This is a genomic window from Stenotrophomonas sp. INTA L402-1, assembly GCF_059295135.1.
In genome coordinates this window covers 1-115,343 of the sequence record NZ_JCAFWP010000001.1, presented here as the reverse complement: position 1 = coordinate 115,343, position 115,343 = coordinate 1, and the positions used below count along the sequence as shown (strand labels likewise).

General features: G+C 66.8%; 92 protein-coding genes. 34 read left to right on the top strand and 58 right to left on the bottom strand.

Going from position 1 to position 115,343, the window contains the following annotated elements; translation table 11 throughout:
• Positions 1-280: 280 nt before the first annotated feature.
• From AC5O77_RS00460 to AC5O77_RS00445, 4 genes are read left to right on the top strand one after another with little or no spacing between them, the layout of a single operon-like run.
• Positions 281-2,557 carry a methyl-accepting chemotaxis protein gene (locus AC5O77_RS00460; protein WP_478057270.1) on the top strand — a complete coding sequence of 759 codons (2,277 nt, stop codon included), beginning with the start codon at positions 281-283 and terminating at the stop codon, positions 2,555-2,557.
• A 37-nt stretch (positions 2,558-2,594) separates the two neighbouring features.
• Positions 2,595-3,464 carry a CheR family methyltransferase gene (locus tag AC5O77_RS00455; protein WP_088025867.1) on the top strand — a complete coding sequence of 290 codons (870 nt, stop codon included), beginning with the start codon at positions 2,595-2,597 and terminating at the stop codon, positions 3,462-3,464.
• Positions 3,461-4,057 (top strand): chemoreceptor glutamine deamidase CheD, encoded by a 597-nt coding sequence (gene cheD / locus AC5O77_RS00450; RefSeq protein WP_008264676.1) that lies wholly within the window; start codon positions 3,461-3,463, stop codon positions 4,055-4,057. The genes AC5O77_RS00455 and cheD overlap by 4 nt, the downstream gene beginning before the upstream one ends.
• Entirely contained in the window at positions 4,054-5,127 is a 1,074-nt protein-coding gene (locus AC5O77_RS00445; protein ID WP_494506309.1) for a protein-glutamate methylesterase/protein-glutamine glutaminase, read from the top strand. The genes cheD and AC5O77_RS00445 overlap by 4 nt, the downstream gene beginning before the upstream one ends.
• A 272-nt stretch (positions 5,128-5,399) precedes the next feature.
• Here AC5O77_RS00445 and acnB read toward each other — a convergent pair whose 3' ends face one another.
• The 3 genes from acnB to AC5O77_RS00430 are packed head-to-tail and all read right to left on the bottom strand — an operon-like array spanning position 5,400 to position 8,664.
• Complete coding sequence (gene acnB, locus AC5O77_RS00440; protein ID WP_478057269.1) at positions 5,400-7,991, bottom strand: bifunctional aconitate hydratase 2/2-methylisocitrate dehydratase; 2,592 nt, start codon at positions 7,989-7,991, stop codon at positions 5,400-5,402.
• A 43-nt stretch (positions 7,992-8,034) separates the two neighbouring features.
• Complete coding sequence (locus tag AC5O77_RS00435) at positions 8,035-8,433, bottom strand: type II toxin-antitoxin system VapC family toxin (protein ID WP_008267153.1); 399 nt, start codon at positions 8,431-8,433, stop codon at positions 8,035-8,037.
• A gap of 6 nt (positions 8,434-8,439) precedes the next feature.
• Entirely contained in the window at positions 8,440-8,664 is a 225-nt protein-coding gene (locus AC5O77_RS00430; protein ID WP_005409505.1) for an AbrB/MazE/SpoVT family DNA-binding domain-containing protein, read from the bottom strand.
• Positions 8,665-8,966: 302 nt separating this feature from the next.
• Here AC5O77_RS00430 and acnA point away from each other — a divergent pair, with 302 nt between their 5' ends.
• Complete coding sequence (gene acnA / locus AC5O77_RS00425) at positions 8,967-11,720, top strand: aconitate hydratase AcnA (protein ID WP_494506308.1); 2,754 nt, start codon at positions 8,967-8,969, stop codon at positions 11,718-11,720.
• A 110-nt stretch (positions 11,721-11,830) separates the two neighbouring features.
• Here the strand turns inward: acnA and AC5O77_RS00420 are convergent, their stop codons facing one another.
• Positions 11,831-13,381: a BCCT family transporter gene (locus tag AC5O77_RS00420; protein WP_032129837.1), complete on the bottom strand. Its 1,551-nt coding sequence runs from the start codon at positions 13,379-13,381 to the stop codon at positions 11,831-11,833.
• Between the two features lie 170 nt (positions 13,382-13,551).
• Here AC5O77_RS00420 and betI point away from each other — a divergent pair, with 170 nt between their 5' ends.
• The 5 genes from betI (at position 13,552) to rpfF (ending at position 20,406) form a co-directional block, all read left to right on the top strand.
• A complete protein-coding gene (gene betI / locus AC5O77_RS00415) occupies positions 13,552-14,142 on the top strand; it encodes a transcriptional regulator BetI (RefSeq protein ID WP_136639724.1) in 591 nt (196 codons plus the stop codon).
• A gap of 39 nt (positions 14,143-14,181) precedes the next feature.
• Entirely contained in the window at positions 14,182-15,654 is a 1,473-nt protein-coding gene (gene betB / locus AC5O77_RS00410) for a betaine-aldehyde dehydrogenase (protein ID WP_494506307.1), read from the top strand.
• A gap of 101 nt (positions 15,655-15,755) precedes the next feature.
• A complete protein-coding gene (betA, locus tag AC5O77_RS00405; protein WP_014037074.1) occupies positions 15,756-17,438 on the top strand; it encodes a choline dehydrogenase in 1,683 nt (560 codons plus the stop codon).
• 222 nt (positions 17,439-17,660) lie between these two features.
• Positions 17,661-19,337, top strand: a complete 1,677-nt coding sequence (locus tag AC5O77_RS00400) for a long-chain fatty acid--CoA ligase (RefSeq protein ID WP_478057266.1) — start codon at positions 17,661-17,663, stop codon at positions 19,335-19,337.
• Positions 19,338-19,536: 199 nt separating this feature from the next.
• Positions 19,537-20,406: a diffusible signal factor synthase RpfF gene (gene rpfF, locus AC5O77_RS00395; RefSeq protein WP_012480080.1), complete on the top strand. Its 870-nt coding sequence runs from the start codon at positions 19,537-19,539 to the stop codon at positions 20,404-20,406.
• Positions 20,407-20,418: 12 nt separating this feature from the next.
• On the opposite strand, the gene AC5O77_RS00390 is transcribed toward rpfF, so the two are convergent.
• From AC5O77_RS00390 to AC5O77_RS00355, 8 genes are all read right to left on the bottom strand, one after another.
• The gene (locus AC5O77_RS00390; RefSeq protein ID WP_478057265.1) at positions 20,419-23,142 is read right to left on the bottom strand and encodes a response regulator; all 2,724 of its coding nucleotides are present in this window, start codon (positions 23,140-23,142) and stop codon (positions 20,419-20,421) included.
• Between the two features lies 1 nt (position 23,143).
• Entirely contained in the window at positions 23,144-24,283 is a 1,140-nt protein-coding gene (gene rpfG, locus AC5O77_RS00385; RefSeq protein WP_006364528.1) for a cyclic di-GMP phosphodiesterase response regulator RpfG, read from the bottom strand.
• A 205-nt stretch (positions 24,284-24,488) separates the two neighbouring features.
• Positions 24,489-26,000, bottom strand: a complete 1,512-nt coding sequence (gene lysS, locus AC5O77_RS00380) for a lysine--tRNA ligase (protein WP_494506306.1) — start codon at positions 25,998-26,000, stop codon at positions 24,489-24,491.
• A gap of 267 nt (positions 26,001-26,267) precedes the next feature.
• Positions 26,268-27,908 carry an acetolactate synthase large subunit gene (locus tag AC5O77_RS00375; RefSeq protein ID WP_197585335.1) on the bottom strand — a complete coding sequence of 547 codons (1,641 nt, stop codon included), beginning with the start codon at positions 27,906-27,908 and terminating at the stop codon, positions 26,268-26,270.
• Positions 27,909-27,971: 63 nt separating this feature from the next.
• The gene (locus AC5O77_RS00370) at positions 27,972-29,357 is read right to left on the bottom strand and encodes an NAD-dependent succinate-semialdehyde dehydrogenase (protein ID WP_478057263.1); all 1,386 of its coding nucleotides are present in this window, start codon (positions 29,355-29,357) and stop codon (positions 27,972-27,974) included.
• 589 nt (positions 29,358-29,946) lie between these two features.
• The gene (locus AC5O77_RS00365; RefSeq protein ID WP_494506305.1) at positions 29,947-30,729 is read right to left on the bottom strand and encodes a helix-turn-helix transcriptional regulator; all 783 of its coding nucleotides are present in this window, start codon (positions 30,727-30,729) and stop codon (positions 29,947-29,949) included.
• A gap of 154 nt (positions 30,730-30,883) precedes the next feature.
• A protein-coding gene (prfB, locus tag AC5O77_RS00360; RefSeq protein ID WP_097048047.1) for a peptide chain release factor 2 occupies positions 30,884-32,009 on the bottom strand; the annotation gives its coding sequence in 2 pieces (ribosomal slippage) (positions 30,884-31,933 and positions 31,935-32,009; 1,125 coding nt in all).
• Positions 32,010-32,079: 70 nt separating this feature from the next.
• Positions 32,080-32,964, bottom strand: a complete 885-nt coding sequence (locus tag AC5O77_RS00355; RefSeq protein ID WP_422347502.1) for a LytTR family DNA-binding domain-containing protein — start codon at positions 32,962-32,964, stop codon at positions 32,080-32,082.
• Positions 32,965-33,117: 153 nt separating this feature from the next.
• On the opposite strand from AC5O77_RS00355, the gene AC5O77_RS00350 reads away from it, so the two are divergent.
• Both AC5O77_RS00350 and AC5O77_RS00345 read left to right on the top strand, forming a co-directional pair.
• Entirely contained in the window at positions 33,118-34,323 is a 1,206-nt protein-coding gene (locus tag AC5O77_RS00350) for an acyltransferase family protein (protein WP_478057261.1), read from the top strand.
• Positions 34,324-34,401: 78 nt separating this feature from the next.
• Complete coding sequence (locus tag AC5O77_RS00345) at positions 34,402-35,388, top strand: phosphatase PAP2 family protein (protein WP_094001954.1); 987 nt, start codon at positions 34,402-34,404, stop codon at positions 35,386-35,388.
• Positions 35,389-35,527: 139 nt separating this feature from the next.
• On the opposite strand, the gene AC5O77_RS00340 is transcribed toward AC5O77_RS00345, so the two are convergent.
• Entirely contained in the window at positions 35,528-38,440 is a 2,913-nt protein-coding gene (locus AC5O77_RS00340) for a DUF2135 domain-containing protein (protein ID WP_494506304.1), read from the bottom strand.
• A gap of 131 nt (positions 38,441-38,571) precedes the next feature.
• On the opposite strand from AC5O77_RS00340, the gene AC5O77_RS00335 reads away from it, so the two are divergent.
• Positions 38,572-39,621 (top strand): DUF1176 domain-containing protein, encoded by a 1,050-nt coding sequence (locus AC5O77_RS00335; RefSeq protein ID WP_180837616.1) that lies wholly within the window; start codon positions 38,572-38,574, stop codon positions 39,619-39,621.
• 85 nt (positions 39,622-39,706) lie between these two features.
• Here AC5O77_RS00335 and recJ read toward each other — a convergent pair whose 3' ends face one another.
• The 6 genes from recJ to dapB form a co-directional block, all read right to left on the bottom strand.
• Positions 39,707-41,464, bottom strand: coding sequence for a single-stranded-DNA-specific exonuclease RecJ (recJ, locus tag AC5O77_RS00330; RefSeq protein ID WP_494506303.1), 1,758 nt, complete (start codon positions 41,462-41,464; stop codon positions 39,707-39,709).
• Between the two features lie 160 nt (positions 41,465-41,624).
• A complete protein-coding gene (locus AC5O77_RS00325) occupies positions 41,625-42,542 on the bottom strand; it encodes a phosphoglycerate mutase (protein ID WP_494506302.1) in 918 nt (305 codons plus the stop codon).
• A 4-nt stretch (positions 42,543-42,546) separates the two neighbouring features.
• The gene (gene greA / locus AC5O77_RS00320) at positions 42,547-43,011 is read right to left on the bottom strand and encodes a transcription elongation factor GreA (protein WP_026347191.1); all 465 of its coding nucleotides are present in this window, start codon (positions 43,009-43,011) and stop codon (positions 42,547-42,549) included.
• Between the two features lie 8 nt (positions 43,012-43,019).
• The gene (gene carB / locus AC5O77_RS00315; protein ID WP_032128799.1) at positions 43,020-46,262 is read right to left on the bottom strand and encodes a carbamoyl-phosphate synthase large subunit; all 3,243 of its coding nucleotides are present in this window, start codon (positions 46,260-46,262) and stop codon (positions 43,020-43,022) included.
• 147 nt (positions 46,263-46,409) lie between these two features.
• Positions 46,410-47,537, bottom strand: coding sequence for a glutamine-hydrolyzing carbamoyl-phosphate synthase small subunit (carA, locus tag AC5O77_RS00310; protein ID WP_042358678.1), 1,128 nt, complete (start codon positions 47,535-47,537; stop codon positions 46,410-46,412).
• Between the two features lie 354 nt (positions 47,538-47,891).
• The gene (gene dapB, locus AC5O77_RS00305; RefSeq protein ID WP_478057256.1) at positions 47,892-48,611 is read right to left on the bottom strand and encodes a 4-hydroxy-tetrahydrodipicolinate reductase; all 720 of its coding nucleotides are present in this window, start codon (positions 48,609-48,611) and stop codon (positions 47,892-47,894) included.
• 90 nt (positions 48,612-48,701) lie between these two features.
• Here dapB and AC5O77_RS00300 point away from each other — a divergent pair, with 90 nt between their 5' ends.
• The 4 genes from AC5O77_RS00300 (at position 48,702) to AC5O77_RS00285 (ending at position 51,078) form a co-directional block, all read left to right on the top strand.
• On the top strand, positions 48,702-49,463 hold the full coding sequence (locus tag AC5O77_RS00300; RefSeq protein WP_494506301.1) for a 3-oxoacyl-ACP reductase: 762 nt from the start codon (positions 48,702-48,704) through the stop codon (positions 49,461-49,463).
• A gap of 4 nt (positions 49,464-49,467) precedes the next feature.
• Positions 49,468-49,863 (top strand): MerR family transcriptional regulator, encoded by a 396-nt coding sequence (locus tag AC5O77_RS00295; protein ID WP_494506300.1) that lies wholly within the window; start codon positions 49,468-49,470, stop codon positions 49,861-49,863.
• A 55-nt stretch (positions 49,864-49,918) separates the two neighbouring features.
• Positions 49,919-50,500, top strand: coding sequence for an NAD(P)H-dependent oxidoreductase (locus AC5O77_RS00290; RefSeq protein ID WP_134952024.1), 582 nt, complete (start codon positions 49,919-49,921; stop codon positions 50,498-50,500).
• Between the two features lie 116 nt (positions 50,501-50,616).
• Positions 50,617-51,078 carry a DUF4304 domain-containing protein gene (locus tag AC5O77_RS00285; protein WP_423162811.1) on the top strand — a complete coding sequence of 154 codons (462 nt, stop codon included), beginning with the start codon at positions 50,617-50,619 and terminating at the stop codon, positions 51,076-51,078.
• A gap of 69 nt (positions 51,079-51,147) precedes the next feature.
• Here the strand turns inward: AC5O77_RS00285 and AC5O77_RS00280 are convergent, their stop codons facing one another.
• The 3 genes from AC5O77_RS00280 to AC5O77_RS00270 are packed head-to-tail and all read right to left on the bottom strand — an operon-like array spanning position 51,148 to position 53,518.
• The gene (locus AC5O77_RS00280) at positions 51,148-51,402 is read right to left on the bottom strand and encodes a DUF6587 family protein (protein ID WP_049400125.1); all 255 of its coding nucleotides are present in this window, start codon (positions 51,400-51,402) and stop codon (positions 51,148-51,150) included.
• Positions 51,402-53,267, bottom strand: coding sequence for a ferrous iron transporter B (gene feoB / locus AC5O77_RS00275; RefSeq protein ID WP_494506299.1), 1,866 nt, complete (start codon positions 53,265-53,267; stop codon positions 51,402-51,404). The genes AC5O77_RS00280 and feoB overlap by 1 nt, the downstream gene beginning before the upstream one ends.
• A complete protein-coding gene (locus AC5O77_RS00270) occupies positions 53,264-53,518 on the bottom strand; it encodes a FeoA family protein (RefSeq protein ID WP_032128790.1) in 255 nt (84 codons plus the stop codon). The genes feoB and AC5O77_RS00270 overlap by 4 nt, the downstream gene beginning before the upstream one ends.
• A gap of 119 nt (positions 53,519-53,637) precedes the next feature.
• On the opposite strand from AC5O77_RS00270, the gene AC5O77_RS00265 reads away from it, so the two are divergent.
• From AC5O77_RS00265 to AC5O77_RS00240, 6 genes are all read left to right on the top strand, one after another.
• A complete protein-coding gene (locus tag AC5O77_RS00265) occupies positions 53,638-54,426 on the top strand; it encodes an enoyl-CoA hydratase-related protein (RefSeq protein WP_494506298.1) in 789 nt (262 codons plus the stop codon).
• A 2-nt stretch (positions 54,427-54,428) separates the two neighbouring features.
• The gene (locus AC5O77_RS00260; protein ID WP_121503172.1) at positions 54,429-54,830 is read left to right on the top strand and encodes a VOC family protein; all 402 of its coding nucleotides are present in this window, start codon (positions 54,429-54,431) and stop codon (positions 54,828-54,830) included.
• The gene (locus AC5O77_RS00255; RefSeq protein WP_494506297.1) at positions 54,827-55,723 is read left to right on the top strand and encodes a hydroxymethylglutaryl-CoA lyase; all 897 of its coding nucleotides are present in this window, start codon (positions 54,827-54,829) and stop codon (positions 55,721-55,723) included. The genes AC5O77_RS00260 and AC5O77_RS00255 overlap by 4 nt, the downstream gene beginning before the upstream one ends.
• A 100-nt stretch (positions 55,724-55,823) precedes the next feature.
• Complete coding sequence (locus tag AC5O77_RS00250; RefSeq protein ID WP_132810025.1) at positions 55,824-56,594, top strand: SDR family oxidoreductase; 771 nt, start codon at positions 55,824-55,826, stop codon at positions 56,592-56,594.
• A 49-nt stretch (positions 56,595-56,643) separates the two neighbouring features.
• Complete coding sequence (gene yeiP, locus AC5O77_RS00245; RefSeq protein ID WP_005409468.1) at positions 56,644-57,210, top strand: elongation factor P-like protein YeiP; 567 nt, start codon at positions 56,644-56,646, stop codon at positions 57,208-57,210.
• Complete coding sequence (locus AC5O77_RS00240) at positions 57,200-57,733, top strand: hypothetical protein (RefSeq protein ID WP_494506296.1); 534 nt, start codon at positions 57,200-57,202, stop codon at positions 57,731-57,733. The genes yeiP and AC5O77_RS00240 overlap by 11 nt, the downstream gene beginning before the upstream one ends.
• 50 nt (positions 57,734-57,783) lie before the next feature.
• Here AC5O77_RS00240 and AC5O77_RS00235 read toward each other — a convergent pair whose 3' ends face one another.
• The 4 genes from AC5O77_RS00235 to AC5O77_RS00220 all read right to left on the bottom strand — a co-directional run bounded on the left by AC5O77_RS00235 (position 57,784) and on the right by AC5O77_RS00220 (position 63,270).
• Positions 57,784-58,479: a COG3650 family protein gene (locus AC5O77_RS00235; RefSeq protein WP_494506295.1), complete on the bottom strand. Its 696-nt coding sequence runs from the start codon at positions 58,477-58,479 to the stop codon at positions 57,784-57,786.
• An 83-nt stretch (positions 58,480-58,562) separates the two neighbouring features.
• The gene (locus AC5O77_RS00230) at positions 58,563-58,955 is read right to left on the bottom strand and encodes a nuclear transport factor 2 family protein (RefSeq protein WP_494506294.1); all 393 of its coding nucleotides are present in this window, start codon (positions 58,953-58,955) and stop codon (positions 58,563-58,565) included.
• Positions 58,936-62,085: a multidrug efflux RND transporter permease subunit gene (locus tag AC5O77_RS00225; protein WP_494506293.1), complete on the bottom strand. Its 3,150-nt coding sequence runs from the start codon at positions 62,083-62,085 to the stop codon at positions 58,936-58,938. Before AC5O77_RS00225 ends, AC5O77_RS00230 begins: the two co-directional genes overlap by 20 nt.
• A gap of 36 nt (positions 62,086-62,121) precedes the next feature.
• The gene (locus tag AC5O77_RS00220) at positions 62,122-63,270 is read right to left on the bottom strand and encodes an efflux RND transporter periplasmic adaptor subunit (RefSeq protein WP_032128781.1); all 1,149 of its coding nucleotides are present in this window, start codon (positions 63,268-63,270) and stop codon (positions 62,122-62,124) included.
• Between the two features lie 129 nt (positions 63,271-63,399).
• On the opposite strand from AC5O77_RS00220, the gene AC5O77_RS00215 reads away from it, so the two are divergent.
• Together AC5O77_RS00215 and AC5O77_RS00210 are read left to right on the top strand one after the other, a co-directional pair.
• The gene (locus AC5O77_RS00215; protein WP_020424480.1) at positions 63,400-64,116 is read left to right on the top strand and encodes a response regulator; all 717 of its coding nucleotides are present in this window, start codon (positions 63,400-63,402) and stop codon (positions 64,114-64,116) included.
• The gene (locus AC5O77_RS00210) at positions 64,116-65,192 is read left to right on the top strand and encodes an ATP-binding protein (protein ID WP_032128780.1); all 1,077 of its coding nucleotides are present in this window, start codon (positions 64,116-64,118) and stop codon (positions 65,190-65,192) included. The genes AC5O77_RS00215 and AC5O77_RS00210 overlap by 1 nt, the downstream gene beginning before the upstream one ends.
• On the opposite strand, the gene AC5O77_RS00205 is transcribed toward AC5O77_RS00210, so the two are convergent.
• The 3 genes from AC5O77_RS00205 to AC5O77_RS00195 all read right to left on the bottom strand — a co-directional run bounded on the left by AC5O77_RS00205 (position 65,170) and on the right by AC5O77_RS00195 (position 68,757).
• Positions 65,170-66,966 carry a DUF7844 domain-containing protein gene (locus AC5O77_RS00205; protein ID WP_494506292.1) on the bottom strand — a complete coding sequence of 599 codons (1,797 nt, stop codon included), beginning with the start codon at positions 66,964-66,966 and terminating at the stop codon, positions 65,170-65,172. The genes AC5O77_RS00210 and AC5O77_RS00205 overlap by 23 nt on opposite strands.
• Positions 66,967-67,006: 40 nt before the next feature.
• Positions 67,007-67,306, bottom strand: coding sequence for a DUF2388 domain-containing protein (locus tag AC5O77_RS00200; RefSeq protein ID WP_014037036.1), 300 nt, complete (start codon positions 67,304-67,306; stop codon positions 67,007-67,009).
• A gap of 62 nt (positions 67,307-67,368) precedes the next feature.
• The gene (locus AC5O77_RS00195) at positions 67,369-68,757 is read right to left on the bottom strand and encodes an FAD-binding oxidoreductase (RefSeq protein WP_032128778.1); all 1,389 of its coding nucleotides are present in this window, start codon (positions 68,755-68,757) and stop codon (positions 67,369-67,371) included.
• A 169-nt stretch (positions 68,758-68,926) separates the two neighbouring features.
• On the opposite strand from AC5O77_RS00195, the gene serA reads away from it, so the two are divergent.
• The gene (serA, locus tag AC5O77_RS00190) at positions 68,927-70,168 is read left to right on the top strand and encodes a phosphoglycerate dehydrogenase (protein ID WP_014037034.1); all 1,242 of its coding nucleotides are present in this window, start codon (positions 68,927-68,929) and stop codon (positions 70,166-70,168) included.
• A gap of 79 nt (positions 70,169-70,247) precedes the next feature.
• Here the strand turns inward: serA and AC5O77_RS00185 are convergent, their stop codons facing one another.
• Entirely contained in the window at positions 70,248-70,862 is a 615-nt protein-coding gene (locus AC5O77_RS00185) for an NUDIX hydrolase (protein WP_478057241.1), read from the bottom strand.
• 133 nt (positions 70,863-70,995) lie between these two features.
• On the opposite strand from AC5O77_RS00185, the gene AC5O77_RS00180 reads away from it, so the two are divergent.
• From AC5O77_RS00180 to mtnC, 5 genes are all read left to right on the top strand, one after another.
• A complete protein-coding gene (locus AC5O77_RS00180) occupies positions 70,996-72,471 on the top strand; it encodes an amino acid permease (RefSeq protein WP_121503164.1) in 1,476 nt (491 codons plus the stop codon).
• 82 nt (positions 72,472-72,553) lie between these two features.
• Entirely contained in the window at positions 72,554-73,981 is a 1,428-nt protein-coding gene (locus tag AC5O77_RS00175; protein ID WP_032128776.1) for an amino acid permease, read from the top strand.
• A 460-nt stretch (positions 73,982-74,441) separates the two neighbouring features.
• On the top strand, positions 74,442-75,083 hold the full coding sequence (locus tag AC5O77_RS00170; protein WP_478057240.1) for a methylthioribulose 1-phosphate dehydratase: 642 nt from the start codon (positions 74,442-74,444) through the stop codon (positions 75,081-75,083).
• A gap of 92 nt (positions 75,084-75,175) precedes the next feature.
• Positions 75,176-75,733: a 1,2-dihydroxy-3-keto-5-methylthiopentene dioxygenase gene (locus AC5O77_RS00165; protein ID WP_478057239.1), complete on the top strand. Its 558-nt coding sequence runs from the start codon at positions 75,176-75,178 to the stop codon at positions 75,731-75,733.
• A 3-nt stretch (positions 75,734-75,736) separates the two neighbouring features.
• Positions 75,737-76,432, top strand: a complete 696-nt coding sequence (gene mtnC / locus AC5O77_RS00160) for an acireductone synthase (protein WP_019336325.1) — start codon at positions 75,737-75,739, stop codon at positions 76,430-76,432.
• An 86-nt stretch (positions 76,433-76,518) separates the two neighbouring features.
• Here the strand turns inward: mtnC and AC5O77_RS00155 are convergent, their stop codons facing one another.
• From AC5O77_RS00155 to AC5O77_RS00130, 6 genes are all read right to left on the bottom strand, one after another.
• Positions 76,519-79,137, bottom strand: a complete 2,619-nt coding sequence (locus AC5O77_RS00155) for a beta-mannosidase (RefSeq protein ID WP_494506291.1) — start codon at positions 79,135-79,137, stop codon at positions 76,519-76,521.
• A 91-nt stretch (positions 79,138-79,228) separates the two neighbouring features.
• Positions 79,229-80,455, bottom strand: a complete 1,227-nt coding sequence (locus tag AC5O77_RS00150; RefSeq protein ID WP_049398497.1) for an AGE family epimerase/isomerase — start codon at positions 80,453-80,455, stop codon at positions 79,229-79,231.
• The gene (locus AC5O77_RS00145; RefSeq protein ID WP_458075130.1) at positions 80,452-81,447 is read right to left on the bottom strand and encodes a carbohydrate kinase family protein; all 996 of its coding nucleotides are present in this window, start codon (positions 81,445-81,447) and stop codon (positions 80,452-80,454) included. The genes AC5O77_RS00150 and AC5O77_RS00145 overlap by 4 nt, the downstream gene beginning before the upstream one ends.
• A 7-nt stretch (positions 81,448-81,454) precedes the next feature.
• The gene (gene fucP, locus AC5O77_RS00140; RefSeq protein ID WP_478057234.1) at positions 81,455-82,711 is read right to left on the bottom strand and encodes an L-fucose:H+ symporter permease; all 1,257 of its coding nucleotides are present in this window, start codon (positions 82,709-82,711) and stop codon (positions 81,455-81,457) included.
• Between the two features lie 117 nt (positions 82,712-82,828).
• Positions 82,829-83,878, bottom strand: a complete 1,050-nt coding sequence (locus tag AC5O77_RS00135) for a LacI family DNA-binding transcriptional regulator (RefSeq protein WP_049424705.1) — start codon at positions 83,876-83,878, stop codon at positions 82,829-82,831.
• Positions 83,879-83,974: 96 nt separating this feature from the next.
• Entirely contained in the window at positions 83,975-86,440 is a 2,466-nt protein-coding gene (locus AC5O77_RS00130) for a GH92 family glycosyl hydrolase (protein WP_478057233.1), read from the bottom strand.
• A 1,200-nt stretch (positions 86,441-87,640) separates the two neighbouring features.
• Here AC5O77_RS00130 and AC5O77_RS00125 point away from each other — a divergent pair.
• On the top strand, positions 87,641-90,718 hold the full coding sequence (locus AC5O77_RS00125) for a TonB-dependent receptor (protein ID WP_494506290.1): 3,078 nt from the start codon (positions 87,641-87,643) through the stop codon (positions 90,716-90,718).
• Positions 90,719-90,918: 200 nt separating this feature from the next.
• Entirely contained in the window at positions 90,919-91,113 is a 195-nt protein-coding gene (locus tag AC5O77_RS00120) for a heavy-metal-associated domain-containing protein (protein ID WP_021204511.1), read from the top strand.
• Between the two features lie 80 nt (positions 91,114-91,193).
• On the opposite strand, the gene cueR is transcribed toward AC5O77_RS00120, so the two are convergent.
• The 20 genes from cueR to hisS all read right to left on the bottom strand — a co-directional run bounded on the left by cueR (position 91,194) and on the right by hisS (position 112,772).
• Positions 91,194-91,649: a Cu(I)-responsive transcriptional regulator gene (cueR, locus tag AC5O77_RS00115; RefSeq protein ID WP_032129957.1), complete on the bottom strand. Its 456-nt coding sequence runs from the start codon at positions 91,647-91,649 to the stop codon at positions 91,194-91,196.
• A gap of 11 nt (positions 91,650-91,660) precedes the next feature.
• Positions 91,661-94,162 (bottom strand): heavy metal translocating P-type ATPase, encoded by a 2,502-nt coding sequence (locus AC5O77_RS00110; RefSeq protein ID WP_494506289.1) that lies wholly within the window; start codon positions 94,160-94,162, stop codon positions 91,661-91,663.
• 128 nt (positions 94,163-94,290) lie between these two features.
• Positions 94,291-97,248, bottom strand: a complete 2,958-nt coding sequence (locus AC5O77_RS00105; RefSeq protein ID WP_494506288.1) for a TonB-dependent receptor plug domain-containing protein — start codon at positions 97,246-97,248, stop codon at positions 94,291-94,293.
• Positions 97,249-97,544: 296 nt separating this feature from the next.
• A complete protein-coding gene (locus AC5O77_RS00100; RefSeq protein ID WP_494506287.1) occupies positions 97,545-98,087 on the bottom strand; it encodes a hypothetical protein in 543 nt (180 codons plus the stop codon).
• Between the two features lie 213 nt (positions 98,088-98,300).
• Positions 98,301-99,032 carry a copper homeostasis protein CutC gene (locus AC5O77_RS00095; RefSeq protein WP_478057228.1) on the bottom strand — a complete coding sequence of 244 codons (732 nt, stop codon included), beginning with the start codon at positions 99,030-99,032 and terminating at the stop codon, positions 98,301-98,303.
• Positions 99,029-100,027: a glycosylasparaginase gene (locus tag AC5O77_RS00090; RefSeq protein ID WP_494506286.1), complete on the bottom strand. Its 999-nt coding sequence runs from the start codon at positions 100,025-100,027 to the stop codon at positions 99,029-99,031. Before AC5O77_RS00090 ends, AC5O77_RS00095 begins: the two co-directional genes overlap by 4 nt.
• A gap of 51 nt (positions 100,028-100,078) precedes the next feature.
• On the bottom strand, positions 100,079-101,101 hold the full coding sequence (locus AC5O77_RS00085) for a glucokinase (protein ID WP_478057226.1): 1,023 nt from the start codon (positions 101,099-101,101) through the stop codon (positions 100,079-100,081).
• An 84-nt stretch (positions 101,102-101,185) separates the two neighbouring features.
• Positions 101,186-101,470, bottom strand: a complete 285-nt coding sequence (locus AC5O77_RS00080; RefSeq protein WP_005409434.1) for a hypothetical protein — start codon at positions 101,468-101,470, stop codon at positions 101,186-101,188.
• Positions 101,471-101,506: 36 nt separating this feature from the next.
• Positions 101,507-103,096, bottom strand: coding sequence for a calcineurin-like phosphoesterase C-terminal domain-containing protein (locus tag AC5O77_RS00075; protein ID WP_494506285.1), 1,590 nt, complete (start codon positions 103,094-103,096; stop codon positions 101,507-101,509).
• 154 nt (positions 103,097-103,250) lie between these two features.
• On the bottom strand, positions 103,251-103,871 hold the full coding sequence (gene hisIE / locus AC5O77_RS00070) for a bifunctional phosphoribosyl-AMP cyclohydrolase/phosphoribosyl-ATP diphosphatase HisIE (RefSeq protein WP_478057224.1): 621 nt from the start codon (positions 103,869-103,871) through the stop codon (positions 103,251-103,253).
• Positions 103,861-104,637: an imidazole glycerol phosphate synthase subunit HisF gene (gene hisF / locus AC5O77_RS00065; RefSeq protein WP_478451483.1), complete on the bottom strand. Its 777-nt coding sequence runs from the start codon at positions 104,635-104,637 to the stop codon at positions 103,861-103,863. Before hisF ends, hisIE begins: the two co-directional genes overlap by 11 nt.
• Complete coding sequence (gene hisA / locus AC5O77_RS00060; protein ID WP_494506284.1) at positions 104,631-105,365, bottom strand: 1-(5-phosphoribosyl)-5-[(5-phosphoribosylamino)methylideneamino]imidazole-4-carboxamide isomerase; 735 nt, start codon at positions 105,363-105,365, stop codon at positions 104,631-104,633. Before hisA ends, hisF begins: the two co-directional genes overlap by 7 nt.
• Positions 105,362-105,964, bottom strand: coding sequence for an imidazole glycerol phosphate synthase subunit HisH (gene hisH / locus AC5O77_RS00055; RefSeq protein WP_008268504.1), 603 nt, complete (start codon positions 105,962-105,964; stop codon positions 105,362-105,364). Before hisH ends, hisA begins: the two co-directional genes overlap by 4 nt.
• Complete coding sequence (gene hisB / locus AC5O77_RS00050; protein WP_494506283.1) at positions 105,961-107,034, bottom strand: bifunctional histidinol-phosphatase/imidazoleglycerol-phosphate dehydratase HisB; 1,074 nt, start codon at positions 107,032-107,034, stop codon at positions 105,961-105,963. The genes hisH and hisB overlap by 4 nt, the downstream gene beginning before the upstream one ends.
• Positions 107,031-108,125: a histidinol-phosphate transaminase gene (gene hisC / locus AC5O77_RS00045; RefSeq protein ID WP_494506282.1), complete on the bottom strand. Its 1,095-nt coding sequence runs from the start codon at positions 108,123-108,125 to the stop codon at positions 107,031-107,033. The genes hisB and hisC overlap by 4 nt, the downstream gene beginning before the upstream one ends.
• The gene (hisD, locus tag AC5O77_RS00040) at positions 108,122-109,417 is read right to left on the bottom strand and encodes a histidinol dehydrogenase (RefSeq protein ID WP_494506281.1); all 1,296 of its coding nucleotides are present in this window, start codon (positions 109,415-109,417) and stop codon (positions 108,122-108,124) included. The genes hisC and hisD overlap by 4 nt, the downstream gene beginning before the upstream one ends.
• Positions 109,414-110,325, bottom strand: coding sequence for an ATP phosphoribosyltransferase (gene hisG, locus AC5O77_RS00035; protein WP_032129944.1), 912 nt, complete (start codon positions 110,323-110,325; stop codon positions 109,414-109,416). Before hisG ends, hisD begins: the two co-directional genes overlap by 4 nt.
• A gap of 34 nt (positions 110,326-110,359) precedes the next feature.
• Complete coding sequence (locus AC5O77_RS00030; RefSeq protein WP_088025802.1) at positions 110,360-110,668, bottom strand: YerC/YecD family TrpR-related protein; 309 nt, start codon at positions 110,666-110,668, stop codon at positions 110,360-110,362.
• A gap of 413 nt (positions 110,669-111,081) precedes the next feature.
• Positions 111,082-111,348 (bottom strand): hypothetical protein, encoded by a 267-nt coding sequence (locus AC5O77_RS00025; RefSeq protein WP_293798049.1) that lies wholly within the window; start codon positions 111,346-111,348, stop codon positions 111,082-111,084.
• 26 nt (positions 111,349-111,374) lie between these two features.
• Positions 111,375-112,772, bottom strand: coding sequence for a histidine--tRNA ligase (hisS, locus tag AC5O77_RS00020; RefSeq protein ID WP_032958002.1), 1,398 nt, complete (start codon positions 112,770-112,772; stop codon positions 111,375-111,377).
• 127 nt (positions 112,773-112,899) lie between these two features.
• Between hisS and AC5O77_RS00015 the strand changes: the two genes are divergently transcribed.
• Entirely contained in the window at positions 112,900-113,652 is a 753-nt protein-coding gene (locus AC5O77_RS00015) for a Crp/Fnr family transcriptional regulator (protein ID WP_032127414.1), read from the top strand.
• A gap of 51 nt (positions 113,653-113,703) precedes the next feature.
• Here the strand turns inward: AC5O77_RS00015 and AC5O77_RS00010 are convergent, their stop codons facing one another.
• Both AC5O77_RS00010 and tesB read right to left on the bottom strand, forming a co-directional pair.
• A complete protein-coding gene (locus AC5O77_RS00010; protein WP_478058471.1) occupies positions 113,704-114,213 on the bottom strand; it encodes a pathogenicity-like protein in 510 nt (169 codons plus the stop codon).
• A 4-nt stretch (positions 114,214-114,217) separates the two neighbouring features.
• Positions 114,218-115,138 (bottom strand): acyl-CoA thioesterase II, encoded by a 921-nt coding sequence (tesB, locus tag AC5O77_RS00005; protein ID WP_004148214.1) that lies wholly within the window; start codon positions 115,136-115,138, stop codon positions 114,218-114,220.
• Positions 115,139-115,343 lie beyond the last annotated feature (205 nt).

Sequence of the window (115,343 nt, the reverse complement as noted above, 5' to 3'; positions counted from 1 at the left end):
GCGTGTCCCGCCAGCCCACCCCGATCCAGCCACCCACTGAAAATTCAGAGCCGACCAACCGCCGTTGCTGTTGCTGTTGCTGTTGCTGTTGCTGTTGCTGTTGCTGTTGCTTCAAAAGCCTGCCGCAGGCAGCGCCGCAGCCGCCGCTGCAAGGAAACCTGAATACGTTCGGACACCGCACCTCAATCCCCCGCCCGCGCGGCCGATAACGGGGTTGTCACCGCTTGTCCCGCTGTGACCGGCACGGCGCCGCCCGCCCGCTTCGACCTGGTCCTGCTCGATGAATCTCATGCATCGCTGGCAACACTACTTCAGCAACCTCTCCGTCCGGCGCAAGCTCAACCTGCTGACGCTGCTCATCGCGCTTGGCGTGATCGCGCTCTCGGTGATCGCCGCCCGCATGCAGTACCTCGACCTGACCGAGACCCGCAAGACTGCGCTGAAGACCCAGGTCGAACTCAGCTACGGCATCCTCCAGCACTACCATCGCCTGGCCGGTACCGGCGAGCTCAGCGAGGACGCTGCCAAGGCCGCCGCCCTGCAGGCGCTGGAAGTGATGCGCGCCGATAACGATGCCTACTACTTCAACATCTACGACACCGGCTACCGCCTGCTGATGCACCCGTTCCGCAAGGACCTGGTCGGCAAGGACATGAAGGACTTCCGCACCGACGACGGCGTGCGCATCTACTACGACCAGGTGGAAGCAGCCAAGGCCGGTGGCGGCTTCGTCAACTACCGCTGGGCCAAGCCCGGCAGCAAGGGCGAGGTCGAGAAGGTGGCTTACGCCGGCCTGTTCGCGCCCTGGAACTGGGTGGTCAGCAGTGGCGTCTACATGGACGACGTGCAGAAGCAGGCACTGGTGTTCACCGCCATCATGGCCGTCTCCGGTGGCGTGCTGGTACTGATCGTGCTGGCCCTGAGCTGGCTCATCGGCAACCGCATCGCCGTACCGCTGAAGCAGGCAACGGCCGTCGCCGAGGGTATCGCCCGCGGCAAGCTGGACAGCCACATCGGCCCGCAGCCGCATGACGAGACCGGCCGCCTGCTGGACGCCATGTCCGGCATGCAGCAGCAGCTGCACGCGGTGATCAGCGGCCAGCGCGAGATGGCGCGTCGCCACGACGGCGGCGAACTGAGCTACCGCATCGATGCCAGCGCCTTCCCCGGCGAGTACGGGCTGATGGTGCAGGAAACCAATGCTCTGGTCGGCGGCCACGTGCAGACCCTGCACGATGTGCTGGACGTGGTGCAGCAGTACGCGGTGGGCGATCTGAGCCGCGACGTCGCGCGCTACCCCGGCGAGAAGGCCGCGATGACCACCACCGTCGACACGGTCAAGGCCAACCTCGGCCGCATCAACGCCGAGATCAAGCAGCTGGCCAGTGCCGCCGCCGCAGGCGACTTCAGCCGCCGTGGCGACGCGCAGCGCTTCGATCACGATTTCCGCCTGATGCTGGAAAACCTCAACGCGATGATGGCGGTCAGCGATGACAACCTCGGCAAGCTCTCGAAGCTGCTGTCGGCCATCGCCGAAGGCGACCTGACCGCGCGCATGCACGGGGACTACCAGGGCGTGTTCGCACGCATGCGGGACGACGCCAACACCACCGTCACCCAGCTGACCCAGATCGTCGGCCAGATCCAGGCCAGCGCGTCCAGCATCACCCTCGCCGCCGGCGAGATCGCCTCGGGCAACAGTGACCTGTCGCGCCGTACCGAGCAGCAGGCCGCCAATCTGGAAGAAACCGCCGCGTCGATGGAGGAACTGACCTCCACCGTGCGCCAGAACGCCGAGCACGCCCGCCAGGCCAATCAGCTGGCGATCGGCGCGCAGGGTGTTGCTTCTCAAGGCGGCAGCGTGGTCGGCCAGGTGGTCACCACCATGTCGGCCATCGAAGCCTCGTCGAAGAAGATCGCCGAGATCATCTCGGTCATCGACGGCATCGCCTTCCAGACCAACATCCTGGCGCTGAACGCCGCAGTGGAAGCCGCACGTGCCGGCGAACAGGGCCGCGGCTTCGCCGTGGTCGCCAGCGAAGTGCGTACCCTCGCCCAGCGCTCGGCCGCCGCGGCCAAGGAGATCAAGGGCCTGATCGATGATTCGGTCGGCAAGGTCGCCGAAGGCTCCAGCCTGGTGCACCAGGCCGGCAGCACCATGGGCGAGATCGTCGCCTCGGTGCAGCGCGTGACCGACATCATGGCCGAGATCTCCGCCGCCTCGCAGGAGCAGTCGGCCGGCATCGAGCAGGTCAACCAGACCGTGGTGCAGATGGACGAAACCACCCAGCAGAATGCTGCGCTGGTGGAAGAAGCCACCGCCGCCGCACGTGCGATGGAAGAACAGGCTGGCCAGCTGGCCGACGCCGTGGCGATCTTCCGCCTGGACAACCAGGTCTCGGCCGCGATGAAGGCAGTGGCCGCGCGTGTCGAGCCGGTGCATGTTGCCGCCGCCGTGGCGCGTCCGCGGCCGGCTCCGACGCCAGTACCGGTACGCCGCACCGGCAGCAACGCCAGCACCTTCGTCGCCAGCGACAGCGACTGGCAGGAATTCTGAGACCCACCCGCGGCGGCTTCGGCCGCCGCCTCTGCCGATGGACACGTCCCCCGTGCAAAGTCCTACTCCCATCGTCACCGGCCCACGCGAATTCGAGTTCGCCGACCGTGATTTCCGCCGCGTCTGCGACCTGATCTACCAGCGCGTGGGCATTGCCCTCGCCCCGGCAAAGCGCGACATGGTCTATGGCCGCCTGTCGCGCCGCCTGCGCACGCTGGGCATGCGCAGCTTCCAGCAGTATCTGGACCATCTGGAGCAGGAAGACGGTGACGAGTGGCAGGCGTTCACCAACGCCCTGACCACCAACCTGACCTCCTTCTTCCGCGAACCGCACCACTTCGACAAGCTGCGCGAGGAGCTGCAACAGCGCGCCAGCCGCACACCGCTGCTGCTGTGGTCCTGCGCGGCGTCCACCGGCGAAGAGCCGTACTCGATGGCGATTACCGCCTGCGAGGCCTTCGGCACCCTGAAGCCACCGGTACGCATCATCGCCACCGATGTCGACACCCAGGTGCTGGCCACCGCCGGCCGTGGCGTCTACAACATCGATCGCGTCACCAGCCTCGATCCGGACCTGCGCCGGCGCTACTTCCAGCGCGGCAGCGGCCCCAACGAGGGCCAGTGCCGCGTGCTGCCAGCGCTGCGCGAGCTGATCGAGTTCCGCCCATTGAACCTGCTCGCCCCGCGCTACGACGTCGGCGGCCCGTTCGACGCGCTGTTCTGCCGCAACGTGATGATCTACTTCGACAAGCCGACCCAGCGCGCGATCCTGGGCCGGCTGGTGCAGCACCTGTCCGACGATGGCCTGCTCTACACCGGCCACTCGGAGAACTACCTGCACGCCGCCGACCTGATCCAGCCCTGCGGACGCACCCTGTACCGCCGTGCGGCAAAGGCAGGCGCATGAACGCATCGCTGCGCACCGATGATGTGATGCGCTACCAGGACGCGCGCTTCAAGACCATTGCGGCAAAGCTGCTGCCGACCCAGTACCTGGTGGTCGACGACACCACCGCGCTGACCACCACGCTGGGCTCCTGCGTGGCCGCCTGCCTGCGCGACCCGGTGCTGAAGATCGGCGGCATGAACCATTTCCTGCTGCCCGAGGGCAATGCCGGCGACGGCGCACCTGCGCGCTATGGCAGCTACGCGATGGAGCTGCTGATCAACGACATGCTCAAGCGTGGCGCCCACCGCAAGCGCATCGAGGCCAAGGTGTTCGGCGGTGCCAACGTGCTGAAGGGTTTCACCAGCAACCCGGTCGGTACCCGCAACGCCGAGTTCGTGCGCCAGTACCTGCAGGCCGAGCATATTCCGATCATCGCCGAGGACCTGTGCGGCATCCACCCGCGCAAGATCTGGTTCTTCGCCGATACCGGCCGCGTGGTGGTGCAGCGCCTGCCGCATGCCCATGAGGCCGAAGTGGCCGCGACCGAATCGGCGGTGCGTGCACGCCTGTCCAAGGCCCCGGTCACCGGCGGCGTGGAGCTGTTCGAATGACCCTGACCGGCAACGCCCCCTGCCGGGTCCTGATCGTCGACGACTCCGCCGTCGTGCGCCAGATGCTCACCGAGATCCTGTCCAGCGATCCGTCCATCGACGTGGTCGGCACCGCCGCGGACCCGCTGCTGGCACGCGAGAAGATCAAGCGCCTGGCCCCCGACGTGATCACCCTGGACGTGGAAATGCCGCGCATGGACGGCCTGGCGTTCCTGGAAAACCTGATGCGCCTGCACCCGCTGCCGGTGGTGATGATCTCCTCGCTGACCGAGCGCGGCGCCGACACCACCCTGCAGGCACTGGCGCTGGGCGCGGTGGACTTCGTCTCCAAGCCGAAACTGGACGTGGCGCGCGGCCTGCAGGCCTACGCCGACGAGATCATCGCCAAAGTGAAGATGGCGGCGCGTTCGCGCGTTCGCCCGCTGGTGCGCGCTGCCGCACCGAAGCTCCTGCTGGATGCCTCCCCAGCGACGCGTCCCGCCACGCCCCAGTTCCGCACCACCGACCGGCTGATCGCGATCGGCTCATCGGCCGGTGGCACCGAAGCGCTGCGTGTGGTGCTGGAAGGCATGCCCGCCGACGGCCCGGCCGTGGTGATGACCCAGCACCTGCCGGCCAGCTTCAGCAGCGCCTTCGCCGAACGCCTGGACCGGCACTCGGCGATGGCCGTGCGCGAGGCCAGCGACGGCGAGGCCGTGCTGCCCGGCCACGCCTACCTTCCGCCCGGCGGCAAGCACCTGCGGATCATCCGCGACGGTGCGCGCTGGCGCTGCCGGGTCGACGACGGCCCTGCGGTTAACCGGCACAAGCCAGCGGTCGATGTGCTGTTCCGCTCGGTCGCGCAGAACGTCGGCGGCAACGCCATCGGTGCCATTCTCACCGGCATGGGCGATGATGGCGCACGCGGCCTGCTGGAAATGCGCCAAGCCGGCGCCCCCACCCTGGTGCAGGACGAGGCTACCAGCGTGGTCTGGGGCATGCCCGGTGCCGCGTTCAAGCTTGGGGCGGCCGAAGAGCAGGTGCCGCTGGAACGGATTGCCGAGCGGTTGCTGGCGCTCGCGCGCGGCTGATTGCCCGCCCCGGCTCAAGGACTCCGCTTGCAGTAGATCCACGCCATGCGTGGAGGCCGTTGTAGAATCGAGCCATGCTCGACTCATCGCGCATGGCCCGAACAGCAGCCACGCGTGGATTCGGCACTACAGGCCATCAGGCAACAAGAAAACCCCCGGCTTTCACCGGGGGTTCTTCGTTTCAACGGGTTGCCGGCCAGCGGCCGGCACTACCATGCGTCGTCCGCTCACAAAAAACCCCCGGCGCGAGCCGGGGGCTTTTCGTTACCGCATCAGGCGGCGACCGTCTTGGCCACGTCCTGGTATTCCTCGATCTGGTCGAAGTTCATGTAGCGGTAGATCTCCGCACCATTGGCGTTGATCACGCCGATGTCCGCCATGTACTCCTCCTTGGTCGGGATGCGGCCCAGACGCGAGCAGATCGCGGCCAGTTCCGCCGAACCCAGGTACACGTTGGTGTTGCGGCCCAGGCGGTTCGGGAAGTTGCGGGTCGAGGTCGACATCGCGGTGGAGCCTTCGCGGATCTGCGCCTGGTTGCCCATGCACAGCGAGCAGCCCGGCATTTCCATGCGTGCACCGGTGGCGCCGAAGGTGCCGTACACGCCTTCCTTGGTCAGCTCCGAGGCATCCATCTTGGTGGGCGGGGCCACCCACAGGCGGGTCGGCAGGTCACGCTTGCCTTCCAGCAGCTTCGCAGCGGCACGGAAGTGACCGATGTTGGTCATGCACGAACCGATGAACACTTCGTCGATCTTGGCGCCGGCCACTTCGGACAGGGTCTTCACGTCGTCCGGGTCGTTCGGGCAGGCCACGATCGGCTCGTGGATGTCGGCCAGGTCGATCTCGATGACGGCAGCGTATTCGGCATCGGCATCCGGCTCCAGCAGCTCCGGGTTGGCCAGCCACGCTTCCATCTTCTCGATACGGCGCTGCAGCGAACGCGGATCCTGGTAACCCTCGGCAATCATCCACTTCAGCAGGGTGATGTTGCTGTTGAGGTACTCGATGATCGGCTCCTTGTTCAGGCGCACCGAGCAACCGGCCGCCGAACGCTCGGCCGAGGCGTCGGACAGTTCGAACGCCTGTTCGACCTTCAGCTCCGGCAGGCCTTCGATTTCCAGGATGCGACCGGAGAAGATGTTCTTCTTGCCAGCCTTGGCCACGGTCAGCAGGCCCGACTTGATCGCGTACAGCGGGATCGCATTGACCAGGTCGCGCAGGGTCACGCCCGGCTGCATCTTGCCCTTGAAGCGCACCAGCACCGACTCCGGCATGTCCAGCGGCATCACGCCGGTGGCAGCGGCGAAGGCAACCAGGCCCGAACCGGCCGGGAACGAAATGCCCACCGGGAAACGGGTGTGCGAGTCACCACCGGTACCAACGGTGTCCGGCAGCAGCATGCGGTTGAGCCAGCTGTGGATCACGCCGTCGCCCGGACGCAGCGAGACGCCGCCACGGGTGGAGATGAACTCCGGCAGGGTATGGTGGGTCTTCACGTCCACCGGCTTCGGATAGGCGGCGGTGTGGCAGAACGACTGCATCACCAGGTCGGCCGAGAAGCCCAGGCAGGCCAGGTCCTTCAGCTCGTCACGGGTCATCGGGCCGGTGGTGTCCTGCGAGCCGACCGAGGTCATCTTCGGTTCGCAGTAGGTGCCCGGGCGCATGCCCTGGCCTTCCGGCAGGCCACAGGCGCGGCCGACCATCTTCTGCGCCAGCGAGAAGCCCTTGCCGGTATCGACCGGCTGCACCGGCAGGCGGAACAGGTCGGTCGGGGCCAGGCCCAGCGCTTCGCGCGCCTTGCCGGTCAGGCCACGGCCGATGATCAGCGGAATGCGGCCACCGGCGCGCACTTCGTCGAACAGGACTTCGGACTTGACCTGGAACTCGGCGATCACTTCGCCGTTCTTCAGCGCCTTGCCTTCGTACGGACGCAGCTCGACCACATCGCCGTGCTCCATCTTCGACACGTCCAGCTCGATCGGCAGTGCGCCGGCATCTTCCATGGTGTTGTAGAAGATCGGGGCGATCTTCGAACCCAGGCAGACGCCACCGGCGCGCTTGTTCGGGATGAACGGAATGTCATCGCCGGTCCACCACAGCACGCTGTTGGTGGCCGACTTGCGCGAGGAACCGGTGCCGACCACGTCGCCAACGTAGGCGACCAGGTGACCCTTGTCCTTCAGGTCGAGGATCTGCTGGATCGGGCCGCGCTTGCCGTCTTCTTCAGGGGTGAACGGCGCGTCGTCGCGCTTGTTCTTCAGCATCGCCAGGGCGTGCATCGGGATGTCCGGGCGGGTGGTCGCGTCCGGTGCCGGCGACAGGTCGTCGGTGTTGGTTTCGCCCGGCACCTTGAACACGGTGACGGTCAGGCTCTGCGGCACTTCCGGGTTGCTGGTGAACCACTCGGCGTCGGCCCAGCTCTGCAGCACGGCCTGGGCGTTGGCGTTGCCGGCCTTGGCCTTTTCCTGCACATCGTGGAAGGCATCGAACACCAGCAGGGTCTTCTTCAGACCGTTGGCGGCGAGGGTGCCGACGCTGGCGTCGTCCAGCAGCTGCACCAACGGGGCAACGTTGTAACCGCCGAGCATGGTGCCCAGCAGTTCGGTGGCGCGCTCACGGCTGATCAGCGGGTTCTGCTCGCTGCCCAGGGCGATTGCCGCCAGGTACGAGGCCTTGACCTTGGCCGCGTCATCGACGCCGGCCGGCACGCGGTGGGTCAGCAGGTCGAGCAGGAACTCGGCCTCGCCCTGCGGCGGGTTCTTCAGCAGTTCGATGACATCGGCCGTCTGCTGCGCGCTCAGCGGCAGCGGCGGGATGCCAAGCGCAGCGCGCTCGGCGACGTGGTGGCGGTAGGCTTCCAACATGACAACTCCCGGGTAATGCGTAGGTTGAAAAAACAAAATGGGCTCAGGCTTGCGGCACGATCAGCTTCAGGCCCTTGAAGTAGTCGCGGTAAAACGTGTCGTTCCAGGTGATCAGGCCATCGCACTGCAGCAGTGCGTGGGCGCCGACCATGAATTCGTCCAGGCTGCGGCGGCTGCCGCTGCGCTGGCGGTGGCGGCGGTGCATCTCGCCGGCGCGCAGCGCCGACTTGGCTTCCATCGGGTTGAAGTGCACGCCCATTTCTTCCAGCGCTTCGAGCACCTCGGCACCGCCACGCAGCGATGCGCAGACCTCGGCCAGGGTCGCGCCGCAGACCACCACACGGCCGCCTACCAGGCTCTGCCTGAGGATGGCTTCCACGGCATCGGCCTGCGGACCATTGCTGAGCAGCTCGACCAGCACCGGAGAGTCGACGGCGATCATCACGGCTTATTCCTCGTCACGCACCGCACGTACCGCTGCGTCGGACGATTCGAAACCGTCCAGCGCGAACTTGCCGCGCGCCCGTGAAATGGCATCGTCAACACTCTTGCGCAGGATGATGCGGCTGCCGTCCAGCTCGACCTTCAGCAGCGTGCCCTTGGTCAGGCCGAGGGCATCACGCACCGCCTTGGGCAGGGTGATCTGTCCGCGTTCTGCAACAGTGGCTTCCATCAGTAGGCCCTCCAGAGTATGCACAAATTATACATACTTCCCCGGGCATACTTCCACCCTGAACAGGACCGGCACCCCGCCAGCCCTTGCCTCGCAAAGGATCGGCCACAAACGTGACATACGCCATACACCTTCCCCTGTAGTCTGGAACCGATGCCGCAGGCCGGAACCCGGCCCGGGTGAATCCATTCAGTTTCGGGTTCATACTGGAACCACCGGGGCCGTCAGGCCCGCGGCGACCGCAAGCAGGTCCGCCCATGCGCGGGCCACTGCAAGCCATCCGCAAGAAGGAGTTACCCCGCATGAGCGATTCGTTCTCCACCCGCAGCCAGCTGAACGTCGGCGGCAAGACCTACGACTACTTCAGCCTGCCCACGCTGGGCCAGCGCTTCGATATCTCCCACCTGCCCTACTCGATGAAGATCCTGCTGGAGAACCTGCTCCGGCACGAGGACGGCGGCATCACCGTCGGCAAGGACCACATCGAAGCCGTGGCCCGCTGGAACCCGGCGGCCGAGCCGGACACCGAAATCGCCTTCATGCCGGCGCGCGTGGTCCTGCAGGACTTCACCGGCGTGCCCTGCGTGGTCGACCTCGCCGCGATGCGCGACGCGGTGGTCAAGCTCGGCGGCTCGCCTGAGCAGATCAACCCGCAGATTCCCTCCGAACTGGTCATCGACCACTCGGTGCAGGTCGACGTGTTCGGCAAACCGGACGCGCTGGACCTCAACGGCAAGATCGAATTCCAGCGCAACCAGGAACGCTACGGCTTCCTGCGCTGGGGCCAGAAGGCCTTCGACAACTTCAAGGTAGTGCCGCCGAACACCGGCATCGTCCACCAGGTGAACCTGGAGAACCTGGCCCGCGTGGTGATGACGGCGGACAAGGACGGCAAGGCGGTCGCCTACCCCGATACCGTGTTCGGTACCGACAGCCACACCACGATGATCAACGGCATCGGCGTGCTGGGCTGGGGCGTGGGCGGCATCGAAGCGGAGGCGGCCATGCTCGGCCAGCCGTCGTCGATGCTGATCCCGCAGGTGGTCGGCTTCAAGCTGACCGGCAAGCTGCCCGACGGCGCCACCGCCACCGACCTGGTGCTGACCGTCACCCAGATGCTGCGCAAGCTGGGCGTGGTCGGCAAGTTCGTCGAGTTCTACGGTGACGGCCTGCAGCACCTGCCGCTGGCCGACCGCGCCACCATTGGCAACATGGCGCCGGAATACGGCGCCACCTGCGGCATCTTCCCGATCGACGCCGAGTCGCTGAACTACCTGCGCCTGTCCGGCCGCAGCGAAGAGCAGATCGATCTGGTCGAAGCCTATGCCAAGGCGCAGGGCCTGTGGCACGAACCGGGCAGCGCGCATGCGCAGTACAGCACCACACTGGAACTGGACATGGGCACGGTGAAGCCGTCGCTGGCCGGCCCGAAGCGTCCGCAGGACCGCGTGCTGCTGGAAGACGTTCAGAAGAACTACCGCGAAGCCCTGGTTGGCCTGACCACCAACCGTGACAAGCGCAGCGACGATGTCTCCTCGTTCGTCAACGAAGGCGGCGGTGCCGCGGTCGGCAACGAGCAGCTGGCCAAAGGCTACGCCGACATCGAAACCGAAGGCCGCAAGGTCCGCCTGAAGGACGGCGCGGTGGTCATCGCGGCCATCACCTCGTGCACCAACACCTCCAACCCGGCGGTGATGATCGGTGCCGGCCTGCTGGCCCGCAACGCGGCCGCCAAGGGCCTGAACCGCCAGCCGTGGGTGAAGACCTCGCTCGGCCCAGGTTCGCGCGTGGTCACCGATTACCTGGAAAAAGCCGGCGTACTGAAGGAGCTGGAGAAAATCGGCTTCTACGTGGTCGGCTACGGCTGCACCACCTGCATCGGCAACTCCGGCCCGCTGCCGACCGAAGTCAGCGCCGGCATCGCCACCGGCGACCTGGTGGTCACCTCGGTGCTGTCCGGCAACCGCAATTTCGAGGGCCGCGTGCACCCCGAAGTGAAGATGAACTACCTGGCCAGCCCGCCACTGGTGGTGGCCTACGCCATCGCCGGCACCACCGACATCGACCTGACCACCCAGCCGCTGGGTACCGGCAGCGATGGCCAGCCGGTGTTCCTGCGCGACATCTGGCCGAGCAACAAGGAAATCGGCGACGTCATCGCTGCCACCATCGGCCCGGAGATGTTCAAGCAGAACTACGCCGATGTGTTCAAGGGTGATACCCGCTGGAACACCATCGCTTCGCCGGACGGCAACCTGTACGAGTGGAGCGATGCCTCCACCTACATCAAGAACCCGCCGTACTTCGATGGCATGACCATGCAGACCGGCAGCATCGACGACGTGCACGGCGCACGCGTTATGGGACTGTTCGGCGATTCGATCACCACCGACCACATCTCCCCGGCCGGCAACATCAAGAAGGATTCACCTGCCGGCCGCTTCCTGCAGGAGCGCGGCGTGCAGCCGGCCGACTTCAACAGCTACGGCAGCCGCCGCGGCAACGATGACGTCATGGTCCGCGGCACCTTCGCCAACATCCGCATCAAGAACCTGATGTTCGGTGGCGAGGAAGGTGGCAACACCCTGTACTACCCGGCCGGCGGCGGCCAGCCGGAAAAGCTGGCGATCTACGATGCAGCCATGAAGTACAAGGCCGACAAGGTGCCGCTGGTGGTGCTGGCCGGCAAGGAATACGGCACCGGCTCGTCGCGTGACTGGGCGGCCAAGGGCACCCTGCTGCTGGGGGTGAAGGCGGTCATCGCAGAGAGCTTCGAGCGCATCCACCGCTCCAACCTGGTCGGCATGGGCGTGCTGCCGCTGCAGTTCCGCAACGGCGAGAACGCCCAGAGCCTGGGCCTGGACGGTTCGGAAGTGATCGACATCACCGGCCTGCAGGACGGTGCCAGCAAGCGCGCCACGGTCACCGCCACCAAGGCTGATGGCACGAAGAAGACCTTCGAGGTCTCGGTAATGCTGTTGACCCCGAAGGAAGTCGAATACTTCCGTCATGGCGGCCTGCTGCAGTACGTGCTGCGCCAGTTGGCAGCAAAGTAACGGGTAACGCCGGGCCATGCCCGGCGCATCCTGCAAGCAAACGCAAAGGGCCGGATCCTCACCGATCCGGCCCTTTGCTTTGGCGTTCACCGGTCATGGCCCGGCGCTAACTACCGCCGCGGTGCGTCCGGGTCGGTGCGCAGCGCCTTCAGCAGGCCCCACATGTAGAACGCCAGGGTGAACGAGAACGGCAGGCCGCACAGCACCACCGCCGTCTGCATCGCACTGAAGTTGCCGGCCAGCAGCAGGCCGACGCTGGCCACGGTGATGCCGGCTGCCCAGAACACGCGCAGCCAGATCGGCGCGTCATGGCCGTCCTCCACGCCATCGTCAACGCGACGCGTGCACAGGTTGGCGATCATCAGCGTGCCCGAATCGACCGGAGTCAGGAACAGCACGAAGCCGATCACCACTGCGGCGCCGGCCACGTACGGCGCGGCGGGCAGGTACTCCAGCAGCTTGAACAGCGTCATCGCCGCATCATGCTGGGCCACGTCACCCAGGATCGCCTGGCCGTGGTTGAGCACCAGGTCGATGGCGGTGTTGCCGAAGATCGACAGCCAGGCCAGGGTGAAGCCGAGCGGGATCAGCAGCACGCCCATGATCACTTCGCGGATGGTGCGGCCACGCGAGATGCGCGCCACGAAAAGACCGACGAACGGCGCCCAGGCGATCCACCACGCCCAGTAGAACAGCGTCCACGAGCCCATCCACTCACGGCCCTTCGGGTCGTTGAGGTACATGTCGAAGCTCTTGCGCACGAATGCGCCGAGATAATCGCCGGTGTTCTGGATCAGACCATCGAACAGGTGCAGGGTCGGGCCGGTGACCAGCACGAACAGCAGCAGGCCGCACAGCAGGCGCACGTTGAGGTTGGAGAGCCAGGCAATGCCCTTCTCCACGCCCGCCACCACGCCGATGGTGGCCACCACCATCATCACCAGCACGATTGCCACCAGCACCTGCGGCGTATCCGGAATGTGGAACAGGTAGACCAGGCCGGACTGCACCACCAGCGCGCCGATGCCGAGGTTGGTCACCATCGAGATCAGCGTGGCAAGGATGCCAAAGCCATCGACCATGTCGCCGATGCGGCCATGGATGCGCTCACCGAAGATCGGGTACAGCGCCGAGCGCAGCGCCAGCGGCAGGTCGCGGCGGTAGGCGAAATAGCCCAGCGCCACGCCGACCAGCGCATACAGCGCCCAGCCGTGCAGGCCCCAGTGCAGGAAGGTCAGCACCATCGCCTCGCGGCCGGCGGCCACGGTCCCGCCGGGCTGCCCGGGCGGATTGAGGAAGTGGTCCAGCGGCTCGTAGGCGCCGTAGTACAGCAGCGCAATGCCGATGCCGGCCGAGAACAGCATCGACACCCAGGCCACGTAACCGAAGGCCGGTGATTCCTCGTTGTGGCCCAGGCGGATGCGGCCGTACGGCGAGAACGCCAGCCACAGCACGAAGCCCAGGCACAGCACGATCAGCAGCATGTACCACCAGCCGAACGCCGCCGAGACTTCGGCCTGCGCCCACTGCAGCCAGTGCTCGCTGCTTTCGGGATAGAGAACGGTAAGCAGCCCGAGGATGCCGATCGACACCGAGGAGCTGAAGAAGACAAAACGGTTCAAGCGCAGGGGCGAACGCTTGGGATGAGCCAGGGAAGACATGGGGTCGTCTCATCAAGTCCGAGGGGGCACATGGGCGGGGCCGGACCGGTAAACCGGGCCCATGGCGTGGGGCGCGAGCGCATCCTAGGGTTTATTGATTGAACGTTCAATCAATAAAAAGCATAATGGCGGGCAGCCCGATCCTTCGGGTCGCAATCCGTGGAGAGACAATGCCGAAGAAAGGCGTGGAACCGGTACGGCGCGAGCAGCTGATCCGGGCCACTTTCCAGACCATCGACGAGATCGGCATGGCCGATGCTACCGTCGCCACCATCGCGAAGAAGGCCGGGCTGTCCAGCGGCATCGTCGCCCATTACTTCGGCGACAAGGACGGCCTGCTCAATGCTGCAATGCGGCAGATCCTGCGCGAACTGAAGGAGGCGGTCGCCCGCTACCGCGCCGACGTCGGCGACGACCCGCGCGACCAGCTGCGCGCCATCGTCGATGGCAACTTCGACGACAGCCAGATCAACGGCACCGCGATGCGCGTCTGGCTGACCTTCTGGGCCGCCAGCATGCACCAGCCGGAACTGGCCCGGCTGCAGCGCGCCAACGACCAGCGCCTGTTCTCCAACCTGTGCCACCAGTTCAACCGCCTGCTGCCCCACCCGCAGGCCCGCCTGGCCGCCCGCGGCCTGGCCGCGATGATCGACGGCCTGTGGCTGCGCGGCAGCCTGGTCGGCGGCCAGTTCAATGCCGAGAAGTCCCGGCGCATCGCTTACGGCTACATCGACTTCCAGTTGCAGGCTGCCGCGCTATAAGCGTTGCAGCACCCGCCCCCTTCCAAGGAGTACGCCCCCATGACCACCCTGCCCGTCCAACAGCTCTACATCCACGGCCAGCGCGTCGATGCCACCAGCGGCAAGACCTTCAAGACCGTGAACCCGGCCACCGGTGAGGTGATCGCTGAAGTGCAGGTTGCCAGCCAGGCCGACGTCGAACGCGCCGTGCAGAGCGCGGCTGAAGGCCAGAAGGTGTGGGCGGCGATGACTGCCATGGAGCATTCGCGCATCCTGCGCCGCGCCGTCGAGATCCTGCGCGAGCGCAACGACGAACTGGCCCACCTGGAAACCCTGGACACCGGCAAGGCGCTGGCCGAGACCACCACCGTGGACATCGTCACCGGCGCCGACGTGGTCGAGTACTACGCCGGCCTGGCCACCGCCATCGAAGGCATCCAGCTGCCGCTGCGCGAATCGAGCTTCTTCTACACCCGCCGCGAGCCGCTGGGCGTGGTCGCCGGCATCGGCGCCTGGAACTACCCGATCCAGATCGCCATGTGGAAGTCGGCCCCGGCCCTGGCCGCCGGCAACGCGATGGTGTTCAAGCCGTCTGAAGTGACCCCGCTGACCGCGATCCGCCTGGCCGAGATCTACACCGAAGCCGGTGTGCCGGCCGGCGTGTTCAACGTCGTGCAGGGTCCGGGCCGCGAGATCGGCCAGTGGCTGACCGAGCACCCGTTGATCGAGAAGATCTCCTTCACCGGCGGCGTCGCCACCGGCAAGAAGGTGATGGCCAGCGCTGCCTCCTCGTCGCTGAAGGAAGTGACCATGGAGCTGGGCGGCAAGTCGCCGCTGGTGATCTGCGATGACGCCGACCTCGACCGCGCCGCCGACATCGCGGTGATGGCCAACTTCTTCAGCTCCGGCCAGGTCTGCACCAACGGCACCCGCGTGTTCGTGCCGCGCAGCATGCTGGCCGCGTTCGAAGCCGCCGTGGTCGAGCGCGTCAAGCGCATCCGCATCGGCGACCCGATGGCCGCCGAGACCAACTTCGGCCCGCTCACCAGCTTCCCGCACATGGAAAACGTGCTGCGCTACATCGAAAGCGGCAAGGCCGAAGGCGCCCGCCTGCTGACCGGCGGCGGCCGTGCCACCGAAGGCACGCTGGCCAATGGCGCCTACGTGCTGCCGACCGTGTTCTCCGACTGCCGCGATGACATGACCATCGTCAAGGAAGAGATCTTCGGGCCGGTGATGAGCATCCTTGCCTACGACGACGAAGACGAAGTGGTGCGTCGTGCCAACGACACCACCTTCGGCCTCGCCGCTGGCGTGGTCAGCAAGGACGTCAGCCGCGCCCATCGCATCATCCACCGCCTGGAAGCCGGCATCTGCTGGATCAACACCTGGGGCGAATCGCCGGCCGAAATGCCGGTTGGCGGCTACAAGGAATCCGGCGTCGGCCGTGAGAACGGCCTCTCCACCCTCGGCCACTACACCCGCATCAAGTCGGTGCAGGTGGAACTGGGCGACTACGCCAGCGTGTTCTGATCGGCGCGCCCCGAGCGCGCACCTTCGTCCGGCCACTGCGCCGATCCGACATTCCGCCGGGACGCCTGCACGCAGCGCGCCCCGGCCTGCAGGAGACACCCATGAGCACCCATAACGAGTACGACTACATCATCATCGGCGCCGGTTCGGCCGGCAACGTGCTGGCCACCCGCCTCACCGAAGATGCCGATGTCAGCGTGCTGCTGCTGGAAGCCGGTGGCCCGGACTACCGGCTCGACTTCCGTACCCAGATGCCGGCGGCGCTGGCCTTCCCGCTGCAGGGCAAGCGCTACAACTGGGCGTACAAGACCGATCCCGAGCCCTTCATGAACAACCGCCGCATGGACTGCGGCCGTGGCAAGGGGCTGGGTGGCTCGTCGCTGATCAACGGCATGTGCTACATCCGCGGCAACGCGATGGACTACGACAACTGGGCCAGCATGCCGGGCCTGGAAGACTGGACCTACCTGGACTGCCTGCCGTACTTCCGCAAGGCCGAAACCCGTGACATCGGCCCCAACGACTACCACGGTGGCGAAGGCCCGCTGCGGGTGACCACGCCGAAGGCCGGCAACAACGAGCTGTTCGCCGCGATGGTCGAGGCCGGCGTGCAGGCCGGCTACCCGCGCACCGACGACCTCAACGGCTACCAGCAGGAAGGCTTCGGCCCGATGGACCGCACGGTGACCCCGAAGGGCCGTCGTTCCAGCACCGCCCGTGGCTACCTGGACCTGGCCAAGCCGCGCCCGAACCTGACCATCGTCACCCACGCACTGACCGACCGCATCCTGTTCTCGGGCAAGCGCGCGGTGGGCGTGCAGTGGCTGCACAACGACCAGCCGCAGCGTGCCACCGCGCGCCGCGAAGTGCTGCTGTGTGGCGGCGCCATCGCCTCGCCGCAGATCCTGCAGCGCTCGGGCGTCGGCCCTGCCGACCTGCTGCGCAGCCTCGACATCGACCTGGTGCACCACCTGCCGGGCGTCGGCGCCAACCTGCAGGATCACCTGGAGATGTACCTGCAGTACGAGTGCAAGAAGCCCGTCTCGCTGGCCCCGGCTCTGAAGCTGTACAACCAGCCGGCCATCGGTGCCGAGTGGCTGTTCCTGGGCACCGGCATCGGCGCCAGCAACCAGTTCGAGGCCGGTGGCTTCATCCGCAGCGACGCCGAATTCGACTGGCCGAACCTGCAGTATCACTTCCTGCCGGTGGCGATCAATTACAACGGCTCCAACCCGATCAAGGCACACAGCTTCCAGATGCACGTCGGTTCGATGCGCTCGCCCAGCCGCGGCCGCATCCACGTGCGTTCGAAGGATCCGCGCGAACATCCGAGCATCCTGTTCAACTACATGTCGCACGACCAGGACTGGCGCGAGTTCCGCGCGGCGATCCGCATCACCCGCGAGATCTTCGCGCAGCCGGCCCTGGCCCCGTACAGCGGCCGCGAAATCTCGCCGGGCAGCGCACTGCAGACCGATGCGCAGATCGATGCGTTCGTCCGCGAGCATGCCGAGACCGCCTACCACCCGTCGTGCTCGAACAAGATGGGCCATGCCGATGACCCGATGGCGGTGGTCGACGGCCAGGGCCGCGTGCACGGGCTGGAAGGCCTGCGCATCGTCGATGCCTCGATCATGCCGCAGGTGGTGACCGGCAACCTCAACGCGCCGACCATCATGATGGCCGAGAAGCTGGCCGACGTGATCCGTGGCCGCACCCCGCTGGCCCGCAGCACCGCGCCGTACTACAAGGCCAACGGCGCACCGGTACGCAAGCAGGGCTGACGCAAGCGCCCCGCTTGGGGCCACGGTAGTGCCGGCCGCTGGCCGGCATCCACCGGAATCCCGATCGAGCGCAGATGCCGGCCAGCGGCCGGCATTACCAAGCGAAGAGGCCCCTCGGGGCCTCTTCGCGTTTTCCCTACGGCGGGGTATGCTGCAATGAACGGCCATTGTCGATACGCTCAGGGCCGTAACCTAAAACATCACGATTCCTGGAGGGGGAATATGAGTCTGGATCGTCCCTGGCTGCAGAGCTATCCGAAAGGCGTTCCCGCCGAAATCGACGTCAACGAATTCCATTCGGTCGCCTCGGTCTTCGACGCTTCCGTCGCGAAATTCCGCGACCGTCCCGCCTACTCCAGCTTCGGCAAGGTCCTCACCTATGGTGAGACGGACGCGCTGGTCACCCAGTTCGCCGCCTACCTGCTGGGTGAGCTCAAGCTCAAGAAGGGTGACCGCGTCGCCCTGATGATGCCCAACTGCCTGCAGTACCCGGTGGCCACCTTCGGCGTGCTGCGCGCCGGCCTGACCGTGGTCAACGTCAACCCGCTGTACACCGCGCGCGAACTCAAGCACCAGCTGGTTGATGCCGGCGTCAGTGCCCTGGTGGTGGTCGACAACTTCGGCGACACCGTCGAACAGGTCATCGCCGATACACCGGTCAAGCACGTGGTCACCACCGGCCTGGGCGACCTGCTCGGCGCCAAGGGCGCGATCGTCAACTTCGTGCTGAAGTACATCAAGAAGATGGTGCCCAACTACCACATCAAGGGCGCCGTCCGCTTCAAACAGGCGCTCAAGCTGGGCAGCCGCCACGCGCTTCCGGCGGTCGAGATCGACCACGACGACATTGCCTTCCTGCAGTACACCGGCGGGACCACCGGCGTGGCCAAGGGTGCGATGCTGACCAATTGCAACCTGATCGCCAACATGCAGCAGGCGTCGGCGTGGCTGTCCACCTCGGGCATCGAGCCGGGCAAGGAAGTGATCATCACTGCCCTGCCGCTGTACCACATCTTCGCGTTGACCGCGAACGGCCTGGTCTTCATGAAGTTCGGTGGCTGCAACCACCTGATCACCAACCCACGCGACATGAAGGGCTTCGTCAAGGAGCTCAAGGGCACCCGCTTCACCGCCATCACCGGCGTCAACACGCTGTTCAACGGCCTGCTCAACACCCCGGGCTTCGACGAGATCGACTTCTCTTCGGTCAAGTTCACCCTGGGCGGCGGCATGGCGGTGCAACGTGCCGTGGCCGAACGCTGGAAGAAGGTCACCGGCGTGACCCTCGTCGAAGCCTATGGCCTGACCGAGACCTCCCCCGCGGCCTGCATCAATCCGCTCACCCTGCCCGAGTACAACGGTGCCATCGGCCTGCCGATCCCGTCCACCGATGCCTGCATCAAGGACGACAACGGCAACATCCTGGCGCTGGGCGAAGTGGGCGAGCTGTGCATCAAGGGCCCGCAGGTGATGAAGGGCTACTGGCAGCGTCCGGAAGAAACCGCCACCGCCATCGATGCCGACGGCTGGCTGCACACCGGCGACATGGCGAAGATGGACGAACAGGGCTTCTTCTACATCGTCGACCGCAAGAAGGACATGATCCTGGTGTCCGGCTTCAACGTGTACCCGAATGAGGTCGAAGACGTCATCGCGATGATGCCGGGCGTGCTGGAAGTCGCCGCCGTCGGTGTCCCGGACGAAAAGTCCGGCGAAGTGGTCAAGGTCGTGATCGTGAAGAAGGACCCGAACCTGACCGCGGAAATGGTCAAGGAACATGCGCGGGCAAACCTGACCGGTTACAAGCACCCCAGAATCGTAGAATTCCGAAAGGAGCTGCCGAAGACCAACGTCGGCAAGATTCTCCGTCGCGAGCTGCGTGATACGCCCGCCCAGTAAGGGTTTCCGGGCAACGGGAGAGTACAGGGACCCCGCCGGGGACGGCGGGGTCTTTTTATTACCGGAACATGGCCGGTACAGCGCTTGCGGGCGGTTCACGACGGGTGCATAGAATCAGTCGCCGCCGCACGTTCAGCCCGCCCCCTCACTCCTCTCCGTCCGCTCTGCGGTTGGCCGGACGGTCACACGGAGAACTCCCATGTCCGCAGTACGCCCCATCATCACCCGTCCCTCGCAGCACCCTACCCTGCGTATCACCGAAGAACCCGAGCGGGATGTCTACTGGATCCACATGCACGCCAACCTGGTCAACCAGCCGGGCCGGCCGTGCTTCGCCTCGCGCCTGGTCGATGACATCGTCGACTACCAGCGCGAACTGGGCGATCGCCTCAGCGCCTCGCACGCTCTGTCACCCCATGTCGTTCTTGCCTCGGACAGCGACGTGTTCAACCTGGGTGGCGATCTCGAACTGTTCTGCCGCCTGATCCGCGAGGGCGACCGCGCCCGCCTGCTCGACTATGCCCAACGCTGCGTGCGCGGCGTGCATGCCTTCCATGCCGGCCTGGGCACCCGTGCCCACAGCATCGCCCTGGTCCAGGGCAATGCACTGGGTGGCGGCTTCGAGGCCGCACTGAGCTGCCACACCATCGTCGCCGAGGAAGGCGTGTTGATGGGCCTGCCCGAGGTGCTGTTCGACCTGTTCCCGGGCATGGGCGCCTACTCCTTCCTGTGCCAGCGGATCAGCCCGCGCCTGGCCGAGAAGATCATGCTGGAAGGCAACCTCTACACCGCCAGCCAGCTGAAGGAGATGGGCCTGGTCGACATCGTGGTGCCGGTGGGTGAAGGTGTTGCCGCGGTCGAACAGGTGATCAAGGAAAGCCGGCGCATTCCGCACGCGTGGGCGGCGATGCGTGAGGTCAACGAGATCGCCACCATGGTGCCGCTGCATGAAATGATGCGGATCACCGAGATCTGGGTGGACACCGCCATGCAGCTCGGCGAGAAGTCCCTGCGCACCATGGATCGGCTGGTACGGGCGCAGGCCCGGCGCAATGGCGACCCGGCCTGACCGTCTGGCGGGTCAGGACGGGCTGCGCTCGCTGTCGTCGCGGTGCGATGCTCCCGCACTACGGGCAGCCAACGCATTCCTGCCGTTGCGCAGGGCGGTCGCCAGGCTGCCGAGGCGGGCGTTCCATTCCCCCTTCAGCTGCCAGTCCGCCATGCGCATGATTTCGCCACTGGAGGCGGCAACCTGGACAAGCCCCAGGTTGCTCGCCACACCGCGCAGCGCGTGTGCGTGCTCGCGGAAATCCTCCCAGGCCTGGTGCTCGCCGCAGCCCTGCAGCTGGCCCATGCTCGCGTCGACGTCCGCCAGGCACTGGTCGATGAACTTGCGTTCGAAGCCATCGCCCATGCCCAGCGACGCCAGCTCGTCCAGCACCGCGGTATCGAGCACGCCATCGCCAACCGGCAATGCCGGCACCGACTGGATGCCGGACTCGGCGCGGGTGTTGGCGGCGACATCGGCCAGCACTTCCAGCAGACGGGTGGCCACCACGGGCTTGGCAAGGAAGGCGCGGGCACCGGCCTGCTCGCAACGCAGGATGGACTCGGGGGTGACGTCTGCGCTCAGTACCATGACCGGAACGTAAGGCATGCCACTGGCCTGCATCACCCGCAACTGCTTGAGCAGGTCCAGTCCGCTCATGCCGGGCATGTGCAGATCGACGATCGCTGCGTCGTAACTGGCCTGCTCCAACGCATCGAGCACTTCGGCGCCGCCATTGACGCAGGTGACCTTGTGGCCGGCCTTCTCCAGCAACCGCTGCAGCACCATGCGGTTGGCTTCGTGGTCGTCGGCCACCAGCACCCGTAGGCTGCGCACCCGCGCACGATGGCGCAGGAAGGGATTGGAGAACGCGATGACATTGCCGGCTTCAGCCACCTCGGACGGAACCGCCGGGGCTGATGAGGTGTCTGCGACGTCCAGCGTGATCTCGACCCAGAACACGCTGCCGCGCGGGCTGTTCGGCGCATAACCGACCTGCCCGCCCATCGACTCGACCAGGCCCTTGGCAATTGCGGTGCCCAGACCGGTGCCTTCATGGCGGCGGGCCAGGCCGACATCGCCCTGCTCGAAGGCATTGAACAGCCGGCCGCGCAGCGCCACCGGTACGCCGATGCCGCTGTCGACGATCTCGAATCGCAGGCTCATCCGCTCGCTACCCAGCACATCGGGGCTGGACACGCGCAGATGCACGTAGCCGCTGTCGGTGAACTTGACCGCGTTACCCATCAGATTGAGCAGGATCTGCTGCAGATGACCGGCATCACCCAGCAGGCGCGGCGGCACGTTGTCATCCACCTGCACGCGATAGTCCAGCGATTTGGAGCGGGTCTGCGGGGTCAGGATCAGGTTGATCGCCTGCAGCACGTCGGCCAGCGCGAACTCGTGCCACTCCACGCGCACCTTGCCGGCTTCGATCGCGGAGATGTCCAGCACCTCTTCCACCAGCGCCAACAGGCTGCGGGTCGAGGCCTGGATGGTGTTCAGGCACTCGCGCTGTTCGTCGTCCAGGCGGGTGGTGGCCAGCACTTCGGTCATGCCGGCCAGCCCGTTCAATGGCGTGCGGAACTCATGGCTCATGTTGGCCAGGAAACGGCTCTTGGCTTCGTTGGCCTGGCGCGCCTCTGCCACCGCCCGGGTCAAGGCATGCAGCAGCGAATCGAAGTACAGCGGAATCGCGCCCAGGCCCAGCAGCAGGCCCCAGCCCAGATAGTCGTGGCCGCGCCAGTACGGCGACAGCATCACCGTGCACAGGAAGGCCAGGCAGCCCATGGCCGTGGCCACGCGCAGGTAGGTGCTGCCGTAGCGCATGCCGTTGCCGATCGTGACCCACAGCATCACCGCATACAGCGGTGCCGCCGGCTCACCCTGGATGGTCATGATCCAGGCCATGCAGGTGTAGTCGGTCAGCATGCCGATCACCCGGCGCACATGCGACACACCCGGATTGACCAGGATCGCGGTCAGCAGGCCGGCGGAAATGGTCAGCTCGAAGGCGAGGATCAGCCACGTCGCAGTCAGTGCCTCACCGCCGCCGCTCAGCGAGCGCCAGCCGAGATAGCTGATGAACAGCGCCGTGATGATGATGCGGATCAGGTTCTGCGCGTGCTCGCTGTCCTCGCGCCCGGACAGGCGTTGCTTGAAGCGTGCCAGCAGCGAGCGCTTGTCGGAGCCAACGGCGGGAGTCGTATCCATGGTCGGATGTCGCATCCTTCGGCGCAGCAGGGAGGAGCAGCACAACGGTACTGCCAGCAACCCCAACCACAGGGAAATGGCCAGCCCCAGGTTGGCCTGCCAGTAAGGGGTCAACAGCACGGTGGTGCCGAAACTGACCATCGCCAGCACGATGGCAGCGGCCAGGTAACGCGGCCCGAAGCGCAGGCCGTTGCCCACCGTGACCCACATCACCACCGCATACACCCACGCCAGCGGCTCACCCATCTGGATCATGCCGACCGCGATCAGGCCGTAATCGGCCAGCATTCCGGCCACCCGGCGCGGATCGGAGCGATCAGGTTTCCACAGCAGCCAACCGAACAGCAGCAGCGAAAGCCCCAATCCGGTCAGTACCGTCGCCAGCACGCCCTGGTACTGCTCCAGACGGTGCAGGCGCGCACCGGACAGCAGCACATAGACCAGGATCAGCGAGATCAGCACCACCCGCACGATCGCCTGGCCATGTTCCGAATCCGGACGCTGCGCCAGCCGACGCCTCACGCGTGCGAACAGGTCCTGCATGTCACCCACCCGGTCGCGTCGATGCCGTCGAGTGCTGGGCGCAGATATCCATCAACTGCTGGTGGCCGCGCATCAGCGCATCCACGCAGCGTGGATCGAACAGGCGGCCACGCTGGGCATACAGATAGGCCAGTGTGGCTTCCATGGTCCATGCTTCCTTGTACGGACGGGGTGAGATGAGTGCGTCGAAGACGTCGGCCACGGCGACGATGCGCGCTTCCAGCGGAATCGCCTCACCGACCAGCCCATCCGGATAGCCGCTGCCGTCGTAACGTTCGTGGTGGCGCAGCGCGATCAATGCGCCGACCTGGATGAAGCGGTTCTGGCTGCCACTGAGCAGCTCATGGCCGATGCGTGGGTGCCGGCGCATGATCGCCAGCTCCTCGTCGTTGAGCTTGCCCTGCTTGAGCAGCACTGCATCGGGAATGGCGATCTTGCCCATGTCATGCAGCGGCGCGGCCATCTCGATCAGGCGCACGTCGTCTTCGGGCAGGCCCAGCTGCTCGGCGATCAGCCCTGCCACGCGCGCCATGCGTTCGAGGTAGGCACTGGTGCCGGCATCACGGAACTCGATCGCCCGTGCCAACCGCGACAGGGTCTCGCGTTCGCGCTCCTCGACCTCGTGCATGCTGGCCAGCAAGCGCTGCTCCAGCGACAACGCGCGTTGCTTCACGTTCTCGGTCTGCTGGCGCAGCTGCAACAGGTTGTAGCAGCGCGCGCGCAGTTCGCGCGGACGGATGGGCTTGACCAGGAAGTCGATGACCCCCGCTTCCAGCGCCGCCTGACGGATCGGCTCGTCGCCGACCACGGTGATCAGGATCACCGGAATGTCGCGATGCTTGGGCAGGCGGCGGAAACGGCGGGCGAACTCCAGCCCGTCCATCTCCGGCATGCGGTAATCGAGCAGCAGCAGGTCGACCGGATGCGCCTCGCACCAGGCCAATGCTGTCAGCGGATCACCGAAGTCATACACGCTCAGTTCCGGCGCGATATCTTCGATGACGTGACGCAGCATCGTCCGGGCGGACGTCTGGTCGTCAACAATGACGATGTTCAACGCGTACTCTGCCTGGTTTCTCGACCATGCTGGATCATCAGCAGGCGAGGATACCCTGCCGCTGCGAACGCTCGCACCCTGCATCGGCCTGACTCCCGTGTCATGCGTCCCGGTTCATGATCGTCATCACATTGTGAAGCGGACTCTCCACAATGCGCACTCCCCCTGGCGCCGATCAAGCCATAACAGACGTCAAGGTAGTGCATTAACGATACGCCGAGTGCGGGAGGCGTCAATCGCGCCGTCTCATTTCGCGACGGCGCGCACAAACAGGAGTCAAAAAGACGACTTACTGCTCCGGACGCATGTACGGGAACAGCAGCACGTCGCGGATCGAACTGCTGCCGGTCAGCAGCATCACCAGGCGATCGACGCCGATGCCGAGGCCGCCGGTCGGTGCCATGCCGTACTCCAGCGCACGGATGTAGTCGGCGTCGTAGTGCATGGCCTCGTCATCGCCGCCTTCCTTCGCCGCCACCTGGGCCTGGAAACGCTGGGCCTGGTCTTCCGGGTCGTTCAGCTCGGAGAAGCCATTAGCCAGCTCCTTGCCGTTGACGAACAGCTCGAAGCGGTCGGTGTAGCCCGGATCGCTGTCGTTGGCACGGGCCAGCGGCGAGACCTCCACCGGATGGTCGGTGATGAAGGTCGGCTGGATCAGGGTGTGCTCGACCGTGGCCTCGAAGATCTCCAGCAGCAGCTTGCCCCAGCCGTAAGACGGCTTGACGCGGATCTTCAAGCGCTCGCAATGGCGCAGCAGCGCCTCGCGGTCGGTGCAGTCGGCAGCGGAGATTTCCGGGTTGTGGTGACGCACCGCCTCGTCCATGCGCCAGCGGCGGAACGCCGGGCCCAAGTCGATCTTCGCGCCATCCCACTCGACTTCGGTGCCACCGTTGACGGTCGTGGCCACGTCACGGATCACGCCTTCGGTCAGGTCCATGATCTCGTTGTACGTGGCATAGGCCTCGTACAGCTCCATCATGGTGAATTCCGGGTTGTGGCGGGTGCTGACGCCTTCATTGCGGAAGTTGCGGTTGATCTCGTACACGCGCTCCAGGCCACCCACGGTCAGGCGCTTGAGGTACAGCTCCGGCGCCACGCGCAGGTACAGGTCCAGGTCCAGCGCATTGTGGTGGGTGGTGAACGGCTTGGCCGCCGCGCCGCCGGGGATGTAATGCATCATCGGCGTTTCGACTTCGAGGAAGTCGCGGTTGTCCAGCCACGCGCGCATGGCGCGGATGATCTTCGAGCGCTTGATGAACACCGCGCGCGACTCCGGGGTCACGATCAGGTCGACATAGCGCTGGCGGTAGCGCTGCTCGACGTCGGCCAGGCCATGCCACTTGTCCGGCAGCGGGCGCAGCGACTTGGTCAGCAGGCGGATCGATTCGGCCTTGACCGACAGCTCGCCGGTCTTGGTACGGGTCAGGCCGCCTTCGACGGCGATGATGTCGCCCACGTCCCAGCCCTTGAAGGCGGTGTAGGCATCGCCCAGCACCGTGCCCTGCAGGAACAGCTGGATGCGGCCGGACTCGTCCTGGATCTGCGCGAAACTGGCCTTGCCCATGATGCGCTTGGCCATCAGGCGGCCCGCCATCTTCACCTGGCGGCCGTTGCCTTCCAGGGCCTCAGCGGTCCACTGCTCGGCGTCGGCGAATTCTTCCTGCAGGCGGCCGGCGAAGTCCTCGCGACGGAAGTCGTTCGGGTACGCGATGCCCTGCCCACGCAGCGTTTTGAGTTTCTCGCGGCGCTCGGCGATCAACTTGTTTTCGTCAACGGGGGGGGTATCGGTAGCTTCGCTCATGGATCTGCGGGAATCGTGTAGTGAGGGGGGATGTTGCGCCCGGCACAGCCGGTTGCCCAGCATACCAAAACCGCCCCGCCCCAGCCCTGGGCCGGGCTCCTGCCTGGTCGTCGCCAACCTTGGTTGGCGGTCCGTGTGTCGACCAAGGTCGACACCTACCAGGTCCGCTGCCCGCCGCTCTGGTAGCCGCCAACCTTGGTTGGCGGTCCGCGTGTCGACCAAGGTCGACACCTACCGGATTCCGGGGAACCGATGCCCCGGTAGGCGTCAACCGTTCCCGGGAAACGCCTGCCGCAGCTCGTCCACCAGCACCCGCTGGTTCTCCGAGTAGTCGATCGGCACCGATACCAGGTGCACCCCACCCTCGTTGAACGCCGCCTCCAGCGTCGGGATGAACTGCTCGATGGCCGTCACCTCATGCCCCTTGCAGCCATAGGCTTCCGCATACTTCACGAAATCCGGGTTACTGAACGTCATGCCGTAGTCGGTGAAGCCATCCACCGCCTGCTTCCAGCGGATCATCCCGTATGCGCCGTCGTTGAGAATCAGCACCACCAGGTTCAGGCCCAGCCGCCGCGCGGTCTCCAGCTCCTGGCTGTTCATCATGAAACCGCCATCGCCGCACACCGCCAGCACCCGCCGCTGCGGGTACAGGATCGAGGCCATGATCGCCGACGGCAGGCCCGCGCCCATCGTCGCCAGCGCGTTGTCCAGCAGCAGCGTATTGGCCACCTGGGTGCGGTAATTGCGCGCAAACCAGATCTTGTACATGCCGTTGTCCAGCGCCACGATGCCGTCCGGCGGCATCACCTGGCGCACGTCGTGCACCAGCCGCTGCGGGGTGAATCCAGCTTCCTCGGCACGGTCAGCCAGGTGTTCCAGAATGGTAGTGCGCAGCGGCAGCAGCGCGTCGGCATTCGGCACCGCGCCTTCGATGCGGTCGGCCAGCTGGGTCAGCGAACGGCCGATATCGCCGATCACCTCCACCTGCGGGAAATAGACCTGCTCCACCGCCGCCTGCGAATAGCCGATGTGGATGACCGTCGGCCCACCCGGGCGCATCACGAACGGCGGTTTCTCGGTGACCTCGTGGCCGATCGTCACGATCACGTCGGCCTGGTCGATCGCCATGTGCACGTAGTCGCGCTCGGTCAGCGCGGCGGTGCCCATGTACAGGCCCGAACCACCGGCCACCGCACCCTTGCCCATCTGCGTGGTGAAGAATGGAATACCCGCGCGCAGCACGAAGGCCGACAACGCTTCGCTGGACTGCGGCCGCGACGCCGCCGAGGCGATCATCAGCAGCGGGCGCTTGGCGTTGCGGATGATCTCCGCCGCGCGGTCCAGTGCTTCCGGACTGGCAATGGGACGATCCACCGCGTGCGGCGGAATCAGCGCTACGTCCCCGACCTCATCGGCCGCGATGTCTTCGGGCAGCTCCAGCAGCACCGGGCCCGGGCGCTCTTCCAGCGCGGTACGGAATGCCTCGCGGACGATGGTCGGAATGGTGCGCGCCGAGACAATCTGCCGCGCCTGCTTGGTCAGCGGCTTCATGGTGCTGACGATGTCGACGATCTGGAAACGCGCCTGCTTGCTGGCGACGATGCCCTTTTGGCCGGTGATCATGATCACCGGCCACGCGCCAAGCAGCGCGTAGGCGGCACCGGTGGTGAAGTTGAGCGCGCCCGGGCCGAGCGTGGCCAGGCACACGCCCGGCTTGCCGGTCAGGCGGCCATAGGTGGCCGCCATGAACACGGCCGCCTGTTCGTGGCGGGTGATGACCAGCTCGATGCTGGAATGGCGCAGCGACTCGACCACGTCGAGATTCTCTTCGCCGGGAATACCGAAAATACGCTCGACGCCTTCGTTCTCAAGCGCGGCGACGAGCAGATCTGAACCCTTGGACATTGGAATGCCGTCCTTTTCGCTGGACTGATGATGGATCGTTGCAGGAAGGATGGAAGCTGCGCGTCAACGCTTGTCGAACCACACCGTCTGCGCGTTGACGAATTCGCGGATGCCGAAGTGCGAGAGCTCACGGCCGAAGCCGCTCTTCTTCACGCCACCGATCGGCACGCGCGGGTCAGAGGCGGAGAAACCGTTGACGAACACGCCGCCGGTCTGCAGCCGGCGTGCCAGCTGCATGGCCCGCGCGCGGTCGCCGCTCCACAGGTTGCCGCTGAGGCCGAACTCGCTCTGGTTGGCCAGTTCCACCGCATGGTCGGCATCGCGGGCACGGCTGATCGAGGCAACCGGACCAAAGGTTTCGGTATCGAAAGCCTGCATGCCCGGCTCCACGTCGGCCAGCACGGTGGGCGCGTAGAACGCACCCGGGCGATCCAGCTGATGGCCGCCAACCAGCAGCTTCGCGCCCGCGTCCACCGAGGCCCGTACCTGCGCGTCCAGCTGCTCCAGCAGGTCCTGGCGTGCCATCGGACCAATGCGATTACCCGCTTCACGGCCGTCGCCGATGGTCAGCGCCTGCACCTTCTGGCAGAACTGCGCCACGAACCGGTCGTACACCGCGTCTTCAACGATGATGCGCTTGCCGGCGATGCAGACCTGCCCGGTGTTCTGGAAGCGCGAAGCCACCGCTGCATCGACGGCAGCGTCAAGATCGGCGTCGGCCAGCACGATGAACGGATCCGAGCCGCCCAGTTCCAGCACCACCTTTTTCAGCGCCTGCCCGGCCTGGGCGGCGATGCTGCGGCCGGCGGCCACGCTGCCGGTCAGGGTCACCGCAGCGATGCGGTCATCGGCGATCGCGCGGCTGGTGCCGTCGCGGCTGATGTTGGCGGCGATGAAGGTGCCTTCCGGCAGGCCTGCGTCGCGCCAGGCGGCGTCAAGCAGCTGCGCGGTACCGACGATGTTCTCGGCCGGCTTCAGCAGGAAGCCGTTGCCGCCCATCAGGATCGGTACCGCCGCGCGCATCACCTGCCAGTACGGGAAGTTCCACGGCATGATGCCCAGCACCACGCCCAGCGGCAGGTAGGACACGTAAGCCTTGTCGTCGGGCACCTGGGTCGGTTCGTCGCGCAGGAACTGCGCACCGTGGTCGGCGTACCAGTCGCACAGCACGGCGCACTTCTCGATCTCGGCCAGCGACTCGGCCTGGACCTTGCCCATTTCGGCGGTGGCCAGCACGGCCAGCTTTTCACGGTCACGGCGCAGTACCGCGGCCATCGCACGCAGTACGTCTGCACGCTGTTCGAGGCTCCTGGCGCTCCAGGCCGCGAAGCCAACCTGGCCGCGATCCAGGATTGTTTCCAGTTCGGCGTCGGTGGCGAAGGGATGGCTGGCGATCTGCTGGCCGGTGGCGGGATCGCGGGAAATGGCGGTGGTGGGGGCAGCGGACATGCAGGTCTCCTGGTGTCTCGACAACGGGCGGCGGCCCGTCTCCTGCACAGGAATGTGGACCCGATCGACGGGCACAACAAGGCGTCTGCTTATCCTGTGACCTGCACTTACCTGTCTGAATGGGGGTATCGGCAGGGCTGCGCCCTGGGTACGCGCCATCGCATGCGCGCTGCCGCTCCCACGCTTCGCTACGCGAACCGCGGGCCCCACTTACCAGCTCCCAGACCCCCGCCGCTTCGCGGCCGCCCCCTGACTCAGGGGGCTCTGCCCCAGACGCGAGTCGGTCGCCACAGTAGATCCACGTCGTTCGTGGCTGAATCTCTTTCGGAATCAAATATCTCCAATTGAGATCGAAAACCATCCACGCATGGCGTGGATCTACCAGATCACGAGAAACTGTCAAAGGCGGGGCGGTGTCGGGGTGCGGGGTGTCAGCCGCATGGATGCGGCTGCCAAGCCTACACGGACGTACTTGCGGCGTCCCCGCACTCCGACACCGCCCCGCCAACCCACGGATAGCTCGCTGTTGCTGTTGCCGTTGCTTCGGCTTGAAGCAGGTGCAGGGCTGCAAGCCCTGCCGAACAACCCCCTACCTACGCGGCAGGTAGGTCACCAGTGACAGGTCGTGCCGGCTCTCCGGCACCAACGCCACGTACTGCAGGTCCAGCAACCCGCGCGTGGGATGGTTCAGCTTCTTCGCACCTTCATCGAACCGGCGCACGTCGTGCTCCGGCCACCACTGGCGGAACTCCTCGCTGTGCGCGGCGATGTCCTCGGCCAGCGCCAGGAACGGGGCCTTGTCCGCCGCCTGCGCCATCGCCGCGCGGAAGCCGGCCAGCAGGCCGCGGGTCATTTCTTCCCAGTTGAGAATCAGCGTGCGGTACGGCGGGTACAGGAACATCAGCCGCAGCGTGTTGCGCTCATGTGGCGCCAGCTGGCTGTAGTCCACGAACAGGTCGGCGATGGCCGGGTTCCACGCCAGGATGTCGTAACGGGTATTGCGCACGTAGGCCGGGATCGGCTGCATGGCCTCGACCAGCTGGCGCAGGCCATCGGTGACCGTCTCGTCCGTTGACTCCAGTGGCACGCCGTAGCCGGACAGCGCGAACGCATAGGCGCGCTCGTCGTCACTCATGCGCAGTACCTGCGCCAGGCGCTCCAGCACTTCGGGCGAGGCGCGCACTTCGCGGCCCTGCTCGATCCAGGTGTACCAGCTGACACTGACCCCGATCGCCAGTGCCACTTCCTCGCGCTTCAGGCCCGGGGTACGCCGGCGCCCGGCCGGCAGGCCGAGCGTGGCGGGATCGACACGGGCGCGGCAGGCCTTGAGGAAGCCGCCGAGTTCCTTGCGTTCACTTTCGCTGCGCATCATCGCTACCGCCGTACCTGTTGTAGCGTCGAGCCATGCTCGACGCATCTACTACCGCGCGAACAGCAGCTGAGCATGGCTCAGCTCTACAGTAAAGCCAGTTCAGCCACCCTCGGCGTTGCGCGCGAGGGTGACGATCTCCGCGCAGGCACGTCGATCAGGCATCGACGCGCTTGGAGCCCACGGCCAGGCCGGCCTTCAGGCTGGCTTCGACGAATTCGTCGAGGTCGCCGTCCAGCACCTTCTGCGTATCCGAACGCTCGATGCCGGTACGCAGGTCCTTGATACGGCTCTGGTCGAGCACGTAGTTGCGGATCTGGCTGCCCCAGCCGATGTCGGACTTGGTGGCTTCCACGGCGTCCTTCTCGGCGTTGCGCTTCTGGATCTCCAGCTCGTACAGCTTGGCGGCCAGCATCTTCATCGCGTTGTCGCGGTTCTGGTGCTGGCTGCGGCCGGTCTGGCAGGCCACGACGATATTGGTCGGGATGTGGGTGATACGCACCGCCGACTCGGTCTTGTTCACGTGCTGGCCACCGGCACCGGACGAACGGTACACGTCGGTACGCAGGTCGGCCGGGTTGATGGTGATGTCGATGTTGTCGTCGATTTCCGGCGACACGAACACCGAGGTGAAACTGGTGTGGCGTCGGTTGTCCGAATCGAACGGCGACTTGCGCACCAGGCGGTGCACGCCGGTCTCGGTCTTCAGCCAGCCGTAGGCATAGTCGCCTTCCACGCGCAGCGTGGCCGACTTGATGCCGGCGACGTCGCCACCGGAGACTTCCATCAGCTCGGTCTTCCAGCCGCGCGATTCACACCAGCGCAGGTACATGCGCAGCAGGATCTCGGCCCAGTCCTGGGCTTCGGTGCCACCGGCACCGGCCTGGATGTCGACGAACGCGGCAGCATTGTCCATCTCGCCGGAGAACATGCGCTGGAACTCCAGCTTCTCCACGTGCGACTGGTGCTTGTCCAGGTCGGCGACCACGGCCAGCGCGGTGTCCTCGTCCTGTTCGGACTCGGCCAGCTCAAGCAGCTCGGTGGCATCAGCCAGGCCGTCCAGCACCGAGGCGATGCCGCCCACGGTCTTTTCCAGGCTGGAACGCTCGCGGCCCAGGTTCTGGGCGTATTCGGCGTTGTTCCAGACGTCGGGGCTTTCCAGCTCCCGCGTTACTTCTTCAAGACGCTCTTTCTTGGCGTCGTAGTCAAAGATACCCCCGAAGCGACAGCACGCGATCGGTCAGATCGGTGATGCGCTGGCGGACAGGATTCAGTTCGATCATGTCGGCGGTTATGCATTCAAAAGATGACTGGTAATGATACCGCAGGCCGGGGATGCCCGGAATGAGGGCCTCACCCTGCCCCCAGCGCCTGCCGCAGCAGCGGTAGCTGGCGCCGGCTGCAGGGCACCTTCGCCCCGTCGGCCATGTGCAGCAGGGCCTCGCCGCCGTCCAGCGGCTCGATCGAGCGCAGCTGGCCCCGATGGATCAGCCAGCTGCGGTGCGGACGCAGGAACTCGCCCGGGTCCAGCCGCTGTTCCAGTACCGCCATGGTGATCCGCAGCGGGTAGTCGTGGCCGCGTACCCGCAGGTTCACGTAGTTCCCCGCCGCCTGGGCGTACTCCACGTCGGCGGTGGCGACCAGGAACTCCTTGCCCAGCTTGCGTACCAGGAAATGCTGGGGGCGCTCGACCGGCTCCACCGGTGGGCCGACATCGGGCGATGCCAGCAGGTGCGCCTCGCCCTGGCGCTGACGGCCGAACCAGGCCACCGCGTGCACGGCAATCACCAGCAGGCTGTAGGTCTGCACATCCTTGAAGAACTCGTAGAACCACTGCGCTGGCCAGTCACCGTAGGTGTAGCGCTGGCCGATGAACGTGAAGGCCATCTTGCGCAGCAGCACCATGGCACTGACATGCAGCAGCCACCAGGCAACACCACCCAGCACGTAGAAGCCGATCCGGCGCCGCCAGGTATCTGCATGCAACGGCCAGCGACGAGCGGCGGCGTGCAGAAGCGCCAACAGGCCCAGGCTGGCCAGCGCACTGCTGAACTCCTCGATCGAGACAGTCCCTGCGGAAAAGGGCTGCGCGTCGCGCAATGCCCGCATCCACTGCGCCAGCACATTGCCTGCGGCGGTGCCCAGGAACAGCAACGACCAGAATGCAACGGCAAGCCCGGGGCGACGCGTTCGTTCTGCAACTGGGGCGGTCAGCGCCGCCGAATCTCCATTCTCCATGCTTCCATTGTTGCCCATCCGGCTCCATGCGCATCAGCCATTGGTCCCAGCCACCCCACCACTGGCCCCTGAACGTCCGCCATCGCGCCCCATCCACTGGCATCCGGGCCTTGGCTGGCAGAGCGTGCAGCTGCCTCCCGAAGCCCGCCGCTCATGCACCGTCGCCACGACTTGGACACCCTGCGCATCACCGCCTTCGCCCTGCTGATCCTCTACCACGCCGCCATGGCCTACGTGGCCGGCTGGGACTTTCACCTCAAGAGCACCTACACCTCCGAATGGCTGCAGTGGCCGATGATCGCGCTGAATCGATGGCGCATGCCGCTGCTGTTCGCCATCAGCGGTATCGCGCTGGGCCTGTCCCTGCCCGACCGGGGTCGGTTGCAGCACACCCTCCGCCGTGGCTGGCGCCTGCTTCTGCCATTGCTGTTCGGCATCGTCGCCGTCGTGTCCCTGCAGGCCTACTACGAAGCGCTGGACAAGGGCGACGTGGCACCGGGGCTGGCCCGGTTCCTGTGGCGCTACTGGCAGTTCCAGCCATGGCCGGGCGCGCATTTCAGTGGTGCCGCCTACGGCTTCACCTGGAACCACCTGTGGTATCTGGCCTACCTGCTGCCTTACACCGTACTGGCGGTGGTACTGGCCAGCCTGCTGCGTCCACTGCGCAAGGTGCTGCCAGGCTGGCAGCCGAGCGACCGCCTGCTGGGCGCCTCACTGCTGGTAGTGCCAGTGGCCTGGCTGGCCTGGTCCCTGCTGGTACTGATGCCGCGTTGGCCACCCACCCACGCCCTGCTGGACGACGTTTATGTACATGCCGAGTCGCTGCCGCTGTTCCTCGGCGGCTTCCTGGCGGCGCGCTGGCAGCGCGGCTGGGATCTGCTGGTGCGCGGGCGCCGCGTGACCCTGGCCCTGGCGGTGCTGGGGCTCTGCCTGGAGCTGGGCATCCGCGCACTGGCCCGCCTGCCCCATGTGGGCGATCTGGATGCGTGGGTGCTGGCACTGCCGTGGGCCCAGACCGAACGCGTCGGCCGCGCGTTGTATACGTGGTGCATGCTGCTGACCCTGTTCGGCTGGGCGCGGGTGCTGCTGTCCCGCCCGTGGCCAGGCCTGGGCTATTGCCGGGAAGCGGTGTTCAGCTGGTACAGCCTGCACCAGACCGTGCTGATCGTCTTGTTGTACGCGCTGCGACCGTTGCAGCTTGGCCCGTGGCTGGAGCCTGCCTTGCTGGTGGCCGGCACGGTCGGCGGCTGCCTGCTGATCCACGAACTGCTGATCCGCCGCGTGCGCTGGCTGCGTCCGCTCTTCGGCCTGCGCGCCGCATCGCCATCGCTGCTCGTGGCACGTGTTGCGCCGGTGTAGAGCCGAGCCCACACTCGGCTGCTTTGGCGCGGTTCTGTTGAGCTGCGCCTGATTACCAACGGATGATGAGGACAACGGATGTTCCAGACCCACTGGCACCTGTGGCTGCAGCAGACTCTCGACAGCGGCTGGATGCTGGCGCTGATGCAGTTCATCAGCCTGCTCGGCTATGAAATGGCCTATACCGCGCTGATCCTGGTGTGTGCATTCGGGGCACGCCTTCGCGCTGGCCTCTGCGTTATGCTGGCGGTGCTGCTGATGGCCTGTGCCACGCATGCAATCAAACAGGGCGCCGCCCTGCCCCGTCCCTCCGACGTGGATGCGGCGGTGCTGGACAAGGGCGAGCCTTCGCACCCGTTCGTGGTGGATGGTGGCGGCCACACTTTCTGGTCGCTTCCCGATGCGCAGGCCACCGCCATGCTGCGCGCCCAGCCGCATGCCGACTATGGTTTCAACAGCGGCCACGTAGGCATCACCACGGCCGCAGGCGTTGCGCTGCTGCTGGCGTTCGGCATCCGCCGCCGCTGGCTGCGCTGGACGCTGATGCTGGGCTGGCCCCTGCTGATGGCAGTATCGCGCATGTACCTGGGCCGGCACTTCCTCGCGGACGTACTGGCTGGCTGGTTGCTCGGCCTCGGCATCGCCGTGCTGGCCTGGCAATTGATGCCGGGGCTGCGGGGTGCGCGGCGCTGGCAGCTGCCGGTACTGCTGGGCCTGGGCGTGGCGTTGTCGTGGGCCTCGTTGTGGACGCCCCTGGTGCCGCTGGGCGAAGCTTCACGCCTGCTGGCGCTGGCGCTGCTGGTAGCGTGGCTGCAGTGGCGCGGCTGGCCGGCCGATCCCCAGGGCATCGTGCAGCGGGTGCTGCGCGTGCTGGGCGTGGTGGTGGTCTACCTGCTGGCGCGGCCGGTGATTGGTTGGCTCGCAGACATCATTCCGCTGCCGGATGCGCCGGTTACGGAGTTGCTGTGGCACACCGTCGGCACGCTGCTGATTCTCGGTGGCGGCGTGGCACTGGCACGGTGGATTCCGCGCCAGCACCTGCCGAAAGCCGAAGACGTGCAGTAGATCCACGCCATGCGTGGATAGGCCATCCCGACTCCAACCAAAAGCCACGCATGGCGTGGCTCTACTTCAATCGGATAGATCCGCGCCCTGCGCGGACAGGCCCTTCCCCGACCGTGCAGTCGCCCTGCATGGCCCGGCGCTACCGCACCTCGAACTCGCCCACCAGCACAGTCTCGGCGCGGTCCTTCAGTCGCATCGTGACCATCTGGTCCTTCTGCTTCGGCGTGCCCCAGTGAGTGGTCAGGCGCAGCATCAGCGTCGTCGCACCGGTCACCAGCTGCTGGCGGCTGCCGAAGTAATTGGCCTCCACCTTGTACTTGCCGGGCTTGGCGTTGCGCAGCGAGAACTGCTCGGGACCATAGCCGCCGGTGAAGTCCTGCGACATCTGCCCACCCTGATAGGTCAGGCGGTTGCCGTAGTACGCGCGCTCGCCGTTCGGGTCGGTCACCCAGAGGTCCATATCGCTGTTGTCGGCATCCCACGACAGCACCACGCGCAGGTCCAGCGGCATCGCCTGCAGCAGACGCGGGTCGATGCTGCGGGTATCCAGCCGTGGCGTGCTGCGTGCCACCAGGTTGTTCAGCTCATCCAGCGCGATCAGGGCGATGCCGTCGAAGCGGTTGTCCCACGGCCGCACCACCACCTGGTACAGCGGGGCCAACGCCTGCTGCGGCTTGCCCGCAGCCGCCAGTGCCAGGCCAAGATCGCGGAAGCTCTGCGGTTCTTCCTGGCCCATCGCCAGCACCTGCTCGAACACCGGCACCGCCAGCGCGGGGGCATCCGCCTGCATCAACCGGTAGCCGAGCACACGCAGCAGGTGGCGGTTGTCCAGGTCCATCTCGGCCAGGTTCGACAGCACGCGCAGTGCAAGTTCGCGCTGGCCCTGCTCCAGCAACAGATCGGCCACATCGAGGAAGAACGCGCTGCTGTCGGCATGTGCATCGCGCTCGGCCAGGTAGCGGTCATACAGTTGCGACGCCGGGCCCTGGCGCAGCCGCCGGGCGATGGCCGAATCCAGCTGCCAGGCCGCCAGCTGGATGCCGAGCTCGCCCTCGTTGGCGGCAGCGGGCGCAGCGACACGACCACCAGTGACCGTGATTGAATCCAGGGCCTTGTTCGATGCGGACGCTGAACGACGTGCACGCGCGCTGCTGGCTTCCATGCGTTGCTCGGCGGCTGCGGCCATCGGTGCCGGCGCGGGCGGTGCCGCGGGGGCCGGCGCAGCGAGCATCGCCACCGGCGCCGAGTCCATCGCGTAATCCGCGGATGCAACTTCCAGCGCCCCGCCCTTCAACTGCGGAGGTGCTCCCTTCGGCCAGCTTCGGTTCCACCACTGCTGGCGCTCCTTCCAACGTGCGGCAACCTGGTCCAGGCGCTGGCGATCGGCAGCGGCGCGATCGCTCACCTGCCGTGCGAAGCGGGCATCGTACTCGGCGCGCAGTTTGCCGGACGGGCGGATCGCGTAGCGCAGGTAGTCCTCCAGGGTCTCCAGCACGATCAGCGAGGTGTCCGGTCCGACCAGGCCGAACTGCTGCGACAGCAGTTGCATTGCCTCGCGGTTGCCTCGGCGGTCGGCGCCGAGTTGCTGCAGACGGGCCTGCGCCCACAAGCCGGCCAGCAGCTCACCGTCGTCACTCTTCTGCGTTGCCGGCAGCGCCTGCCATTCACCACCGCCCACGCGCACCCGCATCGGCACACCGTCCGCCGCAAGGCGGGCATGCAGCCATAGCCAGCCTTCGGCCTCGCTGCGACGATCGATCACAACATCCTGTACGCCACGGCCCGCATCGACCTGCACGTCCAACGGCGACGACAGCAGTTCGCGAGCGGCCGCATCAACATCCTTGCCCAGCGCGACAAAGCGACCGCCATGCGCTTCGCTCCAGCCGCGCAGGCGCACTACATCGGTTCGCGCACCAGCACTGCTGACCGCGAACAGGCGCTGCTGCGGTGCGAGTGCTGGCAGTGCTTCCGGTCCATAGGTCAGCAGGCCATCGCTGACCAGCAGGTATTCCTTCACGCTCGGTTGCGGCTGCCACTGCGCCAGCGCGCTGGCACCGTCAGGGCGTACGGCCTGCAGTGCTGCACGCAGCTCGCTCCAGTTGCCTGCACGGACACGGAAGCGACGCATCGGTTCGGCACGGTCACGCAGCACGGTCAATGCCACAGTGCCGTCACCCAGCGCTGCGAAATAGCGATCCAGCAGGGCGAACTCACGTGTGCGATCGCGCTGGCCCGCCGAACCGGAACCGTCCCACAGCAGGCCGATTTCGCTGGGAAGCGTGCGCGGCGTGCGGCTGACCGTCACCGGCAGCTGCGCCAGCAGGTAGTGACCATCCTGCCAGGGTGCCACCTGCACCTGTGCCTGGCGTGCCGCCGGCAGGCTCCACTGCAGCTGCGTCGGCAACTGCGCGCCCCTGCCCTGCCAGTGCAGCTGGCCCGCGTTGATGCGGAACGGAGCCGTACCTGCGGTGGCCGCTTCCGGCGCCTGCAGCTTCAGCTCAACCGATGCAGCGCCAGCGGCGAACTGCAGCGGCAGCGTCCACTGCCAGCCCTGGCCGGCGAAGGCCAGCGGTTCGCGAATCACCAGCTGCACGCGTCGGCTGCCACCGGCCGGCAGCGGATAGATGCGCAGGCGGAACTGGTTGCCGGCGGTCTGTTCCAGCAGGCCCGGGTCGACACCGCGGCGGGCGATTTCCTCGAATACCTGGCGGCCACGGTCCTTGGGCACCGGCACGGCGTCACGCAGTTCACCGTTGATGTCCAGCGCGAAGCCCGTGATCTGCTGGCCATCGGCCAGCGGGAACTGCAGCTCGCCCTCCAGCACGCGCCGGTTCGGGTTATGGAATTCGAGGGTGATCCGGGTCTGGGCGACGCCGGCCTGGACCTCGCCTTCGATGCGGGCGCGCTGCAGTTGCACCGGCTGTTCGGCGGCGGGCGCAATCAACAGCGGGGTGGTGGCTTGCGGCCTGGCAATGCGTGGCGACTGAGCGCCGACAGGCCCGGCCGCGAGGGCCAGCAACAACACAGCGCAGCAACGGACGAAGACCATGACAGGGCTCCAGAGGGATCGTGGACATTTGAACGCACGGACAGCCGGAATGGGGTTGGACCGTGCGCGGCTTTTCTTTGCCCCCATCCACAGGCACCATGCCCCACGCTCCCACACGCGCAAGGATGCCGATGCGATTGCCCCTGCTGGCCACTCTGTTGGCACTGGCCTGCCCCCTGACGGCCCTTGCTGCGGCTCCGGCCAAAAGCCTGTATTTCCAGCACCACGACTGGGTCGTGGCCTGTGACAACACCTTGACCTGCCGCGCCGCCGGCTACGCCACCGACGATGACAGCACCCTGAGTGTGCTGCTCACCCGCAAGGGCGGCCCGGATCAGGCCATCCAGGGCCGCCTGACCCTGCAGCCGGAAGAAGGCCAGACCCAGCCCAAGGGCGCGCTGCATCTGCGCATCCAGCAACAGGACCTGGGTGTCCTTGCTCCCTTGAAGAGCGCAGGCAGGCACAGCTTGACTGCTGCGCAGACCAGCGCACTGCTTTACGCATTGGTGCGCGGCGGTGGAATCAGCGTGACCGATGGCGCTGGCCATCGCTGGCCGCTGTCGGACAAGGGTGCCGCGGCGGTACTGCTGAAGATCGATGAGTACCAGGGCCGCCTCGGCACGCCCGGCGCCGTGATGCGCAAGGGCAGCACGCCTGAATCCAGCGTCCCCGCCGCACTGCCGGTGCCGGTTGTGCGCAAGGCCGCTACCCTGGACTCAACTCCGGATGATCCCGCGTTTGCTAGGCTGGCCGCCTCACCCGCCCTGCGCGCAGCACTGCGCGCCACGCTGGAGGACGACAGCTGCGAAGGCCTGCAGGAAACTGATGCCGACGTTCCGCTCAGCAACTCCCCGCTGCAGGTCCGGCGCCTGGACGCGCAGCATGTGCTGGTCACGGTCCCGTGTTGGCGCGGGGCCTACAACATCGGCGATGGCTATTGGGTCGCCAGCCCGCAGGCGCCGTTCCAGGCGCAATGGGTGACCAGCGATGCGATCGACTACACCGACGGCCAGATCATTGCCGCGCAGAAGGGCCGCGGCCTCGCTGACTGCATTTCGCACGCAACCTGGACGTGGGACGGGACGAACTTCATCGCGACGTCCGAGGTGGCACCGGGTCTATGCCGGGGCGTGCCCGGTGGCACCTGGGAACTGCCGATGCTGGTCAGCGAGGTCCGCTGACGCCACAGAAAAAGGGGACGGAGGGGATTAAGTCGCAAGTGGCAAACAAGGCACAAGCGACTTAATCCCCTCCGTCCCCTTTTCCTCATGCAGGCAGGCAGTGCTCGACGATCAGCTGGATGGCGCTGCCGCCACGATAGTCATCGCAGGCCAGCCGATAGGCCAGATGTACATGACGGCCGGGCGCGTTACCGTGCCAGCCGCCGAAATGGATCGCGTTGATCGTGCCAGGTACACCGGGCAGGCGCAGTTCCAGCTTCAGGTGGCGCTCTTTCAACACGCGCCAGTTGGCCACTTCGAAGTGGCCATCGAACAGCGGTTCGGGGAAGCCCTGGCCCCACGGTCCAGCCAGGCGCAACGCATCGGCGTGGCGATGGTCGAGCTCGTCTGCGGCCAGTTCGCCGTCGCTGAGAACCTGCTGCTGCAATGCTGCGGGGTCGAGCATTTCCAGCACGACAGCCACGAAGGCCGCCTTGAAGTCATCGACGTGATCCAGCCGCAGGCTGAGGCCGGCCGCCATGGCGTGACCACCGAAACGTTCGATCAGACCCGGATGCCGCGCATCGACCAGCGCCAGTGCGTCACGGATGTGCAGGCCGGGAATCGAGCGCGCCGAGCCACGCAGCGTGTCGGCACCGGGTTCTGCAGGCGCGAAGGCGATCACCGGGCGATGCAGGCGATCCTTCATCTTCGACGCGACCAGGCCGACCACGCCCGGGTGCCAATCGGCGTCGAACAGGCAGGCCGCCACCGGTCGCTGGCCGGCCATGTCCAGCACCACGCGGGTCAACGCCTGCTCGGCGTCGTCAGTCATCGACTGCTGCACGGCGCGCCGTTCCGAATTGATCTGCTCCAGCGTCTGCGCGATGTCGCGCGCCTGGCGCGGGTCTTCGGTCAGCAGCAGCGCGATGCCCAGCGCCATGTCTTCCAGCCGGCCCGCCGCGTTCAGGCGCGGGCCGAGTGCGAAGCCGATATCGGTGGCGGTCAGTCGCGCGGCATCACGGCCACTGGCTTCGATCAGCGCACGCAGGCCGACACAGCCCTGCCCTGCGCGTAGACGGCGTAGGCCCGCACTGACCAGCGCACGGTTGTTCGGATCCAGTGCCACCAGGTCGGCAACGGTGCCCACCGCCACCAGGTCCAGCAGCGTGGTCAGGTCCGGCCCCTTGCCATCGGCAAAGACACCGGCCTCGCGCATCTGCCGGCGCAACGCCATCAGCACGTAGAAGATCACGCCGACACCGGCCAGCGATTTGCTGGGAAAGGCATCACCATCCAGATTCGGATCGACGACGACATCTGCCGGCGGCAGCTGCGGGCCGGGAAGATGATGGTCGGTGACCAGCACCTGCCAGCCACGCGCCTTGGCCGCAGTCACACCCGCATGGCAGGCAATGCCGTGATCGACCGTGACCAGCAGGTCCGGTTTCAGCTCGGCCAACTCCTCCACCAGTGAAGGTGACAGGCCATAGCCGTGCACCATGCGGTTCGGCACCGCGTGGAAGACATGCTGCGCGCCGAGCATGCGCAGGCCACGCACACCGACCGCACAGGCGGTAGCACCATCGCAGTCGAAATCGCCGACCACCAGGATGCGCTTGTCGTTGGCGATGGCCTCGACCAGAAGGCCCACTGCATCGTCGATCCCGGTCAGCAGCTCGGGCGCATGCAGGCTGCCCAGCTTCGGCAGCGCCAGCTCCGGGGTACCGGCACCGCGACTGGCGTAAAGCCGCGCCAGCAGCGGCAGCGTGCCCTCCGGCCAGCTGCCGGGCGCGACCGCATCGCGGCGGCGGATCATCGGCGTATCAGAGGTGGGCTGCACTGCATCGGCGGCAAGGGACATCGGCATCGCCGGTTACGAAAGACAGAGGGATGATACCGCGCGTGGGAGAGGCTGGCGGGATTGTGCCCGGCAGCTGCGGTAGTGCCGGCCGCTGGCCGGCAACCCCGGCAAACGTCTAGGGTCAGAGCCGTTTTCCGATGAAAAACGGATCCGACCCCGATCAATCGTGCAGCTGCCGCGGCTTCTTCCAGAACTGCCAGCGCTGGCCGCGATCCAGCTGGAACTGCAGGCCATCCTCGAAATCCAGCACCAGCCGCTGCAGCTCGCCACGTTTCAGCGCGGCCAGCAGCGGACGGATCGCATCATTGCCGAGCTGCTGCAAAGAGCGCAGCTGGCGCAGGTCGACCAGTGCATCCACCGCCTGCTCGCCATCCACGGCCACGCCTGCCGCCAGAGCCAGGCCCTGCAGCAGGGCATCACGACTGCGCACCTGCGCATGCGCCGTACTGACCGACACCGGCATCACGCCGCCACCCCAGAACCACAGCGAATTGATCGGCTGTTGTCCCTGCGCGGCGCGCTGCTGGTTCCAGGAATGGTTGTGCAGCAGCACCTGCGCTTCGGTCATGAGCGCCCGCCAGCGGCGACCGCCCTCGCCTTCCGGCAGGTGCGAGAACAGGTCATCGCCCAGCACCTCGTCCGGACTGTCGAAGTCCGGCAATGCCAGGTCGATCGGAAGCCGCAGGTACCAGCGCGAAGGGTCCGGTGCGTCAAGCACGAACCCGGCATCGGCGAACAACGGCTGCAGCACCGGCAGCAGGGCCAGGCAGTCGGCCAGCGTCGGCCGCAGCGTTTCGCCGTAGGCCATCATCCGCGCGCCGTGCATGTCCGGCACCATGCAGGCCGGATCGGCACGCAGCCAACTGGCGCCCGCCGCATCGCCGACGTCGCGCTGGCGGGTCAACGCGGCCACCGGCCAGTGCGGCGCGGCAACCGTGAAGTGGCGCGTCAGCTGCGCGCGTTCGCCCGGCGCGACCTGCACCGCCGTGGCGCGGCCGAGCGCACGCGCCACATCGTCCGGCAGCGCAGCCGCGGCAAAGCGGCTGCGCGCCGGCAACAGCAGGGTCGCCGTTGCCACCGGGTCAGTCCACGTAGCTGACGCTGACGATCTCGTACTCGCGCTGGCCGGCCGGGGCGTCGATCACGATCGAATCACCTTCCAGCTTGCCGATCATCGCACGCGCCACCGGCGAGGAGATGGCGATCAGGCCCAGCTTGATGTCCGCTTCCAGGTCACCGACGATCTGGTACTTCTTCTCTTCGTCGGTTTCCACGTCGGCCAGGGTCACGCTGGCGCCGAACACCACCTTGGAGCCAGCGTTGAGCTTGCTCACGTCGATGATCTCGGCGTGCGACAGCTCGCCTTCCAGCTGCTTGATGCGGCCTTCGATGAAGCCCTGTTCCTCGCGCGCGGCGTGGTACTCGGCATTTTCCTTCAGGTCGCCATGCTCACGCGCTTCGGCGATGGCCGCAATGACCTTCGGGCGCTTGACCGACTTCAGGTGATCCAGCTCGTCGCGCAGCTTCTGCGCGCCCTTCATCGTGATGGGGGCTCTCATGCATTCAACTCCTTGTGCAGCTCCTGCAGCGACCAGACGGGGCCGGTGCCGCGGAATTCCAGTGAATCCACCAGCGCCTTGGCGCCGGCAATGGTGGTCGAGTAGGTGACGCGATGCTGCAGCGCCTCGCGACGGATCGAGAACGAGTCGTTGATCGCCGAACGACCTTCGGTCGTGTTGACGATGTAGACGATCTCGCCGTTCTTGATCGAGTCGACGATGTGCGGACGGCCTTCAACCACCTTGTTGATGATCTCGCAGTCCATGCCGTGCTGCTGCAGCCACGCGGCGGTGCCGCGGGTGGCGACCAGACTGTAGCCACGCGCCAGCAGCGCCTTGGCCACCGGCAGCACGCGCTTCTTGTCCGGATCGCGGACCGAGACGAAGGCCTTGCCGACCGGCGGCGCCTTGATGCCACCGGCTTCCTGCGCACGCGCGAAGGCGGCGTTGAAGGTGCGACCGACGCCCATCACCTCACCGGTGGAGCGCATCTCCGGCCCGAGGATCGGGTCGACGCCCTGGAACTTGGCGAACGGGAAGATCGCTTCCTTCACCGAGTAGTAGTCCGGCACGATTTCCTTGGTCGCACCCTGCTCGGCCAGGGTCTTGCCAGCCATGCAGCGGGCGGCGATCTTGGCCAGCGGCATGCCGGTAGCCTTGGACACGAACGGCACGGTGCGCGAGGCACGCGGGTTCACTTCCAGCAGGTAGATGGTGTCGGCACCTTCATCGCTGGTCTGGATCGCGAACTGGGTGTTCATCAGGCCGACCACGTTCAGGGCCTTGGCCAGTTCCACCACCTGGCGGCGCAGCTCGGCCTGGGTTTCAGCCGACAGCGAGTACGGCGGCAGCGAGCACGAAGAATCGCCCGAGTGCACGCCGGCTTCTTCGATGTGCTCCATCACGCCGCCGATCAGGACGTTGCCCTGGGCATCGGCAATGATGTCGACATCGCACTCCACGGCGTTGTCGAGGAAGCGGTCCAGCAGCACCGGCGAATCGTTGGACACCTTCACTGCGTCGCGCACGTAGCGGGCCAGGTCGGCTTCGCCGTAGACGATTTCCATCGCACGGCCGCCCAGTACGTAGCTCGGGCGCACCACCAGCGGGTAGCCGATCTCGCGGGCCAGCAGCAGGGCTTCCTGGTCGTTGCGGGCGATGCGGTTCGGCGGCTGCTTCAGGCCCAGCTTGTCCACCAGCTGCTGGAAGCGCTCACGGTCTTCGGCCAGATCGATCGAGTCCGGGCTGGTGCCGATCACCGGCACGCCGTTGGCTTCCAGCGCGCGCGCCAGCTTCAGCGGGGTCTGGCCGCCGTACTGCACGATCACGCCCTTCGGCTGTTCCAGTTCGACGATTTCCAGCACGTCTTCCAGGGTCAGCGGTTCGAAGTACAGGCGGTCGGAGGTGTCGTAGTCGGTCGACACGGTTTCCGGGTTGCAGTTGACCATGATGGTTTCATAGCCATCCTCGCGCAGCGCCAGTGCTGCGTGCACGCAGCAGTAGTCGAACTCGATGCCTTGGCCGATGCGGTTCGGGCCACCGCCCAGGATCATGATCTTGTCGCGGTTGCTCGGCGCGGCCTCGCACTCGTCCTCGTAGGTCGAGTACAGGTAGGCGGTGCCGGTGGAGAACTCACCGGCGCAGGAATCGACGCGCTTGTAAACCGGGCGCACCTTGTGCGCACGACGCAGCGCGCGGATGGCGGCTTCGTTGGTGCCGGTCAGCTGCGCCAGGCGCGCGTCGGAGAAGCCAGCGCGCTTCAGCTTGCGCAGGCGGGCGGCGTCCAGCGCGTCGATGCCACCGGCAGCGACTTCGGCTTCGGCCGCGATGATTTCCTCGATCTGGTCCAGGAACCAGTGATCGATGAACGACAGTGCGTAGATCTCTTCCACGCTCATGCCGGCACGGAACGCATCGGCGACGAAGAACAGGCGCTCCGGGCCCGGGGCCTTCAGCTCGCGGCGCAGGGTCTGCAGGTCTTCTTCATTGCTCAGGTCCAGGCCGGTCGGGTCGAAGCCGACCTTGCCGGTTTCCAGGCCACGCAGCGCCTTCTGCACCGACTCCTGGAAGGTACGGCCCATTGCCATCACCTCGCCCACCGACTTCATCTGGGTGGTCAGGCGGGCATCGGCGGCCGGGAACTTCTCGAAGGCGAAACGCGGGATCTTGGTGACGACGTAGTCGATCGACGGCTCGAACGAGGCCGGGGTCAGGCCACCGGTGATTTCGTTCTTCAGTTCGTCCAGGGTGTAACCCACGGCCAGCTTGGCGGCGACCTTGGCGATCGGGAAGCCGGTGGCCTTGGAGGCCAGCGCCGAGGAACGCGACACGCGCGGGTTCATCTCGATGACGACCACGCGGCCGGTCTTCGGGTTGATACCGAACTGCACGTTCGAGCCACCGGTATCGACGCCGATCTTGCGCAGCACGGCGATGGAGGCGTCGCGCAGGCGCTGGTATTCCTTGTCGGTCAGGGTCTGCGCCGGGGCCACGGTGATCGAGTCACCGGTGTGCACGCCCATCGGGTCCAGGTTCTCGATCGAGCAGACGATGATGCAGTTGTCCGCGGTATCGCGGACCACTTCCATCTCGAACTCCTTCCAGCCCAGCACCGACTCTTCCACCAGCACTTCGGTGGTCGGCGACAGTTCCAGACCGCGGCTGACGATCTCGACCAGCTCTTCGCGGTTGTAGGCGATGCCGCCACCGCTGCCGCCCAGGGTGAAGCTGGGGCGGATGATGGTCGGGTAACCGACGCGGGTCTGGATTTCCAGCGCTTCGTCCAGGGTATGGGCGACGGCGGCGGTCGGGCATTCCAGGCCGATCTCACCCATGGCGACGCGGAACAGCTCGCGGTCTTCGGCCATGCGGATCGCTTCGCGTTTGGCGCCGATCAGCTCGACGTTGTACTTCTCCAGCACGCCGTTGTCGGCCAGGTCCAGCGCGCAGTTCAACGCGGTCTGGCCACCCATGGTCGGCAGCAGCGCATCGGGCTTTTCCTTGGCGATGATCTTCTCGACCGTCTGCCAGTTGATCGGCTCGATGTAGACGGCGTCGGCCATCTCCGGGTCGGTCATGATCGTGGCCGGGTTGCTGTTGACCAGCACCACGCGGTAACCCTCGTCACGCAGGGCCTTGCAGGCCTGGGCGCCGGAGTAGTCGAACTCGCAGGCCTGGCCGATGACGATCGGGCCAGCACCGATGATGAGGATGGTCTTGAGGTCAGTGCGCTTGGGCATTTTCTTCTCTAAGTCAGTACAGCGTGACAAGGGGGTGATCGCACGCTGTCGATCAGGAATCTTGATCCGCAGCGCCGCGCCAGCGGCAGCAGCGTTGCGGGGTTTACGGTCCATCGCGACGCCACCGGGGGGCCGGCGGCGTACTGATCACGCCTTGGCCTGCTCCATCAGCACCACGAAGCGGTCGAACAGCGGACCGACATCGGTCGGGCCCGGCGACGCTTCCGGGTGGCCCTGGAACGAGAACGCCGGCACGTCGGTGCGGGCGACACCCTGGTTGGTGCCATCGAACAGCGAGCGGTGGGTCACGCGCAGGGTGGCCGGCAGGGTCGCTTCATCGATCGCGAAGCCGTGGTTCTGCGAGGTGATCATCACCCGGCCGCTGTCCAGGTCCTGCACCGGGTGGTTGGCACCGTGGTGGCCGTGGCCCATCTTCATGGTCTGCGCGCCCGAGGCCAGGCCCAGCAGCTGGTGGCCAAGGCAGATGCCAAAGGTCGGGATCTTCACGTCGATGAAGGTCTTGATCGCTTCGATGGCGTAGTCGCACGGTTCCGGGTCACCCGGGCCATTGGACAGGAACACGCCGTCCGGCTTCAGTGCCAGCACTTCGGCGGCCGGGGTCTGTGCCGGCACCACGGTCACTTCGCAGCCGCGCTCGGCCAGCATGCGCAGGATGTTGGTCTTCACGCCGAAGTCGTAGGCCACGACCTTGAACTTCGCCGGCACGCTGACGAAGGCGTTGGCGTCCAGGTCCAGCTGGCCCTCGGTCCAGGTGTAGGTCTTCTCGGTAGTGACGACCTTGGCCAGATCCATGCCCTTCAGCCCCGGGAACTTGCGGGCAGCTTCCAGTGCCTTTTCCACGTCGATGTCACCGGCCATCAGCGCACCGTTCTGCGCGCCCTTCTCGCGCAGGATGCGGGTCAGCTTGCGGGTGTCGATACCGGCGATGGCGACCACGCCGCGCTGGATCAGCCAGTCCTGCAGCGACACCTGGCTGCGCCAGTTGCTGGGACGGCGGGGAACATCGCGCACGATCAGGCCGGCCGACCACACCTTGGACGCTTCATTGTCTTGGTCGGTCATGCCGGTGTTACCGATATGCGGATAGGTCAGCGTGACCATCTGCCGGGCGTAGGACGGGTCGGTCAGCACTTCCTGGTAGCCGGTCATGGCGGTGTTGAACACCACCTCACCGACGGACAGGCCGGGCGCGCCTACGGATTCGCCCTCGAATACGGTGCCGTCTTCGAGGACGAGGATTGCGGCTTGGGTCACGGGAATCTCACTTTGGCTACCGAGGGGGCTGCCGAAGTCACGCCTGCGCTTCACGGAAATCCGGTTGCAAAAAAGCGCGGACGTGCGGTCTGGGACCGGTCCGGCTTTCGTGATTCGGCGAGTGCGAATTGTAGCGCTGCCGGGGCGCTCGCGCCAGCGGTTATCGCACTTCATGAACAGGCGATTGCGCATTCATTTCAATCCGGCGGCGTATGCGGGGTCCGCCGCCAGATCGTGCCGGCCGCTGGCCGGCAATCTCCACGCCATCGGGCGCCTGTAATGCCGGCCGCTGGCCGGCAATCCCCACGCCTTCGGGCGCCCGCAAGCTGCCGGCCAGCGGCCGGCACTACCGCCTTACTGCAGCAGGTCCCGCACCCGGTAGCTGCCCGGGGCGCGGCCCTGCAGCTGGCGGGCGGCAAACAGGGCGCCGCGGGCGAAGATGTCGCGGTTGGTGGCCCGGTGCACCAGCTCGATGCGCTCACCCAGGCCGGTGAACTGCACCAGATGCTCGCCGACGATGTCACCGGCACGCAGGCTGGCGTAATGCGGCTCCGCCCCACCCCGCTGCGCGGCCACGCCCAGGGTCAGCGCGGTACCCGACGGCGCGTCCTTCTTCTGCGTGTGGTGCGATTCGACGATGTCACAGTCCCAGCCGGCCAGCGCCTGCGCCGCGCGCTCGACCAGCTCGTCCAGTACCGCCACGCCCAGGCTGAAATTCGACGCCCAGACCAGCGGGATGGACGCCGCCGCGGCCTCCAGCGCCTGCCGCTGTGTGCTGGAGATGCCAGTAGTGCCCGAGACCAGGCCCGCACCCCGCTCCACGCATAGCGCCAGCATCGGGTCGAAGCCCTCCGGCAGGCTGAAGTCGATCGCCACATCGAACACCGGCGCGCCAGGCAGTTCGCTGGCGCCGAAGAACGGCACGCCGTCGACCACGCGCTGGGTCGGCGCACGGCCGGTTACCGCAGCCACGATCTGCAGGGTTTCGGGATGTTCGGCGGCCAGCCGCAGCAGGGCCTGGCCCATGCGCCCGGAGGCACCGTGAATGAGCAATCGCAGGGGAGTCTGGTTCATGCCTGCAGGCTAGCGGCAGCACGCCCGCTCCGGCAAGCGCCATCGCTGCTACGCTGCATGCCCTTTCATGCAATGGATGGCAGCTCCTTCATGCAGATCAGCGAACAGCTGGTGCTGGTCACTGGCGCCGGCCGCGGCCTTGGCAAGCACATCGCCCGCGCCTTCGCCGCCCAGGGCGCCCGCGTCATCATCAACTACCACCGCAGCGAAGCCGCCGCACGTACGCTGGCCACTGAGCTGGGCGGACAGGCGATCGCGCTGCCGGCCGACGTCACCGACCGCGCCCAGGTGGATGCGATGCTGCAGCACGCGCTGGCCCACTTCGGCCAAGGTGTCACCACCGTGGTCAACAACGCGCTGGCCGCTTTCTCGTTCAATGGCGATGCCCGCGACGCCGCCGCCGACATCGGCTGGCCGGCCTTCCAGGCGCAGTTCGAGGGCAGCGTGCGTGGCGCGCTGAACACCGTGCAGGCCGCCCTGCCCGGCATGCAGGCCCGCCGCTTCGGCCGCGTGATCAACATCGGCACCAACCTGTTCCAGAACCCGGTGGTGCCCTACCACGACTACACCGCCGCCAAGGCCGCACTGCTGTCGCTGACCCGCACACTGGCCGGCGACCTCGGCCCGCACGGCATCACCGTCAACATGCTGTCCGGCGGCCTGCTGCGCACCACCGATGCCAGTTCCGCCACGCCCGAAGCGGTGTTCGACTACATCGCCGCCAACACCCCGCTGCGCAGCGTCATCACCCCGGCCGAATTCGCCGATGCCGCGCTGTTCTTCGCCAGCCCGTGGTCACGCGCGGTGACCGGCCAGAACCTGGTGGTGGATGGCGGACTGGTGCGGGACTGAGCCGATGCGCATCTCCGAGGTAAGCCGCCTGACCGGTGCCAGCGCCAAGGCCATCCGACTGTACGAGGCGCGCGGCCTGCTGCCGCCGGTGCCACGACCGAACCGCTACCGCGACTACAGCGAACAGGACGTGGCCTGGGTGCAGCTGATCCGCCAGGCGCTGGGGCTGGGTATCACGCTGGCGGCAATCTCGCGCCTGCAGGGCCGCGACGGGCGGCTCGACTGGCAGGCAGTGCTGACCCTGCTTGAGCAGCAGCGCAGCCGCATTGCCAGCGAGCGGGCACGGCTGGCGCAGGTCGAGCTCGACCTGCAGCAGGTCAGCGACGAACTGCAGCAGTGGCTGCTCTCCGGCAGCAATGACTGCGTGCTGGAACCCAGCGGCTGCACGACCCAGGCTTGACTCTGCCCTTGGGGCAGACCGCAGCCTCGCGCACTTTCCATTGCCCGAGGTTGCCGTGTCCCGTTCCATCCTGATCCTGCTCGGCCATCCCGACCGCGACAGCCTGTGCGGCGCCCTCGCCCAGCGCTATGCCACCGCCGCCGAGAACGCCGGTCATCGGGTGCGACTGATCGCACTGGGCGACCTTGAGTTCGATCCGGTGCTGCGGCATGGCTATCGCCAGATCCAGCCACTGGAAGCCGATCTGCAGGACGCCGCCGATGCGATCGAGGCCTGCGATCACCTAGTGCTGGTCTACCCGACCTGGTGGGGTGCGATGCCGGCGTTGTTGAAGGGCTTCTTCGATCGCGCGCTGCTGCCGGGGTACGCCTTCCGCTACCGGCGCGATTCGGTGTGGTGGGACCGGCTGCTGGCCGGGCGCAGCGCGCGGGTGATCACCACGCTGGATACGCCGCCCTGGTACTACCGCTGGATCTACCGCGACCCGGGCATCACCCAGATCCGCGCCACCATTCTGGAATTCTGCGGCATCCGCCCGGTGCGGGTCAGCCGTCTCGGTGCGGTGCGCAGCAGTACCCCAGCACAACGCAGCAAGTGGCTGGCGTTGGCAGCAGAGCTGGGTTCACGCGCCAGGTAGATCCACGCCATGCGTGGATGAAATGCCGGCCACATTCCATGTGTCGCGTTTGCCAATTGACCGCCAGGCACCGTGCCTCAAGGCTGTGGGCACTTCTTACGGCCCAGGCAAAGCCCATGAAATCCTCGACTGTCTTCAGCAAGTGCGCCAGGAAGGCCGGCTTTTCCGGCACGTCGACGACCCGCTACCGCTTGCTGGATGCCGCCCTGCTTGTCGTGAATCACCAACGCGCCAGCGAAAGCCGGGGCTTCTATGTGAATGCCGGGCTCTACTTTCCAGAACTGCTCGCGTATCCCCTCGCGCCTGACGACCTTGAAACCGCCTTCAGATACCGCTCCAGCATTCCCACGCCTCATGTCGACTGGCGGATCGAAGAGACGCCCGGCCTGCGCCGGGCTTTTATCCAGCAGGATCTGGATGATCTGCTGGAGGCCGGCAATCGCGATGGGATGAAATGCCTGCTGCTCGGTGCCCTTGCCGACGTGGCGGGCTTCGCGGCAACCCATGGAAACCGCGAGTCGGTGCGGCGATTGAATCAGGACGGGAACTTCCGCGCGCTCATCCGCAGAGAGGTCTAGCAGATCCACGCCATGCGTGGATGGACTCCAGGAGTGTGCGGACCAAGGTTCGCACCTACCAGGACACATTCAGTGCTGTTTGGGCGGCGTCGGCCCGCAGCTGTCGCAACCGCCACAGGCGCCACCGCCTCCGCTCACCGGCGGTGCGATCTTCCGCCCCAGCGCCTGCAGCCAGGCAGCGCGGCCCGGCTTCAGCAGGGCCAGCGCCAGCGCCCCGCGCAGCTTGCGCACGGTGCCGGGGAACTGCTTCTTCAGCACCACCCAGGCACTGACCAGCACGGCCACCGCGATGATCAGGTACTGCAGCAGCAGTCCGCGGTCCATCAGCCGCCCCCCAGCGCCTTGGTCACCTGGTAGGTGATCAGCGCCGCCACGTAGGCCGCAGCAAACAGGTAGAACGCCGAGAAGGCCATCGTCTTCCACGAATTGGTCTCGCGCTTGATGGTGGCCAGCGTCGAGATGCACATCGGGGCGTAGATGTACCAGACCAGCAGCGACAGCGCGGTGGCCAGCGACCAGCCGTCGCTGATCAGCGGGGTCAGCGCCTGGCTGGCGGCATCGTCATCGGCTGCGGACAGCGCGTACACGGTCGCCAGCGAGGACACCGCCACTTCGCGCGCGGCCAGGCCCGGAATCAGCGCAATGCAGATCTGCCAGTTGAAGCCCAGCGGCGCGAAGAACACCGCCATCGCATGGCCGATCTGGCCCGCATAGCTGTAATCGATGGCCGGCATGGTGGCGCCGGCCGGAGCCGCCGGGAACGACAGCAGCACCCACAGCAGGATGGTCAGCGCCAGGATGATGCCGCCGACGCGCTTGAGGAAGATCATGCCGCGCTCGTACAGGCCCACCGCCAGGTCGCGCACATGCGGCAGGCGGTACGACGGCAGCTCCAGCATCAGCGGGTGCTCGCTCTTGTCGCGGCGCCACTTCTTCATGATCCACGACATCGCCAGTGCACTGAGAATGCCGGCCGCATACAGGCCGAACAGCACCAGGCCCTGCTGGTTGAACACGCCCCACACCGTCTTCTGCGGGATGAACGCACCGATCAGCAGCGCGTACACCGGCAGGCGTGCCGAGCAGGTCATCAGCGGCGCCACCAGGATCGTGGCCAGGCGGTCACGCGGGTCCTGGATGCTGCGCGTGGACATGATGCCCGGCACCGCGCAGGCGAAGCTGGACAGCAGCGGGATGAACGAGCGGCCAGACAGGCCGGCGGCGGCCATCATGCGGTCGAGCAGGAACGCCGCACGCGGCAGGTAGCCGGATTCCTCCAGCACCAGGATGAAGAAGAACAGGATCAAGATCTGCGGCAGGAACACCACCACGCCACCCACACCGGCGATGATGCCGTCAGTCAGCAGGCTGGCCAGCGGGCCTTCCGGCAGCACGCTGCCGACGAAGGCACCAAGCCAGGCGAAACCGGCCTCGATGCCGTCCATCAACGGTGTCGCCCAAGCATACACCGCCTGGAAGATCAGGAACATCACCACCGCCAGGCTGATCAGGCCGAACATCGGGTGCAGCAGCCAGCGGTCCAGCGCGTCGTCGACTTTGGCGGTCCGTGCCGGCATGCGCACGGCCACCGACAGGATCTCGCGCACCTTGGCGTGGTAGTCGATGCCACCTTCCGGGCCCGGCACCGGCGCATCCAGGTGCGGCACCATCGCATCGAGGCGCTCGACCAGGGCCTTGGCGCCCTGCTTGCGCACCGCCACGGTTTCCACCACCGGCACGCCCAGCTCGCGCTCCAGCGCGGCCACGTCCACCTGGATGCCACGGCGCTGGGCCGCATCAACCATGTTCAGCGCAACCACCATCGGCTTGCCCAGCTCGCGCAGTTCCAGCGCGAAGCGCAGGTGCAGGCGCAGGTTGGTGGCGTCGATCACGCACAGCAGCACGTCCGGTGCAGCCTCGCCCGGGTAGAAGCCCCGGCACAGGTCACGGGTGATCGCCTCGTCCAGGCTGGCCGGGTGCAGGCTGTAGGCACCGGGCAGATCGAGTACGGCGAACTCGCGACCGGACGGCGCGCGCAGGCGGCCTTCCTTGCGCTCGACGGTGACGCCGGTGTAGTTGGCAACCTTCTGGCGGCTGCCGGTCAGCTGGTTGAACAGCGCGGTCTTGCCACTGTTGGGGTTACCGACCAGCGCAATGCGCAGGGGCGCGGTAGAAGTTGCAGCGGTCATGCGCGACGCTCCTGGCGGTTGGCGTCGACCACGACGCGCTTGGCTTCACTGATACGCAGCGCAAACCGGGTGAACCCCACCTGCACCAGCAGCGGCTCGCCACCGACCGGGCCCTTGGCCACCAGGCGCACTTCCTCGCCCTTCACGAAACCCAGCTCGCGCAGGCGACGGGCGATGGCATCGTTGGCATGGAGGTCCTGCACGGACTCGACCACGGCCGAGGCGTGCAGCGGCAGTTCGGACAGCGTCATCTAGCGCATTCTCTGCTGGATGTAAATGGTTCTCGATTCTAACATTCCCGCGTCGCGTCATGGCCCATGACCAATGGCCCGCTATGATCCATACAGGTATGGAGTGACCCTGGAATCCCATGAACGATGCTTTGCAGATCGAGCGCAGCGGCGCCGTCCTCACCCTCTGGCTGAACCGGCCGGAGCTGCACAATGCCTTTGACGCCGGCTTGATAGCGCGGCTGACCGCCGCCCTCGAAGCCGCCGGACGCGACGACGCGGTGCGCGCGGTAGTGGTGGCCGGCCACGGCGCCTCCTTCTCGGCCGGCGCCGACATGCAGTGGATGCGTGGCATGGCCGCCGCCAGCGAGGCCGACAACCGCGAGGACTCGCTGGCCCTGGCGCGGCTGATGCGCACCCTGGACGAGCTGCCCAAGCCGACCCTGGCCCGGGTCCACGGCGCGGCCTTCGGTGGCGGCGTCGGCCTGGTCGCCTGCTGCGACATCGCCATCGCCAGCACCGCGGCCCGCTTCGGCCTGACCGAAAGCCGCCTCGGCCTGCTGCCGGCGGTGATCTCGCCCTACGTGATCGAGGCCATCGGCCCGCGCCAGGCCCGTCGCTGGTTCGCCACCGGCGAGCATTTCGACGCCGAGACTGCGCTGCGCATCGGCCTGGTCCACCAGCTGGTCGAGCCGGAACGCCTGGACGAGGCCATGCAGCGCCAGCTGGCCCTGCTCGACAAGGCCGGCCCGATCGCTTCTTCCAGCGCCAAGCAGCTGGTGCGGCAGGTGCGTGACAGCCATGACCGCGATGCCCTGGATCGCGATAATGCCGCCCTGATCGCGCGCCTGCGGGTGTCCGCCGAGGGCCAGGAAGGCCTGGGCGCCTTCCTCGACAAGCGCGCGCCCCACTGGGTCACGGAAGCCTGAACATGCTCGATCATCTTGGTTTGACCAGCGCCGACCTGGCGCGCAGCAAGACCTTCTTCCTGCAGGCGCTGGCGCCGCTGCAGATCGGCGTGGTGATGGAAGTCACCGCCGAACAGACCGGCGCGCACGACCACATCGGCTTCGGCAGCGAGGGCAAGCCGTTCTTCTGGCTCGGCAATGGCGGCACCGCCAGCCACGGTGTGCACGTGGCCTTCGCCTGCGCCAGCCGCACCCAGGTGGACGCCTTCCATGCCGCTGCCCTCGCCGCCGGCGGTCGCGACAACGGCGCGCCGGGCCTGCGCCCGTGGTACCACCCCGACTACTACGGCGCCTTCGTGCTCGACCCGGATGGCAACAACATCGAGGCGGTCTGCCACCGCCCCTCCGACGAGGTGGCCGCATGAGCGACTACGTCCGTATCGTCGAGGTCGGCCCGCGTGACGGCCTGCAGAACGAAAAGCAGTCGGTGTCCACCGCCGACAAGATCGAACTGATCAACCGCCTGTCGGCCACCGGCCTGCGCAGCATCGAGGCGACCAGCTTCGTCAGCCCGAAGTGGATCCCGCAGCTGGCCGATGCCGCCGAGGTCTACGCCGGCATCCAGCGTCGGCCCGGCATCCACTACCCGGTGCTGATGCCGAACGAACAGGGCTACGACCGCGCCCGTGCGGTGGGCGTGGAGGAAGTGGCGGTGTTCACCGCCGCTTCGGAGGCGTTCAACCGCACCAACACCAATGCAGGCATCGACGAATCGCTGGCCCGGTTCGAGCCGATCCTGCGCCGCGCCGCCGCCGATGGCGTGCGCGTGCGCGGCTATGTCTCCACCGTGCTCGGCTGCCCCTACCAGGGCGAGGTGCCACTGGCCGACGTGGTGCGTGTGGCGCGTGCCCTGCACCAGATGGGCTGTTACGAAATCTCGCTGGGCGACACCATCGGCGTCGGCACCCCGCGCAAGGCACGGGCGATGCTGCAGGCGGTTGCTGCCGAGATTCCGATGGAGGCACTGGCCGTGCACTTCCACGACACCTATGGCCAGGCCATCGCCAATATCGCCACCTGCCTGGAAGAAGGCGTGCGCGTGGTCGACAGCGCGGTGTCCGGTGCCGGTGGCTGCCCGTATGCCAAGGGCGCCAGCGGCAACGTCGCCAGCGAGGATGTGGTCTACCTGCTGCAGGGCCTGGGCCTGGACAGCGGCGTGGACCTGCCGGCACTGGCCGAGACCGGCCGCTGGCTGGCCGGCCTGCTCGGCCGCGCCACTGCCAGCCGCACCGGCCAGGCACTGGCCGCCGCCGGCTGACCGTTGCGCTGCGCCGCCCCGCAAAGGCGGCGCAGTGCACAACAGCGGCGGTCGCGGCTTCCGTTAGAATCGGCGGTTCTCGAACCTGCAGGACCGTTCAATGCAGCTGTCTTCCGTACGTGCCGTGATCACTGGCGGCGTTTCCGGCCTCGGCCTTGCCGTGGCCCAGCACCTCGTCGCCCAGGGCGGCAAGGTGGCCCTGTTCGACCTCAACGACGACAAGGGTGCAGCCGCCGTTGCCGGGCTGGGTGCCGACAAGGCCCGCTATTTCAACGTCAACGTCAGCGATGAAGCGGCCGTTTCGGCAGCCATCGACCAGGCCCACGAGTTCCTCGGTGGCCTGAACGTGGCGATGAACTGCGCCGGCATCCTCGGCGCCGGCCGCGTGCTGGGCAAAGAAGGGCCGATGCCGCTGGCCGGCTTCCAGGGCACGGTGATGGTCAACCTGGTCGGCAGCTTCAACGTTGCAAAGGCCGCGGCCAACCGCATGCAGCACAACGAAGCCGGCACCGACGGCGAGCGCGGCGTGATCATCAATACCGCCAGCATCGCCGCCTACGAAGGCCAGATCGGCCAGGCCGCGTATGCCGCCAGCAAGGGCGGCGTGGTGTCGATGACGCTGCCGATGGCGCGCGAACTGTCGCGCTTCGGCATCCGCGTCAATACGATTGCTCCAGGCGTGTTCTGGACGCCGATGGTCGACGGCATGCCCGAGGCGGTGCAGCAGTCACTGGCCGCGTCGATCCCGTTCCCGTCACGCCTGGGCAAGCCGGAAGACTTCGCCAGCCTGGTTGGCTTCATCCTCGGCAACACCTACCTCAATGGCGAGACCATCCGCCTGGACGGCGCTACCCGCCTCGCTCCGAAGTGATTCCCCCCGGGCGCCGGGACGGCGCCCTCCCCCAACGACCTAGATCACCATGAAAGCCAACGACATCAAGAAGGGCAACGTCGTCGAGTACAACAACGGCGTGTACCAGATCCGCGACATCGAGCGCAGCTCGCCGCAGGGTCGCGGCGGCAACGTCCGCTTCCGCTTCATCATGTACAGCGTGCCGGGCGGCAACAAGCTCGACGCCAGCTTCGATGCCGACGACAACCTGGTCGAAGTCGAACTGCTGCGCCGCCAGTCCACCTATTCGTACAAGGACGGCGATGCCTTCGTGTTCCTCGATGACGAGGACTACACCCCGTACACCCTGGACGCGGACGTGATCGGCGACGACGCCGGCTACATCACCGACGGCCTGACCGGCATCTACGTGCAGGTGATCGACGAGCAGCCGGTGGCGATCCAGCTGCCGGCCTCGGTGGTGCTGGAAGTGATCGAGACGCCGCCGGAACTGAAGGGCGGCACCGCCACCAAGCGCCCGAAGCCGGCCAAGCTCAACACCGGCATCGAAATCATGGTGCCGGAGTACATCGTCAACGGCGAGCGCGTGCTGGTGAACACCGCCACCGGCGAATTCGCTGGCCGTGCCGACTAAGCGCCTTGCGCTGATCGGTTGCCTGTCCCTGCTTGCGGCATGTTCGCCGCAGGCAGCGGACAATGCTGCCGACGCCACGCCAGCCGAACCGGCCGTGACCGCCGCACCAGCGGTGGAGGCACCGGCCGCCGTGGAGGCCACCGCCGAAGCGGAGCCCGCTACCGAGCAGCCCTCGGGCGATGAGGACCTGGACAAGGTACGTGCAGCCGCAGGCTGTCCGGTCCCGGAGGATGTGTATGACGTCGACGACGTGCGCATCTACTGCGCGATGCCGGCCGACGTGCAGGCCTTCCTCGCGCGCGAGAACACCTGCCAGCATTTCGCCGGCGAAGAGCCGTACGACGACGAGCGTCGCCGTGAACTGGAAGAGGCCAGCGCCAAATACTGCGAAGGCCGCGAGAAGAACTTCACCGATCTGGTCGCGCGCTATCGCGGTGACTGCGCTGTCCGCGCAGCGCTGATCGGGATCAACGGTCGCTATGACCTGGACTTCGATCTCGACCTGAAGCCCTGCGGGGGCTGATCGATGCACGCCGGGCATGGCCCGGCGTCACCGATCCGCGGAATCGGGCGTTACTTCGCGCCGAAATTGCCGCAGCCGTGGTACTGGCGGGTGCCGATGGTCAGGTTCACCTTGGCCTCGAACGCCTCACCACTCATGTCGTCCTGGCAGGTGGTGCGCTGGAAGCTGAGCTTGACATCGGTACCGTCGGACGCCTTGCCACTCCATCCGTCGGCCCCCTCGGTGGGCTTGGCCACATCGAAGCGGCGCTCGCCGTAATCGACTTCCACCTGCAGGCCCGGCGCATCGCCGTCAACGACTGCAAGCCAGCCGGGTTCATTGCCGGTGGCACGGAACGCGGCATTGCCGGCGCTGCCATCGCCTTCGGTGGCTTCGACCGCATGGCACTCGCGATCGGCCTCGCCCTTCAGGCTCAACAGGCCGTCATCGCTGCCCTTGGTCCAGAAGCTGTTGCCCTGGCCATCGCCATACTTCGCGCCCGACGCCGCACGCTCGGAGGTCATGGCGAAGGTACGTTCGCCGATCACTACCGTCGCCGCATCCTCGCCATTGAAGGTCGCGCGCACGTTCAGATCACCACACCGGTACATGGTCTCGCTGCCGGTACCGGCGCCGGTGCTGGCAGCCGGTTCGGGCGCGGCCGGCGGCGCGGCATCAGTGCCGCCCGCAGCGGGTGGCTGTGCCGGCTGGCACGCGGCCAGGACCAACCCGAGGGAGGCTGCCAATAGACTGGGGACTACACGCATGGCTCGACTCCTTGTCGACACTACAGAGATCTTCGACCCTACCACCTGCCGGTGAGCGGGGCCTGAAAGCGGCCTGACCGCGTTCATGCGGCCAGTACCGCCATCGACAGCCGCTGCGCGCCGCTGTCGCCGGAACTGCAGGTCCAGACCCGCAGCAGGCGCAGTTTCAGCTCGCGCTCCTGGCCCTGCCCGCGCACCGACAAGCGCACGTCGCTGGACAACAATGCCAGGCGTCCGCACAGCAGCGTTTCCACCGCGTACGATTGCAGGCTGCTCACCCGCAGGTTCCCGGCCAGCCAGTCGCCCAGCCAGGGCAGATCGAGCATGCGCCCGCCCTGCCCGTCCATCATGAACAAGGCCGGCGATACCAGCGCGGTCAGCGCATCGTGGTCGTCATCCAGCAATGCCTGCCGCAGGCGCTGTTCCAGCGCTGCCAGCTGCCGCTCATGCAGGTCTTCAACGATGTCCCGTTCCATCCACGGATCCTTCCGGCATCGGCCGGCGCCTGCGCAGGCGTTGCGCGATCCACTGCCGCGCGCCCTGCACTACTACATAGAAGACCGGCACGAAGAACACCGCCAGCACGGTCGCACTGACCATGCCGCCGAACACGCCGGTTCCGATCGCCTGCTGGGTTTCCTTCGATGCGCCCTGCGCCAGCATCAGCGGCACCACGCCCAGCGCGAACGCCAGCGAGGTCATCACGATCGGCCGCAGGCGCAGCCGTGCCGCCTCCAGCGCCGCTTCCACCAGGCCCCGGCCCTGCTGCTGCAGCTGGCGTGCGAACTCGACGATGAGGATCGCGTTCTTCGCCGACAGCCCGATCACCGTGATCATGCCGACCTTGAAGAACACGTCGTTGGGCATGCCGCGCAACAACACGGCGGCGACCGCGCCGAGCAGGCCCAGCGGCACCACCAGCATCACCGCCAGCGGAATCGACCAGCTCTCGTACAGCGCCGCCAGCACCAGGAACACCACCAGCATCGACAGCAGCAAAAGCCACGGCGCCTGCGCACCGGATTCGCGCTCCTGCAGCGACTGGCTGGTCCATTGCAGGGCGAAGCCGGACGGCAGCTTCTCCGCCAACCGCTCCATCTCCGCCATCGCCTGGCCGGTCGAAACACCGGATGCCGGTGCGCCAGACAGGTTCAGCGCCGGGAAACCGAGATAGCGTTGCAGCTGCAGCGGCGCCTCGGTCCAGTGCGGGGTCACCAGCTCGGACAACGCCACCATGCCGCCTTCGCTGTTGCGAACGTACAGCTTCAGCACGTCCTCCAGTTCCATCCGGTGGGGTGCATCGGCCTGCAGGATCACCTGCTGCAACCGGCCCTTGTTGGGGAAGTCATTGACGTACTGCGAGCCCATCGCAGCCGACAGCGTGCTGCTGATGTGTTCGAAGCCCACGCCCATCGCCTCGGCCTTGGCCCGGTCGATGTCCAGCCGCACGCTGGTGCCGGCCGGCAGGCCATCGGCATGCACTTCCGATAGCAGCGGGCTGGCCTCGGCCAGCTTCAGCAGCTGCTGCAGGGCGGCGCGCAGTTCGGCCTGGCTCTGCCCGGTACGCGCCTGCAGGGCGAGCGAGAACCCGGACGAACGGCCCAGGCTGTCGATCGCCGGCGGCATCACGCTCATCACCTCGCCCTCGGCAATCGTGGCCATCGCCTTCTGCGCGGCCTCCACTTCGCCGGCTGCGGTGGCCCCTGCACGCTCGCCCCAGTCCTTGAGCATGGTGTAGGTCAGCGCCGCACTCGGACCGGAGCCAGAGAAGCTGTAGCCAAGGATCGACTGGTTGGAGCCGATGCCCGGGCGTGACGCCACATGCCGCTCGTAGGCCTCGACCACGGCCAGCGTGCGCTCGGCCGTGGCTTCGGCAGGCAGCTGGATCGAGGTCATGAAATAGCCCTGGTCTTCTTCCGGCAGGAACGCACCCGGCAACCAGTGCAGTCCCAGCAGCAGCGCCACCACCAGTGCGGCGAACACGCCCATCACCCGCCCACTGCGCTGCAGCACCGAGGCCACGCCACGCTGGTAGCGCCCGGTCATCGTCTCGAAGCCACGATTGAAGGCACCGAACAGCCCGCCACGACCATGGTGTCCATGGCTATTCGGGCGCAGCAGGGTCGCGCACAGCGCCGGCGTCAGGCTCAATGCCAGCAGCGCCGAGAACAGGATCGACACCGCCATCGCCACGGTGAACTGGCGGTAGATCGCGCCCACCGAGCCGCTGGCCAACGCCATCGGAATGAACACGGCGGTCAGCACCAGGGTGATGCCGATCACCGCACCGGTCAGCTCGCGCATCGCCTTGATGGTGGCCTCGCGCGGCGGCAGTCCTTCCTCGGCCATGATCCGTTCCACGCCCTCGACCACCACGATGGCGTCGTCGACGATGATGCCGATCGCCAGCACCATGCCGAACATGGTCAGCACGTTGATCGAGAAGCCCAGTGCCAGCATCACCGCGAAGGTGCCGAGCAGCGCGATCGGTGCGACCAGCGCCGGAATCAGCGTGTAGCGCCAGTTCTGCAGGAACAGGTACATCACCGCGAACACCAGCAGCATGGCCTCCAGCAGCGTCTGCACCACCTTCTGGATCGAGATCTTCACGAACGGTGCGGTGTCGAACGGAATGCTCGACTCCACGCCGCGCGGCAGCAGCGGCGCCAGTTCGGCCATGCGCTCGCGTACCGCCGACGCGGTGCGCACTGCGTTCGCGCCAGGACGCAACTGCACCCCGGCGGCGGTCGCTGGGTGGCCATCCTCACGGGTGCCCCACGCATAGCTCTGCGCGCCCAGTTCGACGCGGGCGACATCGCCCAGCACCACCCGTGAACCGTCTGCCCCGGCGCGCAGCACGATGGCTGCGAACTGCTCCGGCGTGGACAGCTGCCCATCGGCGCTGAGCGGCACGGTGATGCGCTGGCCCGGAACACCCGGCGAATCACCGATGCGTCCCGGCGAGATCTCCAGGTTCTGCTGCTCGATGGCGGTGGCCACGTCGCCCATGGTCAGGCCGTAGCCGGTCAACCGGGTCGGGTCCAGCCAAACGCGCATCGCCTGTTCGGCACCGAACAGCTGCACGCGGCCGACGCCATCGATGCGGCGCAGCTCTTCGATGATGTTGCGCGCCATGAAATCGCCCAGCGCGGCTTCGCTGACGCTGGCATCCGGCGAACGCAGGCCGACCAGCATCAGGAAGCCGGAATCGGCGGCCTCCACGAACAGGCCGTTCTGGCGCACGCTGCGCGGCAGGCGCGGCTCGATCGCCTTGATCCGGTTCTGCACGTCCACCTGCGCCAGCTCCGGGTTGGTACCGGGCTTGAAGGTCGCAGTGATCGACGCTTCGCCGGAGGTGTCCACCGACGATTCAAAGTACAGCAGGTGCTTGACGCTGGACAGCTCGCGCTCGATCAGCCCGACCACCGCATCATTCAGCGTCTGCGGGCTGGCACCCGGGTAGCTGGCATAGATGCTGACACTGGGCGGCGCGACCGCCGGATAGCGCTCCACGGCCAAGCGCGGAATCGCCAGTACGCCGGCCAGGATGATGAAGATCGCCAGCACCCAGGCGAACACCGGGCGATCGATGAAGAAACGTGCCATGTTGGATTTTCCTGGAGGGGCTGGCCCGGGAAAGGCTCAGCCCTTGCTGCCGGCCTGCACCGCGCCGGCGCTGGCGACCGGCACCTGCCAGTCGCGCGCATCGACCACCACGCCTTCCTGCAGGCGTTCCTGGCCCTCGACCACCACCTTTTCGCCCGCCTTCAGACCGGTGCGCACCAGCCACTGGCGATCAACGCTGCCGTCGACCTCCAGCGTGCGGATCACCGCCTTGCCATCGCCACCGATCACCCAGGCATAAGCCTGGCCACCGGCGCTGCGCAGCACGGCCTGCTGCGGCACGGTCAGCGCACTGGCCGGTGCACCCCGCGGCACTTTCGCGCGCACATACATGCCGGGCAGCAGCTGGCGCTGCGGGTTGTCGACCAGGATGCGGAGGATCACATCACCGGTACGCGCATCGACGTTGATGCCGGAGAACAGCATCTGGCCACGCTCGGACAGCGGCTTGCCGGCGGCACCGATGATCGTCACCGGCAGCTCGCCACCACCGGCAGCACTGCGCTGCAGCGATTCCAGCTGGGCCGCCGGCTGGCGCACATCGACGTAGACCTGGTCGATCTGCTGTACCACCGCCATCGGCTCGGCATCGGCCACGCCGACCAGTGCACCTTCGGTCACCAGCGCCTGGTCGATGCGGCCGGCAATCGGCGCGCTGACCGTGGCATAGCGCAGGTCGAGCTGGCGACGGGCCAGGATCGCGCGCGCTTCATTCACCGCGGCACGGGCCTGTTCGTACTCGGCACTGGCATCGTCGCGATGCTGCTGGCTGACGGCCTGTGCCGCGGCCAGTGCATGCAGGCGCTGCGACTGCACGCGACTGCGGCCCAGGGCGGCCTCACTGCGCTGCAGCGCGGCCAGTGCCGAATCGACATCGGCACGGAAGGCCGCCGGATCGATCTGGAACAGGGCCTGGCCGGCGTCTACTTCCGCGCCCTGGTCAAACAGCCGGCGCTGCACGATGCCACCCACCTGCGCTCGGATCTGCGCGGTGCGCACGGCGGCCACGCGGCCAGGCAGTTCGTCGTCACGCTGCACCACCTGCGGGCCGACGGTAACCACGCTCACGCGGGGTGCGGCTTCGGGCGTGGCTTCGGGGGTGGAGCAGGCCGTCATGGCCAGGGCGAGGGCCGCGATCAACGCGACCGGAGTCCTGAAGGTTCTCATTGCTGTGCACAATGCCGCGCGGGCGGCTGATAGGTTCTGAAGAACCCAGTGTGCGTGGCGATGATGGGGTTTCGATGGAGGAACTGTGGAGATACGATGGAGGCAAGCACCTTAAGGCCCCGCCCCTGCATGCATGCCGCCCCTGCCCTCGCCGCCCTCGTCCTGATCGTCGAGGATGAGGCCGAGATCGCCGACATTCTTACCGCCTATCTGGAACGCGAAGGACTGCGTACGCTGCGCGCCGCCGACGGCCACAGCGCACTGGACCTGCATCGCAGCGCCCGCCCCGACCTGGTCCTGCTCGACGTGCAGCTGCCGCGGCTGGATGGCTGGAGCGTGCTGACCCAGCTGCGCCAGCGCGGCGAGACGCCCGTGATCATGCTGACCGCACTGGACCAGGACCTGGACAAGCTGACCGCACTGCGCATGGGCGCTGATGACTACGTGGTCAAACCATTCAATCCGGCCGAAGTGGCGGCGCGCGTGCGCGCCGTGCTGCGGCGTACGTTGCGCGCCTCGCGCGTGGACGCCCCGACCGCGCTGCGGGCGGGCCCGCTGCTGATCGACTCGGCCACCCACGCCGTACACGTGGAAGGCGAAGGCTACAGCCACGAAGTGCTGCTCACGCTCACCGAGTTCAAGCTGCTGCACTGCATGGCGCTGGCGCCGACCCGCATCTTCAGCCGCAGTGAACTGATGCACGAATGCCTGCCGGAAAGCGAGGCGCTGGAGCGCACGGTCGACAGCCATGTCAGCAAGCTGCGCCGCAAGCTGGATGAAGTGGGCATGGTCAATGTGCCGGCCAGCGTGCGTGGCGTCGGCTACCGGTTGATGGCCGACCGCTGATGGCCCGCCTGCGCCGCTCCGGGCTCAGCCGCCACATCATCGTCTCGATGTCGCTGATGGTGATCGGCGTCATCGTGATGATGATCCTGTCATCGTGGCTGCTGTATGCGGTCCTGGTCGAATTCTTCCCCGGCACTACCGAGGAGCCGGAAAGCTGGCTGCCGACCGGCCCTGAACTGGCATGGATGGTCGGCGTGATCCTGACCGGCCTGGCGCTGGCCATCGCCGCCTCGTTCCGTCTTGCCCATCGCATCCTGTCGCCGTTGAATTCACTGGTGGACAGCGTGCGCGCGCTCGCGGGCGGCGACCTCGGTGCTCGTGCCAGCGTCGAGGAAAACTCGCCGGGCGAAGTGGCCACCTTGGTCGAGGACTTCAATGCCATGGCGCGGCGGCTGCAGCACGTGGAGAGCGAGCGTGCGATGTGGCATGCAGCCATCGCCCATGAACTGCGGACGCCGGTGACGATCCTGCGCGGCCGCCTGCAGGGCCTGGCCGAGGGCGTCTTCCAGCCGGACGAATCACAGTTCCGCAGCCTGCTCGCCCAGGTCGAGGGCCTGTCACGACTGATCGAGGATCTGCGCGTGCTGAGCCTGTCCGACAATGCGCGGCTGGACGTGCGCCGCGCACGTACCGACGTGGTGGCCGAAGTGCATTCGGTGATGACCCTGGTCGATCCCCAGTTCCGCGCCGCCGGCTTCGTGCTGGAGCTGGAAACCAGCCGCGAAGAACACAACGCGCACTGCGACCCGACCCGCCTGCGCCAGGCGCTGCTGGCGCTGCTGGAGAACGCGCGCCGCTATGCCAGCCCGGGCAAGGTGCGGATTGCCGTGCATGACACACCGGGCCATGTGCAGGTAGCGATCGAGGATGAGGGCCCGGGCATCGACCCTGAGCTGCACGCCGACATCTTCTCTCCGTTCATGCGTGCCGACGGTTCGCGTTCGCGCCAGGGTGGCGGTAGCGGGCTCGGCCTGGCGGTGGTCAAGGCCATCGCCGACGCGCACGGCGGCCGCGTCTACTGCACGGCGGGCAACGCTGGTGGCAGCCGTTTCGTTATCGAGCTGCCGCGCCAATAGCCGGCGTGGCTGCCTGTTCCCGCAGACGGGCACCGAGCGCAGCGAGGTTGGCGTCGATCGCATCCATTTCGTTGCGCTGCTTCTCCGGCAGCTGCTGACGCAGCTGTACGCGCAGCGCCTGCCAGGCCGGCACCGCCTGTGCGCTGGCGGTGGCAACCGCTTCGGCCAGCACCGCCTGCTCATCGGCCAGCGGCAACCCGTAGCCGTCGTCCGCCAGCAGCGTACCCGGGCGCAGCCATTGCCCACCCTGCTCCAGCAACTGGCGCAGGCCCCGGGTCTCGGCACTGTCCGGTGCGGCCAGCAGGCGCCGTTTCAGCATATCGCGCGCGCGCAGCTCGGCGCGGCGTTGCGCAGCCTGTTCCAGCAGCAGCAGGCCGGCGCTTGCGCGCAGGTCGCCCTGCAGCAACCACAGCGCACGCTGCTGTGCGGGCAGCTTCAACCAGCCGCGTACGTCGCGTGCGGGCAATGCCAGCTGGGCTGCCGCCACGCCGAACAACTGCTGGTAGTGATCGCGTGCCGAGGCGAAGTAGTAACCCTGCGCCTGTGCCGAATCGCGATCAGCCAGCACCTGCTCATCCAGTACCTGCAGCCGCGACAGCCGACGCTTCAAACCACGCGGACTCAGCTGGGCCAGCCCGGCCTCCCCCAGCCGAGGCACACCCGCCTGCAGCAGCTTGGCGGTTTCCACCGCGCAGTTGTTGCTGACGAAGTAATAGCGCCCGTCATAGCTCCAGTGCACCTGCGCAGTGCGCTCGAGCAGGCTGGCGATCTCGCCGGGCGACAACTGCAACGGCAGCGACTGCAACCCGCGCAGTTCCACCTTGGTGTACTCGTCCACTACCTGCTGCAGCGGCAGCACGAACAGTCGCGACGGGTAGCCACCGGTAAGGCCACGCCAGTTGGAAATCTGCACGTCACCAACGAAGGCACGGAACGAAAGCACACGGTGGTATTCCAGGTCCAGGCGACAGTCCGGCCCCGGCGCACGGCCCGGCCGGCAGATCACCAGCCGGAGCATGCTGTGGCCCCAGCGGCTCATCGGCTGCGCGCTGCCTTCGGCAAACAGGTAATCCACCGCGTAGACACGTGCCGGGTCGAGGTGCAGCAACGACGCCGCGCCCTCTTCCGATTCAGCCTGCAGCAAGGGCAGCGTGGTCGCGCAGTGCGACTGCGGCAGCGATGGCGGGGTTCCGAAATGGGCCTGATACCACTGCGCCAGTGCCGGGCGCCGGCAGGCAAACTCGCTGTCGAGCACGAAATGCTCGGCGTTCACTGCCAGGTACTCGGCCGGATCTTTCAGTTCATAGGCATCCGGACTGCGGTCACGGAAGTCGTTGTCGCCACGGCCGAGATGCCAGGGCTTGCGCTGCCACCCGGCCAGATCACGCCAGCGCACACTGCGCGACCAGTTCGCCCCCGTACGGTCCGCAACATGGGTCAGTTCGTGTACCAGCGCGCTGCGTCGCGCACGCCGGGCGCCGGGCATGCTGTCATCCAGCAGATCGCGGCGCAACGTGATGCGGCCGGCGAAGGCGCGGCCATGCACCTCGGCGGGAAGGCCATCACTCCAGCGCACCTGCACCTGCGCCGGCAGGGCGCGCAGCAGGCCATCTGGCAACAATGACTGCACGTCGGCCAGGGTCTGCGTCGCTACCTGCTGCTGTGCAGGGCTCAACCCCGCAGGATCGAGCTGCAGGCGATCAGCCGCGTGCGCGGCATGAGCGATCAGCAGTAGAGCCACGCCGTGCGTGGCTGCGTTCCGTGCAGATGTCATGGCGTTGCCGGCCGGCGGCCGGCACTACCCGAAGGCGGGATCAACGCGCCAGCAGCGCGCGGGCCAGTTCCAGGTCGCTCTGTTGCTGCGCGGCAGTGCTCTGCTCACGCAGGTGGACCAGCGCGGCTTGCAGGCGGGCACCACGGATCTGGCCATCGCTTGCGACGAACGCAGCGGCATCGTCGCGTGCAGCCAGTACCACCTTGTCATCGCCCGAGCTGCTGCCCGAGGAACCGGAGGAAGCACCCGTGGCCGAACCGGCCGACGTGCCGGCGAAGCTGGAAGCGAAGCCGGCCAGCGGCAGGGACAGCAGGGCGAGCAGCAGAAGCGGACGGGTCATCGGTTCGAAGCCGGTTGTTAGGAAGCGTGGAGCGTAACGGGTGCGTGAAGGATTTGCCCGGCTCAAACGTCGAACAGCTTGCCGGGATTCAGCCGCGCTTGGGGATCGAACGCGCGTTTGACCGCCTTCATCAGGGCGATCTCGGCCGGGCCGCGGGTGCTGTCCAGGTAGCCCTTCTTGACCAGACCGATGCCGTGCTCGGCCGAGATGCTGCCGTCGAAGCGGGCCAGCACCTGCGCCAGCAGCTTGGTTACGTGCTCGCATTGCGCCACGAAATCAGCGTCACTGGTGTCGTCCGGCTTGAGCACGTTGATGTGCAGATTGCCGTCGCCGATGTGGCCGAACCACACCACATCGAAATGCGGGTAGGCCTGCCCGATCAGCGCCTGGGTCTCGGCCAGGAACGCCGGCATCGACGAGATCCGCACCGAAACATCGTTCTTGTAGGGCTTGTAACGGGCAAGCGACTCAGTGATGCCTTCGCGCAGGCGCCACAGCTGCGCGGCCTGCGCGTCGCTGGCACTGATCACGCCATCGCTGACCCAGCCATTGCCCATGCAGTCCTCGAACGCGGCCATCGCAGCCGCTTCCTGGGCCTCGTCGCCGGCCGCGAACTCGGTCACCACGTAATACGGGTGCACTTCGTCGAACGGCGCCTGCGCGCCATGCGCCAGCACGTGCTCCAGCGCCCGGTCGGTGAAGAATTCGAAGGCCTGCAGCTGCAGGCGCGCGCGGAACGCGGCGAATACCTGCATCAGCACCTCGAAGCTGGGTACGGCCAGCAGCATCACATTGCTGGCCGGCGGCGGATCGGTCAATTTCACCGTGGCTTCGACGATCACGCCCAGCGTGCCCTCCGAGCCGATCAGCAGCTGGCGGAAGTCGTAGCCGCTGGAGTTCTTGATCAGGCCCTTGTTGAGCTCCAGCAACTCGCCATCAGCCGTGACCACTTTCAGCCCGGCGATCCACTCGCGGGTGTTGCCGTAGCGGATCACGCGGATGCCACCGGCATTGGTAGCGATGTTGCCGCCGATCGAGCAGGACCCGCGCGCAGCGAAATCCACCGGGTAGATCAGGCCGTGGTCCAGCGCGGCGTTGTGCACGGCCTCCAGTGGCATGCCGGCCTGCACCACCAGGGTGCGATCGACCGCGTCGTAGGCCAGCGCCTTGTTCATCCGTTCCAGGCTGAGCACCAGCTCGCCGTTGGCGGCCACCGCGCCACCCGAGAGGCCGGTGCGGCCACCGGACGGCACCACGGCCACGCCCTCGCCTGCACTCCAACGCATCACCGCCTGCACTTCCTCGACCGTGGCCGGCAGTGCGATCGCCAGCGGCGCCGGCGTCCAGCGCCGGGTCCAGTCGCGCCCGTAATGCTCCAGGTCGGCCGGGTCGGTCTTCAGCTTCAGGCCGGGACAGGCCTGCTGCAGCGAGGCAATGCGGGAATCGGTCATGACAGTCCAGCGCGGTGCGTGAAGAACGGGCAAGCGTGCCAGCGGCACGCGCCAGCGTCCAGCCCCGCAGCCGTGCAGATAGCTACGGATGCAACCAATTGCGCACTGCACCATGGTCGCTGCGATCTGGCATAGTGGTCAGCCCCTGTCCCACTGGCCGTGTCGCCCCATGTCGCCGAAGAAGACCTCGTTCCCGAAGCAGGATATCCGCGTGCTGTTGCTGGAGGGGGTCAGCCAGACCGCCGTGGAGGTATTCAGCGCCGCCGGCTACAGCCAGATCGAAGCGCACACCAAGGCGCTGCCCGAGGACGAACTGAAGGCGCGCATCGCCGAGGCGCACATCGTCGGCATCCGTTCGCGCACCCAGCTCAGCGCCGAAGTGCTGGCCGAGGCCAAGCGCCTGATCGCGGTGGGCTGCTTCTGCATCGGCACCAACCAGGTCGACCTGGACGCGGCCGAGCTGGCCGGCATCCCGGTGTTCAACGCGCCCTACTCCAACACCCGCAGCGTGGCCGAGCTGGTCATCGCCGAAGCGATCATGCTGACCCGTGGCATTCCGCAGAAGAACGCTGAATGCCATCGCGGCGGCTGGTCGAAGTCGGCCAGCGGCAGCCATGAAGTGCGCGGCAAGACGCTGGGCATCATCGGTTACGGCCACATCGGCACCCAGGTCGGCGTGCTGGCCGAATCGCTGGGCATGCAGGTGATCTTCCACGACGTGGAAACCAAGCTGGCACTGGGCAATGCCCGTGCAGCGGCCAGCCTGGACGACCTGCTGGCACGCGCCGACATCGTCACCCTGCACGTGCCGGAGACCCCGTCCACGCAGTGGATGATCGGCAGCACCGAGCTGGCGAAGATGCGCAAGGGCGCGCACCTGATCAACGCCGCACGCGGTACCGTGGTCGACATCGATGCGCTGGACGCGGCACTGGCCAGCGGCCACGTCGGCGGCGCCGCGCTGGACGTGTTCCCGGTCGAACCGAAGGGCAATGGCGATATCTTCGAATCGCCGCTGACCCGCCACGACAACGTGATCCTGACCCCGCACGTGGGCGGCAGCACGCTGGAGGCGCAGGACAACATCGGCGTTGAAGTGGCCGCCAAGCTGGTGCGCTACAGCGACAACGGCAGCACCCTGTCGGCGGTCAATTTCCCGGAAGTGACCCTGCCCGAGCACGCCGACAGCCTGCGCCTGCTGCACATCCACCAGAACGTGCCGGGCGTGCTGTCCAAGGTCAACGAGATCTTCTCGCGCCACAACGTCAACATCGACGGCCAGTTCCTGCGCACCGACCCGAAGGTGGGCTACGTGGTGATCGACATCACCGCCAGCGAGGAACAAGCCGCCGCCGTGCGCGACGAGCTGGCCGCGATTCCGGGCACGCTGCGCACGCGCATCCTGTACTGAAAAAAAGGGGACGGAGGGGATTAAGTCGTTTATGCCGCATGTGCCGCAAACGACTTAATCCCCTCCGTCCCCTTTTTCTTCAACGCGCCAACCACCGGCGCGCCATGCGCTGCATGGATTCGTCCGATTCCGGATCGGCCGCGACCTCGGTCACCTGCCGCCAGGCCAGGTCGAGTGACTCCTCGCTGAGCACGAAGGCCTCGCCACCCAGCGCCCGGATCACGAAACGCACGTCGTAGTGCCAGTGCCCTGGCACGTCCTTGCGCTCCGGAATCCAGTGCTTGTCCAGATCGAAGATGGCCGGGTCTTCCAACACCAGGCCGCTCAGGCCCGACTCCTCCTCGGCTTCCTTCAGCGCCACCTGGGCCAGGTCGCGGTCGCCGTCGGCGTGGCCGCCCAGCTGCAGCCAGCGCTGCAGCTTGCGGTGATGGGTCAGCAGCAGGCGCTGGCCGTCGGCACTGACCAGCCAGCAGCTGGCGGTGAAGTGGCCGGCCAGCCGCTCGCGCCGGAACGGATCTTCCGGATCGTCCAACAATGTGCCGAATTCGGCAGCCAATGCGTCGTGGGCGGGCTCGCGGCGGGCATAGTCCCGCAGCAGACCACGCAGGCGATCGTCAAGCACGGCAAGGGTTTCGGCGGTCTGGCTCATGAATGGGCGGCGTTTGGAAAAATACTGCTCATTATCGCCGTTCATTGTTGCGATTGCGCTTGTGCGTTGGCTTCAGCTTTGGCTAAGGTACAGCGGGCCGTTCGCGCGGCCTTCACCATTCCAGGGTTGCCGGCAACGTATCGGCGGCCCACCCAATCCGATCACTAGGAAGTACTGCATGCTGAAAGCTCTGTTGAGGGTCAAGCCGGTTGAACCGGCCGGGCACGTCGATGCTGGCGAACCCATCGAAGGCAGCCTGGACGGCGAAGCCACGTTGAAACGGACCCTCACGGCTAAACACCTCATCCTGCTTGGCGTGGGTGCGGTGATCGGCGCAGGCATCTTCGTGTTGACCGGCCAGGCTGCGGCCAACCACGCTGGCCCGGCAGTGATGCTGTCGTTCGTCATCGCCGGTTTCGCCTGCGCCCTGGCGGGGCTGTGCTACGCCGAATTCGCGGCGATGATGCCGGTCTCCGGCAGCGCCTACTCCTACTCCTACGCCACCCTCGGCGAGGGCATGGCCTGGTTCATCGGCTGGTGCCTGGTGCTGGAATACCTGTTTGCCTCGGCCTCGGTCGCGGTGGGCTGGTCGGCATACCTGATCAGCTTCATCACCACCACGCTGCACATGCCGTTCCCGGATGCCCTGAGCGCGGCCCCGATTGCCTGGACCGGCAGCGAGTTCATCGCCTCGGGCAAGCTGTTCAACCTGCCGGCAGTACTGATCGTGGCGGCGGTGTCCGGCCTGCTGTACGTGGGCGTGACCCAATCGGCCTTCGTCAACGCGATCATCGTGGCAATCAAGGTCACCGTCATCTGCCTGTTCATCGGCATCGGCGCGGCTCACATCGACCCGGCCAACTGGCAGCCGTTCATCCCGGAAAACACCGGCGTGGCGGGTGAGTTCGGCTGGAGCGGCGTGTTCCGTGCGGCCACCATCGTGTTCTTCGCCTACATCGGCTTCGATGCGGTCTCCACCGCCGCCGGTGAAACCAAGGACCCGCAGCGCAACATGCCGATCGGCCTGCTCGGCTCGCTGGCCGTGTGCACCATTGTCTACATCATCGTCTGTGCCGTGCTGACCGGCATGATGCCGTACCACCTGCTGGGCACCGACAAGCCGGTGGCCACCGCGCTGGAACCCTACCCGACCCTGTCGTGGCTGAAGACCCTGGTCGAGATCGGCGCCATCGCCGGCCTATCCTCGGTGGTGCTGGTGATGATGATGGGCCAGACCCGCATCGCCTACACCATCTCCCGCGACGGCCTGCTGCCGAAGTTCTTCGGCAGGGTCCACGCCCGCTTCCGCACCCCGTACGTCGCCACCATCGTGGTCGGCGTGATCGCCGCGGCACTGGCCGGCCTGGTACCGCTGAACGTGCTGGGCGAACTGGTCTCGATGGGCACCCTGCTGGCCTTCGCCACGGTCTGCATCGGCGTGCTGGTGCTGCGCTATACCAAGCCGGAGATCCACCGCCCGTTCCGCGTGCCGGCGGTCTGGATCATCTGCCCCCTCGGCGCAGCCACCTGCCTGTTCCTGTTCTGGCAGGCGTTCGTGGTGCACTGGCACCTGTTCGTTGGCTGGACCCTGCTCGGCCTGCTGATCTACCTGGGCTACGGCATCCGCAACAGCAAGCTGGCCAAGTCGCCCTGATCCGCCTACGGGCCGGCCTCGCGCCGGCCCGTCCGTTTTCCCCGCGCGCCGGTCATGGCGCGCTTCGACAAGACCACCACACATGTTCAAGCAACTGTGGGCCACCAAGCACCCGCATGCCGCCCATGAAGACGCCAACGGCCTGAGCCTGCGCCGCCACCTCGGCCCCTGGGGGCTGACTGCCCTGGGTATCGGCGCGGTGATCGGCGGCGGCATCTTCGTGATCACCGGCCAGGCCGCCGCCAACCACGCCGGCCCGGCCATCATGCTGTCCTTCGTACTGGCCGCCATCTGTTGCGCCTTCTGCGCACTGGCCTATGCCGAGTTCGCCTCGATGGTGCCGGTCTCCGGCAGCGCCTACACCTATACCTACGCCACCTTCGGCGAGCTCTCCGCCTGGTTCATCGGCTGGATGCTGGTGCTCGAGTACGGCGTCTCCGCCTCGGCGGTCGCGGTCAGCTGGACCGGCTATTTCCTCAGCCTGCTCAGCCAGTTCGACATCCATCTACCGGCGGCGCTGGTCAGTGCCCCACTCGATGCACAGCTGCGCCCGACCGGCGCGATCGCCAACCTGCCCGCCGCCGCACTGGTGCTGCTGCTGACCTGGCTGTGCTACGTCGGCATCAGCAAGTCCTCGGCGATGAACATGGCGATGGTCGTGCTCAAGACCGGCCTGATCGTGCTGGTCATCGTGGTCGGCTGGAAGTACGTGGACACCAGCAACTGGACCCCGTTCATTCCGGCCAACGAAGGCCCCGGCAAGTACGGCATGGAAGGCGTGCTGCGCGGTGCGGCGATGGTGTTCTTCGCCTACATCGGCTTCGAGGCGGTGTCGGTGGCGGCGCAGGAATCGAAGAATCCACAGCGCGACATGCCGTTCGGCATGATGCTGTCGCTGGTGATCTGCACCGTGCTGTACATCGCGATGGCCGCAGTGATGACCGGCCTGGTGCCGTTCCAGCTGCTGGGCACCGACGAGCCGGTGGTGACCGCGGTGGCCGCGCATCCGCAGCTGGGCTGGTTGCGCTGGGTGGTCGAGGTCGGCGCACTGGTCGGCCTGTCCTCGGTGGTGCTGGTGATGATCATCGGCCAGCCGCGCATCTTCATGATCATGGGCCGCGACGGCCTGCTGCCGCCGGTGTTCACCAAGATCCACCCGAAGTACCGCACCCCGCACATCAACACCGTGATCACCGGCATCGGCATCGCCCTGCTGGCGGCGCTGTTCCCGCTGGACATCCTGGGCGAGCTGACCTCGATGGGCACCCTGATCGCATTCGCGGCGGTGTGCGCGGGCGTGCTGATCCTGCGCCGCACCCAGCCGGACCTGCCGCGTCCGTTCCGCATGCCGATGGCGTGGCTGATCTGCAGCCTGGGCGTGTTGAGCTGCCTTGCCCTGCTGTCGGCGATGACGATGCACAACTGGATGCTGATGGGGGTGTGGACGTTCGTCGGCTTCGTGATCTATTTCTGCTACGGCTTCAGGCACAGCCGGCTGCGGGGTAAGTAAAGGGATTGCAGGGCCTGCGGCCCTGCACCCGCCTTTGAAGCCGGAGCAACGGCAATAGCTGGGCTGAGGGGTTTGGCGGGGAGGCATGACAGTCTCCCGGCGCGTCCGGTGGATCCACGCCATGCGTGGATGAAACGTTCCCGGAAACGAATGTATCGGAACGAATCTGTTGTAGAGCGGAGCCATGCTCCGCTCCGAGCAAGCGCAGCGAAGCGACCCGCTTTTCGCTTTTCCTTCTTCACTCCGTGGCTGGCCGCACGGAACCTGTCCGTGGCCGGTTGGGTGGGCTGCGCAGGGGTGTCCGCGGCATGGATGCCGCGGCCAACTCCCGGGGGTCACTTCATGGACGGGTTCACGGCGTCCCCTGCGCAGCCCACCCAACCGGCCAACCCGCGAAATCTGCTTCTGACGCCAGCCACGAGGGGCTCAGCCGTTGGCCGAATCCAGTAAAATCGCCGGCATGAACGCCCTCACCTTCCCGTACGACACCGCGCGCCTGAGCGAACTGGCCCAGCTGCTGATCGACAACGTCCGCGAACTGGCCCACGCCGGCTGGACCCCGGCCACCAGCAGCAACTTCTCCCACCGCCTGGACGACCGCCACGCCGCGATCACCGTCTCCGGCAAGGACAAGGGCCGCCTGATCGAGGACGACATCATGGTGGTGGACTTCGACGGCCAGGCCGTCGGCCGTCCGCTACGCCCGTCTGCCGAGACGCTGCTGCACACCCAGCTGTATCGTCGCTTCCCGGAGATCGGCTGCGTGCTGCACACCCACTCGCCGGTGCAGACCATCGCCTCGCGCCTGTACGCGCCTCAGGGCCACATCCGCCTGGAAGGCTACGAGCTGCTGAAGGCTTTCGCCGGCAACAGCACCCACGAGATGGCCATCGACGTGCCGGTGTTCGCCAACACCCAGGACATGAACGTGCTTTCGAAGCAGGTCGATGACCTGCTCGATACGCAGCCCCTGTGGGGCTACCTGATCGACGGCCACGGCCTGTATGCCTGGGGCCGCGACATGGCCGAGGCACGCCGCCACCTGGAAGCCTTCGAATTCCTGTTCCACTGCGAACTGGAACTGCGCAAATTGCGCGGCTGAACCGGCGCGCAGATGCAGATGCCGATCCGGAATCTGCACCCCGTGCCCACCCTGCTACCCTGTCTTCCCCCCGAGACGTTCAAGCCGCCGCCATGAGCCGACTGCGCATCTACGACGACACCCGCCCCGAATCGCCGCTGCTGGACACCCAGGACGGCGCGGTCATCACTGCCGAGCTGCAGAAGATCGGCGTCACCTTCGAGCGCTGGCAGGCCAGCGCACCGGTTGCGCCCGGCGCCAGCCAGGATGAAGTGTTCGCCGCTTACCGCGCCGACATCGACCGCCTGGTTGCCGAGCGCGGCTTCAAGAGCGTGGACGTGGCCTCGATCGCCCCGGACAACCCGAACCGCGCCGAGCTGCGCAGGAAGTTCCTCGACGAACACTTCCACAAGGAAGACGAGGTGCGCTTCTTCGTCGCAGGCTCCGGCCTGTTCACACTGCACGTGGGTGACAAGGTCTATGAGATCGAGTGCGTGAAGGACGACCTGATCGCCGTGCCCGACGGCACCACCCACTGGTTCGACATGGGCGATGAGCCCAGCTTCGTGGCGATCCGCTTCTTCACCGAGCCGGACGGCTGGGTCGGGCACTTCACCGGCACCGACATCGCGCAGAAATTCCCCCGTTACGTACCTACCCAGGCATCCTGATCCATGCAGCCCCGCGTCATCCTGACCGATATCGAAGGCACCACCAGCAGCATCTCGTTCGTCAAGAACGTGCTGTTCCCCTATGCCCGCAAGGCGCTGCCCGCGTTCGTCGCCGAGCACGGCCAGCAGCCGGAAGTCCGCCGTTGGCTGGATGCGGTGGCCACCGAGATCGGCGGCGCCTGCCAGGACAGCCTGGTGGCCGAAACGTTGCAGGGCTGGATCGACCAGGACCGCAAGCACACCGCACTGAAGGCGCTGCAGGGCCTGATCTGGGACGAAGGCTACCGCCGCGGCGACTACACCGCGCACTTCTACCCGGAAGTGGCGCCGGTGCTGAAGGGCTGGCACGCCTCCGGCCTGCCGCTGTACGTGTACTCCTCCGGCTCGGTGCCGGCGCAGAAGCTGTTCTTCGGCTTCAGCGATGCCGGTGACCTCAGCCCGCTGGTATCGGGCTGGTTCGACACCGAGATTGGCGGCAAGCGCGAGGCCGACAGCTACCGCCGCATCGTGCAGGCCATTGGCGTGCCGGCCGGCGAGATCCTGTTCCTGTCGGATGTGGTGGAAGAACTGGATGCTGCCCGCGAAGCCGGCCTGCAGACCCGCCTGATTGATCGCCTGGATGACTACCCGCTGCCGCGCACCGGCCAGGCCGCCAACGGCCACGAGCGCGTCGAGAATTTCCAGCAGATCCAGCTGTAAGCAAGAAAAAGGGGACGGAGGGGATTAAGTCGTTTGTGGCACACATGGGCCACAAACGACTTAATCCCCTCCGTCCCCTTTTTTGCTCAACGATCGTTGAGGGTCTTCACCTTCAGCGCTTCGCGCAGGGTAACCAGATCCACCGGACCGCGCACCGCGATATCGCGGGTTTCGCCCGGCAGCAGGTCCAGCAGGTTGTCTTCGACCTGCACATCCAGCGCGCCGAAATCGATCCACGTCGCGCGCACATACGCCGCGCTTTCCAGCCGCAGGCGATAGTGGTGGCCCTCGATGCTCAAGGCAGCCTTCAGCTTCTGTCGGGGCAATACCTGGTCCTTCGCCTCGACGAAACCAACCACCTGGCGGGCACTCACCGCCCCGTTCTGCAGCAGTTCGAACACGGCCACCGTGCGCTTTGGATCGGCACCGGCCAACAAGTCGGCATCGCGGAAATCACCGATCGAGGTCACACCCGACGCCGCCAGCGTCACCGCTTCCTCGCGACGGCGCAGCACCTTCCCTTCCACGTCCATCACCCGCAGCCGCCAGCGTGCATCCAGTGCGGCACCGTCGTTGATCAGGCGCACCCGCGTGCTCCCCTCGTCGCGCAGCGCGGCCACCGTCACTGGCGCGAAGAAGCGCCGCGCGGCGAAGTGCAGCGCCTTCCAGCGGCCGAAGTAATCCACGCTGGACCACGAGGCGCCCGGCCAGACATCGTTGAGCTGCCAGTACAGCGAACCCATCGTGTATGGCCGCGAGGCGCGATGATGCAGCGCCGCCAGTGCGATGCCATCGGCCTGCATCACCTGGCTGAGGTAGACGAAGTCCTCGAAGTCCTTCGGCGTGCCGTAGCCCAGTTCGATGTAGTGCAGCAGGCGGCTGTTGCCCTCGCCGGCCATGAATTTCTGGTGCGCGCGGATCACCGGGCTGTCGATGCGCTGCTCGGCGCGGGTGGCGATCTGGTCCACCGTCGCCACCGACGGCCACGCCTGCAGCCCGTACTCGGACATGAAGCGCGGGGTCTCGCGCAGGTAGGCCTGCACCGGCAACGCCGGATTGCCCCATACCTGCCAGTAGTGCTTGTCGCCACGCGTTGAATCGTTGGCCTTCTCGTCAAGGTCGTTGCTGGGCGAGCTGGACCAGTACGGCACGCCCAGCCCTTCCTCGCCCACTACCTGGCGCAGGTCGTTGCCGAACAGGTCGACGTAGCCCTGCCAGACCCTCGCTGCAAATGCCGGGTCAGCCGCCTTCAGGTCGCGGCCGTGGCCCCAGTCCTTCCAGGCGGTCTCTTCCTCGTTGTTGCCACACCACAGCACGATGCTGGGGTGATGGCGCAGGCGGCGTACGTTGTCGCGCGCCTCGGCCACCACGCTGGCGCGGAACGCCTGATCGTAGCCCGGCTGCATGCCACCACCGAACATGAAGTCCTGCCAGACCAGCAGGCCCAGCTCATCGGCGATGTCGAAGAACGCATCGTCCTCGTAGTAGCCGCCGCCCCAGTTGCGCAGCATGTTCATGTTGGCGTCGCGCGCGGCGGTCAGCACCTGGCGCAGGCGTGCGGCATCGACCCGTGCGGGGAAGGCATCGAACGGAATGACGTTGGCGCCCTTGGCGAAGATCTCCACGCCGTTGATGACGAAAGCAAAGCCCTGCCCGCCCTTACCGTCTTCCTCGCGACGCAGTTCGACCGTGCGCAGGCCGATGCGCTGCTCGCGGGCCAGCGTTGTATCTGCGCCACCGTCCAGGCGAGCCTGCACGGTGTAGCGGTCCTGTGCACCGTGGCCGACCGGCCACCAACGCTTCGGTTCCGCCAGTTCAATCGGTAGTTCAACACTGTTCTGGCCGGGCTTCAGCAGAACCGTGCGCTGCTTCTGGGCCACGCTGCGGCCTTCCGGATCATGTACATACACATTGACCACGGCCGAACCCGCCGCAGCACCCTGCTCCACCTGCAGCAGCACTGCCAGCTTCGCCTGCTCCGCGTTCAATGCATCGGTGCGCACCGCCAGATCTGTCAGCCGGTGCGCATCCCAGGCCTGCAGATCGACGCCGCGCCAGACCCCGGCAGTGACATAGCGCGGGCCCCAGTCCCAACCGAAGTGGTAGGCCGGCTTGCGCGCGAAGTTGCCGACCATCGCGTCCTTCGGTTCATCGCCATACGGCGACGGGTAATTGCCGGCGATCTTGTGCGGCATCGCCTGCACGCCCGGCAGCAGGGTCCGAATCGGCGAGCGGAACACGATCTGCAGTTCATTGCCTTTCGCCCGCAGACGCCCTTCCACGCGCGCGGTCCAGGTACGGTGCGCATTGTCTGCACGCAGCAGCGGCTTGCCGTTGAGACTGACTTCGGCGTAGGTGTCCAGCCCATCGAAGCGCAGCTCGGCATTGGGCTTGGCCAGCGTCGCCGCATCCACGTCGAAGCGGGCGCGGTACTCCCAATCAGCCAGGCCGATCCATTGCAGCTCGGCCTCAGGCGCACCGACGTACGGATCGCGGATCAGCCCATGCGCCAGCAGGTCGGTGTGCACGCTGCCCGGCACCTTCGCCGCCCGCCATTGCTGCAGGCCTGGGTGGGCTGCACCCTCGGCGTCGCCGGGCAGCATGCGGAACTCCCACTGTGCCTGCAGAGGCGCCGCAGTTGCCGGGAAAGCGGACGCTGCGATCAGCAGCAGGAGCAGACGGACAACGAGGGAAATGCGATGCACGTGGCGCTCCTGTTTTTCCGCCGGGCGTGACCCAGCGCTACCGATTTCGGATAGCCAGGCATGGCCTGGCACTACTGCATTCGAACGATCTTCAACGCACGACGTTCAACACTTCGTAGCACGCGCCCATGGTGTGGTAATCCACCTTGCCGGCAGGGCTTTTTTCGTCGCTGTACTTGCGGTTGTCGGCATCGAGAATGCGGAACCATGCACCGTACTGGTGGTCGACGAAGTGCTCCCACGAATACGCCCAGATGCGTTCGTACCACTGCCAGTAGCGGTCATCGCCGGTACGCTTGGCCATCAGCGCGGCGGTCGCCAGCGTTTCGGCCTGCACCCAGAAATACTTGTCGTCGTCGCAGACGAAGCTGTCGCCGCCGATCGGGGCGCCGTCCATACCGGGCTGCCGGCGCGATTCCGGTGCGAAGCCGTAGTACAGGCCACCACGGGTGTCGTCCCAACTGCGTGCGACGGCGACGTCGAACAGATGCTGCGCGGTCGGCACCAGCCAGTCGGCCTGCACGTGGCGATCGAGGATCAGCAGCAGTTTGGCCCACTCGGTCTGATGCCCCGGCTGGAAGCCCCACGGGCGGAACAGGTGCTTGGGATCGTCCAGGTTGTAGTCCCAGTCGATTTCCCAGTTCACATCGTAATGTTCCCAGACCAGGCCACCGGCCTTGGCGGCCTGGCGGCGGGTCATGTTGTCGGCCAGCTGCAGCGCGCGCTCGACATAGCGCTGCTCGCCACTGGCCTCGAACGCGGCCAGCATCGCCTCGCACATGTGCATGTTGGCGTTCTGGCCGCGGTAGCCGGTGAAGTTCCACTGGCCGTCAGCCTCGTCCTTGTACAGGCCGTGCTGCGGCTCCCAGAAGCGCGCTTCCAGCAGCTGCCAGGTCTCGTCCATCCAGTCGCGCGCCTGCTCGATGCCGGCCTTCAGCGCGCAACTGTAGGCCAGCAGCACGAAGGCCACGCCGTAGCAGTGGTTCATATCGTCCTCGACCTTGCCGTCGCGCAGGGTCCAGGCATAGCCGCCGGTGGCCGGGTTGCGGTGCACCTCGCGCAGATAGCGCACGCCGTGCTCGACAGCCTCCCGGTATTCGGCGTTGCCGAATTCGCGGTAGGCCATCGCATAGTTGAAGACGAAGCGGGTGCTGCTCACCAGGTGGCGGTGGCTGGCATCGTAGATGCTGCCGTCATCGCGGAAGTAATGGAAGAAGCCGCCGTCCGGATCGATGCAGCGCGGGTGGTAGAACGCCATCGTGTCGGCGATGTGCGCGCGCAGGAACGCGGGCGAACGGAAATCGGGCGAGGTGCTCATGCGGTAATGTCCTGGGCCTGCAGCAGCTGCTGCACTTCATCGAGCGAGGGCATCGCGGCGAACGCGCCCTTGCGGGTAACAGCCAGCGCACCCACGGCGGCACCGAAGCGCAGCGTGGCGGTGATCGCCTCCGGGTCCTGGCAGAACGCGGCGAAACCAGCACCCGCCCCACCCCGCTCCAGCAGGCCCACCAGCACGCCACCGACGAAGGCATCGCCGGCGGCCGTGGTGTCGACCGTGGCCACGCGGAAACTGGTCACCGTGCCGTGGTTGTCGCGGGTGTACCACTGCAGCGTGGCCGCGCCATCGGTGACGATCACCCAGCGCGCCTGCGCGGCCAGCAGGCGCCGCAGCACCACCGCCTCGCCATCGGCGCCCAGCGGTGCGGCCAGGTAATCCAGTTCCTCGCGCGACAGCTTGACCAGGTCGGCGCGCTCCAGCGCCTGCCACAGGCGCGGCGTCGGATCGACGTCGACGGGCCACAGTGCCGGGCGCAGATTCAGATCGAGGCTGACCACCGCACCGGCCGCGCGCGCACGATCCATGCCGGCGAAGGTCGCCTCGGCGATGGCCGGCTCGGTCAGGCTGTTGGAACAGACGTGGAAGCACTGCGCGCTGTCGAGGCACTCCGCCTGGAAGTCACTGTCACGGAACAGCAGGTCAGCCGCCGGCGGGCGGTAGAAACTGAAGCTGCGCTCGCCACTGGCATCCAGCGCGACGAAGGCCAGCGCAGTCTTGGCGGCGTCGGTGCGCACGATGTAATCCGTGCCCACGCCGTGCTCGACCAGACTGTCGGCCAGGAAGTCACCGAACATGTCGCGGCCAAGCATGCCGACGAACTGGGTCTTCGCCCCCAGCCGCGCAGCCGCCACCGCGACGTTGGCCGGCGCACCGCCAGCGTACTGCAGGAACGCGCGCGGGGTATCGGCCGAGGCCGGCGGCTGCGCTAGTAGATCGATCAAAATTTCGCCGAAGCAGACAATGGCACCCATTTCCGACTCAGCCTCCCTGCGTTGCGGAAGCCGGCGGGCGCGAACCCACCAGACCGTAGAAGATGATGTAGACGTAGCAGACCATCGGCAGCACGAAGCTGAGGTGCAGACCGATGCGGTCGGCCAGCATGCCCTGCAGCAGCGGGATGATCGCGCCGCCGACAATGGCCATGATCAACAGGCTGGACGCCTTGTTGGTCAGCGGGCCCAGGCGTTCGATGGCCAGCGAGAAGATGGTCGGGAACATGATGGAATTGAACAGACCGGTCGCCACGATGCCGTACAGCGCGACCTTGCCACCCGACGCCAGCGTGACGCCCAGCAGCACCACATTGGCCACTGCGAATCCGGCCAGCAGGCCGCGCGGCGAGTACTTGGCCAGCAACCACGCACCTGCAAAGCGACCAACCATGGCGCAGCCCCAGTAGGCCGACACATAGTGCGTGGCCTGCTGTTCAGTCATGCCGCCGATCTCCGGCAGTGCCAGGTAGTTCACCATCAGGCTGCCGATGGACACCTCAGCACCGACGTAGAAGAAAATAGCCAGCACGCCGAAAAGTACGTGCGGATGCTTGAGTGCATCCAGCAGCGTGTGGTGGCCGCTGTCGGCCTGCTCGGTGGTCTCGGTCAGGCTGGGCAGGCGGAACAGGTAGACGAACACTGCCAGCAGCACCAGTGCGATGGCCAGGCCCACGTACGGGCCCTGCACCGACTGCGCTTCGGCGGTACGGTAGGCAATCTGTTCGGCCACGGGCAGCGCGTTGATCTCGTCGCCGCTCTTCACTGCGGTGCTCAGAATCAGGAAACCACCAAACAGCGGCGCCAGCGTGGTACCCAACGAGTTGAGTGCCTGCGCCAGGGTCAGACGGCTCGATGCGGTCTGTTCCGGGCCCAGCAGCGCAACGTAGGGATTGGCTGCCACCTGCAGCACGGTAATGCCGGTAGCAAGTACGAACAGCGAACCAAGGAACGCTTCATAGGTGCGCAATGCGGCCGACGGCCAGAAGCCCAGCGCGCCCACGCCGGCGATCAGCAGGCCGGCGATGATGCCCTTCTTGTAGCCCAGGTGGGCCACCAGCCGACCGGCCGGCACCGACATCAGGAAGTACGCGCCGAAGAAGGTGAACTGCACCAGCATCGCGCGGGTGTAATTCAGTTCGAACACCGCCTTCAGGTGCGGAATCAGCACGTCGTTGAGGCTGGTCAGGAAGCCCCACATGAAGAATATGGTGGTGGCAACCGCCAGAGCAGCACGGACATTCATGACCGGCGCCTGGCTGCTGGAGGTACCCGATGGACGGGGCGTTGCGGAGATCGGCATGCGGTACGCGCCTCGATGCGCGGAAAGTCGTTGTTGCGTGGAAGGGGTATATGGAAGGAATCAGTTCGGTCGTGCGGCACTGCTTTCGCGGATGCGCAACTGCACCGGCGCGACCGTGCGCCGTGGCGGCGCATCCGGCTCGTCCAGTCGTTGCAGCAACAGCGCGGCAGCTTGCCGGCCCCGCTCGCGCGGATCGGCAGTGAGCGTAGTCAACGGCGGCACCGCGACCGACGCCTCGGAAATATCATCGAAACCGGTAACGGCAAAGTCACCGCCCGGACGGATGCCACGCGAATTCAAGCCCAGCATCAGGCCCAGCGCGACGGTGTCGTTGTAGCAGACCGCTGCACTCGGGCGATGTCCGTCGGCAAACAGCTCATCGGTGCGCGCCGCAGCTTCCAGGCGGTTCGGCGCCGACTCGATCATCCAGCCCGGCGGCAGCGACAGACCGGCCTCGGCCAGCGCCTGCTGGAAACCGGCACGGCGCTGGTGGCACGAGCTCGATGCAGCGTGGCCGCCGAAGAAGGCGATCTGGCGATGGCCGCGCTCGATCAGGTGGCGCGTGGCCAGATAGGCGCCGTGCTGGTTGTCCAGTGTCAGGAAATCCCAGTCGGCCCCGTCCAGCTCGCGGTTGAACAGCAGCACGTTGGCGTTGGCACCCAGCGCCTGCCGCAGCAGCGCGGTGTCGCTACCCTCGGCCGGCGACAGGATCAGGCCGGCCGGTGTGTGCTCCATCAGCGTGGACAGCACCGCCTGCTGGCGCTCCGGCGATTCGCCGGTGCTGCCGAGCAGGGTCACGTAACCGCGTCCGCCCAGCGCCTCGTCCACGCCAGACGCGAATTCGGCGAAGAAAGGGTTGGACAGATCGTTGATCACCAGCGCGATGCTCGACGAGGTCCGCCGGCGCAGGTTGGCCGCCGCGCGGTTGTAGACATAGCGCTGGCGGCGCAGTTCGGCCTCGACCTTGGCGCGGGTATCGACGTTGACCAGCGGGCTGCCGCGCAGCACCAACGATACGGTTGCCCGTGACACGCCGATGGCACGCGCGATGTCGGTCACCGTCACCGCCTTGCCGGCGCGCTTGCTGGGACTGCTGCCGTTGTCGTTCATCGTCTTCCCGGACTCCGCTGGATGCTCAAGCCTAATGGATCAGGGCCCTGTCGTGCCGTGCCGTTCGCTGGGTCACCGCGAACGGCACAGTCCGTCTCAGCGCAGCTGGCTCCCCGGTGCCGCACACCAGGACACCGGCAGGTCCTTCACCGCCGTGCCCCAGCCCTGCTCCGGCGCCTTCGCATCGAGCGCGAACTGCAGGCGCGGGCCCTGCTGCAGCTGGTTCCAATCCAGCCACACCGGCGCATGCGCCTGGCCATCGACCTGCACGCCCTGCACGTACTGAAGGCGGCGGCCATCGGCACCCGGCGCGTCGATGCGCAGGGTGCGGCCATTGCCCATGTCCACTTCCACCTTGCTGAAACGCGGGGTGTGCAGCAGGAACTGGCCGCTGCCGGGCACCGCCGGATACACGCCGATGGCACTGAACAGGTACCAGGCCGACATCGTGCCGAGGTCATCATTGCCGGTCACGCCATTCGGGGCATTGGTGAACAACTGCTGCGCGGCACGCACCACGGCGGCGGTCTTCCACGGCTGGCCGATCAGCGTGTACAGCCACGGCGAGTGCAGGTCCGGCTCGTTGTTCGGGTTGTAGCGGAACTGGTTGTAGTAGCTGTACGGCCCGACCACCCACTCCTTGCGGGCTGCATTGAGCGGGTCGGCCTGCAGCGCGTCCATCGCGAAGAACGCATCCAGGCGGCGGCCAGCCTGTTCGCGGCCATCCATCGCTTCGACCAGGCCCGGCACGTCCTGCTGCGCCAGCCACTGATACTGCCACGCCGTCCCCTCATGGAAACCATGGTGCGAGCGCGGGCTGTAATGGCCATCGGCCGGCGTGTACCACTGGCCGTCCTCGGTACGCGGGCGCGGGAAACCGGTGAAGCCGGTCTCGGCATCGCGCACCTGCGGGTCCCACACCTTGCGCCAGTTGCGGCCGCGCTCACGCAGCGTCGCCGCGTCCTGCGCGTGGCCGAGGCCATCGGCCATCTGCGAAAGCGCGCAGTCGGCCAGCGCATATTCCAAGGTGGCCGAACCGCCGTGGTGCGGATCGACGTCCATGCCCTTGGATGGGAATGCGCGGTCGTAGACCACGTAGCCCTTGTCCAGGTAGGTCGGGTTGCCGGAACGGCCGGCCATGCGCGAGTTCAGCGGAGGAGTACCGAACGCGTTGCGGCGCAGCGCATCCCACGCCTGCGATTCACGGCCCTTGAGCGCACCGAAGCGCCACAGGTCGACCATGAACGGCGTCACTGGATCGCCGGTCATGATGTTGGTCTCGAAGTTGGCATAGCCCCAGCGCGGCAGCCAGCCACCCTGCTCGTCGATCGCCAGCAGGGTACGGCCGATGTCACGCGCCACGTCCGGGCGGGTCAGTGCCAGCCACTGGTTCTGCGCGCGGTAGGTATCCCACAGCGAGAAGTACTCGTAATAGGTCCAGCCATCGGCGCGGTGGATACCATCGTCATAGCCGCGATAACGGCCGTCGGCGTCGTTGCCGGTCATCGGCTGCAGCAGCGCGTGGTAGGCCGCGCTGTAGAACACGGTGCGGTCATCGGACGTACCGCCCTGCACACGCACCCGACCCAGCTGCTCGCGCCACGACTGCTGGGACAGCGCACGCATGCGGTCGAAACCGAGCAGCGCCCCACCCTGCATGCCGTCTGCGCGCAGATTGATGCGCGCGCCTTCGGCGTCCACATGCGAGATCGCGCTGACCGCCGTCACCGACTGGCCCTTGGCCAGGTCGAAGCTGAGCCAGGCGCCGTTCGGCTTCTGCTCGCCTTCCATGCTGTGGCGCGCGCCGGGCAGGCCACCGCCCTCACCCCAGGTGCCATGCGCCTTGAACGGGCGGTCGAACTCGATGCGGAACCAGGTGGTGTACTGATGGCCGCCGCAGAAACTCTTGGTGACCAGCTTGCCTTCCACAACGCGGTCGCCGACCACATCGACCACGCTGCCGATCACCGAGTGGCGCTCATTGGCCTGGCCGACGTTGACCAGCACGTGGCCATCGCCACTGCGCTGGCTGAAGGTGTAACGCTCGGCCGCGGCACGCGTACGCGCGGTGGTCTCGGCGTCGATGCCGCCGTAGCTGGTCAGCCGCACCTTGTAATAGCCCGCCTGGCCGATCTCGCCGTCATGGGTGTACGACGCGGCGTAGGCCTTGTGGTCGAACTTCTTCGCGTTGCCGGTATCGAAATCGCCGCCGGGACCGATCGAACCGGTCACCGGCAGCACCGACACCTGGCCGCCCTGCTCCCAGCAGCCGGCGCCGGAGATGAAGGAGTGGCCGAAACCGCGGATCTTCTCGTCGTCGTAGCGCCAGCCCGAATAGTGGCTGCCGATCGGGCTGACCTGGATCAAGCCGAACGGTGCCGACGCGCCCGGGAACGTATTGCCATCGTCCTTGCTGCCGATGAAGGTGTTGACCTCGCGCTCCAGCGCAGCCGGTGCAGCCTGCAGCAGCACCGGCACTGACGATAGTGCGAGCAGGCAGGCCAGGCGCGCCAGCGGGCGCAAAGACAATGGGACGGCGGGAGCGGACGGCACTGGACGCATGTCGGGTTCCTGTAGTCGATGACGCGGAGGCAGACGGCCGGGGCCGTCCGGCACCGTTCCGCTGAGCCCCGCCATGACTGGCAGAAAGCTCCCCCTGGAATGACGCCCGACCCACCAGACCGTGGATTTAGATCGATTCAAGTAGAGCATGCAGGTTCAGCCGAATGCATTCTGCGGCGCAGCATGAGAGGGGGGTGCTCGGCAGGGCTGCGCCCTGCACCCGCTCCGAGCTGGAGCAACAGCAACAGCAACAGCAGAAGCTGATTTCCTGTGGGGAGGCGGGGTGGGTCCGGTTGCGGGGGCCGCTGCAAGTACGTCCATGTAAGCTCGGTCGCCGCTTGCTCGTGTGCGCAGTCCTGCGCACACGGCAAGACCGGGGTTGGGCGTCCTGCCCAACCCGCCCAAGGCATGCCTCGGGCCCATGCGGCTCAAGCCCCGTCAACCGCACCCACCCCGCCTTCGACAGATTCCCGCGATCTGTAGATCCACGCCGTGCGTGGATGAATCCCTATCAGATATCGAAATCAATCGGGAGTCAGATCCGTTTTCCAATGGAAAACGGATCTGACCCCATGACCCCGGTGATCCCAGGACCTATCCAACCGTCACCGGGAAACTGTCAATGGTGGGGCGATGTGGGCTGGCAGGACCGTTGGCGCCATGGATGGCGCCATCGAGCCCCCATGGGTGAGGGCGCTTTGCTTGCGAAGCACTGCTTCGCAAGCGCCCGAACGCCCAGCCGCCAGCGGCTGGGCCGGACCCCGGAGGGGGGTTTACGGCGTGTCCTGCCAGCCCACACCGCCCCGCCAAACCACAGACGACCCAGAGCCGCTTTGGCTTTGGCTTTGGCTTTGGCGTCAAGCAGGTGCAGGGCGCAGCCCTGCCGCCCCTCCCTCCCCTGCGCACGAAAACGATTTCACTGATTTCAGCAAACCGTCATGCCTTCGCCACGCCAGTACCATATTGCGGAGCAGCATGCGCCCGCGGGCGACCCATGCTAAAAAACGCCCGCCCATCGCTTAGATCGATCCAAGAACGACACTGCGATGGCCGGGAGTTGGGGAAGCAGCAACAGGACGTACCAGGCCACGCCCACGGTGCTACTGCCACTGCATGGCAATAGCGACAATGTCACTTCAAATTAGATCGATTCAAGTTGTCCGTGCCACGTCACCGGATCAATCCAGGAGAGAGGGAGAGATGGGAATGAAGCATTCAACACGTACGCATGGCCAGGACGCACTGGCGCTGGCCATCGCGCTGGCCTTGGCCGCCGCCGTCATTCCGGTTGGCGCCGCCGCGCAGCAGGCCGCTTCCACCGGCTCGCAGGAAGCCACCAACCTGGACAGCGTCCAGGTCACCGGCTACCGCTACGCCATTGAAAAGAGCCTTGAGCAGAAGCGCGACGCCAACGCCGTGGTCGAAGTGATCACTGCCGAAGACGTCGGCAAGTTCCCCGACAAGAACGTGGCCGACGCACTGCAGCGCGTGCCCGGCGTGGTCATCACCCGCAGTGGCGGCGAAGGCAAGAGCGTCAGCGTGCGTGGCCTGGCACCCGACCTGACCCTGACCCAGTTGAACGGCAACTACGTGGCCACGTCGGAAACCAACGACGAAGCCACCCGTTCGTTCAACTACACCCTGCTGCCGTCGAACATGCTGTCCAGTGCCGAGCTGTTCAAATCGCCGGAAGCCCGCATCGACGAAGGCGGCATCGGCGGCACGGTCATCCTGCATACCCGCCGTCCGCTGGACATGGAGTCCAACTCGGGCTTCGTCACGCTCGAGGGCACCTCCTCCGATACCCACCACGATATCGACCCGCAGGCGTCGGCCCTGTATTCGTGGCACAGCAAGGACGAGCGTTTCGGCGTGCTGATCGGCGTGACGCAGCAGAAGCGCACCACCCGCACCATGGAAGCCAGCACCGAGGACTACCAGTGGTACGGCGCCGGCAAGGCGCGCGATACCTATGGCAACGTGCAGGCGCAGGATGGCATCCACTACTGGTGGGGCAAGTCAGGCTTCAACAACCAGACCGGCGGCAACTACAGCGACTTCTTCATGCCGACGTCGGTCAACTTCGCGGTGAAGGAAGAGAAGCGCGAACGCAAGGGCGGCCAGCTGACCTTCCAGTTCAAGCCGGTCGACAACGTTACGATGACGGCCAACTACTTCCGCTTCGAGCTGCAGGGTGACTACACCCAGAACATGCTGAAGATTCCGGAATGGAGCATGGCGCGCTTCAACGGCGATGGAAACTGGGCCGGCGGCCGCCTGCTCAACGGCCTGGATTTCGATCCCAGCGGCAACACCGTTACCGGCGCCCAGTTCGAAAAGCTGGCTGGGAAGACCTACTACTGCAGCGAAGACCAGGCCAAGGCCGCTGGCCTCAAGCCCGGCGGCTGGGGCCCGGACGACTGCACGGTTCCGACGCCGCAGCTGACCGGTGGCTACAGCAAGGAAAAGGCACTCTCGCAGACCGCTGACCTGACCATCGACTGGGACATCAGCCCGCTGTGGAAGGCCTCGTTCACCGGTGGCCGCACCTGGTCCGAAGGTGGTCCGTCGATGAACTTCCGGATGTCGGCCAAGCCGCGCCGCAAGGTCGGCAACGATTACCTGTCGGGCAACCTGTACAGCGCCTGGGACCTGACCGGTACGCCGTCGGCCACCTTCTCGCCCGACCTGCAGCAGCAGTTGATGAACGGCATCGCCGAAGTCGACACCGGCTCGACCGATTCGTCGTGGAAGCGCACCGAGGTCAAGCAGAACTACTTCCAGGCCGACGTCACCAAGCTGTTCGAGTCCGGCTGGCTGGACTCGATCCAGTTCGGCGCCAAGTACCGTGACGGCAAGGTCCATCGCAATACCGGCAACACCTACTGGGTGTGCCCGGGCCGCGACCCGGCCGACTATGACAACAGCCGCTACCAGAGTGGCTGCGATCCGACTGCGGGCGACGCGCAGCCGGGCTTCTTCCTGTCCAATCCGATCAACAACATCGCGGGCGGCTTCAATGCCAACGTGTTCCCGGGCATCAACTACCCGGCCTACATCGATTACCTGAACAAGACCTACGGTGGTTCGCACAACCGTACCGAGGAAGACTTCGTCTACAACGTCAACGAGAAGATCTACTCGGGCTACTTCCAGGCCAACTTTCGCACCGAACGCGTGCGCGGCAATGTAGGCGTGCGCGTGGTGCGCACCAAGCAGTTCGCGCAGTCCTCCGACTCGATCGAGAAGTTCAACGACTACTTCCTGGATAACGCGTCCGGCGCACCGATGGCGTGCACCGATCCGGCCGCTGCGGCCTACCCGACCTACAGCTGCGAGAGCGGCTTCGTGCGCCTGCCGCATGATCTGGCGCAGAGCAAGACCTACAGCCTGATCGGCGTGGATCGCACCTACACCGACGTACTGCCGAGTTTCAATATCGCCTGGGACATCACCGACACGCTGGTGCTGCGTGGTGCCGCGTCGAAGGTGATCGCCCGCCCCGGCTACACCGACATCGCAGCACCGGGTGCACTGAGCTACTACAGCGAGGAGTACGTCAATGATCGCCGCGTTGCCGGTGGCGCATCGACCGCAGGCTGGGTCGGCCAGGGCAGCAACAAGCAGCTGGAACCGTTCAAGGCCACCCAGTTCGACCTGGGCCTGGAGTGGTACTTCCAGCCGGGCGCGGTCGCCGGCGTCGGCCTGTTCCGCAAGAACGTGGACAACTTCACCCTGCCGGTGGTGCGCGACACGCCGATGGTCATCAACGGTGAAGCGGTGAACGTGCAGCGCTACGAGACCCAGGCCAATGGCCGCGATGGTGTCTCGCAGGGCGTCGAGCTGTATGGCCAGTACACGTTCGATTTCGGCTTCGGCGTGCAGGCCAACTACACCTACAACGACACCAACCTGGCTTCCATTGTTCTGGACGGGCAGGAAATCGGCTCCTCGCCACTGGTCGGCAGCGCCAAGAACCAGGCCAATGTCACGGTGTTCTACGAGAACGATAAGTTCCTCGCGCGCGCCTCGTTCAACCGTCGCGGCCAGGTGGTCGGTGGGCTCAACAATGGCCTCACCGTCTACACCGAGCCGTATGACCAGCTGGATCTGAACGTGGCCTACAACCTGACCCCGGACTGGACCCTGACCGCCTCGGTGATCAATGCCACCAAGTCCGAGCAGCGCGTTCACCTGGGCAGCGACACCAAGGCACGCCTGATCTCCAATACCTACGCAGGCCGCCAGCTGTACTTCGGCGCTACCTGGAAGTTCTAAGGCAACACCGGGTTGCCCGGGCCCGCCCCGGTGCAACCCACGCCCCGCCCTGGCGGGGACGTTCCTCCACGGCAGCCACGCTGGTACAGGTGGCTGCCGTTTTCATTGGTGCTTTGTCTTCGGTTCAGCCCTGCGCTTGACCCTGCCAATGTTGGAAGGTGCACACTGGCGCCACCCCAAGAGCACCGAAGGAGCTACAGATGGAATTCCACGTGGAAGGCATGACCTGCGGCGGCTGCGCACGCAGCGTGACCAAGGCGATCGAGCTGGTCGATCCGCAGGCCAGCGTGCAGGCAGATCCGGCCAGCCGTCGCGTGCAGGTGCAGACCTCGGCCAGCGAAGCGCAGATCGTGGCGGCACTGACCGATGCCGGCTTCCCGCCGCGCACGGCCTGATTCCCTGCCCTGCGCCTGCAACGAAAAACCCGCCCGGTGCAGCTGCACCGGGCGGGTTTTTTCATGCATGCAACGCCAGGTCAGTGCTTGTGCGTGCGGCGCCGTACTGCACCGGTCTTCGCGGTCTCCGGCGGTGCCAGGGTCTCTTCGTCTTCGCCCAGCCGCTGCAGGATCGGGCATTCCGGGCGCTCATCGCCCGCACAGCAGCTGATCAACGACTTCAGCGTGTCGGCCATCTGCCGCATGCTTTCGATACGCTGCTCCAGGTCGGCGATGTGCTGTTCGGCAAGATGCTTGACGTCGGCACTATGCCGCGAGGTGTCATTCCACAGACCCAGCAGGTCGGTGATCTCGGCGACCTGGAAGCCGAGATCGCGCGCGCGGCGAATGAAGCGCAGGCGGTGGATGTCCGCCTGCGAATATGCCCGGTAGCCGGACTCGGTGCGATCGGCCGCAGGAATCAGGCCGATCTGTTCGTAGTAGCGGATCATCTTCGCCGAAACGCTGGACGCCTTGGCGGCTTCACCGATGTTCATGCGGTTCTCCTTCAGTGGCTCGCAGCGGGGGCATCCGCCATCGGCGGCTGGAAGCGGCGCAGGCGCAGCGCGTTGCCCAGCACGAATACGCTGGACAGCGCCATCGCACCGGCGGCGAACACCGGCGAGAGCAGCACACCCCAGACCGGGTACAGCACGCCGGCCGCCACCGGAATCAATGCGGTGTTGTAGGCAAAGGCCCAGAACAGGTTCTGCCGGATGTTGCCCAGCGTTGCCTTCGACAGCGCGATGGCATTCGGCACGCCCTGCAGGTTGCCCGACATCAGCACCACATCGGCCGACTCCACCGCGATATCGGTGCCGGTCCCGATCGCCAGGCCGACATCGGCCTCGGCCAGCGCCGGCGCATCGTTGATGCCGTCACCAACGAAGGCGACATGGCCGTGCGTGGCCTTCAAGCGACGCACCGCTTCGACCTTGCCTTCCGGCAGCACCTCGGCAACGACTTCATCGATACCCAGCTGGCGTGCGATCGCCTGCGCGGTGCCGGCATTGTCGCCGGTGATCATCGCCACCTTCAGGCCCAGCTGGTGCAGTGCCGCGATCGCGGCCGGCGTGCTCGGCTTGATCGGATCGGATACTGCGATGATCGCTGCCAGGCGTCCATCGATGGCCGCGTACAACGGCGACTTGCCCTGCGCGCCGAGTTCGGCCGCCAGCGCCGCAAATGCAGTGATGTCCACGCCCAGGTCGCGCATGAAGCGATCAGCACCGACCTCCACACGCGCACCCTCCACGCTGGCGCGTACACCCATACCGGTGACCGATTCGAAGTCGACCATGGCCGGCAATGCGATGCCCTGCTCGGTGGCTGCATCGACAATGGCGCGGGCGATCGGATGCTCCGAACGTGATTCCACGGTAGCCACCGCGGCCAGTACCGTGGCGCGATCAAAGCCGTCGGCGATCTCCAGGTCGGTCAGGCGCGGGCGGCCTTCGGTCAGCGTGCCGGTCTTGTCCACCGCCACCACCTGCGCGTCCTTCAGCAACTGCAGTGCTTCACCCTTGCGGAACAGCACGCCCATCTCGGCGCCACGACCGGTTCCGACCATGATCGACGTCGGCGTCGCCAGGCCCATCGCGCACGGGCAGGCAATGATCAGCACCGCCACCGCATTGACCAGCGCGAAGCTCAGCGCCGGCGATGGGCCGAAGATCAACCAGACCGCGAAGGTCGCCAGTGCGGCCAGCATCACCGCCGGCACGAACCACAGGGTGACCTTGTCGACCACCGCCTGGATCGGCAGCTTCGAGCCCTGTGCCTGTTCGACCATGCGGATGATCTGCGCCAGCATGGTCTGCGCGCCCACCGCCGTGGCACGCACGGTCAATGCACCTTTCTGGTTGACCGTGCCGCCGACCACGCTGCTGCCCGGCTGCTTCTCGACCGGAATCGGTTCGCCACTGATCATCGACTCGTCGATGTAGCTGCGCCCCTCGATCACCTCGCCATCGACCGGCACGCGCTCGCCCGGGCGCACTTCCACCACATCGCCGCTCAGAACCTCGTTGACCGGGATCTCGATCGTGCGGCCGTCACGGATCACATGCGCGACCTTGGCCTGCAGGTTGACCAGGCGCTTGATCGCCTCCGAGGTACGGCCCTTCGCGCGCGCCTCAAGGAAACGGCCGAGCAGGATCAGCGCGACGATCACCGCCGCTGCTTCGTAGTAGACGTTCACCGTGCCCGGCGGCAGCAACCGCGGTGCAAAGGTCGCCACCACCGAGTAACCGAACGCTGCGGCGGTACCCACCGCCACCAGCGAGTTCATGTCCGGCGCCAGCCGCAGCAGTGCCGGGAAACCCTTCTGGTAGAAACGGCGGCCGGGAATGGCCAGCACCAGCAGGGTCAGTACGAACTGCAGGTACCAGCTGGTCTGCATGCCGATGGTGGCCATCACCCATTCGTGCATGCCGGGAATCAGGTGCGAACCCATTTCCAGCACGAACACCGGAAGTGCAAGTGCGGTGGCCACGATCAGGTCGCGTTTCAGTTCGGCGCGCTCGGCATCCTTCTTTTCCGCAGCTTCGTCATCGGACTGAACGCCCGCTTCGATGGCATGGGCGGCATAACCGACCTTGTCGATGGCCGCTATCAGCGCGTCTACGCCCGCAACGCCGCGCACGGTCGCACGCTCCGTGGCCAGGTTGACGCTGGCCTGGCTGACGCCCGGTACCGCCAGCAGCGCGCGCTCGACGCGGCCGACGCAGGAGGCACAGGTCATGCCTTCCACTGCCAGCTCGATGGTGCCGGCGGGTACGTCATAACCCACCCGCTCCACCGCCTGGATCAGCGCGGCGCGATCGACCGGACCGGACGCGCGGATATCCGCACGTTCGGTGGCCAGATTGACCGAAACACTGCCGACGCCCTCGACCTTGGACAGCGCCGCTTCGACACGACCGACGCAGCTGGCGCAGGTCATGCCCTCGATGGGCAGGCTGATGGTGGACGGGCTTGCGGGGACTGCAGTGGCGCGGGGCGTGCTCATGATCGGATTCCCGGGGTTCCTTCTGGATGCGGACAGGCTAAACCTTGCCATCGTGGGAAGGTCAAATCCAGCCACCCCGCCCGGCCGGTAGCGCCGGGCCATGCCCGGCGTACCCCCCACAATCCGCCTCAGAAGGTGAACACGTACTCCAGCGCGAACTCACGACCCACCGCGCCGAGCAGGCGGGTCGGGGCGAAATCGTAGTCCAGCTTGTACGGGTCCTTGTGGTTCCAGCTGGCCGAGTTGAACGCGTTGTTGACGTAGACATTCACCTTGGCGTGCTCGGTCACCTGGTAGCCCACGTTGAAGTTCCAGGTGATGAACGGCCCGACCCGCCCGTAGTAGCGCGCCGTCTGCTGGCCGGCATTGGGATTCGGATTCGGCGAGCCGTCCGGACGCGTGGCCGGCTCCAGGCAGTTGAGCGACGGGCTGTCGCTGGGCACGTAACCATCGGCGAACGGCAGGCAGCCGCCAGGATTGTTCAGGCGATCGGTGCCCCAGTGGTAGCGCACGCCCGGCACCGAACCGATGCGATCGGCATAGACATTGGCATTCCAATTGCCACGCTGCCAGGCCAGGCTCGCGCGCAGCTTGCTGCGCAGGTCACGGTCACGACGCTCCGGGTTCGGATCGTTGGCGTAACGCTGTTCCTTGGTTGAGATCTGGTTGGTGTAGTTCAGGCCGAGCTGGAAGCTGCCCCACTGCGCGGTTTCCAGGCGATAGCGCGCGGTCAGGTCGATGCCGCGCACTTCGCGGCTGGCCAGGTTGAACGGGCCACGTTCAATCGATACCAGACGACCGTTGCTGTCACGGTTCACGCGGGCCAGGATGCCGGCGCAGTACTCGCCACCGGCCGGATTGGCCCACGGCGTACCGTCCATGTTCTTGCCGGTCAGGCAGCCCGCTTCGCTGGCCAGCACCTCGTCGGCGCCAACGTCGACGATCATGTCTTCCAGCTTGATTGCCCAGTAGTCGGCACTGACCGACAGATTGGGCATCACATCCCAGACGAAACCGACCGTCCACGAATCACCGGTCTCCGAGCGCAGCAGCGGCGTGCCACGCCGGTTCACGTCGAACGTGTACCAGACATCGGTATTGCCCACGCCACAGTTGTTGACCAGGTACGCGCCGCTCTGGATGCAGCGCAGGCGGTCATAGGTCTGCACTTCGGAGCTGCTGGGCTGGCCCAGCAGGTAGTGCATGTCCGGCGCATGGAAGCTGGTGGCATAGGAGCCGCGCACCAGCAGCGACTCCACCGGGCGCCATTCCAGGCCGACATTCCAGGTGGTCTCCTTCTGGCTGCCGATGTCCAGCGCTTCGCCGCTGTTGTCAGCCTTGTAGCTGCCATAGCGGTCATAGCGCGCGGCCGCAGTGGCGGTCACGCTTTCCAGCAGCGGAATCTTGAACTCGACACCGGCCGAATAGCGGGTGCGCTCGCCGCCACCGCGATCGACGTTCTGCAGGTCGAAGTCGATGCCGGCGCGCGGATCCGGACTGAGGTGGTAGCCCTGCTGCGCGACTTCGGCCACCGCCGCGAACGAGATCGGGCCGGCCCAGCCCTGGAACAACTCGCCGGTGATATCCGCCGAAGCCTGATTGACCCATGAGGACGCACGGTTCTTCGCCACGGTGCCCATCTGCCAGTACTGATCCGGCGTCAGCGGGTTCCACCAGCGCGATTCGTTCAACGCATAGATCGCCTCGCCGTCGGCGGTAGTGCCCAGCTTCGGGCCGAGGAAATAGTCGTACGACTTCTGCTTGTCGACCACGTTCTGCCGCTCTTCAACGCGGTAGTAGGAACGGCCCACCGTGGCGCTCCAGTCGAAGCGATCGGCCAGGCGACCACGCAGGCCCGCACTCCAGTCCCAGGACAGTTCGCGGTTGGTGTTACGCAGCGTATCCAGGCCGCCCACCTCGTTCGGCGTGAACTGGCGCACGCCGAGGATCGGCCGGTTGCGGTTGGCATCCCAGTAGTAGCCGTTGTCATCGTCGATCAGCGACACGCTGGGCGGATTGGTGCCCCAGATCGCTTCGGAGCGGTACACCGCCAGGTTGGTCCAGGCCTGCAGGTCGTTGCTGAAATCGAAGGTGGCATACAGGTTGCCGGATACGTTCTCGGCACCGCCGGTGAGCAGCCAGTTGGCGTAGTCGGCGCTCATGCCGCACAGGCGGCCGGTGTTGCTGATGGTATTGGCGGCGTAGTTGTAGACCAGTCGATCGGTGGTGTAGTACTCGCCATCGAACTTCTCGCAGGTGCCGGTGGGCGGTGCCAGGCGCTGGCCGGTGGTGGGGTCGATCAGCGCCAGACCGGACGTCGGGCGGAATCCGACCTTGCGCTGTTCCATGTTCCAGGACGGGTACGGCGCATCGTCGGCATCGTCCATCTGCGGGCGGTCACGGCCGAACAGCGGATCGCGCTTGGTGTACTGCAGTGCGTAGGTCACGCTCCAGTTATCGCCAGTCTTGCCGCCGGCCCAGGACAGATCCCAGGTATCGCGCCCGCCTTCGGTGGAGGTGCCGCCGCGCACGCGCACTTCGTCGCCGTCGTAGTTGGTTTTCAGGATGACGTTGACCACGCCGGCGATCGCATCGGAACCATAGATGGCCGAGGCACCACCGGTCAGCACTTCGATGCGCTCCACCGCGGCAGCGGGAATGTTGCCGTAGTTGGAGAAGTTGGTTTCGCCACCGTAGGGCAGCGGGTAGTCCGCTACGCGGCGACCGTTGACCAGCAGCAGCGAGCGGTTCGGCCCCATCCCGCGCAGGTTCAGGCCGCTGGCATTGGGCGTATGCGAGCCCCACTGCGAGGCGGCTTCAACGGTGCCGGTGGCTTCAGTGAGCGTCTTCAGCGCGTCATATACGCTGACGAAGCCTTCCTTCTGGATCTGCGCGGCGGTGATCACGTTGACCGGTGCCGGGCCCTCGACGCTGGCGCGCTTGATGCGCGAACCGGTGACGGTGACCGCATCGAGATCCTTGGTGGACGAACTGGTGGCCTCCTGCGCGCTGGCGGCCAGGGGCAACAGGGCCAGGACCAGGGCCTGGGACAGCAGGTGACGACGCTTGCGGACGATCTGAGCCATGGGTGGTTGCTCTTCGAAAGTGTGGACGCACGGACGGGTGGTGGCGCGGCACTACGATGGATCCAGGCGCCTGGATCGGTTCAAGACCGATGCGGCGCCTCCCCTGTGGATCGATCCAAACTAAAGCACAGCTGAACCACGCGGAGCATGCGGCGACGCAGCAACACGTGACGTAATGCCGTTATCGGCTGCAGGTATCCAGAGCAATCAAAGGGTTGCGAAACATCGCTGAGAGAACGGCACACACGTCAATGACACGATCGCGACAATCGCGCGCGGAACGGTTTTGTCCGCCCTCAGCGATTCCCCTCATCCGATTGAGTCGGGACAAAACGGCCATTGCGGAGTGCATAGCGGCTTGAAGCCTTTCCGTCGGTCCCGGCCCCCCACCACGTGATGGTGAACCCGTTGTTCTGCCAGACCACGGAGGAAAAGTCGGACTCACTTCCGGGACTTCCCGAGTTCTGGCTGGCCAGGGACACGGTCTCAAGGCAACTACTGATTAGTATCCTGCCCCGCTCGACAGGCTTGGGTGGGATCAATTCGTACACGAAGAGTTGGATCTCGCGCCCCGCGCCACAACGGCCCATCCGATTATCGGCGTTTGAATCGAATACCTGGTACAGCGCGCGAAAGCGCTTTCCCCCAACTTCATGCATGCGCCTGTCGACGAATGCGCCCCGAGCGGCTGGCGCCAGCTTCACGCCGGGCACAGGCAGGATCTCCCGACCGTCCTCGCCATTGGCTTCGTGCCACTGCCACACGGATGCCGCAACCTCTTCGGCCCCACTCGCACTGAGCGCAAGCAAACAGAAGAACAGCGGAAGCAGTCGAAACATCTGGGCGCTCGCGGTCGAAGGGCGGTCGGCCACACTGTCCGCACTGATACCGTGCTCCGCCATATGCAGACGCAGATGGCGTTTACTTTCCGTGACTTGCTGCTTCGACCCCGGCAATCACATGTGCCTGAAGCGTCATCTGATCCAGCGCCCGATCCATCGCGAACAGTGGGGCCGGAGCCCTTCTGCGAAGGGATCCGCCCCCGGCGGCGTTCAACCGTCCAGCGCCTGCCGCAGCGCGGCTACGGTGGCGGTGGCGGTCTGGCTCCAGTCCGGGTCCAGCCCTCGCAAAGCCGGGTTCTGGAACTGCATGGCCGAGCGCCGCAGGCCCTTGGCCGAGGCGTGCAGTTCGGTGCAGCCGGTCTGCCTTGCCACGGTAGCGATGTTGCCCGGTGCCAATCCGGCACCAGCCATCACCGTAATGCGGCCTGCTGCCTGGGTAACGAGGCCTGCCAGCACATCGGCACCCGCCTCCGCACTGACCTGACCGCCCGAGGTCAGCACGCGCTGGCAACCCAGCCCGATCACCTGCTCCAGCGCCGCCGGCAGATCGCGGGCGGCATCGAAGGCACGGTGGAAGGTCACCTGCAACGGCCCGGCAGCCTGCACCAGCTCGCGGCACAGCGCCACGTCGATCCCGCCCTGTACATCCAGCGCGCCGATCACCACGCCATCGCAGCCCAGTGCGCGGCACTGCGCGATGTCACGCAGCATCAGTTCGGCTTCCAGCCCGTCGTAGTGGAAGTCGCCCGGGCGCGGCCGCACCAGCACGAACAGCGGAATCGACAGGCGTTCGCGGGCAATCGCAATGCTGGCGAACGACGGTGTGGTGCCGCCTTCGGCCAGGTTGTCGAACAGCTCGATGCGGTCGGCGCCGCCGGCCTGCGCGGCCAGCGCCGAGGCCAGCGAGTTGCTGGCGATCTCCAGGGTGAGCCGCGTGCTCACGCCTGGGTGCTCGAGTAGATCGATGGCGAGTCGCGCAGGTCATCCTGGCGCTGCCCATCGCAGACCGCGTAGACAAAGCCGCGATGCAGCGCGTAAGCGCCGACCTCGCCCTGCTTGTTCATGGCCAGGAAGCACACCTGCAGCGTCTTGCTCGCTTCCGGGCGCTTGCGCACCACACGGTCGATCGCTTCGCGGCAGGCCTGCGCGGGAGAGCGTCCCTGGCGCATCAGCTCGACCACCAGGAACGAGGCGGCATTGCGGATCATCTCTTCACCCACGCCCGAGGCAGTGGCTGCACCCACGTCGTTGTCGACGTACAGGCCGGCACCGATGATCGGGCTGTCGCCGACGCGGCCATGCAGTTTCCAGGCCATGCCGCTGGTGGTGCAGGCACCGGCCAGATGGCCATTGGCATCCAGTGCCAGCATGCCGATGGTGTCGTGGTTGTCGCTGTTGCCGGGAATACCGCGGCGCTCGGCATTGATCTGCGGCTGGTACTTCTCGGTCTTCAGCCACTCGCGCCAGGCCGCTTCGGCCTGCGGCGTCAGCAGGTGCTTGCGCTCGAAACCCTGCTGCACCGCGAACTGCTGCGCGCCCTCGCCCACCAGCAGCACGTGCGGGCTGTTCTCCATCACTTTGCGCGCCACCGAGACCGGATGCAGGATGTCGACCAGCGCCGCCACCGCACCACAACGGCCATCGCCATCCATGATGCTCGCATCCAGGCTCAGCACGCCGTCGCGATCCGGGTTGCCGCAATGGCCGACGGTGGGGTTGCACAGCTCGCTCTCGGCCCAGCGTGCGCCTGCTTCCACCGCATCCAGCGCGCTGCCGCCCTGCGCCAGCACCTTCCACGCCGCCTGGTTGGCCGGCACGCCGAAGTCCCAGGTCGAAACCACCCTGGCACCACCCTGCGTGCGCGCCTGCACGCCCGGCAATGCCGCCATGCCTGCGGCCAGTGCACCGGCCTGCAGGAACTGCCTGCGATCCACCATCGTCCCCTCCCAGTCTGCAATGCATGGCCGGCCCGATGCCGGCCCTGCCGATCAGTCGTGCGTGGGTTGCCGCGCTGCGTGCCAGACCGCTGCACCGAGCACACCCAGCTGGCCGTGCTCCACCCGCCACACCGGTACCTGGCGCAGCACTTCGGTCAGCACACCCTTGTTGAGGAATCGCTCACGGAAGCGGCCATCGGCCAGGAAATCCTGCACATGCGCGGAAATGCCCCCGGCCAGGTACACCGAACGCGCGCCGACGGCGATCGCCGCGTCGCCGGCCAGGCTGCCCAGCCAGGCACAGAAGACCTGCAGCGTTTCCACCGCCAGTGCATCCTCGCCGCTGCGCGCCGCGCCGATCAGCGCCTCGGTACTGGTCCACACCGGGGTGACACCGCGCAGTTCGCACAGGCACGGATACAGGTTCATCAGGCCGCTGCCGGACAGCACGCGCTCGTTGTCCACGTGCGCCCAGCGCTGCAGCAGTTTGCCCAGCACCTGCAGTTCCAGCGCGTTGCCGGCGCCGAGCGCGGCATGGCCGATCTCGCTGGCCAGCACCGGACGCTCGCCATCGGCGAAGCGCAGCGCTGCGCCCAGGCCGGTACCGGCGCCCAGCACCAGCGCCGGGAACGCCTGCGCCGGATCGGCGTCGCCGTTCAGTGGCACCAGGGTTTCCGGCTGCAGGTACGGGATGGCCAGCGCCACCGCTTCGAAATCATTGATCAGCTGCAGCTCGTGCAGCCCGGACTGCGCGCGGGTGGCCGACAGCGAAACCGTCCACGGCAGGTTGGAATTGATCAGCACATCGCCATCGAGCAGGCCGGCGATGGCGACCACCGCGGTCTGCACCGGTTGGCCGAGGCTGGCAGTGAAATCGGCCAGGATCGCGGCCAGGCTGGAATGCTCGGCACAGGCATAGGTGCGATGGCTGCCCAGCAGCGGCGCCTGGCCGGGTTGGGTTTCTGCCAGCGCGAGGCGGGCAAAGGTGCCGCCGACATCGGCGACGACCAGGCGGCGCGGAAGACCGCCGCGGGCGGAGTCGGAGGAAACCGGGGACGCTGCTGCGATGGTCACGCTGGCCTGCTTGGATCGATTGAATCGCCCCGATTCTCAGGCATCGGGGCGGCTTTGCCTAGCACGCCGATGGTTCAGGTTGGCCTACATGCCTTCCTGTTCGGCCACCTGCACACCATCCACCAGCACCCGCAGGCGCTGCGGGCGGAAGCCGGCGAACAACAGCGGCCGGGTGCGCTCGACCAGTACTTCGTGGCCGGCGATGTGACGCAGCCACGACTGTACCAGCGAGAACGAGAAGTGGGTGCCCGGATGCAGCGGGTGCTGCACCCAGACCTTCTCGGTGGCGCTCTGCAGCAGCATCGCGCCGGTGAACCAGTGGCGGCTGAGGGTCACCGGCGTGGTGCCGGCCATGAAGCGGATATCCATGCGGGGTCCTTTCGCGTTGGGCAGCGGCGCCCTGGATCAGGGCTGGGCAGTCTGCAGGCTGTAGCTGGTGGTGGCGGTGAACACTGCACCATCAGGCTGGGTGGAGCGTACCTCGACCTTGTGGTTGCCCACCGCCAGATCGGTCGGCAGCGCGCCACGCCACAGGTGCGGCGATGCAGTGGCCTCCGGCGAGCGGTCGTAGCCTCGCAGATTGTTTGCAAGATCGTCGGCCACATTCTCCACCATCAAGCGCGGATCGGGCTGGCTGACCTGCTTCATCGGCTGCCAGGCGCCGCCATCCACGCGGTACTCGACCACGCTGGCATCCTCACCCATGTAGACATTGGCGTAGACACCCCACGCCGGATAGGCCCCCTGGCGCAGTACCTTCGGCGCATGCAGGCCGATCTGCTCGCTGGCCGGCTTGCCGGCCACGCGGTACTGCAGGCGATAGCTGCCGTTGCCGGCCACGTCGAGCAATGCATAGCCCTTCGGCGTGCCGTCGCTCATAGTGCTGTCCGGCACGCCAGCGGCATTCTTCACCCCCGACCAGAACGCACCGCAGTTGGCACCGACGTTGTATTCGTGCAGCGGCTTGTCGCCGTTCCAGCCCTCGGCCTTGCCGTGGTAGACGTGCTGCTGGGTGTGGCTGTGGCCGCTGAGCACCAGCACGTTGCGGAAGTCCTTCAGCAGATCGAACAGGCGCTGGCGGTCGGCGTGACGGAAAGTCTCGCGCCCCGGCGCCGCGTCGAACAGCGGGATGTGCATGCCCAGCACCAGCAGGCGGTCCTTGTGCAGGCCCTTCAGGTAACTGGCAAGGAAGGCGAACTGGTCCTCGCGCAGGCCGCCGATGTACTTCGGCTTGGCCTTGGGGTCGTAGACCACGTCGTCCAGGAACACGAAGCTGGCGCCACCCTCTTCCACCGCGTAGGTGTCCGGGCCGTAGATGTTGCGCCAGCTGTCCAGCGAGTGTTCGTCGCTGGCCGCATCGAAGTCGAGATCGTGGTTGCCCGGCACGTGGAACCACGGCACGCCAAGCGCGGTGGTGACCTTGTTGATCGCCGGGTACAGGGTCAGGTCGTCGTTGACGATGTCACCCAGGGTGGTGCCCATGCGCGCGCTGGTCTGGCCAACCAGCGGCGCCACGATCGACTGCTGGTAGTAGCCGATGTCCTTCAGGCTGGCGGTCTGCGAATCGGTGAACACCAGCATCTGGAAACCACGGCGGCTGTCATGGCGATCCGACTGCAGGGCGAAATCCCAGTTGCGGGTGACGTCGCTGGTCGCGGCGATGCCACCGTACTTCAGTGCCGGTGAACCGTTCGGGCGGTAGTGGCGCCAGAACGAAGGCAGGCCGTCGGTGGCCTTCGGGAAGGCGTACGCATCAGGCTTGATCACAAATACGGTCTGGCCGTCGCGCACCGGCAGGCTGTAGCTGCCGTCGGCGGCGGTCTTGACGATGGCCTCGCCGTTGGAGACCTGCACCCCGGCCAGGCCCGGATCGGTCGCACCGCGCCCGGATTTGCCGTCGCGCTCCAGGTAGACCTTGCCGCTGACCACGGTGTCCGCGGCCCAGGCCGGCGAGGTCAGCAACAGGCAGCACAGCCAGGCGGCAGGCAGTTTCATGGGCGGTCCGGGAAAGAAAGACCGCCTATTGTAGATTCCGTTGATGACATCGCGCACGCGGTGGCGCATTGCCGGTAGTGCCGGCCGCTGGCCGGCATCCAGCCGATGCCCGACGATCATGAGGTTGCCGGCCAGCGGCCGGCACTACCGCTCTTCAACGATGGCGCTTTTCCAGCACCGCCCGCGCATCATCCAGCGACAACCCGCGCGCGCGCAGCAGCACCAGCAGGTGATACAGCAGGTCCGAGGCCTCGCCCAGCAACGCCTCGTCGTCCTGTGCCACCGCCGCCAGCGCCGTCTCCACGCCCTCCTCGCCCACCTTCTGCGCGATGCGGCGGATGCCGCCCTCGAACAGGCTGGTGGTGTAGCTGCCTGGCGGGCGCTGTACCTCACGCATCGCCACCAGCTGGCCCAGCCCGCCCAGGAAATCCTTCGGTGCCCCGTCGAAACAGCTCTCGGCACCGGTGTGGCAGATTGGCCCGGCCGGGCGTGCAATCACCAGCAGGGTGTCGGCATCACAGTCGACGCTGATCGACTGCACCACCAGCACGTTGCCGGACTGCTCGCCCTTGGTCCACAACCGCTGCTTGCTGCGGCTGAAGAAGGTCATGTGACCGATGGCCAGCGTGGCCGCCAGCGAATCGGCACTGACATAGCCCAGCATCAGCACCTGCAGGGTGTCGGCATCCTGCACCACCGCCGGCAGCAGGCCGTCGCCCTTGCCCCAGTCCAGCGCCTGCAGCGCATGCAGCGACGGCCTCACTTCAATAGACATCCCGCACCTCGATCTGCTGTCCGCGCAGGTAGCGCTTCAATTCTGGAATGGCGATGGCGCCGCTGTGGAACACACTGGCCGCCAACGCGCCGTCGACATCGGCCTGGTCGAAGGCCTCGGCGAAGTGCTCCATCGCACCGGCACCGCCGGAGGCGATCAGCGGCACCTGGCACAGGGCCCGCGCCTGCTGCAGCTGCACGACATCGTAGCCACGGCGTACGCCATCGCTGTCCATGCAGTTCAGCACGATCTCGCCAGCGCCACGTCGTTGTGCTTCGACAATCCAGTCCAGCGTGCGCAGCGCCACCGCTTGGGTCTTGCCCGGGTCGCCGCTGAAACGGCGCACCCGCCACTGGCCATCCGCCTCGCGAACCGAATCGACACCGACCACCACGCATTGCACGCCAAACTCGTCTGCCAACTCGGTGATCAGCTCCGGGCGGCCCAGCGCAGGCGAGTTGATCGACACCTTGTCGGCACCGGCGAACAGCACGCGGCGCGCGGTTTCCACGCTGTCGATGCCACCGGCCACGCAGAACGGAATATCGATCAGGCGTGCGATGCGCTCGATCCAGGCGACGTCGACTGAACGCGCCTCGGGGCTGGCGCCGATGTCATAGAACACCAGCTCGTCCGCCCCCTGGTCGCGATACCGCTGGGCCAGTTCGGCGATGTCGCCCATGTCGACGTGGTCGCGGAAGCGCACACCCTTGACCACGCGGCCGTCGCGCACGTCCAGGCACGGAATGATGCGACGGCTCAACATGCCAGCGCCTCCGCCAGGTCCATGCGCTGCTCCAGCAGCGCCTTGCCGAGGATCGCACCGCCGCAACCTGCGGCACGGGCTTCTGTCACATCGGCCACGTCACGGATACCGCCGGAGGCCTGCACGGCCACGCCCGGCAGCAGCGCCGACAGGTGCTGGTAGAGGCTGATGTTGGGCCCGGCCAGCATGCCGTCGCGGGCGATGTCGGTGCACAACAGGTGGCGCATGCCGGCACGCGCATAACGCTGGGCCAGGTCATCCAGGGTCACGCCGGCGTTCTCGGTCCAGCCGTGCACCGGCAGCTGCCATTGGCCCTGGGCATCCTGGCGGGCATCCAGCGCGATGGTGATGCGCTCGGCACCGAACTCTTCCAGCCAGCCAACCACTTCGTCGGGGCGGCGTACTGCCAGCGAACCCACCACCACGCGGCCGGCGCCGGCATCGAGGATGCGCGCCACGTCGTCGCGGCCGCGCACGCCACCGCCGGTCTGCACCTGCAGCGGGGAATGCGCACGAATGGATGCCAACAGCGGCGCCAGCGTATAGCCACCGGCGCGGGCGGCGTCCAGGTCGACCAGATGCATCCATTGCGCGCCCTGTGCGGCGAAGGCCTGTGCGCGCGGCAACGGATCGTCGCCATACGAGGTTTCCTGCGCGTAGTCACCCTGGCGCAACCGCACCACGCGGCCGTCGCGGATATCCAGCGCGGGGTAGACGATGAAACTCATGCAGCAGTGCCCTCGAGGAAGTTGCGCAGCATCAGCGAACCGGTCTCACCGGAGCGCTCGGGGTGGAACTGTGCGCCGTAGTAACGCCCCTGCTCCACCACGGCAGTGAACAGGCCACCGTGGTCGCAGGCAGCAACAGTGTGGGTATTGAGTGGCGCCGCATAGCTGTGCACGAAGTAGGCACTGGCGCGCTCCGGCACGCCTTGCAGCAGCAGCGATTCGCGCAGCGGGAGCAGGCGGTTCCAGCCCATGTGCGGCACACGGATGCCACAGGCCGGTACCAGCTTGCGCACCACGCCCGGAATCAATCCCAGAGTCTCGACGCCGGCCTCCTCGGACCGCTCGAACAGCAGCTGCATGCCGAGGCAGATGCCCATCAGCGGCACCTCCAGTCGCTGCAGCGGTTCCACCAGGCCCTGCGCATGCAGGCGCTGCATGCCGGGACCAGCGGCGCCGACGCCGGGCAGGATCACCCGCTGCGCACCGACCAGACCGTCCGCATCGCGCACCAGCCGCACCGTCGCGCCCAGGCGCTCCAATGCGTAGCGCACCGAGCCCAGGTTGGCACCGCCGGCGTCGATCAGCGCAACGTCGCTCACAGCGCCCCCTTGGTGCTCGGCAGTGCCCTGCCCTGGCGGGCCAATGCCGGGCGCAGCGCGCGCGCCAGTGCCTTGAAGCAGGCCTCGACCTTGTGGTGGTCGTTGTCGCCGCGCACCTGCAGGTTGAGGTTCAAACCGCTGGCATCGCACAGCGAACGGAAGAAGTGCGGCACCAGCTCGGTCGGCATATCGCCCACGCGCTCACGCTTGAACTCGCCTTCGAACACGAAGTACGGGCGACCGCTGAAATCCAACGCAGCGCTGGCCAGGGTCTCGTCCATCGGCAGGGTGAAGCCGTAGCGGCCGATGCCGCGCTTGTCGCCCAGCGCCTCGCGCAGGGCCTGACCCAACGCCAGCCCGGTGTCCTCGATGGTGTGGTGCTCGTCGATGTGCAGGTCGCCCTCGGCCTGGATGTCCAGCGCGAACCCGCCGTGCTTGCCGATCTGTTCCAGCATGTGGTCGAAGAACGGCAGTCCGGTGGCGATGCGCGCATCACCGGCACGGTCCAGATCCAGTTCAACGCGGATCTTCGTCTCCTTGGTGTTGCGCTGGACCACCGCGGTGCGTGGCGCGTCGGCCAGTGCGTGGGCGATGCCCGGCCAGTCCCACTCGCCACCGAACTGTTCGGTGCGCAGCTGGAAGCCACGGATGTTGAGGTTGTCGGCGAACTGCAGGTCGGTGATGCGGTCGCCGACCATGCCCGAACGCGCCCAGTCGATGCTTCGGTCCTGCAGGTAAGCGGTCATCAGGCCGATGCCCGGCTTGCGGGTGGGCGCATTGTCCTGCGGCCAGCTGCAGTCGATCAGCACGTCACGGAAGGTGATGCCCTGGCTTTCGAAGATCTGCAGCATCAGGTCGTTGGGACCGTCGAAACTGGCGCGCGGGTAGCTGTCGCTGCCGAGGCCATCCTGGTTGGTGACGATCACGAACTGGTAGCCGGCATCGCGCAGCTTCAGCAGCGCCGGGATCACCTGTGGCACGAAGCGCAGTTTCTCGTAAGCATCGATCTGGAAGTCGGCCGGTTCTTCAATGAGGGTGCCGTCGCGGTCGATGAACAGGATCGGGGTCATGCTGCGGCCCTCCGCGCCGACAGGGCCGCAAGCACGCGGTCATTCTCTTCGGGGCTGCCGATACTGATGCGCAGTGCATCACCCAGCTGCGGCGCGGCGCGCTGGTCGCGCACCACCACACCGGCATCCAGCAAGGTGTCGAACGCTGCCTGCGCATCAGCGAAGCGGACCAGCAGGTAGTTGCCGGCCGAGCGGTACACGCGACGAACGCCGGGCAGGCCTGGCAGCGCCGCGAACAGGCGTTCGCGCTCGGCAATGACCGTGGCTACGCGCTCGGCGGTGCGTGCCAGTGCGGCCGGCTGCAGCGCCTGCGCGGCCAGCTCGGCGCACGGGGTCGGCACCGGGTACGGCGCCTGGCAGCGCCGCAGTACGGTAATCAGTTCCGGCGCGGCGATCAGGGTGCCGATGCGCGCGGCCGCAAGTGCGTGCGCCTTCGACAACGTGCGCAGCACTGCCAGATTGGCATGCGTGGCCAGCAACGTGGTCGCCGACGGGCGCTGCGCATACTCGACATAGGCCTCGTCCACCACCACCAGCGCCTGCCCACGCAAGGCAACCGCCACGCGCTCGACCTCGTCCAGGGCGATGTCACTGCCGGCCGGGTTTGACGGTGCGCACAGGAACACCAGCGTGGCATTGCGTGCCCTGGCGGTGTCGATCACAGCATCCAGATCGGCACGCAGGCCGTCTTCGGTATCCACCAGGGGCACTTCAATCAGTGCGGCGCCCTGCAGGCGCGCGCAGACCGCGTACATGCCAAACACCGGCGGCGTGACCAGCACGCCATCGCGGCCCGGCACGCACAGCGCGCGCACCAGCAGATCAATGGCTTCGTCACTGCCACGGCCGATAAGCAGCTGCGGCGGCGTCACGCCGTACAGCGCCGCCAGGCCCTCACGCAACGCCAGCGGCTGTGGTTCCGGATAGCGCCGGCTGTTGCCCGCCGCATCAGCCGGATTGGCCCAGGCCGACTCGTTGGCGTTCAACCAGACCTCGCCCTGCACCGCCGCGCTGCGCGCCGAACTGTAGCCGGCGAAGGCCTGCAGGTCCGGGCGCACCAAGGCCAGCACCTCATCGATAGCCGCGTTCATGCCGCCGCCTCCATGCGCAGGGCCACTGCACGCTCATGCGCATCCAGGCCTTCGGCGCTGGCGATGATGCGTGCGCAGTCGCCGATCGCCGCCAGGCCGGCGGCGCTGGCGCTCTGCACGCTGATCAGGTTCTGGAAGCTGGCCACGCTGACGCCACTGTAGGCACGTGCGGCACCGGCGGTGGGCAGTACGTGGTTGGTCCCGCTGCAATAGTCACCCAGTGCCTCGGGCGTGTAGTCGCCGAGGAACACCGAGCCGGCTGCCTGCACCTTGTCCAGCCACGCGCGCGGTTCGCGCAACGCCAGGATCAAGTGTTCGGGCGCATAGCGGTTGCTGATCGCGAAGGCCTCGTCCAGCGAATCGACCTGGATCAGCCGCGACGCCGACAACGCCTGTCGCGCGATCTGCTGGCGCGGCAGCAGGGCCACCTGGCGCTCCACCTCTGCCTCAACCGCCGCCAGCATCGCGGCGTCGTCGGTCAGCAGCAGCACCTGTGAATCCGGGCCATGCTCGGCCTGCGACAGCAGGTCGGCGGCAACGAACGCCGGATTGGCGCCGGCATCGGCGATCACCAGTACTTCGGAGGGACCAGCCGGCATATCGATGGCGGCGGCGCCATCCTGCGCGACCTGCTGCTTGGCTTCGGTGACGAAACTGTTGCCGGGCCCAAACAGCTTGTCACAAGCCGGAATGCTGGCCGTGCCATAGGCCATCGCGGCGATCGCCTGCGCACCACCCAGCTTGAACACGCGCTGCACGCCGGTCAGGCGCGCGGCTACCAGCACCGCCGGATCGGCGCTGCCATCGGCGCGCGGCGGCGTGCACAGCACCACCTGCGGGCAGCCGGCCAGCTGCGCCGGAACGCCCAGCATCAACGCGGTGGACGGCAACGGCGCGCTGCCCGCCGGCACATACAGGCCCACCCGGCCGATCGGACGCAACATGCGTTCGCAGACCACGCCCGGCGCGGTTTCAACTGCATAGCCTTTGCCCATGCCAGCGGCGTGGAAGCGCGCGATGCGTTCGGCGGCTTCGACCATCGCCTGTCGCAGTTCGGCGGGCACGGCGGCTTCGGCAGCGGCGAATTCGGCTTCGGAAACTTCAAACGAGGCCAGCTCGACACGGTCGAAACGTGCAGTAATCGCACGCAATGCGTCGTCGCCCTGCGCGCGCACCTGTGCAATCAGGGCCGCCACCGCGTCACGGGTCTGCTGCGCCACGGTCTGCACCGGGCGGGTCAATGCCGCGCTGCGCGCGGCCTCATCAAGTCGGGACCAGGTCAGACGGTTCATGCCAGCGACCGCTCCACGCTCAGTACCATCAGGCCCTGCGCACCCGCGCGCTCGAGTTCCTCCATGCGCTGCCAGCTCAGCGGGCCGGGGCACATGGTCTGCAGGCGCAGCGCACCGCCATCGGCCGGCAACCGCACCAACGGCTCGGCATCGGCCAGCAGCTGCGCCAGCGCGTCGACGCGGTCCTCGCTGGCACGGAACATCAACAGCTTGCGGTCCTGGCGCTGAACCACGCCGTCGAGGCGGCGCAGCAGCATCGCGCGCAGCGATGCACGTGCATCATCCGGCGCGCGCACCGCGCCGGCCAGCACCGCCTCGCTGTCGAGCAGATTGTGCACCGGGGTCAGCTGGTTGGCGCGCAGGGTGGCGCCGCTGGAGACCAGATCGCAGATCAGGTCGGCGGTGCCCAGGCGCGGGGCGATTTCCACCGAACCGGACAGCTCGACCACCTGTGCGTCCACGCCCTGCTCGGCCAGCCACTGCTTGAGGATGGCCGGGTAGCTGGTGGCGATGCGGGTGCCGGCCAGCTGCGCCGGACCCTGCCACTGCCATTCCTCGGGCACCGCCAGCATCAGCCGGCACTGGCCGAAGCCCAGCCCGCGCAATGCCTGGTAGGCATCCGGCAGACCGATCTGGCGCCGCGCGGCGGCCTGTTCGTCCAGCTCGTTGCGGCCGACGATGCCGAGATCGCAGACGCCGTCGGCGATCAGGCCGGGGATGTCGTCGTCGCGCACCAGCAGCAGGTCCACCGGCAGCGATTCGCCGTAGCAGAACAGCTTGTCGCGGCTCTCGCGCCAGCTCAGGCCGCAGGCGCTGAGCAGGTTGCGCGCGGGTTCGGCCAGCCGGCCACTCTTCTGGATGGCGATACGCAGCCGGTCTCGTGCCGGCGCTGCCTGGGTTGCACTCATGGGGGATGTCTCGAAGTTCGGAACGGGGCGCGGATCAGCGCGAAGCAAGGCGGTCGATGGCGGCGGCATAGCCTCGATGGCCATGCTCGAGCGTGCGTGCCACCCGTCCGGTGGTGGTCACGCTGACGCCGGTGCGCTCGTGAATCTCGCGGTACGGCACGCCCTGCTGCAGCAGCGGCACCACTTTCCAGCGGTCGGCCATGGCTTCCAGCTCGGCCGGGGTGCACAGATCACGCAGGAAGGCTTCGACCTGTTCCGGTTCGCGCAGGGCGGCAAAGGCTTGGGCCAGGGCTTCCAGGTCGGCCTTCGGGTCTTTGGCGGCAATCTCGGGGCGGGCTTTCACGGGGTCGTTTCCATGCATCAATGTAATAGCGCGTTAGTACGTTAACGCATTCTTGCGCAGTGCGTCAAATCGAGGATTGAGGGGACGGCAGGGCTGCTGCCCTGCACCCGCAGAGGCAAGAGCCAGAGCAACAGCAAAAGCCGGTTTCCTGAGCGTTGGCGGGCAGGGTCCGGTGGCAGGGGACGCCGTAAACCCGTCCATGGGGGCTTGGTCGCGGCATCCATGCCGCTCACACCCCTGCCACCGGCCCCACCCCGCCTTCGACAGTTTCCCGCGATCTTTCAGAATGGCGTGGGTCGGATCGAAACCGGCTTTTGTAGAGTCGAGCCATGCTCGACTGCTGTTCGCCCTAAAACGCAGAACGCCCACCAAGGGGCGGGCGTTCTGCTTTCAAATCAACAACCTGGCCCAGCTCAGGGCAGACAGCGCACCTCCGCCTGCAGCGCGCCGCGCCGCAGGCATTCGCCGAACAGGCTGCCCTGCCGGCTCGGCAGGGACTGGATGTTCTCCAACGCCCCCGCTCCCGCCCGGCACGTCCGCGAGGCCAGGGCCTGCAGATCGTCCTCCAGCTGTGCGCGGTCGATCGCATGGCAGCGATCAACCGCCAGCCGGTACTGCGCCGGCCCGATCCGCGTGCTGTGCAGCGACGGATCGCTCCGGCAGCCGGCCAGCAGGAGCACGCTCAGCACTCCTGCGGCGGCACGCATCACACCATCGCCCTGGACTGCTCCAGCTCCACCAGAAGGGTGCTGGCCAGTTCGTCGCGCGACACTTCGAACTGCTGCTCGCGCAGCAGGTCCTTCACCGCAACCACACCGCGCGCCAGTTCATCCTCACCCGCCAGCACCACGAAGCGGATGCCGGCCTTGGCCGCGTACTGGAACTGCTTGCCGATCTTCTTCGGCTCCATCTGCACTTCGGTGTTGATGCCACCGGCACGCAGGCGGCGGGCAATGTCCAGCGACTGCGGCATGCCCTGCTCGTCCATCAGCGCCACCAGCGCCTGTACGCTGCTGGCTTCGATGCCGTCGATCAGGCCGGCCTCGCGCAGCTGCCAGAACAGACGCGACAGGCCGATGGAGATACCGACGCCCGGCAGCTTCGACTTGCTGTAGTGACTGGCCAGGTCTTCGTAGCGGCCGCCCGAGCAGATCGAGCCGATCTGCGGGTGGTCGGTCAGCGTGGTCTCGTAGACGGTGCCGGTGTAGTAATCCAGACCGCGCGCGATGGAGAAGTTCAGGCAGTACGCGGTTTCCGGCACGCCCAGCGCCTGCACCAGCTGCAGCACTTCGCGCAGTTCGGCGACTCCGGTGCGCAGGATCTCCGAAGAACCGGCGTCGGCTTCCAGCGTCGCCAGCTGCGCCAGCGCATCGGCATGGCCCTGCGAACGCACGGCGACGAACGCCAGGATCTTCTCGACCTGTTCTGCCGGGATGTTGAAGCCCTCGCCCACCAGCGTCTCGCGCACATAATCGGCGCCGCGCTTGTCCAGCTTGTCCACTTCGCGCAGCACCGCCAGCTGGCGCTCACCCTCGGCCACACCCAGGCTTTCAAAGAAGCCGCGCATCAGCTTGCGGTTGTTCAGCTGGATGCTGAAGTCACCGATGCGCAGTTCCGAGAACACCGCATGGATGACCGCCAGCACTTCAGCGTCGTAACGCACGCTCAGGCTGTCCTTGCCGATCACATCGATGTCGCACTGGTAGAACTCGCGGAACCGGCCGCGCTGGGCGCGCTCGCCGCGGTAGACGCGCTGCATCTGGTAACGGCGGAACGGGAAGGTCAGTTCGTGTTCGTGCTCGGCCACGTAGCGCGCCAGCGGCACGGTCAGGTCGAAGCGCAGCGCCATTTCCGGCAGCGAGCGATCGCCCGACTCGGCCGCGTTCGCCAGCGCCCCGGTGGACTGCACGAAGTACACCTGGCGCTCGGTCTCGCCACCGGACTTGGTCAGCAGCACGTCGGACAGCTCGAACACCGGCGTCTCCACCGGCAGGAACCCGAAGCGCTCGTAGTTGCGGCGGATGACGTCCAGCATGCGCTGGAACGCAATCTGCTCGCGCGGCAGCAGTTCAAGGGTGCCGGGCGGGGTACGGGGCTTGATCACGGGCGGAACTCCTGCTGGAACGGGACGTGGGAGGGGGCGACATTCTAGCGCCCCCGCCGCGGGCAGGGTCGAACGGCCGCTTGAAGTATCATAAGGCCCTCCCCGCCCGCGATACGCCCCCCGCAACATGTCACGGCCTTCCGGCGCTCCGCCCGCCACCAACGATCCCGCCTCGCCGTCCTGCACCACGCTGGACTGCCTGCACTGCTCGGTTCGCCACCTTGCGGTGTGCTCGGCGCTGTCGCCCGATGAAGTGCAGGCGCTGGAGCAGGTCACCGTCTCGCAGCAGGTCAGCATGGGCAGCACGCTGGCCCGCACCGGCGAAGAGCGCGACCATGTCTATACATTGACCGGCGGCGCGCTTCGCCTGGTGCGCACCCTGGCCGACGGCCGCCGTCAGATCAACGGCTTCGTGCTGCCCGGCGACTACCTGGGCCTGAGCGGCAGCGACCACCATCGCTACGACATCGAGGCCATCGCCGACAGCCGCGTCTGCCGCGTCGCGCTGCCACAGATGAAGGCACTGCGCAGCCGTTTCCCGCACCTGGAGCGCAAGCTGCTGCAGCGTGCCTGCCAGGAACTGGATGCCGCGCAGGACGCCGCGCTGGCACTGGCGCGCCTGCAGCCGGCCGAGAAGCTGGCTGATTTCCTGCTGCGCCTGGCCGCGCGCGAGGCCAAGCTGGGCGGCGACGGCCTGCGCGTATCGCTGCCGATGGGCCGCGGCGATATCGCCGACCATCTGGGCCTGACCATGGAAACGGTCAGCCGTACCTTCACCAAGCTGCGCCAGCAGGGGTTGATCGCCCTGCCCCACCTGAACGTGGTGGAGATCCTCGACGAGGATGGGCTGCGTACGCTGGCCGGTGAAGGGTTGATCTGACCGCATCGCGGTTCATGGGGTTGCCGGCCAGCGGCCGGCACTACCCGTGCGTCACTTCGAGGGCTGGATGCGGACCCGGATTTCTTCCTCTTCCGGTGCGGCCTGCGGAGCCGGTTGCGGCTGCTGCGGTTGGGCTTGTGGAGCCGGGGCCGGGGCAGCCGGCGCGGGGGCGCCACGATGGCGCAGGCCGATCACCAGCGCCACGCCGGCGATCACCACCAGCAGGGCGATGCGGATGCGCCAGGCCCAGCCACGGCCGCCGCCGGTCGTCTCTGCGGTGTCGCGGAAGGCGAATTCGGCGGTCGGATGGTCGCGGCGGGTGGTGTCGAGCAGCCGCGCCTCGCGCAGGATTTCACGCGCGCGCGGCTGGTCGTCGGCGCGCACGATCCACACCGCTGGGTAGGCGTTGGCGTTGCCCAGGTCGGTATAGCTGAACTGGCCGCGGCGACGGGTCTTGTACGAGCGCCCATTGGTCACCTTGACGTCGATGCCATGCCCGCGCAGGAGCTCGGCGACGCCTTCAACGGTTTCCACACGCTGGCTGCTGAAGATCTGGCGCATCGGATCAGTCCTTGGCCGGCACGGCGGCGGCCGCGGCCTGGTCGGGAACCACGCGGATCAGGCCTTCCTGCGCGGTGCTGGCCACCAGCACGCCATTGCGGGTGAAGAACTGGCCGCGGGCCAGGCCGCGCGAATCCTGCGCGCTGGGGCTGTCCAGCGAGTACAGCAGCCAGTCGTCGGCACGGAACGGGCGGTGGAACCAGATCGCGTGGTCGAGCGAGGCCATCTGCACGTGCGGGTGGTAGTAGCTGATGCCGTGCGGGAACGTGGCGGTGCCCAGCAGGTGGAAGTCGGAGGCGTAGGCCAGCAGCGCCTGGTGCAGCTCCGGGGCATCGCCGACCGGCTCGCTCAGGCGCAGCCACACCTGGTGGTACGGGGGGCGCTTGGGCGGATTGAGTTCATCCCGCGGGTAGACGTGGCGGAACTCGAACGGGCCACCGCGCGACAGCCAGCGCTGCACCTTGATCGGCAGCCGCTCCAGCACTTCGGCCGGCAGCGGGCGGTTCGGTTCGATGTCTTCCGGCTGCGGCACTTCGGGCATCTTGTGCTGGTGCTCGGCGCCGGTTTCGGCCTGCTGGAACGAGGCAGCACAGAAGAAGATCACCTTGCCGTGCTGGATTGCGGTAACCCGGCGCACCGAGAAACTGCCGCCGTCGCGGGTACGGTCCACGTCGTAGACGATGGGGTGGTCGATGTTGCCGGCGCGCAGGAAGTAGGCGTGCAGCGAGTGCACGTGGCGCCCGTTGTCGACCGTGGCCTGCGCCGCAGCCAGCGCCTGGCCCAGCACCTGGCCGCCGAACACGTACTTGGTGCCGATGTCGCGGCTCTGCCCGCGGAACAGGTTGTCCTCCAGCCGCTCCAGGGTGAGCAGGTCGATCAGCTCGGAGACGACGGGTTCGGGCGTGTCGTTCAAGGGGGCGGCCACAGCAATGAAGAGGCCCCGATTATACCGTTGCAGGCCAGTCCATCATTGGTAGTGCCGGGGGGGGGGGGGGGCCCCCGGGGGGGGGGGGGGGGGGCGCGCGGGGGGGGGGGGGGCGGGCCCCCCCCCCGGGGAGGCGGGGGTAGTTATAAACAAAACACACCAACCCAACACGCAGCTTGGGTGTAGGTAGGATCGGGTTGGTCTG

Bases quoted from the DNA above. Each gene is read 5' to 3' on its own strand.
- AC5O77_RS00375 (WP_197585335.1), bottom strand. From the start codon at position 27,908: ATGTCCAAGGGTTCAGATCTGCTCGTCGCCGCGCTTGAGAACGAAGGC.
- carB (WP_032128799.1), bottom strand. From the start codon at position 46,262: ATGCCCAAGCGCACTGACCTCAAGACCATCCTCATCATCGGTGCTGGC.
- AC5O77_RS00015 (WP_032127414.1), top strand. From the start codon at position 112,900: ATGTCACGGCCTTCCGGCGCTCCGCCCGCCACCAACGATCCCGCCTCG.
- AC5O77_RS00250 (WP_132810025.1), top strand. From the start codon at position 55,824: ATGCAGCTGTCTTCCGTACGTGCCGTGATCACTGGCGGCGTTTCCGGC.
- AC5O77_RS00105 (WP_494506288.1), bottom strand. From the start codon at position 97,248: ATGGCTCAGATCGTCCGCAAGCGTCGTCACCTGCTGTCCCAGGCCCTG.
- feoB (WP_494506299.1), bottom strand. From the start codon at position 53,267: ATGACCGCTGCAACTTCTACCGCGCCCCTGCGCATTGCGCTGGTCGGT.
- hisIE (WP_478057224.1), bottom strand. From the start codon at position 103,871: ATGTCTATTGAAGTGAGGCCGTCGCTGCATGCGCTGCAGGCGCTGGAC.
- hisG (WP_032129944.1), bottom strand. From the start codon at position 110,325: ATGAGTGCAACCCAGGCAGCGCCGGCACGAGACCGGCTGCGTATCGCC.
- AC5O77_RS00200 (WP_014037036.1), bottom strand. From the start codon at position 67,306: ATGACCCGTCCGCTTCTGCTGCTCGCCCTGCTGTCCCTGCCGCTGGCC.
- AC5O77_RS00430 (WP_005409505.1), bottom strand. From the start codon at position 8,664: ATGGAAGCCACTGTTGCAGAACGCGGACAGATCACCCTGCCCAAGGCG.
- hisA (WP_494506284.1), bottom strand. From the start codon at position 105,365: ATGAGTTTCATCGTCTACCCCGCGCTGGATATCCGCGACGGCCGCGTG.
- AC5O77_RS00280 (WP_049400125.1), bottom strand. From the start codon at position 51,402: ATGGACCGCGGACTGCTGCTGCAGTACCTGATCATCGCGGTGGCCGTG.
- AC5O77_RS00150 (WP_049398497.1), bottom strand. From the start codon at position 80,455: ATGAGCACCTCGCCCGATTTCCGTTCGCCCGCGTTCCTGCGCGCGCAC.
- AC5O77_RS00445 (WP_494506309.1), top strand. From the start codon at position 4,054: ATGACCCTGACCGGCAACGCCCCCTGCCGGGTCCTGATCGTCGACGAC.
- AC5O77_RS00300 (WP_494506301.1), top strand. From the start codon at position 48,702: ATGCAGATCAGCGAACAGCTGGTGCTGGTCACTGGCGCCGGCCGCGGC.
- rpfF (WP_012480080.1), top strand. From the start codon at position 19,537: ATGTCCGCAGTACGCCCCATCATCACCCGTCCCTCGCAGCACCCTACC.
- lysS (WP_494506306.1), bottom strand. From the start codon at position 26,000: ATGAGCGAAGCTACCGATACCCCCCCCGTTGACGAAAACAAGTTGATC.
- AC5O77_RS00340 (WP_494506304.1), bottom strand. From the start codon at position 38,440: ATGGTCTTCGTCCGTTGCTGCGCTGTGTTGTTGCTGGCCCTCGCGGCC.
- AC5O77_RS00010 (WP_478058471.1), bottom strand. From the start codon at position 114,213: ATGCGCCAGATCTTCAGCAGCCAGCGTGTGGAAACCGTTGAAGGCGTC.
- AC5O77_RS00235 (WP_494506295.1), bottom strand. From the start codon at position 58,479: ATGCGTGTAGTCCCCAGTCTATTGGCAGCCTCCCTCGGGTTGGTCCTG.
- serA (WP_014037034.1), top strand. From the start codon at position 68,927: ATGTCGCCGAAGAAGACCTCGTTCCCGAAGCAGGATATCCGCGTGCTG.
- mtnC (WP_019336325.1), top strand. From the start codon at position 75,737: ATGCAGCCCCGCGTCATCCTGACCGATATCGAAGGCACCACCAGCAGC.
- AC5O77_RS00285 (WP_423162811.1), top strand. From the start codon at position 50,617: ATGAAATCCTCGACTGTCTTCAGCAAGTGCGCCAGGAAGGCCGGCTTT.
- AC5O77_RS00090 (WP_494506286.1), bottom strand. From the start codon at position 100,027: ATGGTGGATCGCAGGCAGTTCCTGCAGGCCGGTGCACTGGCCGCAGGC.
- recJ (WP_494506303.1), bottom strand. From the start codon at position 41,464: ATGTCCCTTGCCGCCGATGCAGTGCAGCCCACCTCTGATACGCCGATG.
- AC5O77_RS00135 (WP_049424705.1), bottom strand. From the start codon at position 83,878: ATGAACGACAACGGCAGCAGTCCCAGCAAGCGCGCCGGCAAGGCGGTG.
- AC5O77_RS00215 (WP_020424480.1), top strand. From the start codon at position 63,400: ATGCATGCCGCCCCTGCCCTCGCCGCCCTCGTCCTGATCGTCGAGGAT.
- AC5O77_RS00100 (WP_494506287.1), bottom strand. From the start codon at position 98,087: ATGTTTCGACTGCTTCCGCTGTTCTTCTGTTTGCTTGCGCTCAGTGCG.
- AC5O77_RS00255 (WP_494506297.1), top strand. From the start codon at position 54,827: ATGAGCGACTACGTCCGTATCGTCGAGGTCGGCCCGCGTGACGGCCTG.
- fucP (WP_478057234.1), bottom strand. From the start codon at position 82,711: ATGAATGTCCGTGCTGCTCTGGCGGTTGCCACCACCATATTCTTCATG.
- AC5O77_RS00080 (WP_005409434.1), bottom strand. From the start codon at position 101,470: ATGGATATCCGCTTCATGGCCGGCACCACGCCGGTGACCCTCAGCCGC.
- betA (WP_014037074.1), top strand. From the start codon at position 15,756: ATGAGCACCCATAACGAGTACGACTACATCATCATCGGCGCCGGTTCG.
- AC5O77_RS00230 (WP_494506294.1), bottom strand. From the start codon at position 58,955: ATGGAACGGGACATCGTTGAAGACCTGCATGAGCGGCAGCTGGCAGCG.
- hisD (WP_494506281.1), bottom strand. From the start codon at position 109,417: ATGAACCGTCTGACCTGGTCCCGACTTGATGAGGCCGCGCGCAGCGCG.
- AC5O77_RS00435 (WP_008267153.1), bottom strand. From the start codon at position 8,433: ATGATCGCCGTCGACTCTCCGGTGCTGGTCGAGCTGCTCAGCAATGGT.
- AC5O77_RS00355 (WP_422347502.1), bottom strand. From the start codon at position 32,964: ATGGAGAATGGAGATTCGGCGGCGCTGACCGCCCCAGTTGCAGAACGA.
- AC5O77_RS00265 (WP_494506298.1), top strand. From the start codon at position 53,638: ATGAACGATGCTTTGCAGATCGAGCGCAGCGGCGCCGTCCTCACCCTC.
- rpfG (WP_006364528.1), bottom strand. From the start codon at position 24,283: ATGCAGGGTGCGAGCGTTCGCAGCGGCAGGGTATCCTCGCCTGCTGAT.
- AC5O77_RS00345 (WP_094001954.1), top strand. From the start codon at position 34,402: ATGTTCCAGACCCACTGGCACCTGTGGCTGCAGCAGACTCTCGACAGC.
- AC5O77_RS00075 (WP_494506285.1), bottom strand. From the start codon at position 103,096: ATGAAACTGCCTGCCGCCTGGCTGTGCTGCCTGTTGCTGACCTCGCCG.
- hisC (WP_494506282.1), bottom strand. From the start codon at position 108,125: ATGAACGCGGCTATCGATGAGGTGCTGGCCTTGGTGCGCCCGGACCTG.
- AC5O77_RS00365 (WP_494506305.1), bottom strand. From the start codon at position 30,729: ATGATGCGCAGCGAAAGTGAACGCAAGGAACTCGGCGGCTTCCTCAAG.
- AC5O77_RS00110 (WP_494506289.1), bottom strand. From the start codon at position 94,162: ATGAGCACGCCCCGCGCCACTGCAGTCCCCGCAAGCCCGTCCACCATC.
- acnA (WP_494506308.1), top strand. From the start codon at position 8,967: ATGAGCGATTCGTTCTCCACCCGCAGCCAGCTGAACGTCGGCGGCAAG.
- AC5O77_RS00120 (WP_021204511.1), top strand. From the start codon at position 90,919: ATGGAATTCCACGTGGAAGGCATGACCTGCGGCGGCTGCGCACGCAGC.
- AC5O77_RS00225 (WP_494506293.1), bottom strand. From the start codon at position 62,085: ATGGCACGTTTCTTCATCGATCGCCCGGTGTTCGCCTGGGTGCTGGCG.
- hisB (WP_494506283.1), bottom strand. From the start codon at position 107,034: ATGACCCCGATCCTGTTCATCGACCGCGACGGCACCCTCATTGAAGAA.
- AC5O77_RS00335 (WP_180837616.1), top strand. From the start codon at position 38,572: ATGCGATTGCCCCTGCTGGCCACTCTGTTGGCACTGGCCTGCCCCCTG.
- AC5O77_RS00400 (WP_478057266.1), top strand. From the start codon at position 17,661: ATGAGTCTGGATCGTCCCTGGCTGCAGAGCTATCCGAAAGGCGTTCCC.
- cheD (WP_008264676.1), top strand. From the start codon at position 3,461: ATGAACGCATCGCTGCGCACCGATGATGTGATGCGCTACCAGGACGCG.
- AC5O77_RS00205 (WP_494506292.1), bottom strand. From the start codon at position 66,966: ATGACATCTGCACGGAACGCAGCCACGCACGGCGTGGCTCTACTGCTG.
- AC5O77_RS00130 (WP_478057233.1), bottom strand. From the start codon at position 86,440: ATGCGTCCAGTGCCGTCCGCTCCCGCCGTCCCATTGTCTTTGCGCCCG.
- AC5O77_RS00420 (WP_032129837.1), bottom strand. From the start codon at position 13,381: ATGTCTTCCCTGGCTCATCCCAAGCGTTCGCCCCTGCGCTTGAACCGT.
- AC5O77_RS00180 (WP_121503164.1), top strand. From the start codon at position 70,996: ATGCTGAAAGCTCTGTTGAGGGTCAAGCCGGTTGAACCGGCCGGGCAC.
- AC5O77_RS00145 (WP_458075130.1), bottom strand. From the start codon at position 81,447: ATGGGTGCCATTGTCTGCTTCGGCGAAATTTTGATCGATCTACTAGCG.
- AC5O77_RS00220 (WP_032128781.1), bottom strand. From the start codon at position 63,270: ATGAGAACCTTCAGGACTCCGGTCGCGTTGATCGCGGCCCTCGCCCTG.
- AC5O77_RS00175 (WP_032128776.1), top strand. From the start codon at position 72,554: ATGTTCAAGCAACTGTGGGCCACCAAGCACCCGCATGCCGCCCATGAA.
- cueR (WP_032129957.1), bottom strand. From the start codon at position 91,649: ATGAACATCGGTGAAGCCGCCAAGGCGTCCAGCGTTTCGGCGAAGATG.
- AC5O77_RS00165 (WP_478057239.1), top strand. From the start codon at position 75,176: ATGAGCCGACTGCGCATCTACGACGACACCCGCCCCGAATCGCCGCTG.
- AC5O77_RS00460 (WP_478057270.1), top strand. From the start codon at position 281: ATGAATCTCATGCATCGCTGGCAACACTACTTCAGCAACCTCTCCGTC.
- AC5O77_RS00260 (WP_121503172.1), top strand. From the start codon at position 54,429: ATGCTCGATCATCTTGGTTTGACCAGCGCCGACCTGGCGCGCAGCAAG.
- AC5O77_RS00185 (WP_478057241.1), bottom strand. From the start codon at position 70,862: ATGAACGGCGATAATGAGCAGTATTTTTCCAAACGCCGCCCATTCATG.
- acnB (WP_478057269.1), bottom strand. From the start codon at position 7,991: ATGTTGGAAGCCTACCGCCACCACGTCGCCGAGCGCGCTGCGCTTGGC.
- AC5O77_RS00370 (WP_478057263.1), bottom strand. From the start codon at position 29,357: ATGTCCGCTGCCCCCACCACCGCCATTTCCCGCGATCCCGCCACCGGC.
- AC5O77_RS00125 (WP_494506290.1), top strand. From the start codon at position 87,641: ATGGGAATGAAGCATTCAACACGTACGCATGGCCAGGACGCACTGGCG.
- betI (WP_136639724.1), top strand. From the start codon at position 13,552: ATGCCGAAGAAAGGCGTGGAACCGGTACGGCGCGAGCAGCTGATCCGG.
- AC5O77_RS00350 (WP_478057261.1), top strand. From the start codon at position 33,118: ATGCACCGTCGCCACGACTTGGACACCCTGCGCATCACCGCCTTCGCC.
- AC5O77_RS00210 (WP_032128780.1), top strand. From the start codon at position 64,116: ATGGCCCGCCTGCGCCGCTCCGGGCTCAGCCGCCACATCATCGTCTCG.
- AC5O77_RS00170 (WP_478057240.1), top strand. From the start codon at position 74,442: ATGAACGCCCTCACCTTCCCGTACGACACCGCGCGCCTGAGCGAACTG.
- yeiP (WP_005409468.1), top strand. From the start codon at position 56,644: ATGAAAGCCAACGACATCAAGAAGGGCAACGTCGTCGAGTACAACAAC.
- hisF (WP_478451483.1), bottom strand. From the start codon at position 104,637: ATGTTGAGCCGTCGCATCATTCCGTGCCTGGACGTGCGCGACGGCCGC.
- dapB (WP_478057256.1), bottom strand. From the start codon at position 48,611: ATGAACCAGACTCCCCTGCGATTGCTCATTCACGGTGCCTCCGGGCGC.
- AC5O77_RS00270 (WP_032128790.1), bottom strand. From the start codon at position 53,518: ATGACGCTGTCCGAACTGCCGCTGCACGCCTCGGCCGTGGTCGAGTCC.
- AC5O77_RS00455 (WP_088025867.1), top strand. From the start codon at position 2,595: ATGGACACGTCCCCCGTGCAAAGTCCTACTCCCATCGTCACCGGCCCA.
- AC5O77_RS00195 (WP_032128778.1), bottom strand. From the start codon at position 68,757: ATGACCGATTCCCGCATTGCCTCGCTGCAGCAGGCCTGTCCCGGCCTG.
- AC5O77_RS00295 (WP_494506300.1), top strand. From the start codon at position 49,468: ATGCGCATCTCCGAGGTAAGCCGCCTGACCGGTGCCAGCGCCAAGGCC.
- betB (WP_494506307.1), top strand. From the start codon at position 14,182: ATGACCACCCTGCCCGTCCAACAGCTCTACATCCACGGCCAGCGCGTC.
- AC5O77_RS00390 (WP_478057265.1), bottom strand. From the start codon at position 23,142: ATGCAGGACCTGTTCGCACGCGTGAGGCGTCGGCTGGCGCAGCGTCCG.